Annotated in this window: 90 protein-coding genes and 1 tRNA gene (2 of these 91 cut by a window edge); 41 read left to right on the top strand and 50 right to left on the bottom strand. The window is 43.6% G+C overall.

Going from position 1 to position 115,343, the window contains the following annotated elements:
- Positions 1 to 56, top strand: the 3' end of a protein-coding gene (locus tag NO989_RS01875; RefSeq protein WP_014949187.1) for a dicarboxylate/amino acid:cation symporter. The gene continues 1,291 nt to the left of window position 1, outside the view; 56 of the gene's 1,347 nt are visible here — the last part of the coding sequence; its start codon lies beyond the left edge, outside the window; its stop codon occupies positions 54 to 56.
- A 401-nt stretch (positions 57 to 457) separates the two neighbouring features.
- Here the strand turns inward: NO989_RS01875 and NO989_RS01870 are convergent, their stop codons facing one another.
- The 6 genes from NO989_RS01870 to dnaQ form a co-directional block, all read right to left on the bottom strand.
- Positions 458 to 1,684, bottom strand: coding sequence for a lipoprotein-releasing ABC transporter permease subunit (locus NO989_RS01870; RefSeq protein WP_338358770.1), 1,227 nt, complete (start codon positions 1,682 to 1,684; stop codon positions 458 to 460).
- A complete protein-coding gene (gene lolD / locus NO989_RS01865; protein WP_131136195.1) occupies positions 1,671 to 2,381 on the bottom strand; it encodes a lipoprotein-releasing ABC transporter ATP-binding protein LolD in 711 nt (236 codons plus the stop codon). Before lolD ends, NO989_RS01870 begins: the two co-directional genes overlap by 14 nt.
- A 101-nt stretch (positions 2,382 to 2,482) precedes the next feature.
- Entirely contained in the window at positions 2,483 to 4,036 is a 1,554-nt protein-coding gene (locus NO989_RS01860) for an EAL domain-containing protein (RefSeq protein ID WP_371341972.1), read from the bottom strand.
- Between the two features lie 317 nt (positions 4,037 to 4,353).
- Positions 4,354 to 4,430, bottom strand: a tRNA-Asp gene (locus NO989_RS01855).
- Positions 4,431 to 4,645: 215 nt separating this feature from the next.
- A complete protein-coding gene (locus NO989_RS01850) occupies positions 4,646 to 6,136 on the bottom strand; it encodes a TIGR03503 family protein (protein WP_371341971.1) in 1,491 nt (496 codons plus the stop codon).
- 54 nt (positions 6,137 to 6,190) lie between these two features.
- The gene (gene dnaQ, locus NO989_RS01845) at positions 6,191 to 6,910 is read right to left on the bottom strand and encodes a DNA polymerase III subunit epsilon (RefSeq protein ID WP_371341970.1); all 720 of its coding nucleotides are present in this window, start codon (positions 6,908 to 6,910) and stop codon (positions 6,191 to 6,193) included.
- A 111-nt stretch (positions 6,911 to 7,021) separates the two neighbouring features.
- Here dnaQ and rnhA point away from each other — a divergent pair, with 111 nt between their 5' ends.
- Entirely contained in the window at positions 7,022 to 7,492 is a 471-nt protein-coding gene (rnhA, locus tag NO989_RS01840) for a ribonuclease HI (protein WP_014979088.1), read from the top strand.
- Positions 7,493 to 7,514: 22 nt separating this feature from the next.
- Here the strand turns inward: rnhA and NO989_RS01835 are convergent, their stop codons facing one another.
- Positions 7,515 to 8,492, bottom strand: coding sequence for an NAD(P)H-quinone oxidoreductase (locus NO989_RS01835; protein WP_075176404.1), 978 nt, complete (start codon positions 8,490 to 8,492; stop codon positions 7,515 to 7,517).
- A gap of 256 nt (positions 8,493 to 8,748) precedes the next feature.
- Between NO989_RS01835 and NO989_RS01830 the strand changes: the two genes are divergently transcribed.
- Complete coding sequence (locus NO989_RS01830) at positions 8,749 to 9,942, top strand: class I SAM-dependent rRNA methyltransferase (RefSeq protein ID WP_014949179.1); 1,194 nt, start codon at positions 8,749 to 8,751, stop codon at positions 9,940 to 9,942.
- 100 nt (positions 9,943 to 10,042) lie between these two features.
- Here the strand turns inward: NO989_RS01830 and NO989_RS01825 are convergent, their stop codons facing one another.
- The 6 genes from NO989_RS01825 to NO989_RS01800 all read right to left on the bottom strand — a co-directional run bounded on the left by NO989_RS01825 (position 10,043) and on the right by NO989_RS01800 (position 19,248).
- Positions 10,043 to 10,300, bottom strand: a complete 258-nt coding sequence (locus NO989_RS01825; RefSeq protein ID WP_014976293.1) for a DUF2061 domain-containing protein — start codon at positions 10,298 to 10,300, stop codon at positions 10,043 to 10,045.
- A 284-nt stretch (positions 10,301 to 10,584) separates the two neighbouring features.
- The gene (locus NO989_RS01820) at positions 10,585 to 10,887 is read right to left on the bottom strand and encodes a PilZ domain-containing protein (protein ID WP_014949177.1); all 303 of its coding nucleotides are present in this window, start codon (positions 10,885 to 10,887) and stop codon (positions 10,585 to 10,587) included.
- A 257-nt stretch (positions 10,888 to 11,144) separates the two neighbouring features.
- Positions 11,145 to 15,140, bottom strand: coding sequence for an ATP-dependent RNA helicase HrpA (gene hrpA, locus NO989_RS01815; protein ID WP_371341969.1), 3,996 nt, complete (start codon positions 15,138 to 15,140; stop codon positions 11,145 to 11,147).
- A 100-nt stretch (positions 15,141 to 15,240) separates the two neighbouring features.
- Complete coding sequence (locus tag NO989_RS01810) at positions 15,241 to 16,587, bottom strand: Na+/H+ antiporter NhaC family protein (protein WP_371341968.1); 1,347 nt, start codon at positions 16,585 to 16,587, stop codon at positions 15,241 to 15,243.
- A 389-nt stretch (positions 16,588 to 16,976) separates the two neighbouring features.
- Positions 16,977 to 18,248 (bottom strand): helix-turn-helix domain-containing protein, encoded by a 1,272-nt coding sequence (locus NO989_RS01805; RefSeq protein ID WP_371341967.1) that lies wholly within the window; start codon positions 18,246 to 18,248, stop codon positions 16,977 to 16,979.
- A gap of 88 nt (positions 18,249 to 18,336) precedes the next feature.
- Positions 18,337 to 19,248 carry a diguanylate cyclase domain-containing protein gene (locus tag NO989_RS01800; RefSeq protein WP_171338155.1) on the bottom strand — a complete coding sequence of 304 codons (912 nt, stop codon included), beginning with the start codon at positions 19,246 to 19,248 and terminating at the stop codon, positions 18,337 to 18,339.
- 374 nt (positions 19,249 to 19,622) lie between these two features.
- On the opposite strand from NO989_RS01800, the gene NO989_RS01795 reads away from it, so the two are divergent.
- Together NO989_RS01795 and NO989_RS01790 are read left to right on the top strand one after the other, a co-directional pair.
- The gene (locus NO989_RS01795) at positions 19,623 to 22,328 is read left to right on the top strand and encodes a TonB-dependent receptor (RefSeq protein ID WP_371341966.1); all 2,706 of its coding nucleotides are present in this window, start codon (positions 19,623 to 19,625) and stop codon (positions 22,326 to 22,328) included.
- 144 nt (positions 22,329 to 22,472) lie between these two features.
- Positions 22,473 to 24,791, top strand: coding sequence for a phytase (locus tag NO989_RS01790; RefSeq protein WP_371341965.1), 2,319 nt, complete (start codon positions 22,473 to 22,475; stop codon positions 24,789 to 24,791).
- A gap of 190 nt (positions 24,792 to 24,981) precedes the next feature.
- Here the strand turns inward: NO989_RS01790 and NO989_RS01785 are convergent, their stop codons facing one another.
- The 3 genes from NO989_RS01785 to NO989_RS01775 form a co-directional block, all read right to left on the bottom strand.
- Entirely contained in the window at positions 24,982 to 25,401 is a 420-nt protein-coding gene (locus tag NO989_RS01785) for a CBS domain-containing protein (RefSeq protein WP_014949170.1), read from the bottom strand.
- A 180-nt stretch (positions 25,402 to 25,581) separates the two neighbouring features.
- Entirely contained in the window at positions 25,582 to 26,649 is a 1,068-nt protein-coding gene (locus NO989_RS01780; RefSeq protein WP_371341964.1) for an isoaspartyl peptidase/L-asparaginase family protein, read from the bottom strand.
- A 149-nt stretch (positions 26,650 to 26,798) separates the two neighbouring features.
- Positions 26,799 to 30,581 (bottom strand): ATP-binding protein, encoded by a 3,783-nt coding sequence (locus NO989_RS01775; protein ID WP_371341963.1) that lies wholly within the window; start codon positions 30,579 to 30,581, stop codon positions 26,799 to 26,801.
- A gap of 241 nt (positions 30,582 to 30,822) precedes the next feature.
- On the opposite strand from NO989_RS01775, the gene sbcB reads away from it, so the two are divergent.
- Both sbcB and NO989_RS01765 read left to right on the top strand, forming a co-directional pair.
- Positions 30,823 to 32,253 carry an exodeoxyribonuclease I gene (gene sbcB / locus NO989_RS01770; RefSeq protein ID WP_278344234.1) on the top strand — a complete coding sequence of 477 codons (1,431 nt, stop codon included), beginning with the start codon at positions 30,823 to 30,825 and terminating at the stop codon, positions 32,251 to 32,253.
- A 128-nt stretch (positions 32,254 to 32,381) separates the two neighbouring features.
- Entirely contained in the window at positions 32,382 to 34,037 is a 1,656-nt protein-coding gene (locus NO989_RS01765) for a DUF342 domain-containing protein (RefSeq protein ID WP_278344233.1), read from the top strand.
- Between the two features lie 19 nt (positions 34,038 to 34,056).
- Here the strand turns inward: NO989_RS01765 and NO989_RS01760 are convergent, their stop codons facing one another.
- From NO989_RS01760 to NO989_RS01745, 4 genes are all read right to left on the bottom strand, one after another.
- Positions 34,057 to 35,460, bottom strand: a complete 1,404-nt coding sequence (locus NO989_RS01760; RefSeq protein WP_341456442.1) for a diguanylate cyclase — start codon at positions 35,458 to 35,460, stop codon at positions 34,057 to 34,059.
- Between the two features lie 132 nt (positions 35,461 to 35,592).
- Positions 35,593 to 36,828, bottom strand: coding sequence for a kynureninase (kynU, locus tag NO989_RS01755; protein WP_278344231.1), 1,236 nt, complete (start codon positions 36,826 to 36,828; stop codon positions 35,593 to 35,595).
- Positions 36,818 to 37,945, bottom strand: coding sequence for an alpha/beta hydrolase family protein (locus NO989_RS01750; RefSeq protein WP_371341962.1), 1,128 nt, complete (start codon positions 37,943 to 37,945; stop codon positions 36,818 to 36,820). Before NO989_RS01750 ends, kynU begins: the two co-directional genes overlap by 11 nt.
- Before the next feature lie 95 nt (positions 37,946 to 38,040).
- Positions 38,041 to 39,216, bottom strand: coding sequence for an acetyl-CoA C-acyltransferase (locus NO989_RS01745; RefSeq protein WP_283616796.1), 1,176 nt, complete (start codon positions 39,214 to 39,216; stop codon positions 38,041 to 38,043).
- Between the two features lie 352 nt (positions 39,217 to 39,568).
- Between NO989_RS01745 and NO989_RS01740 the strand changes: the two genes are divergently transcribed.
- From NO989_RS01740 to NO989_RS01710, 7 genes are all read left to right on the top strand, one after another.
- Positions 39,569 to 39,976, top strand: a complete 408-nt coding sequence (locus tag NO989_RS01740) for a MerR family DNA-binding transcriptional regulator (RefSeq protein ID WP_014949161.1) — start codon at positions 39,569 to 39,571, stop codon at positions 39,974 to 39,976.
- On the top strand, positions 39,973 to 41,142 hold the full coding sequence (locus NO989_RS01735) for an isovaleryl-CoA dehydrogenase (protein ID WP_014949160.1): 1,170 nt from the start codon (positions 39,973 to 39,975) through the stop codon (positions 41,140 to 41,142). The genes NO989_RS01740 and NO989_RS01735 overlap by 4 nt, the downstream gene beginning before the upstream one ends.
- A 256-nt stretch (positions 41,143 to 41,398) precedes the next feature.
- Positions 41,399 to 43,006, top strand: coding sequence for a carboxyl transferase domain-containing protein (locus NO989_RS01730; protein WP_371341961.1), 1,608 nt, complete (start codon positions 41,399 to 41,401; stop codon positions 43,004 to 43,006).
- 11 nt (positions 43,007 to 43,017) lie between these two features.
- Positions 43,018 to 43,818: an enoyl-CoA hydratase/isomerase family protein gene (locus NO989_RS01725; protein WP_371341960.1), complete on the top strand. Its 801-nt coding sequence runs from the start codon at positions 43,018 to 43,020 to the stop codon at positions 43,816 to 43,818.
- The gene (locus NO989_RS01720) at positions 43,808 to 45,826 is read left to right on the top strand and encodes an acetyl-CoA carboxylase biotin carboxylase subunit (protein ID WP_371341959.1); all 2,019 of its coding nucleotides are present in this window, start codon (positions 43,808 to 43,810) and stop codon (positions 45,824 to 45,826) included. The genes NO989_RS01725 and NO989_RS01720 overlap by 11 nt, the downstream gene beginning before the upstream one ends.
- A gap of 4 nt (positions 45,827 to 45,830) precedes the next feature.
- Positions 45,831 to 46,727 (top strand): hydroxymethylglutaryl-CoA lyase, encoded by an 897-nt coding sequence (locus NO989_RS01715; RefSeq protein WP_338853667.1) that lies wholly within the window; start codon positions 45,831 to 45,833, stop codon positions 46,725 to 46,727.
- A 315-nt stretch (positions 46,728 to 47,042) separates the two neighbouring features.
- A complete protein-coding gene (locus NO989_RS01710) occupies positions 47,043 to 48,020 on the top strand; it encodes a hypothetical protein (protein ID WP_371341958.1) in 978 nt (325 codons plus the stop codon).
- 6 nt (positions 48,021 to 48,026) lie between these two features.
- Here NO989_RS01710 and NO989_RS01705 read toward each other — a convergent pair whose 3' ends face one another.
- Complete coding sequence (locus tag NO989_RS01705) at positions 48,027 to 49,181, bottom strand: MFS transporter (RefSeq protein WP_156078240.1); 1,155 nt, start codon at positions 49,179 to 49,181, stop codon at positions 48,027 to 48,029.
- A 76-nt stretch (positions 49,182 to 49,257) separates the two neighbouring features.
- A complete protein-coding gene (locus NO989_RS01700) occupies positions 49,258 to 49,791 on the bottom strand; it encodes an SRPBCC family protein (RefSeq protein ID WP_014976267.1) in 534 nt (177 codons plus the stop codon).
- Between the two features lie 705 nt (positions 49,792 to 50,496).
- Here NO989_RS01700 and glgC point away from each other — a divergent pair.
- Positions 50,497 to 51,783, top strand: a complete 1,287-nt coding sequence (gene glgC, locus NO989_RS01695) for a glucose-1-phosphate adenylyltransferase (RefSeq protein ID WP_278344227.1) — start codon at positions 50,497 to 50,499, stop codon at positions 51,781 to 51,783.
- Positions 51,784 to 51,852: 69 nt separating this feature from the next.
- On the opposite strand, the gene NO989_RS01690 is transcribed toward glgC, so the two are convergent.
- Together NO989_RS01690 and NO989_RS01685 are read right to left on the bottom strand one after the other, a co-directional pair.
- Positions 51,853 to 52,665 carry an alpha/beta fold hydrolase gene (locus NO989_RS01690; protein WP_014976265.1) on the bottom strand — a complete coding sequence of 271 codons (813 nt, stop codon included), beginning with the start codon at positions 52,663 to 52,665 and terminating at the stop codon, positions 51,853 to 51,855.
- A gap of 71 nt (positions 52,666 to 52,736) precedes the next feature.
- Positions 52,737 to 54,059 (bottom strand): MFS transporter, encoded by a 1,323-nt coding sequence (locus NO989_RS01685; RefSeq protein WP_014949150.1) that lies wholly within the window; start codon positions 54,057 to 54,059, stop codon positions 52,737 to 52,739.
- 169 nt (positions 54,060 to 54,228) lie between these two features.
- Between NO989_RS01685 and NO989_RS01680 the strand changes: the two genes are divergently transcribed.
- Positions 54,229 to 55,044, top strand: coding sequence for an acyl-CoA thioesterase II (locus NO989_RS01680; protein WP_283626786.1), 816 nt, complete (start codon positions 54,229 to 54,231; stop codon positions 55,042 to 55,044).
- A gap of 39 nt (positions 55,045 to 55,083) precedes the next feature.
- Here NO989_RS01680 and NO989_RS01675 read toward each other — a convergent pair whose 3' ends face one another.
- Positions 55,084 to 55,929 (bottom strand): HDOD domain-containing protein, encoded by an 846-nt coding sequence (locus NO989_RS01675; protein ID WP_014976262.1) that lies wholly within the window; start codon positions 55,927 to 55,929, stop codon positions 55,084 to 55,086.
- 489 nt (positions 55,930 to 56,418) lie between these two features.
- On the opposite strand from NO989_RS01675, the gene NO989_RS01670 reads away from it, so the two are divergent.
- Positions 56,419 to 57,708, top strand: coding sequence for a glycosyltransferase (locus NO989_RS01670; RefSeq protein ID WP_371341957.1), 1,290 nt, complete (start codon positions 56,419 to 56,421; stop codon positions 57,706 to 57,708).
- A 21-nt stretch (positions 57,709 to 57,729) separates the two neighbouring features.
- On the opposite strand, the gene NO989_RS01665 is transcribed toward NO989_RS01670, so the two are convergent.
- Together NO989_RS01665 and NO989_RS01660 are read right to left on the bottom strand one after the other, a co-directional pair.
- A complete protein-coding gene (locus NO989_RS01665) occupies positions 57,730 to 58,122 on the bottom strand; it encodes a SufE family protein (protein ID WP_110287960.1) in 393 nt (130 codons plus the stop codon).
- A 16-nt stretch (positions 58,123 to 58,138) separates the two neighbouring features.
- The gene (locus NO989_RS01660) at positions 58,139 to 58,534 is read right to left on the bottom strand and encodes a DUF2750 domain-containing protein (protein ID WP_039227089.1); all 396 of its coding nucleotides are present in this window, start codon (positions 58,532 to 58,534) and stop codon (positions 58,139 to 58,141) included.
- A 317-nt stretch (positions 58,535 to 58,851) separates the two neighbouring features.
- Between NO989_RS01660 and NO989_RS01655 the strand changes: the two genes are divergently transcribed.
- The 5 genes from NO989_RS01655 (at position 58,852) to NO989_RS01635 (ending at position 63,974) form a co-directional block, all read left to right on the top strand.
- Complete coding sequence (locus tag NO989_RS01655) at positions 58,852 to 59,571, top strand: hypothetical protein (protein ID WP_371341956.1); 720 nt, start codon at positions 58,852 to 58,854, stop codon at positions 59,569 to 59,571.
- 182 nt (positions 59,572 to 59,753) lie between these two features.
- The gene (gene xthA, locus NO989_RS01650; RefSeq protein ID WP_187446438.1) at positions 59,754 to 60,563 is read left to right on the top strand and encodes an exodeoxyribonuclease III; all 810 of its coding nucleotides are present in this window, start codon (positions 59,754 to 59,756) and stop codon (positions 60,561 to 60,563) included.
- Positions 60,564 to 60,606: 43 nt separating this feature from the next.
- Positions 60,607 to 61,248, top strand: coding sequence for an energy-coupling factor ABC transporter permease (locus NO989_RS01645; protein ID WP_110287957.1), 642 nt, complete (start codon positions 60,607 to 60,609; stop codon positions 61,246 to 61,248).
- 111 nt (positions 61,249 to 61,359) lie between these two features.
- Positions 61,360 to 62,535 (top strand): FIST signal transduction protein, encoded by a 1,176-nt coding sequence (locus tag NO989_RS01640; RefSeq protein ID WP_371341955.1) that lies wholly within the window; start codon positions 61,360 to 61,362, stop codon positions 62,533 to 62,535.
- Complete coding sequence (locus NO989_RS01635) at positions 62,532 to 63,974, top strand: sensor histidine kinase (RefSeq protein ID WP_371341954.1); 1,443 nt, start codon at positions 62,532 to 62,534, stop codon at positions 63,972 to 63,974. Before NO989_RS01640 ends, NO989_RS01635 begins: the two co-directional genes overlap by 4 nt.
- A gap of 24 nt (positions 63,975 to 63,998) precedes the next feature.
- Here NO989_RS01635 and NO989_RS01630 read toward each other — a convergent pair whose 3' ends face one another.
- Both NO989_RS01630 and NO989_RS01625 read right to left on the bottom strand, forming a co-directional pair.
- Positions 63,999 to 64,562: a phosphoribosyltransferase gene (locus tag NO989_RS01630; RefSeq protein WP_014949139.1), complete on the bottom strand. Its 564-nt coding sequence runs from the start codon at positions 64,560 to 64,562 to the stop codon at positions 63,999 to 64,001.
- 77 nt (positions 64,563 to 64,639) lie between these two features.
- On the bottom strand, positions 64,640 to 65,950 hold the full coding sequence (locus tag NO989_RS01625) for a lipoprotein-releasing ABC transporter permease subunit (RefSeq protein WP_371341953.1): 1,311 nt from the start codon (positions 65,948 to 65,950) through the stop codon (positions 64,640 to 64,642).
- Positions 65,951 to 66,142: 192 nt separating this feature from the next.
- On the opposite strand from NO989_RS01625, the gene NO989_RS01620 reads away from it, so the two are divergent.
- The 4 genes from NO989_RS01620 (at position 66,143) to NO989_RS01605 (ending at position 72,652) form a co-directional block, all read left to right on the top strand.
- Positions 66,143 to 66,745, top strand: coding sequence for a PilZ domain-containing protein (locus NO989_RS01620; RefSeq protein WP_014976255.1), 603 nt, complete (start codon positions 66,143 to 66,145; stop codon positions 66,743 to 66,745).
- A gap of 58 nt (positions 66,746 to 66,803) precedes the next feature.
- Complete coding sequence (gene mfd / locus NO989_RS01615; protein ID WP_371341952.1) at positions 66,804 to 70,301, top strand: transcription-repair coupling factor; 3,498 nt, start codon at positions 66,804 to 66,806, stop codon at positions 70,299 to 70,301.
- Between the two features lies 1 nt (position 70,302).
- Entirely contained in the window at positions 70,303 to 72,054 is a 1,752-nt protein-coding gene (locus tag NO989_RS01610; protein WP_371341951.1) for a CsiV family protein, read from the top strand.
- Between the two features lie 82 nt (positions 72,055 to 72,136).
- Entirely contained in the window at positions 72,137 to 72,652 is a 516-nt protein-coding gene (locus NO989_RS01605; RefSeq protein WP_014976252.1) for a cob(I)yrinic acid a,c-diamide adenosyltransferase, read from the top strand.
- 47 nt (positions 72,653 to 72,699) lie between these two features.
- Here the strand turns inward: NO989_RS01605 and nagZ are convergent, their stop codons facing one another.
- Positions 72,700 to 73,710 carry a beta-N-acetylhexosaminidase gene (nagZ, locus tag NO989_RS01600; protein ID WP_014976251.1) on the bottom strand — a complete coding sequence of 337 codons (1,011 nt, stop codon included), beginning with the start codon at positions 73,708 to 73,710 and terminating at the stop codon, positions 72,700 to 72,702.
- A 98-nt stretch (positions 73,711 to 73,808) separates the two neighbouring features.
- On the opposite strand from nagZ, the gene NO989_RS01595 reads away from it, so the two are divergent.
- Positions 73,809 to 76,211, top strand: a complete 2,403-nt coding sequence (locus tag NO989_RS01595; protein WP_371341950.1) for a penicillin acylase family protein — start codon at positions 73,809 to 73,811, stop codon at positions 76,209 to 76,211.
- The gene (gene ybaK, locus NO989_RS01590; protein ID WP_371341949.1) at positions 76,208 to 76,678 is read left to right on the top strand and encodes a Cys-tRNA(Pro) deacylase; all 471 of its coding nucleotides are present in this window, start codon (positions 76,208 to 76,210) and stop codon (positions 76,676 to 76,678) included. The genes NO989_RS01595 and ybaK overlap by 4 nt, the downstream gene beginning before the upstream one ends.
- Positions 76,679 to 76,706: 28 nt before the next feature.
- Here the strand turns inward: ybaK and NO989_RS01585 are convergent, their stop codons facing one another.
- The 4 genes from NO989_RS01585 to pheS form a co-directional block, all read right to left on the bottom strand.
- Complete coding sequence (locus tag NO989_RS01585) at positions 76,707 to 77,252, bottom strand: hypothetical protein (protein ID WP_371341948.1); 546 nt, start codon at positions 77,250 to 77,252, stop codon at positions 76,707 to 76,709.
- A 114-nt stretch (positions 77,253 to 77,366) separates the two neighbouring features.
- Positions 77,367 to 77,666 (bottom strand): integration host factor subunit alpha, encoded by a 300-nt coding sequence (gene ihfA, locus NO989_RS01580; protein WP_014949129.1) that lies wholly within the window; start codon positions 77,664 to 77,666, stop codon positions 77,367 to 77,369.
- Between the two features lie 3 nt (positions 77,667 to 77,669).
- The gene (pheT, locus tag NO989_RS01575) at positions 77,670 to 80,057 is read right to left on the bottom strand and encodes a phenylalanine--tRNA ligase subunit beta (RefSeq protein ID WP_371341947.1); all 2,388 of its coding nucleotides are present in this window, start codon (positions 80,055 to 80,057) and stop codon (positions 77,670 to 77,672) included.
- Positions 80,058 to 80,071: 14 nt separating this feature from the next.
- Entirely contained in the window at positions 80,072 to 81,052 is a 981-nt protein-coding gene (gene pheS / locus NO989_RS01570; protein ID WP_012518127.1) for a phenylalanine--tRNA ligase subunit alpha, read from the bottom strand.
- A gap of 277 nt (positions 81,053 to 81,329) precedes the next feature.
- On the opposite strand from pheS, the gene NO989_RS01565 reads away from it, so the two are divergent.
- From NO989_RS01565 to NO989_RS01555, 3 genes are all read left to right on the top strand, one after another.
- Positions 81,330 to 82,178 (top strand): hypothetical protein, encoded by an 849-nt coding sequence (locus tag NO989_RS01565; protein WP_239301701.1) that lies wholly within the window; start codon positions 81,330 to 81,332, stop codon positions 82,176 to 82,178.
- 67 nt (positions 82,179 to 82,245) lie between these two features.
- Positions 82,246 to 84,162 (top strand): acyltransferase family protein, encoded by a 1,917-nt coding sequence (locus NO989_RS01560; RefSeq protein ID WP_371341946.1) that lies wholly within the window; start codon positions 82,246 to 82,248, stop codon positions 84,160 to 84,162.
- A gap of 73 nt (positions 84,163 to 84,235) precedes the next feature.
- Positions 84,236 to 85,102: a glycosyltransferase family 2 protein gene (locus NO989_RS01555; protein WP_371341945.1), complete on the top strand. Its 867-nt coding sequence runs from the start codon at positions 84,236 to 84,238 to the stop codon at positions 85,100 to 85,102.
- A 71-nt stretch (positions 85,103 to 85,173) separates the two neighbouring features.
- Here the strand turns inward: NO989_RS01555 and NO989_RS01550 are convergent, their stop codons facing one another.
- Entirely contained in the window at positions 85,174 to 86,271 is a 1,098-nt protein-coding gene (locus NO989_RS01550; protein WP_371341944.1) for a glycosyltransferase, read from the bottom strand.
- A gap of 329 nt (positions 86,272 to 86,600) precedes the next feature.
- Between NO989_RS01550 and NO989_RS01545 the strand changes: the two genes are divergently transcribed.
- From NO989_RS01545 to NO989_RS01535, 3 genes are all read left to right on the top strand, one after another.
- The gene (locus NO989_RS01545) at positions 86,601 to 89,117 is read left to right on the top strand and encodes a right-handed parallel beta-helix repeat-containing protein (RefSeq protein ID WP_371341943.1); all 2,517 of its coding nucleotides are present in this window, start codon (positions 86,601 to 86,603) and stop codon (positions 89,115 to 89,117) included.
- 182 nt (positions 89,118 to 89,299) lie between these two features.
- Complete coding sequence (locus tag NO989_RS01540) at positions 89,300 to 90,145, top strand: polysaccharide pyruvyl transferase family protein (protein WP_283619508.1); 846 nt, start codon at positions 89,300 to 89,302, stop codon at positions 90,143 to 90,145.
- A gap of 21 nt (positions 90,146 to 90,166) precedes the next feature.
- Positions 90,167 to 90,976, top strand: a complete 810-nt coding sequence (locus NO989_RS01535; RefSeq protein WP_283619509.1) for a Stf0 family sulfotransferase — start codon at positions 90,167 to 90,169, stop codon at positions 90,974 to 90,976.
- 223 nt (positions 90,977 to 91,199) lie between these two features.
- Here NO989_RS01535 and NO989_RS01530 read toward each other — a convergent pair whose 3' ends face one another.
- From NO989_RS01530 to NO989_RS01495, 8 genes are all read right to left on the bottom strand, one after another.
- Positions 91,200 to 91,793 (bottom strand): PEP-CTERM sorting domain-containing protein, encoded by a 594-nt coding sequence (locus tag NO989_RS01530; protein WP_371341942.1) that lies wholly within the window; start codon positions 91,791 to 91,793, stop codon positions 91,200 to 91,202.
- A gap of 167 nt (positions 91,794 to 91,960) precedes the next feature.
- Positions 91,961 to 93,421: an oligosaccharide flippase family protein gene (locus tag NO989_RS01525; RefSeq protein ID WP_371341941.1), complete on the bottom strand. Its 1,461-nt coding sequence runs from the start codon at positions 93,419 to 93,421 to the stop codon at positions 91,961 to 91,963.
- 47 nt (positions 93,422 to 93,468) lie between these two features.
- Entirely contained in the window at positions 93,469 to 94,398 is a 930-nt protein-coding gene (locus tag NO989_RS01520; protein WP_039227131.1) for a glycosyltransferase family 2 protein, read from the bottom strand.
- Positions 94,399 to 94,417: 19 nt separating this feature from the next.
- The gene (locus NO989_RS01515; RefSeq protein WP_039227132.1) at positions 94,418 to 95,401 is read right to left on the bottom strand and encodes a hypothetical protein; all 984 of its coding nucleotides are present in this window, start codon (positions 95,399 to 95,401) and stop codon (positions 94,418 to 94,420) included.
- 56 nt (positions 95,402 to 95,457) lie between these two features.
- Complete coding sequence (locus tag NO989_RS01510; RefSeq protein WP_039227134.1) at positions 95,458 to 96,318, bottom strand: glycosyltransferase family 2 protein; 861 nt, start codon at positions 96,316 to 96,318, stop codon at positions 95,458 to 95,460.
- 45 nt (positions 96,319 to 96,363) lie between these two features.
- Positions 96,364 to 97,461 carry a glycosyltransferase family 4 protein gene (locus tag NO989_RS01505; RefSeq protein ID WP_039227136.1) on the bottom strand — a complete coding sequence of 366 codons (1,098 nt, stop codon included), beginning with the start codon at positions 97,459 to 97,461 and terminating at the stop codon, positions 96,364 to 96,366.
- A 3-nt stretch (positions 97,462 to 97,464) separates the two neighbouring features.
- Positions 97,465 to 98,787 (bottom strand): O-antigen ligase, encoded by a 1,323-nt coding sequence (locus NO989_RS01500; protein ID WP_283627146.1) that lies wholly within the window; start codon positions 98,785 to 98,787, stop codon positions 97,465 to 97,467.
- A 2-nt stretch (positions 98,788 to 98,789) separates the two neighbouring features.
- Complete coding sequence (locus NO989_RS01495; protein WP_371341940.1) at positions 98,790 to 99,929, bottom strand: glycosyltransferase; 1,140 nt, start codon at positions 99,927 to 99,929, stop codon at positions 98,790 to 98,792.
- 333 nt (positions 99,930 to 100,262) lie between these two features.
- Between NO989_RS01495 and NO989_RS01490 the strand changes: the two genes are divergently transcribed.
- From NO989_RS01490 to NO989_RS01470, 5 genes are all read left to right on the top strand, one after another.
- A complete protein-coding gene (locus tag NO989_RS01490; protein WP_101564149.1) occupies positions 100,263 to 100,991 on the top strand; it encodes a transglutaminase-like cysteine peptidase in 729 nt (242 codons plus the stop codon).
- Positions 100,991 to 102,928: an EAL domain-containing protein gene (locus NO989_RS01485; RefSeq protein WP_371341939.1), complete on the top strand. Its 1,938-nt coding sequence runs from the start codon at positions 100,991 to 100,993 to the stop codon at positions 102,926 to 102,928. The genes NO989_RS01490 and NO989_RS01485 overlap by 1 nt, the downstream gene beginning before the upstream one ends.
- 119 nt (positions 102,929 to 103,047) lie before the next feature.
- Positions 103,048 to 103,617 carry a hypothetical protein gene (locus NO989_RS01480; RefSeq protein ID WP_371341938.1) on the top strand — a complete coding sequence of 190 codons (570 nt, stop codon included), beginning with the start codon at positions 103,048 to 103,050 and terminating at the stop codon, positions 103,615 to 103,617.
- 48 nt (positions 103,618 to 103,665) lie between these two features.
- A complete protein-coding gene (locus NO989_RS01475) occupies positions 103,666 to 105,075 on the top strand; it encodes an O-antigen ligase family protein (protein WP_342340640.1) in 1,410 nt (469 codons plus the stop codon).
- Positions 105,076 to 105,125: 50 nt separating this feature from the next.
- Complete coding sequence (locus tag NO989_RS01470; RefSeq protein WP_069944103.1) at positions 105,126 to 105,536, top strand: 3-phosphoshikimate 1-carboxyvinyltransferase; 411 nt, start codon at positions 105,126 to 105,128, stop codon at positions 105,534 to 105,536.
- 12 nt (positions 105,537 to 105,548) lie between these two features.
- Here the strand turns inward: NO989_RS01470 and NO989_RS01465 are convergent, their stop codons facing one another.
- The 5 genes from NO989_RS01465 to NO989_RS01445 are packed head-to-tail and all read right to left on the bottom strand — an operon-like array spanning position 105,549 to position 111,045.
- Positions 105,549 to 106,313 carry a VpsP family polysaccharide biosynthesis protein gene (locus NO989_RS01465; RefSeq protein WP_371341937.1) on the bottom strand — a complete coding sequence of 255 codons (765 nt, stop codon included), beginning with the start codon at positions 106,311 to 106,313 and terminating at the stop codon, positions 105,549 to 105,551.
- On the bottom strand, positions 106,313 to 107,044 hold the full coding sequence (locus NO989_RS01460; protein ID WP_371341936.1) for a tyrosine-protein phosphatase: 732 nt from the start codon (positions 107,042 to 107,044) through the stop codon (positions 106,313 to 106,315). The genes NO989_RS01465 and NO989_RS01460 overlap by 1 nt, the downstream gene beginning before the upstream one ends.
- A gap of 9 nt (positions 107,045 to 107,053) precedes the next feature.
- Positions 107,054 to 109,270, bottom strand: coding sequence for a GumC family protein (locus tag NO989_RS01455; protein ID WP_371341935.1), 2,217 nt, complete (start codon positions 109,268 to 109,270; stop codon positions 107,054 to 107,056).
- Between the two features lie 24 nt (positions 109,271 to 109,294).
- Entirely contained in the window at positions 109,295 to 109,828 is a 534-nt protein-coding gene (locus tag NO989_RS01450) for a polysaccharide biosynthesis/export family protein (protein ID WP_371341973.1), read from the bottom strand.
- 11 nt (positions 109,829 to 109,839) lie between these two features.
- Positions 109,840 to 111,045 (bottom strand): outer membrane beta-barrel protein, encoded by a 1,206-nt coding sequence (locus NO989_RS01445; RefSeq protein WP_014976222.1) that lies wholly within the window; start codon positions 111,043 to 111,045, stop codon positions 109,840 to 109,842.
- A gap of 683 nt (positions 111,046 to 111,728) precedes the next feature.
- On the opposite strand from NO989_RS01445, the gene NO989_RS01440 reads away from it, so the two are divergent.
- Positions 111,729 to 113,183 (top strand): undecaprenyl-phosphate glucose phosphotransferase, encoded by a 1,455-nt coding sequence (locus NO989_RS01440; RefSeq protein WP_014949101.1) that lies wholly within the window; start codon positions 111,729 to 111,731, stop codon positions 113,181 to 113,183.
- A gap of 33 nt (positions 113,184 to 113,216) precedes the next feature.
- Entirely contained in the window at positions 113,217 to 114,626 is a 1,410-nt protein-coding gene (locus NO989_RS01435; protein WP_371341934.1) for a mannose-1-phosphate guanylyltransferase/mannose-6-phosphate isomerase, read from the top strand.
- 291 nt (positions 114,627 to 114,917) lie between these two features.
- Here the strand turns inward: NO989_RS01435 and rplT are convergent, their stop codons facing one another.
- Both rplT and rpmI read right to left on the bottom strand, forming a co-directional pair.
- On the bottom strand, positions 114,918 to 115,274 hold the full coding sequence (gene rplT / locus NO989_RS01430) for a 50S ribosomal protein L20 (protein ID WP_012518092.1): 357 nt from the start codon (positions 115,272 to 115,274) through the stop codon (positions 114,918 to 114,920).
- Between the two features lie 18 nt (positions 115,275 to 115,292).
- Positions 115,293 to 115,343: the end of a 50S ribosomal protein L35 gene (gene rpmI, locus NO989_RS01425; RefSeq protein WP_012518091.1), read on the bottom strand. Its footprint extends 147 nt past the window's final position; only the last 51 of its 198 coding nucleotides appear in the window; its start codon lies beyond the right edge, outside the window; its stop codon occupies positions 115,293 to 115,295.

Below are 115,343 nucleotides of genomic sequence, written 5' to 3'. Positions count from 1 at the left end.
AAGCCGGTTTGAAGCAGGAAGATGTTGACTTCGAACATTTTGAAAAGAATAAGTAACGACTATAAAAGCTTCTTTAGCTCGATTTACATATGAGTTTACAGAAGCAGTCGCAAACTAAAAAAGGCCAGCAATTGATGCTGGCCTTTTTTAGTTAGTTGCTTGCTCCGTTATACCAATCCGCATAGATAATTGCCCACTCAGAAGGCGCCGGCAAGCTTCCTAGCAAAGCGTGGGAATGCAGGAATGGCTGTTCCCTTTCAAATTCCCAGAATGAAGCTAGGAAGCTTGCCAGACCTTCCCGAAGGGCGAGTTTAAAATGTCCGTACTCTTTGTTGTGTCACCTTGATGTAGAACCACTATACCTGCGGTAACACGCCGCGATTACGAACATTTTAACTCTCGCTGAGTGGGTAATGATCTATGCTGACTGGTATTACTTACCCTATTGAGCTTAAAGTTAGTGAAGCGCTGATGAAGGTGATACTTTGGCTGCCTTTTGCGCTGGATAAATAGTAGCGCCCACACTCAAGAACATAGCAACAACCACGGTTACTACAACGTCTTGCCAATGTAGATCAGATGGTAGGAAATCGATGAAATATATATCGCCTGATAGAATTTCTATGCCTATCGCCACCTCAATAAAGCGAACAATCTCAGAGAGATTAGGTGCTACCAGTAGCGCTAAAACCACACCTACAGTAATGCCTATAACGCCATTGATAACGCCCTGCAACACGAAGGTATTGCGAATTAAACGATCCGTCGCTCCCATGGTTTTTAATATTGCGATGGCAGCCTGTTTGTCTCTAACCGCCATAACCAGTGACGACACAATGTTAAAACAAGCAACGGCAATGACCAGCGTCAAGGCGATATACACCACAGCTCTAACTAGCTGAATATCGTTATATAAGTGGCCTTGGGTACGTGTCCAGTCAGACATGTAAACACCCTGAGGGTAGCTGTAACCTATATCTCGCATCGTGTCGTAAGATGAAAATGGGTCGTTAAGTGTAAACTGAATTCCTTGTGACTTAGATGAAATACCAATAGCTTCAGACGCTGTTTCCAAGTGCATTAAACCCAGCTGGTTATCGAGTTCACCGCCAACAGATAGCACTCCAGAAATAGAAAGCGTAATTGAACGTGGGGCTTTGAAGGTTAGATCCTGTGTTGTTTGGGGAATGAGTATTTGAACAATGTCACCAATATTAAGGTCCATGGAAGCGAAAATACCCTTTCCTACGATGAGACCATTTTTTTGCATCGAAAAACGTTGCCAATCGTCACTTGTGACTCTTTCAGCATATTTGTCGCTAACACTGTTTACCGGAATACCAGTAACGCTAATCGCCTTCAACTCCCCCTTTGACTGCAACATTCCGGTTATCCCTGTGTATGGCGTGACAGAGGCAATACGGCTATCTTGAGACAAACGATAGAGCTGCGCGTCTAAATTTTCTATTCCGCTTTCGCTCTTGCTATATAATTCACCATGAGGGACCACACTCAAAATACGACTTGTAAGCTCTTTTTCAAACCCGTTCATTACGCTCAGCAACACAATTAGTACAAAGCAACCAAGGGCAATCCCAATGGTGGATGACATAGAAATAAAAGAGATGAAACGCTGTTCTGAACGTGTTTTTCTGAAGCGTTGGGCCAATTCAAAGGCGAGCATCTTGGCTCTCCTTGAATAACGTATCGCTCGCTAATCTGCCGTCCTTTATCTTCAGCACCCTGTCCATTTTCCCGGCCAAGGTAATATCATGGGTAACGACAACAAACGCTGTCCCTTTTTTATCACTTAAGCTAGTAAGCAGTTTATAAATTTGCTCACCCGTCGAGTCATCAAGATTTCCTGTAGGTTCGTCGGCCAGTACCACTGATGGCTCGGTAACTAAAGCTCGTGCTATTGCCACACGCTGTCGTTCACCGCCTGACATGGTCGATGGTAAATGGTCGACGCGGTGAGAAAGCCCAACTTCATCTAACATTTCACGAGCCTTGCCGTGGGCCAATTTGGTCGAGAGCCCTCTAATTCTTAGCGGCATTGCTACATTTTCTAACGCTGTGAATTCACCGAGTAAATGATGAAATTGATAGATAAAGCCCATTTCGTCATTGCGAAGCTTTGCTAATGCATTTCCAGATAATTGACCGAGTGATTTTCCATTGAATTCGACTTCACCGCTAGAAGGTTTATCTAACCCTCCAAGAATATGTAAAAGGGTGCTTTTACCTGAGCCGGAGCTACCTAGAATAGCAACATGTTCGCCAGCTTTTATTGAAAGAGAGACATCGTGTAAAACGGGGGTAGCATTACTGCCATCTTGATAGGTTTTATTAATATTGCGGCAAATTAGCACGTCCTGCATGCGAGTATTCTTCTTTAATTTCCAGACGGTGAATGGTAGCGTTAAACACTACCAACACCAACTGAAAAATAACAGCGCTAAAACGTAAATATGAATCTGTATTATTGCGTGCCTTGAACGCTTTTGGCCAACGCATCCGCAGACTGTGGCTTGCCAAATAACCACCCTTGACCAAAGCCGATGGTTAATCCTTTCAGTTCATTGCATTGATCAATGTTTTCAACCCCTTCTGCAATCAAATCAACATTAAGTCCTTCGGCAATACTCACAATGTGAGGGATGAGTGATGAACGAATGCTGTTATCTTCCATATCCATAACAAAGCTGCGGTCAATTTTAAGGTAATCACAGTTTAGCGTTTTAAGCTGGCTTAAATTTGAATAACCCACTCCAAAGTCGTCAATTGCAAATAAGAAGCCTTTACTCTTCAGTGACTTAATATGCTTCACCGCACTATGAGTGGCGATTTGCTCATCTTCAGTGATCTCTAAAACTAACTTGAAGTTCTTTACGTTCATATCTAGTACAAAGTCTAGGTCCAAACTACCTTCGCGGGTAAAATCGAAGGGGAATAGATTAAACGATACCTTAAAGCCTTCGGGGATCTCTGGGTTTTCGTTGAGTTCTCTCATGGCGGTGGTAATCATATCAACCGTAAATTCCCAGGTCATATCCTGCTCTTTTACCTGAGGAATAAATTCGTCAGGGTAAATCGGCCCAAATTCATCCTCAAATCGACTCAATACTTCGCACCCAATGACCTTTCCCGATTCCAAGTTTACAAAAGGTTGGTACAAGCAATAGAACTTATGTTCTTTTAGCCCTTTACCGACGCGAGACTCAAGTGAACGTCGTCGTCTTAAATAGTTAAAGGTAAGCATATGCGTCAACGCTGCTGTCATTAACATAGCAAACACAAACAACACCAGCTTGCCCATGTGCAAATCTAATACGCGACCGTGATCAGATTTCACTTTTAGGCAGGTATGATTGTAGCGTTCATCACACTGGATAAATTGTAAGGAAAAGTAGCCAGTGCGTGCGTCCATGTCATCTTGGCTGAGGGTAGAACCGACAAGGCTAGGATTACCTGCCATATGATAAAACTGATCGCCATTGTAGAACAGCTGCCAATCTTGCGTGTAGCTGTAACCAATGACACTATCCATATCCAATACTGCGTTGTAACGTCCGCGCTGTACTATAGTACCGGTAGCTTGTTTATCGAAAAGCTGAAGAGGAGTATTTATCCAAAAAGCGTCGCCAAGCTGAGTATAAAAATCAGGCTTAACCTCTTTCATGGGCTCTTCTAGAATGCCCAAATAAGTACTGCACAATAGCTCGTTATTTTGATAAAAACCTATCTCTTTTACAAATCGAGAGCGAAACAAGGTTTTTCGCATTTCCGCTAAGTTATCCATTTCACAGGTTTGATACGGAAGCGCATTTAGGTAATCGAGCGTGATCTCAGCATCTCTAAATACTACGCGCACATTATCTAGTATTTCTATAGCGCGACTCTCCTCTTGTTCTCGAATAAACACAAACATAACGATAGCAAGTAATAGGGTCACACCCACTACGCTTAGCAATGACACCCCAATTGCTTTTAAATTATCAGCAAGAAAGTACTGTTTTTGGTCGCTTTTATTCATAATTTCCGTGTTTTTTTAGCGTGAACGACCTAACTTTAGTACAAATTAAAAAAAAGACACTACGACTTTAGGGCATGTTACTGTTTGTTGGGTGTTTTTTTACTTCATAGAAGACTATTAATCGAAGAGGAATAATGTTTCTAGTGTCACATTGTGCAATTGGGAAATGGAGCAATTTCTTGAATGGCTAACTGACAAGAGGGTAAGAATAAATAAAGTGCGATAGCGAGAACAGCAATTTTAACTGCAGAGTAAAAAAGAACTTTTTGAGTGTCCCCAGAAGGGGGAATTATCTAAGAAGAAAAGCTTATCATTAATGGCGGAGCGGACGGGACTCGAACCCGCGACCCCCGGCGTGACAGGCCGGTATTCTAACCAACTGAACTACCGCTCCACATCTTCAATGTTATCAGTGAGTTGACTTGGCTGTTGTTGCCCTGTCCCCTGACTGCGGCGCAGATAATACGTATTCCCCTATGTGGAGTCAACGCTTTTTATTAATAAAATTGTCATCTGCGGTTTGTTTGCCTGTTAAATAGGCATTATGTCGAAATAAAATTCAAACTGAACAAATTAGCGACGCCTTAAACTGAAGCGCTGGTCTCCCTGCTATTCCTTTTCAGCTTTTTCACGCTTTTTGAATAGCCCTAACAGTTTTTTAAACCCCTTAGGTTCAGATTCCATAGTAAGGTCAGCATCGGTGGTTTCTCCGGATGGCTTTGCAATACTATTTGCTTGCTTAGGCGCAGACGCCTTTTTTCGCATAATAATAATTACAGCAGCAGCGATTACTCCGATGAGCACTATAGACCCATTTACGGCCACCAGAATGAGGGTTAGCGTCCCATCATCCATTTCATCTTCTACCGAATTTGGCTGCATATCGTCTTGTGGCACTTCAGGTTGCGTTATTGAGGGTGCACTGCCATCAACGATAGGATCTTTTCCATTGATTAAAGGGTCTTCAACCTCAGGCTCGGCAGGTCCCTCTGCCACAAAACTATATTCAGGGACATCTAATATAAAATCGCGCCCATCCATTGTCGTGCCGTAAGCAGTGAGTTTTACCCTAAAAATTCCTTCTTCGTAGGCGACAATTAAGTGCTCTCGAGGATCCACACCGCCTTCTGTTAGCGAAAAATTCTGCATATCGGAATTAGGAAACTTCACTTTGCCATCGACTAACAGTGACTCGATGTCGACTAATTCACGGTCTACATCAATGATAATTTTATGATATCCCTCTCCGCCTCCATCCATTTCAACATCAATAGACACGGGATTTTCATGTAAGACGATAAGTTCGCCTATTTGCTCGCGGGTGTACATTGGTGTGCTTACGCGAAAAATAGGCTTCCATTCACCAGCCGGTATTTTCAAGTTGAACTGGCCAGTAAAAACGCCATCTCCTGGTCGCTCATCCATCCCTCGCCCATCGTCTTTAAATGTCGCTATGCGCTGGTCATTTGTACCAAAGTTGCCGTAGTTAGGGTTATTGGTACTCTTAAACTCAATCTCTAAGTCGACGACATCTCTGAACTGTTTGTTTTCTATAGGCTTGCCGTTGTTGGTTAAATAGGCTGTGGATTTAAGTATTTCGCCGGCAAACAGCACATTCGGTAACGGCTCAGCATGAAGTTCAACATTAGACAAAACCATTACACGGCTTTGCGGTAATACTTGACCTACAGCTTGCCAAGGTCCTGGCACAGGATCTTTGATGGTGATCATGTCAAAGGTATCAGCGTCGTACCACTGCACCTTTTCTTCGTCGACGCGCCCTTGAAATAGCTTTGAACCATCGGGTCTAACCAGCACTACAGGGGCAGAACCGTACTCCCTAAAGAAAACCATGGTGATTTCTTTAACGTTATAGTCAACGCGAAAGCGGTTTTGTAACAGTTGAATGGAGTTGGTGTATTCATCACCAAGCTCTGTAAGAGGAGATGTATCTATTGTTGTGTTGCTTGATTGAGCATTTTGTACAGCGCTATCAGCAAGCTGCCTTGCAGCGTCGCGTTCGTCTTCTTGCGACTGAGCGCTAGCGCTTAAGTGTATAAACAATGATAAAAAAATTACCCAATAAAACCACACTCTCACGCTACGCTGCTCCTGCATTGTTTGGCTATTTTAGTTCTGTTTGATTATGTTCTGCTAAGGCACCTCTTCAGGTTGAGGGCGCCATAAGCATTTGCCTCCTGCCTTTTCAACAATATCCAGGCGAGCCTCATGCTGTGTTATCTCATCGGCGGTAGCTTTAATAACCTTTAATTTATTTGCACTTCGCTGAATCCTGCGAATTGCCGTGGAGTCTGCGTCGCTGCCAGAGCTAGACGCCAGTTTAAGCTTAGTTTGCCCACCGGTCATCAACAGGTAAACATCTGCCAGGATTTCCGCATCCAGCAAAGCGCCGTGAAGGGTACGATGACTATTGTCTATACCATAACGCTTACACAAGGCATCGAGGTTGTTCTTTTGGCCTGGGTGCATTTGGCGAGCAAGAGTAAGTGTATCGAGAACATCGCAAATTTGGTTAGTAATAACGCCTTTGGTAGACGCTTCCATGCCAAACTCGTGATCCATAAACCCAACGTCGAAGGGCGCGTTGTGAATGACTAACTGTGCCCCTTTGATAAAGCTCACAAACTCCTGAGCCACTTGAGAAAATGTAGGCTTGTCGGCAAGAAATTCATTGGTTATACCGTGGACTTCAATTGCCTCTTGTTCAATGTGACGGCCCGGATTGATGTAAACGTGAAAGTGATTCCCCGTCAATCGGCGGTTAACAACTTCAACACACCCTATTTCGATAATGCGGTGGCCTTCTTTGGGGTCAATACCTGTGGTTTCAGTATCGAGAACAATTTGGCGCATGGAACCTCTACTATAATTACACTTTCATTTTTTGATAGTATATCAACCCCTTCGCAATCCGCTAAGGGAAAAGGCAATATAAATTAAGCCAGTTAAATCAAAGGAAACGCTGTGGCTCAAAAGACCATTCATATATACACCGACGGCTCGTGCTTGGGCAACCCTGGACCGGGCGGGTACGGAGCTGTACTGATTTACAAGCAGCATAGAAAAGAGTTGAGCGACGGCTTTGCCCACACAACTAATAACCGTATGGAACTATTAGCCCCTATCGAAGCGCTTAATAGTTTAAACGAACCGTGCAACGTTGAATTAACTACCGACAGCCAGTACGTAAAAAATGGTATTAATCAATGGATCCATAACTGGCGCAAGAACGGTTGGCGCACGGCAGATAAAAAACCCGTCAAGAACGCAGATTTGTGGAAGCGACTAGATGAAGCGGTAAAAAAGCATCAGGTAAACTGGCATTGGGTAAAAGGCCATTCGGGGCACCCTGAAAATGAGCGCTGTGACGACCTGGCCCGCAATGCGGCAGAAGCCAATCCAACGAAACCCGACGAAGGCTTCGTTGGCAATTAGATAAGCTTACTGCAAAGCTCATTTACCAAGAAAGAACCAACTTGCCCTGCGTATCGTTGTTTTCCAAACGCACGTGGGGTTCGCCGATATCTTCAATGCTATAGTGAGTATCGATATTTACCCTAAGCTCTTTATTCTCAAAAGCGGGCAAGCATACGGTAGTAAAGTCACGAATTAGATCAGCTTTATAATCGTCGCTTCGATTTCTAAGTGTCGTGCCAATAATGGACGCCCTTTTACCTAACAGCATAGCCATATCGAGGTTATCAGCATATCTCCCTGCCAGCATCGCTAAGTAAACCACTTTTCCATCTTGCTTCAGTATTTTAAGGTTACGGTTGAGGTAGTCGCCACCTACCATATCAAGCACCATATCAACCCCTTCAGGCCAGACTTTTTTAAGCACATCATCAAACTGTTGCTGCTTATAATTGATAAGATGCTCTGCGCCATTGCTTTCACACAACGAAAGCTTATCTTGACTTGAAGCCGTTACCGCACTGTGTACGCCCCAATATCGACAAAGTTGCGTGGCAGCCAGCCCTACACCGCTTGCACCGCCATGAATTAACGCCCGTTCAGCCGGCTTTACATGCGCGATTGTGCGCAAACACTGAAATGCCGTAAGAAACACTTCGGCCAAACCCGCGGCTTCAAAAAACGGCATGCCTTTGGGAATGGGCATTAAATGGGCTGGATTAACGATCACTTCAGTGGCATAGCCGCCACCTGCAACCAAACCAAATACTTCGTCACCTTCTTTAAATGCAGTAACGTCACTGGCAACCTCTGACACCACGCCAGCTACCTCTAATCCAAGAATATCGCTCTCGCCTGGTGGAGGTGGGTAATTCCCCTGGCGTTGCAAGGTATCCGCACGATTCACCCCAAACGCTTTTACGTCAACTTTTACTTTCCCTGGTGCTAGCGACAGCCCTTCACATTCCTTTACAACAAGTTCGCTTGGGCCGCATCCTTTTTCAAAATCGACATATCGCATAATTTACATCCAATCCTAGTCTTAAATTTTAATCGTAATTTGGCTACGTACTTTTATATCAAACAGTTTGGGTTTGTTTTGTATTTATACCAGTCAGGATAGAGCATTTTAACTCTCGCTGAGTGGGTAATTATCTATGCAGATTGGTATTATTAACACAGAACTTATGAAATTGCGTATAATCGCGACCATTCTCATAAGCGAGTAAAATCGCTTAACTCTGTTTCACATTTATTAAATTAGTACGAGAGCCTTCATGTCAGCACAGGTCATATTACAGCCATCCAGAGACAAATCACTTCGCCGCAAACACCCTTGGGTATTCGAAAGCGCTGTGGCTGAACTAAAGGGCCGCGCGCGAGTTGGCGATACGGTAGACGTATTTGACTCTGAAGGCGACTGGTTAGGGCGAGGCGCTTACTCTCCAAATTCAAAAATTCGCGTTCGTATGTGGACATTTAAAAAAGACGAAAGCATTGATAACGGATTTTTCCTACGCCGTTTAGAAACTGCACTAGCCCTTCGCAAACGCTTGTTTGACCCAAACAAAACCAACGCGTTTCGCTGGATAGCGTCTGAAAGTGATGGCCTTCCAGGGATCACGATAGACCTATACGACAATGTTGCAGTACTTCAGCTTTTGAGCGCGGGCGGCGAAAAACACAGAGATAAGATAGTGTGGGCAATTACTAAGCTAATGCCTAATGTACACATATACGAGCGAAGCGACGTGGATGTGCGCAAGAAAGAAGGCTTAGAGCCTGTAACTGGTGTACTGCATGGTGAACCACCTATGCAAGTTACAGTAAAAGAAAACGGCATCAACATAGTGGTTGATATCGAGAACGGCCATAAAACCGGTTTTTACCTTGATCAGCGAGACAGTCGCGCGGCGGCTGCACACTACGCGAAAGATGCCGACGTACTCAACTGTTTTAGCTACACAGGTACGTTTTCTTGCTACGCACTTGCTGGCGGTGCTAAATCAGTGACTAACGTTGATGTATCTCAGCCTGCTCTTGATTTGGCTAAGCACCATGTAGCCATCAATGGTTTAGACGAAAACAAAGCCAATTACGTAAACCAAGACGTGTTTAAGGCACTCAGGGAGTATCACGAGCAGGGCAAACAGTTTGATATGGTGATACTCGACCCGCCAAAGTTTGTCGACAGCAAGGCAACATTAAACCGTGCTGCCCGCGGCTATAAAGACATTAATATGTACGGCATACATGCTGTTAAATCTGGTGGGCTGCTGCTTACATTTAGCTGCTCTGGCCTTATGCCGGCAGATTTATTCCAGAAAGTTGTGGCAGACGCTGCACTTGATGCAGGTCGTACTATCAAAATTATCGCAAGGCTTAATCAAGCCTCAGATCATCCTATCATTGGCAGCTATCCAGAAGGCTATTACTTGAAAGGTCTAGTGTGTGAAGTCACCGACGACTAGCGATTAAAAAAGCGCCCTTGTTGATGTATAGGGCGCTTAACGAAATCTATTGAGCTAACATTACGTTGTGCGAAAAGCTTACGAAGGTAAATCCACTCCCTTAAGATGCAAAGGTTATCTCATTGTTAGAAAAGCGACTTGATAACTGTTGTGAACTGTCATCTGATTGTTCCTTAACAACACCCTCTTTTTCTTCAACTTTCTTCCACACCATCTCGTGAAAATAAAACGCCACGGTATTAATGGCTGGCTCAACCAACGCTACGGCACCGCCTACTACCACACTTCCTGTCAGTAAGTAGGCAACCGTAAAGGCCACTGAAAAGTGCATCACTGCAAAGGTCATCGTCTTTTTCATAGTCATCGCTCTCTCAAAGTATTAAATCAGTTTGCTTTCGCATTAATGAGAATTATTAGCAATTAAGACTGAGAGTTAAAATAGAAAAAACTGAACGGCCTATTCGGTTTAGTATATGAAAGCTGAAAGACTGTTTTCAAACCACAACGGGCTGGTCAACATTGGAGTGTAAAGAAAGAAGCAACACCGCGAGTACGTCATTGCTGTAGACCCTGACGCTTTGTGTTTTTTAGTTAGACACGAAAAGGCGAAGCTTTTACCCCGCCCTAACACATTAGATTAGACTATTTCATCTGAGAAATTTCGACGCCTATAATGCAGCTTGACTCGGATTCAGGTTCACAGCGCACAACAGTCGCTAATGCTGCCAAAGATGGGATTTGCGAACTAGATGACTCTATTGCAACACTCACTTGTGTACCCACCTCAATTGAGGGTTCATCGACTTCCAAAGACATACCTGTAGCACTGATATCTCTACACATTGCCTGCATGGTGCGGCTCGACTCATCATCAGTAATTTGCAACTGACAAGGCGAATTTACCATCATCCTGAAAAAATTTCGCTTATCGTCGTATCCCAACATGTCTACTTCTCCTGATTTTTAGCGTTACGCTGACGACTACATCTGATGTTATAGGGCGATGCCGGTAACTTGTCAATCGAACTGTATAATATTTATTCAACAATTATTAAAAGTGTACTTTGGTCTAATTTCGACTACCTTCCCACTTAAATCAGCGACTCAGCCGTTTCTGCCCGCTGTTTTGTTTGCGATAACAAATATGTGCCCTCATGCCCTAGCCTGGTCCATTGATGCTACCTTACACCTAACGCCCTTTTTTAAAAGTCAGCGAGGTGCAAAGTGATACGCTTAGCCGAAATCGGGTAAGCCGTCCCGAGCTGCTGGGCAAACAAAGAAACCCGCAGTTCTTCTATCATCCAGCGCACTTCATTAAGAGCTTGAGGTACTTTACCGTTGGGGTATTTGCTGCACGCTTTTTCCCATTCTTTAATCGACTTTTCTACCGTTACCTGATGCATTCTGTCTTTGTTGGGATCAATGGGGAGCTTCTCTAGCCGACGAGCTAAACCTTTAATGTAACGATTCCAATCATCTAATCTGCTCTCGCCAATTTCAGAAACAAAACCAGGAAAAACTAACGATGCCAAGTGTGCTTTGCAGTCGCCTAAGGCGTTTATCATGGTCAGCGGCACATTCCCTTTCATTTGCTTCTGACATTGATGCGCAAGGGTAAGCCCCTGCTCCACTTGTTTGGCAATTTCTAACACCCTGTCATTAATGTTTGCACGAGCAATCTCTAAACAGGCTTCAAAATCGGCCTTGCTGCGAATGTCGGTGTTATTGGTTTTGCAGTAATCACTGACAATGGCATCGATACCCGCAAAAATACAATCATCAATTAGCGCTTTCACTTGGCCAAATGGATTGAAATACAAACCCAGTTTGGCTTTGTTAGGTAATTTGCTTTGCAAATAATTAAGCGGCGACGGCATCGCGTTTTTAATCAAGACATTCACGCCTTGCTTGTGCAGCACTTGGGCCTTATCCGCTTCTTCAATTAACGCAATATCTACCTTATCACCCTTTTGCACCAGAGCCGGGAACGCCTGAACTTCAAACCCGCCAACCTTCTGCACGAAGGTTTCCGGCAAACTTTCGAAATCCCATTGTTCGATGTTATTTCGCTCTAACTCCGGTGTTGCGGCTTTCTCAAAGGTTTGTTTCACCTGCCCTGCACACTGCTGTTTAAGCGCGTGAAGGTCGTCACCTTTAGCAATATCGTCACCGTTGTCGTTAACTACCGCAAAGTGCATTTTCAAATGCTTATCAAGCTGATCTAAATTCCACTCTTCGCTTTCAATAATAACGCCCGTCATTTTGCGTAGCTTATCGGTTACAGCTTCAAGCAAAGGCACTGGACGGTTGTTTTTATCCGTTTCACTGATATCAGCAAGGCATGCTTCAGCAAAGTTTGGCGCAGGCACAAAGTTACGACGCAAGCGCTTAGGCAAGGTTTTAATTAAACCCACAATGAGGTCGTGCCTTAGCCCCGGCACCAGCCAATCAAAACCTATATTGTCGACTTGGTTAAGCACAGGCAGCGGAATCACCACAGTTACGCCATCATCTTCAGCGTTAGGTTCGAAGTTATAGCGAAGCGGCAGCGTAATATTGCCTTGGCGCCATACATCGGGAAACGCGTTTGCTACCGACTGCCCAGGCTGCTGACGATACACGTCTTCTTCTTTAAACGTTAAACTGTCGTTGCTTCCGTGTTGCTTAAACCACTTCTTAAACGCCGCATCATTATTGGCCTCAACCGGAATACGCTTCGCGTAAAAGCTTACAAGCTCTTCATCATCGACTATCAAATCGCGACGACGGGTCTTTTGTTCAAATTCGTCTGCCTGCTCAAGCAGTGCCTGATTTTCCTGTAAGAAACTGTAATTGAGTTTAGTATTGCCCTCGACTAACGCTTCGCGGATAAATAGCTCGTGGCAAATTGGCGGGTCGATGAGGCTATAAACCTTCGCACGCTTCATTACTATGGGTAGCCCGAACAAGGATACTTTTTCAAAGGCAATCACCGCACCGCGCTTTTTAGACCAGTGTGGCTCTGAATAGCTTCTTTGCACAACATGCTCGGCCAAAGGCTCTACCCATGCTGGGTCAATTTTTGCCACCATACGAGCAAATAGCTTAGAGGTTTCTACAAGCTCAGCTGCCATTACCCATTTGGGCTGAGACTTTGATAGCCCTGAACCAGGGAAAATAAGAAAGCGCGAGTTACGCGAGCCCATATACTCCCGTTCTTTATCTTTAAAGCCCATGTGCGACAGCAAGCCGCTGGCAATAGCTTGGTGAATAGCCTGATAGTCGGCTTCTTGCTTTGAAATGCCAAAGCCCAGCTCAGCGATAGACTTTTTAAGTTGGCTAACAATGTCCTGCCACTCACGCATACGTAAATAGTTGATGAAATTTTGCTTACACCATTTGCGCAATTGGTTTTGACTGAGTGCGTTTTGCTGCTCTCTAAACGCCAACCACAAGTTGTAAAGACTGATAAAGTCAGAATCTTTATCGTGGTATTCGCTGTGCTTCTCGTCTGCTTGCTGGCGTTTTTCCTGTGGGCGCTCTCGCGGATCCTGAATTGAAAGTCCCGCTGCAATCACCATTACTTCGCTGAGCGCATTAGTACGCTCGGCTTCAATCACCATACGAGCATAGCGAGGGTCGATAGGTAAACGTGCTACTTGACGACCTAGCGGAGTAAGCTGCATTTTGCCGCTTTGCTTGGTTTTTCGGTTATCTTTGCCTTTCGCGATAGCTTGAATTTCTTCAAGTAAGCGGAAACCGTCGTTGATATTGCGGTTATCAGGCGGCTGAACAAATGGAAAAGCAGCGATATCGCCTAACCCTAAAGCAAGCATTTGCAAAATAACCGACGCTAAGTTGGTTCGCAGGATCTCAGGGTCCGTAAATTCTGGGCGGCCTAAATAGTCTTCTTCACTGTAAAGACGAATACAAATACCATCAGACACACGGCCGCATCGCCCTGCCCGCTGATTCGCTGACGCCTGAGATATTGGCTCGATAGGTAAACGCTGAACTTTACTTCTGGCACTGTAACGTGAAATACGGGCAAAACCTGGGTCAATTACGTATTTAATGCCAGGCACCGTAAGCGAGGTCTCTGCCACGTTGGTGGCAAGTACAATGCGTCTGCCGCTGTGCGACTGAAATATGCGGTTTTGCTCTGCCGCCGACAACCTCGCATACAGCGGAACAATTTCAGTGTTGCGATAATGCTGTTTGCTCAAGGCATCTTGGGTGTCGCGTATCTCGCGCTCCCCGCTTAAGAACACTAAGATGTCTCCCGGTGCTTCACGCATCAGCTCGTCGACTGCGTTTACGATGGCGTCGCTCTGATCAATATCGTCATTATTATCTTCCGGCGCGTGGTAACGAATTTCTACCGGATAGGTACGTCCGCTCACTTCGATAATAGGCGCATTATTAAAATGCTGAGAGAAACGCTCTGGGTCAATGGTGGCAGAGGTGATGATGAGTTTTAAATCAGGGCGCTTGTCTAACAGCTGACGCAGATAGCCTAGCAAAAAGTCGATATTAAGGCTGCGTTCGTGAGCTTCATCGATGATGATAGTATCGTATTGATTTAAAAAGCGGTCTTGCTGCATTTCAGCCAGCAGCATGCCGTCGGTCATAAGCTTAACGTAGCTTCGCTCGCTTACCTGATCGCTAAAGCGAATTTTAAAACCCACCTTTTCGCCAAGCGGCGTGTTTAGCTCTTCGGCTATACGGGTAGCTACACTTCGCGCCGCTAATCGTCTTGGCTGGGTGTGGGCTATCATGCCATTTACACCGCGACCTAACTCTAAGCATATCTTAGGTAGCTGCGTAGTTTTACCCGACCCGGTCTCACCCGCAACAATCACGACTTGGTTATTCGCAATCGCCTCTTTGATATCTTCTTTTTTATCGCTAACCGGCAGCGGTGGGTATTCAACTTTAGGAAGGTTGTCTTTACGCCATTTGCGTTTTTCTATTGATGCATTGATGTCGCTTTCGAGCTTTTCAAACTGCGCTTTTAAGCTTTCTTCGCTAACCGCGCTGTCACGTTTTGAAGCTTTGGGATTAGCAGCTTTTTTCTCCGCGCCTTTTCCTTCAACACCAGATTTATCATTCACTTTTTGTGCAAGCTGCGTAATGCGTCGCTTTAAACGAAATTTATCTGCGCTCAAACAATCATCTAGTTTGTTGTAAAGAGGTTTTATTGCAAGTGGTGAAGACAAAGTGACATCCTAAAGCGTGTTTCTAATCATCAATAAAATTCGGGCGGTGATCCTAGAAGATACCGCCCTAAAAAGCCAGTGTGTTAAGCGTTACGAGAATTTAAGCGCTTTGGGTTAATTCATCGTCCTGGGGCACTTTAAAACGGGGAAAACCGAACCAAATGGCCGCCACACCAAACACAAAAATCAGCATGGGATACCAGCAGTACGGTGTAATAGCTAATGGTGAAATACCCACTACGGCCGCGGCACTTAAAAGCTGCGCCCCGTAAGGGACTAAACCTTGGAAACTGCACGAAAAGATATCCAAAAGTGATGCCGTACGACGAGGGTCGACGCCGTATTTTTCATTCAGGTCTTTAGCAATTGGACCTGCGGTAACAATCGCAATAGTGTTGTTCGCCGTTGTAATGTCCAAAAAGCTAACCAAGCCAGCAATACTGAACTCAGCGCCTTTCTTTGACGTGACCTTTCGGGTTAAGCGCTCTATTAACCATGTTATACCGCCGTTAGCGTGCATAAGCGCAACAATACCGCCTATGGTTATGGCGATCATAGCCAAGTCTTGCATCCAGCCCATCCCTTTTTGAATGCTTTGCATCATAGAAAGTGGCGTGAAGCTGCCTTGAAGCAATCCCACTACGCAGGCACTGGCAATACCCACTGCAAGCACGCTAATGACGTTAAACCCTGTTAGCGCAAAAGCGATAATGCACAAGTAAGGCACTATGCGCCAAAAATCGTAGCTGCCGCCTTCAACTATTCCAGAAGTATCGACATCCACCATAAGCAGTAACGCCATGGTGACAATGCACGCCGGCACAGCAACCATTAAATTCGCCCTAAATTTATCTTTAAGCTGTACGCCTTGCGTACGGGTTGCCGCAATGGTGGTATCTGAAACAAACGAGAGGTTATCACCAAACATTGCGCCCCCCACCACAATACCTAGCGCCATTTCTACCGGTAGCCCCAAACTTGTGGCAAGCCCCGCACCTATTGGCGAGAGAGCGGTAATGGTGCCCATGGACGTGCCCATTGAAAATGATATGAAACAGCAAATCAAAAAGAGGCCTGGCAATATAAGTGCGGAAGGCACAAATTGTAGTGCCATATTGACCGTGGCATCCCGAGCGCCAATATCAATAGTCACCGCATAAAATGCACCAGCTAACAAGAATATAAGCACTAGAAGAATAATATTTTTATCACCGCCGCCTTTACAAAACGTTTGTACTTTTTCAGAGAAGCTGACCTTTTTCCCTTTCGGATTTAAACATAGCCCATAGCCAGCGCTGATAAAAAACGCCACCAAAATAGGCATCGCAGTAATATCGTTTGTGGTAATTCCTGTCACTACAACAAGAATTACAAAAAGCAAAATGGGCGTTAAACCTAACGGGTTGGGTGCGATAGAATTTGGTGCAATGTCATTATTTTCGTGCACAGAAAACTCTCTTTTGGGTTTTATTGCGTGACAGCAAAAGTTTAAAGGCTACGCGGAAAAGCCACCTGCCGGTTGCGAGTGCGTAAAAAAAGCTTCAACGAAACCATAACGTGACGGTTTTTGACGGTGAAAAGCTAAAGCAACAAAGGATAAAAGGTTTTTAAAGCATTGAAAAGAAATTTACTTTCCAATATTTAACTCATCTGCACTGTGCCAGACGCTACGATTAGATTTCGAGTTATTAAAGGAGTGAAGCTACAACCATTTAGCCGTAGAACGCGACTGCCGCCTAGCTAGTTTTCATAGCTATTTTACATAGCTGTGTTGCATAAGTGTGTGGCATAGCTCTGTTACGTAGAAATATGGACAGGCGCTATCAGTCATTCACGTTAAATTCTAAGCTCGCTAGGGGTTTTACCTGTAAGCCGTTTTACCGTTCGTCGAAAGTTAGGTAAATCGTTAATGCCCATTGCATTGGCCGCCGTCTCGTTACTCACTTTGTGCACCGAAAGAAGTAAAAGTGCATGATTGCGCTGTACTTCCTCGCAGAGCGCGCGATAGCTAGTGCCGTATTCTTTTAGTTTCCGCTTTAGCGTAGCCACACTGACGTTTAAGGTTTCCGCTAATTCAGGAAATCCGATATTTGCTGCCTGTGTGTTGGAGGATGCATAAATATAACGCCTCACAAAATCAGGCAATGACAAGCGGTTTTGCAATTCAATAGAAGCCCCTTCTTTTGTTTGCGTTGCGCTATTACTAACGACACCTTCCAGAGAAACATGTGATTCAGCAGAACAATCCGACTGAGCTGTTAGCTCCAAAGGTTGGCGTAATACGTCTTTCTCAATGCAAATACTGTTAAAAGCACGATTAAACGACAACTTAAGCCCAAGGTGGGTTTCGTAATCAGCAATATTTCTTGGTTGACTATCGGTAAAAGAGAAAGATAAACGAATTCTCTTATTCGCTATACTTTTCATAAGTGCAACAACGCTTGCGAATGCCACTTCAATGGAGAACTGAAGCTGTTTGCTGCTTACCCCTGTAAACTGAGGCACTAACATTATTTGGTCTGCGTTTTCAAAACGCTGAAACTGACAGAGCGGTAGGCTACACCACCGGTATGTTTGGCGTTGAGTCAGCTGTAAAAGTAGCTGCTCTACATTTTCACATGATTTAAGCACACTAAGTGGACTAGATAGCCACTGCGAGGCGAAAGCGCCTCCCAGCAAAAAACTGACGTCGCCGCCTCTCGCTTGACTTTGAACGTTCACTAACAGCGATGAGTATTGCTTTGTGCTTAGTAGTGAATAGTGTTGCAACGCGTCTTCAAAAATTCCTGTACCGCGCAAGAGCTTATTTTTATTCGCGCCACGAGAGAGCGCCACATTAAGTGCTGCCCTCACTAACCAATACCCAACTATTACTTTATCTTGGCTAGACATCACTACATCAGCACTACCAGCACTATCGATGACACCCATGTCTAGCTCATTAGCGTCATCTTTTACAGAGACACCCATGCCAAGCGCTTTAGCATCATCTTTTAGAGAGACACCCACCCCAGAAAGACGAGTTGAATGACGGTACTCAGCACCTGCAATTGCAGCTTCGTCCTCAGAGTCTCGTAGTGCGTTTAGTCTTGGTAACATTAAATCCATAAGTTACTCGCTGCAGGCATCTTCATTCATCTTCACCGGTTACCCCTACCAATTACTATCGCCAAATACACTGACCAAACCTGCCTAATTACGCTGCGCTACCATGGGCACGCTCAAGTTCTAAGAGCATGGTGTTAAGCACTGTCGCAAGGCGTTGGTTAGGTAACAAAGTCACTTGAGTACTGCGAGCGGTAGTGTAAATAGCGTTTGCATTTTGGCTGTGTCTAAACGCAAGGTGCTGAATGCTCACTTTGATATCGTTGAGGATAACGTCGGCCTGCATGGGCGAGACGTCAGGTATCAAAATAGCAAACCTATCACCGGCATAGCGGCACGCTAAATCTTGCTGACGCAAATTCATGATCACCAATTGCGCAATATCGTGCAGATACCTATCGCCTTCCGTATACCCATGTTTTTGGTTGAACAAAGAGAAGTTATTGATATCGATAATGGCGATGACAGCTGACTTGCCAGACTGCTGTAATTTATTAATTTGTGTTTTCCAATATTCTGCGCGGTAAAGCTGAGTGATGGGATCGATAGCATCGTGATCGCGAAAGTCCCATTCTCTGCGTCGTAATTGCAAGTTTAACGCGCGCTGCTCTAGGTGCCACTGATACAGTGCCGCGGTCATTACTACCATACCCACAGCCGCAGGATAAGACTCAATCATGCTTAGCCAATAAGCCTCTTCGGGATAATGAAAAAACTCATCCAAGAAATCTAAACTGACTGAAAATAGAAAGAAGCCGAGTCCTACCGTGAGAAGGCTCGTTACTTTACCTGGAGGACGGCTGGCAAGCGCAGCTAGCATCCACGCCAAAGTTAAAAAAGCAATGCTTCCCTCCCCCACAATATCGAGGCCTGATATCACGGTGCTTTCTTTTGCATTGCCAAAAATAAAAGCTAAACAAACCGCTAACGCCACTACGCAAAATGTAAATGCTAGCCAAAGCTTGTGATGCCTAAATTGTGTTGAATTTGTAAAGGTAAACATAGTGCTCTCTTTGGAAATCTCTTGAATTGGATACATCACGCGTTAGTCCGGCCACCGCCAGCGTTTATAACAAAACGAGAGTCTTGCCCAAATCTGATGAAACTGTCGAGGGTCAGTTTGGCTCAGCAATGTGACATCTTGATGGCAGCGAACTTTAGGAGCATAAAAAAAGACACACAAACCAAACAAAATCAGTAATTTAAGCAAGGGTCAATTTAGCTCAGCCAATTGCAAATAGGCGACAATTACCGATTGTGTACCGCTTGTTCCATCAAATCGTCATATAACTGTCATGCAGGATTCTTAGGGTACTCATTCACTTACTTAGCACTTATTCAAAACGCCTTTTTACTGCTTAATTAATTGGAAAATAAATGAAAATTAAAACCGCGTACTCTTCTCTAACACTTGCCTGCATAGCGGCAATGGGCCTTAGCGTCGCTATACCTGCTTCAGCTGCTGATGGCGTAATTATCGGTTCAGTAAAAGACGCCGCACAGACGCGCAGCTATACCGGTGCTCAAATTAAGCTTAAAGAATTAGGACTAGTTACTGAAGCAGGCACAGACGGTAAATTTCGGTTTCCCTCTATTCCAGAGGGTACTTACACGCTAGAAATTTCTTATCTTGGTGAGGAAACGGTTACGCAAGCGATAAAAGTGACAGACAACGGCATTGCGCGCGCAGCCGTGGAGTTTGGCAGCGGCGATACCATCGATGAGATCTTGGTACGTGGTCAACGAAGCGGTCAGGCAGGTGCCATAAACCAGCAGCGAACGTCAGATCGTATTTCGTCTATTGTATCCGCAGATGCCATTGGACAATTTCCAGACCAAAATGCTGCTGAGTCGTTACAGCGTTTACCTGGCTTGTCGATTGAGCGAGATCAGGGTGAAGGTCGTTTCGTCGGCATACGCGGTATCGACCCCAACTTGAATAACGTAACTATTAACGGCTTGAATATTCCCTCGCCTGAATCAGGCGTACGTTCAGTAGCCCTTGACGTTATTCCCTCAGAACTCATCCAAACGTTAGAGGTGTCTAAATCGGTAACGCCCGATATGGACGGAGACGCCATTGGTGGTTCAGTCGCGGTGAAAAGTGTGAGTGCGTTTGATAAGGCTCGAGATACCGCGAGCGTTACCGTGCAAGCCAGTCAAAATGATTTACGCGATCAAACCAGTCCAAAGCTTTCTGGTACGTTTACCAAGAAGCTTTCCCCTGAATGGGGGGTGGCTGGCGCTATTTCCTACTTTGACCGAGATTTTGGTTCAGACAATGTTGAAAGTAACGGTGACGATGAGCTTGAGCAACGTCACTACACGATCACTCGCGAACGTTTGGGTAGTGCGTTAAATATCGATTTTCGTCCTGACTTCAACAACCAATACTTTCTTCGCACACTTTACAGTGAGTTTTCTGACGACGAATACCGTCAAGGAAATATATTCACGTTCGATGGCGAAGACTCAGAAATAGAAAGAGAAAGTAAAGACCGCTTTGAAAGTCAGAGTATTTTTACTGTGGCGTTAGGTGGTGAACACCAATTAGATACCTGGAAAGCAAACTGGCAGCTCGGTTATGCAAAGTCTGATGAAGACGAGCCAGATGCACTGTATTACGTATTCAAAACCGAAAATGACAGTATCGACGCAGACTTAAATACTATGCGTCCAACCGTGTCACAAAACGCTGATGCCATGAACTTATCAACCTATGAAGTCGATGAGATCAGCTTTGAAGATAACTACACGAAAGATACCGAAACCAGTATTAAATTCGACGCCGCCCGCCCCATCAACCTTGGTGGCTATATCGGTGAGTTAAAAATTGGCTCGAAATACCGAAGCCGAGAAAAAGACCGCGACAGCAGCATCGCTATTTTTGATGGAGAATTCGACGACCTAGACGCTTCGCAATTCGGAGCTGCCAGTCCAGACTACTCTCTTGATGACTTTGGGCCTGGGCTTAATCGAAGTGAAATGCGTAGCTACTTTAACGAAAACCGCGAGAGCTTGGAATTAGACAGCCTAAATTCTGAAGTAGAGTCTCGTGGCGCGACCTATGTGAATGAAGAGGATATTTTTGCCGCTTATATCATGGGCAGCATAGATATAAATAAACTTCATTTGGTAGCAGGTGTACGCTATGAACGTACTGACTTTTCTACATCGGGTATGCGAGTAGAGCTTGTAGAAAACGAAGAAACCGACGTGGAAGAAGTGGTAAATACGCCATGGGAAGCGGAGCGCGACTACGATCATTGGTTACCCAGTGTAAATGCCAGATACACTGTTTCAGATAAACTTCAGCTTCGCGCTGCCTACACCCAGACTATTTCAAGACCAAAATTTGAAGATGTAGCGGCATTTCAAATCATCGAGAGTAAAACGGAAGAAAATGATGGCGTATTTGTGACCGAACGAGAGGCGGAAGTTGGCAACCCTGACCTTCAGCCTTACGAAGCACAAAACGTTGATTTGTCGATTGAATACTATCCAGGTGACATTGGTGTAGTTTCAGCAGGGCTGTTCTACAAGAATATCGATAACTTCGTTGTGTACGCTGATGTTGCAGGTACAACCGGTTGGGAAGGTTTTGAAGAGGTCATACAGCCAATTAACGGCGACTCTGCCGATTTAACCGGCTTAGAACTTTCTTGGGTGAAAGCTTTCAATAACGGTTTTATTGTTTCCGCCAATGCTACTTTTACTGATTCTGAAGCGACTACCTTCTTAGATGGCGAAAAATTTGAAACCCAGTTACCAAATCAATCAGACCGTATTGGCAACATCACCATTGGGTACGAAGCGAATGACTTCAGTGTACGTCTAGCCACCACCTACAAAAGCGACAATTTCGAAGAGATTGATGGTGACATGCTCAGATTTGAAGACGACCACGTACAGGTTGATTTCATGGCGCGCTACTACATCAACGACAGCATGCAGGTGTATTTCAACGGCATCAACTTAGGTGACGAACCTTTCTACAACTATTTCGATACGCGCAACCAAAACGCGCAGTATGAAGAATACGGCCGCACGTTCGAACTTGGCTTTACTTGGCAGCTTAACTAGGCAGGTATATCGAAAGTTAATTATCGGGTTTGAAGGCCGTAGGTAATTTGGCCTTCGAACTTGCTCTTAATAATCTGTAAGCCATGTTTTAGTCGATGCGCCATGCATGGTTTGATCTCAGTAAGTTTCAGGACAATAACAACAATGACCAATCAGCGTCACACCAAAACAGTTTTTAAAACCACATTTACCACAGCGGCACTTTCAAGCGCACTTTTGACGTTGTTCGGTTGCGCAGCCTCTCACGATTCTAATACCAGCGCAGATACCAGTGCAAATATCAAGTTAGCGCACAGCGAAAGCCAGCTAGTAAAAGCAGAAAGCCAAGGCATCGCATTACCGCTAACAAAGCTAAAAAATGGTTTAGGCCTAACTCTGCACTACCAAACGCACGTCGACCATTCTAACACCAAAAGCGCTTACAAAGACGCTTACAAAGACACCCATACTAACAACACTAGCAAGGACGCCCGCGCCAACAACAAACATAAAGTTTACGATGACACCCACGCTATCAACATTAATGTTAACGAACATAAGGGTATTTCACTAAGTAACTCTGAAGGAAAAAAACACTTCATTGCGGGACATTACACCTTAGCAAATGCTGAAGTTGTGGAGTCTAATTCAAAACAATGGGTGTCTTTAGTAGTGTTCAATAACAACACCCAGTACATAGAGGTGTATCGCATTAACGCCGCGTCTCTTGAGATTGATCAACCGCAAACTCAATTGACCAAAGGTTCTGAAGCCATTTGTGCTACAACATCAAGCGCTGGCGAACTGCAAATTGTTAATATCGATGCGACCGGCACACTGAATCAGTATGAATTTTACAACGGGCGCTTTTTATCGCTTAGAGACTTTGCGATAGGTCCAGGCATTAAAAGTTGCGCGATAAATGCCACCACCGAAACGCTATACCTTGCTGACGAATTTGCCGGTGTGTGGCAATTAAATACCAACATTGAAAGTGAGCTAGCAAAAACCCTTATTTTTCACGGTAAAGATGTTGTCATTGAAGGTGTAGCCACCCTGTCTTCGACAAAAAAAGATGCCAAAGATGTCGCTGCTTGGGTAAGCCCGGATGCCAGCGGGGTATGGCTCAAAGCACCATGTCTTACGCAATTTGTCTCGCTAATAAATACGGCGAACGAAAGTAACTCAGCAGCTCGCCAGTTAAAAGCAAACAACAGGTCTACTTCTATTCAGCCTGAATTCGTTCACCTGTCGTTAAGTGAAGAAGGCACACACATTTCTCTTGTTGTTGATGATGATGAATCAGGCGACGTGTTTTCTGCCGAACTTCCCTCAAAACTAAGCGCAGCTTTACTTCATCGACAATGCGGCACCGATTTTAAAGCTACCTCGCCAAAAGAAAATCACATGGAGAAGGCATATACAAATAACAGCGCATCCCAACATGCAAACCTCACTATCAAGGTTAAACCCGATGTTGAAACTGACCCAGTGGAAAATCATGGCGACGCTGCTGACGACCCAGCCATTTGGGTCAACTCGCACAGCGCTTCACAAAGCCGCATAATCGGCACCGACAAAAAAGGCGCATTAAATAGCTATGACTTAGCCGGCAAGCTAGTGCAAAGCCTTCCTGTTGGCAGAGTGAATAACGTTGATGTGGGATACAAGGTATCTGTGGCAGAAACCAAAGCTCAGCAAAGCGATACGCCACTTATCGATATCGCAGTGGCATCAAACCGGTCGAATAACAGTTTGTCTGTATTTGAAATAGATAAACGCGGTCATATGACTCAACTTGGCCACATAAGCACTACACTCAATGATATATACGGCATGTGTCTGTTTGTGTCAGGCGGAATAGCTCATGTATTTGCTAACGACACCAGTGGCCGCTTCGAACGATATAGCGTGTCTATCTCCCCAGACAAAGCTGTTGATGGACATTTAACACAGTCCTTTTCACTGCCCTCACAGCCAGAAGGATGTGTTGTGGATACTAAAACGAGCACGGCATACTTAGGTGAGGAAGGTGCTGGGATTTGGGCCTTGGATATTACTTCAAACAGCAATCAGCCTCAGTTCATCGCTGAGATAGAAGCCCCGGTAGAAGCTGATATTGAAGGGCTGGCTCTGTTTGATGTAGATTCACAAACTTACCTAATCGCATCTAGTCAGGGTAATAACAGCTATGCTATCTATCACGTACACACTGAGAACCCTGAAGTCTTGGAACTGATGGGGCTTGTTCAAATTACGGCAGATAAAGCCACGCAAATTGACGGCGTGTCGGAAACAGATGGGCTTGATGTAACCAACGCTAACTTGGGAGGAAGGTTCACCGAAGGGCTTTGGGTAGTACAAGATGGAAGAAACGTCATGCCTAGCGAGACCCAAAACTTTAAGCTAGTTGCTGGTGCTTCACTTAAAGATGCGATCAGAAAATTAGCGAGCGCCAAGCGTGAACACCACTCACACATGTAACGAATAATACGAAAAGTAAATAAGAAGGAGGCGTTAAGCAAGTTAACGCCTCCTTTCTGGTATATGATAAATGCATGGCGTCGCACTAGCTTCTGGCCGTTCTAACCCAGCGCCGCATCTTCATTCATTACGCTACCTGCAGCACTAAATCCTACCAAGCTAAATAAAAGTGCGTTATCCCAAACAACGTCTAACCCGCTCGCTGGTATCCATCATTCAATTGAACATCAATAGCCCGTAGCACTGCCGTTCGATTAATTGAGCCTAACAGTACCCCGTCATCATCAACAATGGGGTAAACTCTCGGCTTTTCCTTTAACAGCAACTGCGCTAACTCTATTACCGACATATAAGGTTTGATAGAAATCACAGGGGTTTTCATGATTTCCCCTACTCTACAAATTTGTTCGCGATAGTAGCTTGACGCAATCATTTGAGCGATACAGTCTTGCTCAGACAAAAAGCCCACCACTCTACCTTTGCTATCGAGTACCGGACCACCACTCTGCCCACTGGCTAATAACACTTCGACAGCCTGCGCAACGGGCATATCGACATTAAGCTTCACTGGGTGAGTATTCATATAATCACTGACTTGCAACGATTCCATTTTCAATTCTCCAACCGTGGCGCCTAATGTGACCGATACTGCGACTTAATTGGCGTTACGGCACTTCAATTATTTTTAACCACATGTGAAAGCAATTTTCCCCCACACTTTAAGATTAGACGTTTCGTTGCATACAAGCCAGCACATTTAACATTAAAATAACAAATAGTTTTTCAGTGATCAGTCTTTGTAAATTGCCACTTTCACTTCACCATTTATGTCGATGCTAGCGCGGTACATACCCGCAGAATTGAACGGCATAGCGACGTTACCTTTAGCGTCAATAGCAATCACACCGCCATCGCCACCGGCGTTTACTAGTACGTCGTTAACTACAGTGTTCGCAGCGTCATTTAACGTTAAACCCTGGTACTTCATTCGCGCACAAATATCTGCTGCCACGTTGTATCGAATAAAATATTCACCATGTCCTGTGGCCGATACCGCGCAGCTTTCATTGTCGGCATAGGTACCCGCTCCAATAACAGGCGAGTCTCCAATACGTCCATACCGTTTAGCCGTCATTCCGCCAGTGGATGTTCCCGCGACAATGTTGCCCTCTTGGTCCAATACTACGGCTCCAACAGTGCCAAAGCGCTCATTGCCTTGCTGCGAACCGTAACCACTCGAGACCTGCTGCATACGTGCTTTCGCTTTATCTAAAGCCTGTTTGCGAAACTCGGTATCAAAAACGGTGTTGTCTACCTGTTCAAGGCCGTTTTCTTTTGCGTAATCTTCAGCGCCTCTCCCAGAAAGCATAACGTGTGGAGATTCATTCATTACCAATAACGCAGCCTCTATTGGGCTTCTTATTGTTTTCACCCCCGCAACAGCACCTGCATTTTTACTGCCGCCGTGCATTATCGACGCATCAAGCTCGTGCTCACCGTCGAAGGTATATACCGCACCGATGCCAGCATTAAACAAAGGCGAGCTTTCAAGAATTTTGATGGTTTCTACTACCGCCACTTCACCTTTTTCGCCTTTCTGCAACAAGGCGTAGCCATGCTGCACCGCTTGGGTTAATACTCTTTTGTAGTCCGCTTCTTTTTCTGGCGTCATCGATGATTTTAAAATGGTTCCTGCACCGCCATGAATAGCGATAGCTACGGGTGTTTTTCCTAATTGTTTGGAATCATCCGCTATTGCGGGAACACTCGTAATGGCAAACGACGCAGCAAGCGCGCCTATTGCATAAAGTGCATGTCGAACTTTATTGGGCTGGCGAAAAATACGAAATAGGTTCAAAAGCTTTACTCCTAATAGCTACGTTTTACGTGCGCGCATAATCTGTGAGATGGTTTGACGACAGATTTCTAGAATCAATTCAACGCGCATCTGTTGATGCGATTTTTACGCGACCTTAGACGTAAGATGACACAATTAGCTTAGGTAGGCTAGGCTACCTCAAGGATCTCTAAGAAAGTATTAAGATCATCGGTGATGGAAGGGAGTAGCGCTTCAGCGTCTTCCCACTTTTTCGCCTTTGACAATTCCCATAAGCTCTCAAAGTCTCGTTGTAACTGTACGGCACCAATATCTGCAGACATACCTTGGAGCTTCAATGAAAGCACCTGAACCTTTTCGAAGTCTCGACTATCAACAGCCTGCTGAAGTAATTTAAGCTTGTCAGGCGCGCTTCTGGAGTACAGGTCGCAGACACGAGAAAATAGCGCTTTATCGCCCATTATCCGAGCAATGGCATCGTCTTTTTCCCAACATCCATCAAGCCCCTCTGAATTGTTTTCATCAGCTTGAGTTTGATTGACGTTATCAATTTCAGCCTCCTTCTCCGAGCCCTCGCGAGCGGCGATATCATTAGCTATTTTCGCATTCTGTAACGTGGGGGCTATTTCTACTTCAGACTCTTTACTTGACTGAGCCTCTGTTCTTGAATGCGATAGCGTGTCGCAGTCCATTTCTTTTGAGATGGAACTCAACAAACTGTCAACCAGTGGAGGTTCGCTGGCAGTGATTCCGGTACCTGACCTCGTATCAGTATCGTTAAGCTCTGCACTTGCTAATGCCGTTATTTGATGTACTAACCATTGTTTCACTTTAGGAATAAGTACATCGGCCATGACAGGCTTTGTCGCAAAGTCGTCCATACCTGCCTCTAAACATTTCTCTTTTTCGCCGAGCATGGCATTGGCTGTCATAGCAATTATAGGTACATCTTTGTGCATCGCTCCTGCCTTACCTTCTCGTATGGCTCGGGTAGCGTCATAACCATTCATATTAGGCATCTGACAATCCATCAATATGCTGTGAATTCTGCGGCCTTTGCTTTCACATTTCGTCAAGAACGCCACAACTTCCTCACCATCGCTGCAGGTAAACAATTTAACAGGTAAACTTTCCAGCACTCCCTTCGCCACCTCGCGATTGATCATATTGTCATCAACTATCAGTAAGTTGGCATTCTCAATAGATAATTGCTGCTCAGTATCGTCTGCTGCCCCTTCATCGTCTGAGATGTCCTCAGCTTTCCCTTTACCTAATGAGATATCTGACTGGTTTAATGTATACCCCGACAGCGCAGCGTCTAACCCTTGTTGGACAATTGCAAAACTCGACCTGAATAATGGCTTTGGCAAGTAAAGCGGCACAAGGTGATTGAAGTGGAAAGGTGTCCCTTCTAGTTTTTGAAGAATATAAACCACAGGTAACGAACCTGCGTCTTTAGTGGCACCTTGTGCCTGCCATATATCATCTAGCTCACGAATGAGTGAACTGGCCTCGTCCACAATAATGGCATTAAATTGCGTCCAAGGTATTGTTCCTAATTCAGAATGCTTACCTATTACTTGCGGCTCTGCACCGACGTGTAAGGCTAAACAACAGATGTTTTCCTCTAAAGGTGGATAACTTGCAGAAACACCGATTGTGATCCCGTTAAGCAGCATACTTTCGTTTTCCACCGCCATTTTATGCTCGAACGCGCTGTCGTAAGTTGTTTCAGGAAGAGTAACGAAAAATGAGAAGGTGCTGCCTATGTCAACTTCAGAATTGAACGTAATGTCTCCTCCCATAAGCTGGCTCAATTGCTTGCAGATAGACAAGCCAAGTCCGGTACCTCCGTATTGGGTAGCAACAGATGCATCAGCCTGTGTAAACGCGGTAAACAATTTGGGCTGATTTTCTTGTGCTATCCCTACGCCCGTGTCACATACGCTGAAATGAAGCTGTTGTGTCCCAGCATCATCATCACTTAACGATGCTTGTAGCTTTATATGCCCTTCTTCAGTGAATTTAATAGCATTGTTCAATAAATTACTAAGAATTTGGTTGATTCTGTGTGGATCTGAGTTTATTTCCACCGGGGGAAGACCTGTTGTGTCAACAAGAAGCTGTAGCCCTTTAGAAGCTGCCTTAACGGCAAAGACCTTGGCGATAGACTCGATAAGTGCAAGCGGATCAAAATATTGATTATTAATATCAAGCTTGCCCGCTTCAATTTTAGACAAGTCGAGAACGTCGTTAATCAGCACACTGAGATTGTTGCAGCTAATTTCCATCATGGAAACAAGCTGTTCAGCTTTCTCATTAAGGGGCTGACGCTTAAGTAGCGACAAGGAGCCAACTACCCCGTTTAACGGTGTTCTCATTTCATGGCTAATATTGGAAATAAAAGAGCTTTTAACACTGCTCGCTTTTCGCGCCTCTTGCGTAGCTTCAACAAGTTCTTTCGTTCTGCTTACCACTTTTTCTTCAAGCTTCAGGTTTACCCTTTCTATCGCGTCTTTTGCCTTTCGTTCGTCGGTCACATCTCGAATTACAACAGCAACACCCGAAAACTGTGATTGTTCACCCCAAATGGTAGATGCGGTTATGAGTAGCGTGTGCTCTTCTTTTTCGTCATCGATGTAGGGGGTTGTAAAGGTACTTTGCTTTCCGCCTTTGGTGAGAACCGATTCAAGCCCTAATAGAGAAAGCTGCTCAAATGACGAATAGTGATGATTTAAAATAAGCTGGCTTGGGATCCCAAAAAGTGACTCCGCTGCCATATTCCAACTTTTCACCACGCCAGCAGAATCTACGCTAAAAATCGCATCTTTAGATATAGCGATAATAGCAACGGACTCACCCCGCACCTTAGCAAGCTCAATGTTTTTACTGTTACTTCGGTGTACGAATAGTAAAACGCTTACAAAAATTAGCGTAACTACCCCAATTACACTGTAAACGCTAATCCTCTTCTCATTGATAAGGGCTGCCACTTCTGACTGGGACAATGCCGTATGAAGAAAAAACGGGGCGGTTTGCTGATTTCCATTTATCGTAAAAGCACGAGTGACCGTATACAAAGATGAGTTTGCCTGTGCGGTCTGTTTAATTTTAGCCCTACCTATTTTCGAAGGGCTTTCGAATTCGCTCGCCCAATTCACCATAGGATTTAAATCTCTGGAGAAGGACTTATCACTGTCTGGATGACTGACAAAAAAGCCTTCACTGTCGGTAACAAATAGCAATTGATTGCCGACGAGCGTTTGTTCCATTTGCGACAGTAGAAACTGGGCGTTTACATTCATGATTATAAAACCATAACGCTCACCAGAGCTGCTGAAGATTGGAAGAGAAAGGCGAATAACGCTTTTATAAGGAAACTCGAGCTTCCCATATTCACGATTCAAATTGATATCTGAAATATAAAACTCGCCCTTATTGCGCTTAACACTCTCTATGAAGTAACTTCTCGCTGCTTTAGGTTGTAAATCGTTGTCCTTAACTACTAAAACACTTCCCCCGTTTCTTTCCACCCGAATAAACTCATTTCCATCCTCATTGGCTTGAATGATCCTTAATTGATCGACTTCTTCGTTATTTTCGATAAAAGCAACGAAAATCGTTTCTAGTCGCTGCTTCCACTGTTCCAACGTCGTACCGTCTTTGGGGTCTAGATTTTCATTTTCAGTCGCGCGGACGATGCCGCTTATAGGTGGAGTCTGATGTAGGAAGTTAAGCGCATTGATATACTTTCTCACCTGAGAGTTTGCAGCATTTTCAGCACTGGCGGCACTCTCTTCTAATGCCGTGAAAGTTTGAGATTCAGCCGTCGCTTTGATATTACTCTCGAACAAACCAACAACAAGTACAACAAGCACTGTTGCAAGTACTAACGCTAAGCCTAAAGTACTCTTAGCTTCACTGATGGATGAACTGGATTTAAGGAACGACAAACAGGCAATATCCGTATAAATTTTGATAACTTAAAGCTAGTCATCATTTTGTTAATGCGCAAGTTTCGCGCGATACATCAAAACGCAAAATACTCAAAAAAAGACAATGATTAACGCGTTTTTTTAAGTCATGCCGATGGCTAACAAATAAATCACTGTTCATATTAACGCCAGCATTTGGTATTCAATTTCTCGCGGTGTACACTGCCATCAATATTTCTCTAACATCGCAATAGTGGTTATGCACGCACCTACATTTTTGTGGCACGATTTTGAAACCTTTGGCACCAGCCCACAAAAAGATCTCCCCTGCCAATTCGCTGCAGTAAGAACTGATATGGATTTAAATGTGATTGGTAAACCCATAAATATCATGAGCGCCATTGCGAATGATTATTTACCACATCCAGAAGCGTGTTTGGTGACCGGCATAACACCGCAGCAAACCATTCGCGACGGTTCTAACGAAGCTGACTTCGCCGCGCGAATTTATCAGGAAATGTCGACGCCAAATACCTGTAGTGTGGGCTTTAATAGTATCCGATTCGACGATGAAGTTTCCCGCTACCTGTTTTATAGAAACTTTTACGACCCATATTCACGTGAATGGCGAAATGGAAATAGCCGTTGGGATATAATCGATTTAGCGCGAGCGTGCTATGCGCTGAGACCCGATGGTATTAATTGGCCACGCCGAGAAGATGGTGCACCAAGCTTTAAACTTGAGGCGTTAACTGCAGCTAATAATATTGGCCACGAAAACGCTCACGATGCTTTGAGTGACGTCTACGCCACAATAGCCCTTGCTAAACTGATAAAAGAAAAGCAGCCTCGCCTTTTCGATTATACGCTGTCGTTACGCAGTAAACACACGGTTATGCAGCAAATTGATCTCACTAAACCATCGGTATTGCTTCATATCTCGTCTAAACTCCCAGCCTCTCAAGGCTGTTGCACTTGGGTTATGCCTGTGGCAAAGCACCCAACCAACAACAATGCATTTATCGCTATTGATTTATCGCATGACATTGACAGTTTAGTGAATGACACACCAGAAGAGATTAGACAGGCGCTTTATGCCCCGGCAGATACATTTGACGATGCGTTAGAAAGACCAGGGCTTAAGCTCATTCACGTCAACCGCTCGCCGTTTATTACCACAGCTAAAGCAATGACAGAAGACAATGCCGCACGACTAGGACTGGATCGCGAGCGCTGCTTAGACAATTACAAAGTACTTGCCAGTATGCCCGAACTCGCCACTAAAATCGTAGATGTCTATAATGACGACATTCAAAGTGGTGAACTGGATATAGATCACGCGCTATATAGTGGTGGGTTTCTTAATGACGAAGACAGAAGGTGGTGTGAGCGTGTAATTGAAGCACAGCCCGATGATTTAGCCACTCTGAGTGAAAAAACACAGCACGAAGGGCTCAGAAAGCAGCTATTTCGATACCGCGCTAGAAATTATCCTAATACACTGACCGCAGATGAAATGACCAGGTGGCAGCATCATCGCCAAGCTCGCTTGACTGATTCAGCTTTTCACGGCTCAATCACATTAGAAAACTATATGATGCGGTTGGAATCATTGGCGCATGAACACAGCGACAATCCTGAGAAGCAGGCCATATTACGCGCACTTTACCAATATGCCGAAAACCTTTGACGGGCGTTTTAGAACGCCTTAAATTAGTAGATGGAAAAAAATAGATAGGCCGAGAACAAGTCAACGTCAAGTAATCGATAGATGCCGCCGATAAAAAGAATACACGTGCGCAAGGGAATAAAGAAGTTATGAATGGCGTAACAATAAGCTTCGATAAATCAAGAACCTACATTAACTTACAGTTAAATCCGTCTGATTTCACGTCAGAAGTTGATAGTAGGGAAATAAGAAAGCAACTAGAGAGCGGTGAAACTAAGCGGCTGTATGTTTCTGAAAAAGCGTTAAAGTCGGCCTGTGATACAGCTAATCATTATTTTAAGACGGGTGATAGCACTGTCATTCAGGAACGCATTGGCGAGCGCAAAAATGCTGAAATTGAATTTCGCATTCCCGAGGATGGGATGCAGGCGAACCTTGTGCTGACCACACCCTATGGCGGTAAACTTCCCTCATTAAGTACCGTTAAATCTCTAGCAGTAAAAAACAGAATCATTCGTGGCTTAAGCACCAAAACCATTGAATCTATGCTTACCCAAGCAAGGCAGTCTCCTCCAGGCACAGTACTAGAGCAAATTGTCGCGAAGGGCCTACCAGCTAGAAATGGCAAAAACTCAAAATTTATTCCCCTGGTACCAAACGCACTTGAAAGGGTGTTAAAACCCCAGACGGGTGATGGCGAGCGCGTGGACATGCGTAATTTAGGCGAAGTAATTTGCGTTAAAGTGAACACGCCAGTGCTGAGAAGAACCGAGCCAACTCAGGGCCGTTCTGGCTTCGATATCAAAGGGAATAAAATTCCAGCCGTTGCGGGCGAATGGGTTAACTTTAAAATGGGCAGCGGCACCGTGGTGTCCGACAGCGACGCCAATTTATTAATGTCTGCAATTTCTGGTATGCCAAAATACCGAGACCAGATAATGAACATCGACGACACCTTCATTTGTAGCGGCGTGAACGTTGGCTCTGGGCACGTGAATTACGAAGGTGCAGTATTGGTAAACGGCGATGTTACAGAGAAAATGCAAATCAAGGCCGCTGGTGATGTAACCATTAACGGCTTTGTGGAGTCGGCGTATATCGAGTCTGGCGGCGACATCATCATTACCGAAGGCGCGATGGGTAAAGTTAACGATACCCAAGGTGAATTCCAATGCCAACTAGTCGCAGCCGGCAGTATCCACGTTCAACACGGTCAAGGCATTGATATTCAATGTAGCGGTAATATTACCGTTGGTCGTCAGTTGGCGTATAGCCGCCTGCGTTGCGGCGGCGCAGTCATAGTTGGACAAATTGATAAGCCCATGGGAAATCTATTTGCTTGTGACATTATCAGCCAAGATCGCGTTGAAGCTGGCACTTTAGGCGCTGTATCTGGCAGTACGTTGAAAGTTGATTTTAGCCCGGGCTTTAACCTACTGTTAGAGCGCAAAGACTCTTTAGATGAATTGTTGAAGCAAATTCGCGAAAACAATCTTAAACACAAAGAAAAAATTAACCTTATTCAAGGTAAGAAAGTACCTAAAGAGCTTCAACGTAAAGTAGCTGAAGCGTTAGAGCTTTTTAACAATGAGAGCGCATTGCTGGAGTGGCTTGAAAACAAAGCCAACGACGTCAAAGCAGCAAAAGAAAACTACCAGTCAGATATAAAACTTATCGCAAACAAACGTCTTTATCCCGGAGTATCGGCGAAGCTTAATAACCGTAACTGGCGTTCTGAGCGAGAATACGACAGGGCGCAAATTCGTTACGATTCGCACCAATGGCACTACGACCCTTTAATTTGACCTAACTAGTTCACTGAAGTTACTGTGCCACAGTTACGTTGCCATACCCTTGGCGCTTTGACTGGTACAGTGCCTTCATGGTGCGTTCAAACCACTCTGTGAATTCCTCAGACTCCCTGAGCTCAGATAAACCCATGGCCGTTTTAAAGCTCTCGACAAGCGAGTGATGGGTAGAAATGCAGTCTAACAATCTGTCTGCAAGGTTTTTAGCTGCGTTTAACTCGGTTTGAGGGCACAAGATAATGAACTGTTCACCGCTAAAACGCGAAACAACATCGACTTCTCGAACGGTATTTAGACAATTCGTTGCCACGGCTTTTAGCGCCTCTTCTTTAGCCGAGGGCTCAATTGAATCTCTGTCATCGCTTACAGGGGTTAGTTCGATAACAATTAACGAAGCCGTAGTGTGAAATCGATGGAAACGTGAGATTTCTTCTTCCGCACGCTGGATCATATGATTGCGGTTATATAGCCCCGTTACCGTGTCGTGAGCAGACAAGAAAGCAAGGGTCTTGTTCTTTTCTAACAAGGTTGCTTGTAACGCACCTATTTCCTCGTTTTTCTGGTTAATAATACGCTTGTAGCCGCTAATGTTTCTATTTCTAAAAGTAAAAAGCAAGAAAACTAAAATGACAATTGCGGTGCTCAAAACCATAATGACATAGTTACGACTATAGCGAACTTGGACATTGTTCCACTGCTTATAAATTTCTACCTTTCGTGTTTCTGGAATACGCTCAATGGCAAAGTTAAGCTTGTCCACCAGGTGGCCATAGGTTTTGTTCACACCAAAAGCTAATGAGTCGAAGGGCTCGGCGTAACCAACAATATTGAGGTCTTTCAGCTTCAAATTATTGATGTGCATATTCACGCTCATTAATGAGCCCACCATTACATCAAACTCATCATTCGCCAGCTGCTTTAGCCCTTCTTCTTCAGACGGAATAAGCTTTAAACGTAACCCCGGATAGTGACGTGAAATATATTCAACTTGGCGATAACCCTGAACAATCCCTACTACTCGATTTCCCACTCCAGCATAGCCTTGTATCATTGGCATTCCAGACTTAGCCACCAGCACATTGGGCGCTTCAAAATACGGCACACTAAAGTCGAGGAACTGCTTTCGATAGTCGGAAGTATTTAGCATGGGGATAACTTGGCACTTTCCCTGCTGAACGTACTCTAGGCTCTGTTGCCAGCTCTCAGTGGGCACTAGGGTAAACGTTAACTCAGATATTTCAGCAATAAGCTGCATATATTGGGCAGAAATCCCCACATGGATACCGTTTCTGATTGCTTCGTAAGGCGCCCAGTTAGGATCTATACAGTACGTTACATTATTAGATTGTTCAGATGCCGCCTTTTGACCAGCTTCTGCTTGTAGGAGCGCGCTAAAACAACTCGCTCCTACAAACAACATGGTACAAAGCAGATATTTTCTTATTTTTTTCAACTGCACACCCAAAACATGTGAAGATATCGATGACAACCGCGAAGTATTAAGCGTAAATTCAAAAAATGCAATTATTTAGCTGATAATCTCGCTTTTCAGCTAGGTAACGCTCTGTCTTTGCTGAAACTCATCGTTTTCATAACGCTTTTCATTCATAATTTTGGTCAAGCTTGCCACCGCTTTTTCAATACCGATGAAACTTAAATACAATGGAGCAAAACCTATTCGCAGAATATTTGGTGCACGGAAATCTGCAATCACCCCCTCAGCGATCCACGCTTGGCAAATGGCGTAAGCGTGGTCGTGCGCGAAAGCAAGCTGACTACCTCGGTTATCAATGCTGGGGCTTACAATGGAAAACTTGTCCAGAAGGCCTGCGCGCTTGGCTTCAGCGATGAAAAATGCCTGTAGCTTTTTGGATTTTTCATCAATAGCTTTAAGTGATACATCTTCAAATACGTCTAATGCCGCATCTAAAATGCTCATTCCAATAATTCCTGGCGTACCGCACAAGTTTTGCTTCACGGAATTGTCGCCAGCGTAATCAGGAGAAAATGAGAAAGGCGAGCTGTGCCCCATCCAACCAGACAAAGGTTGTTGATACTGTGCTTGATGTCGTTTAGCGACATAGATAAACGCTGGCGCGCCAGGGCCGCCATTTAGATATTTGTAGGTACAGCCGACTGCAAAGTCCACATTACATTCGTCTAGGCTGACAGGAAATGCTCCAGCACTGTGCGCTAAATCCCACAAAGTTAAAATGCCCTTTTGGTGGGCTTGCTCGGTAATGATTTGCATATCGAGTTTGTTGCCACTTCTGAAATTTACCTGTGTCAGCATCAGTACGGCAATATCATCAGTTAGCTGTGATCCAATACATGCTTCGTCAACATAGCGAATACTGTAATCGCTGCCGAGTAAGTCAAGCAGGCCTTGCACCATGTATATGTCGGTAGGAAAATTATCGCGGGTAGTCGCTATTACCTTGCGACTTGGGTGCATTTTCAACGCCGCACTTAATACTTTAAACAGATTAATAGAAATGGAGTCACAACAAACAACTTGGCCACTTTTAGCGCCAATCAGGCCGCCAATCTTATCACCCACTATTTGAGGTAGATGGATCCACTGATGCTTGTTCCAGCTTGAAATGAGCCCCTTTCCCCACTGTTCATTGACAACGTCGTCAGCTCGCTGTTTCGCTGCCTTAGGCAGAGGCCCTAGCGAATTGCCGTCTAAATAGACCGTATTAGCGGGAAGCGAAAATGCCTGCGCCTTGTCACGGAGTGGATCTTTAATATCAAGTTGTTCAGCTGAAAAAACCTTATTCATCATGTTCACTAATAACCTCAAGTAAAGCATCAAAGGATGTTGATTCAGGGTGAAGCCAATCGAAATGGCCACCATTTTTAATTATTTTTTGGTTGGTTCCAGATAATACAGCGTGGCGTGCTGGCACAATACTATCAGCATCGCCTTGGAGTAGTGTAATTGGCAAACTGCCATGGGTTGGGCGTGGTGTCGCCCTTTGATATGCGGTTGGAACATCTTCAGGCGTTCCATTCATGAATTTCGCTGTAGCCGACTGGCAGCTGTTATGGCCCATGGCATAGGACTGGATGTCCGTAATTGCCGCTAACCCGATAATCCGTTTTATGTTTGCGCGCGATAAGTTCAAGGATGACGAAGATAGGCGTTGCGCAGCAAGCAAAGCTAAGTGCCCACCAGCAGAATGCCCCGCAATGTAAATGTTGGTGTAGCGCCCTTCGTTCTCTATTCGTTTTAAGGCTGTACTTATTGCTTGTGTCACGTCGTCTAAACTACCGGGCCAGCCACCACCTTCATCACCTACGCGCCGATACTCTGTTACATAGACACCCATCCCAAGCTCTGCTAAAGCATGGTACATCCCTTTCGCGTGTTCGTAACCGTAGGCATTAAGCCAACACCCACCGTGAATAAATATTAACGCTTTATCAGCGTACATTTCGTTCGTAGACGAACGTCCATGCCAAGTATAAATAGTTTGTAGTAGGTCATCGCCGTAGCTGAATTGTTCATCAGCTTCGCTTGTTGGCAAGACACCCAACGCTGAATAAGGTACCTGGCTTATTTTCTTGGGGTAGATAGCTGACGATTCACTGTTGGCATGGGTGTCATCCGAAGTCTTTTTTTCTTCGTTAGTGTGGGTGTCTTCCGAAACAGCGTCGTCAGAACCATCAACGGTTGATTGAGCTTCGTGAAGCGCAGACAGAGTTAAGTCATCGTGGGTGTCTTCATTACTCGATAAAGAACGTGATTCCTCGTAGTGAGTGCCATTGTTATCGTGGGTGTCTGCGTAAGTCGAGTTTACTGAAAACGATGAGTCAGCTTGGACTTTCGCAACAAGCGTTAAAGTGGATAGCGCAACCGCAAGGGTTATAGAATTGATAACGTTAGTCACTGTCTTCATGCTTTTGTATTTTTCTTTATATTGAACCACAGAGCGAAATCAATGTGATTAGGCTCCGTGATTAAATATTTTACATATTAGCCATCTATAACGGCTTAGAGCATTTCAACGGCAAGCGCTACACCCTCACCACCACCAATACATAGGGATGCGATACCTTTGCGACCACCGCGTTGCTTAAGCGCGTGAAGTAGTGTTACCAAAATGCGTGCACCAGAGGCTCCAATTGGGTGACCCAATGCACAAGCGCCGCCTTTTACGTTTACTTTACTTTCATCTAGTCCAAGCTTCTTGACAGCCAACATGGTTACCATGGCAAATGCTTCGTTAATTTCGAAAAGATCGACTTCTTCTTTCGTCCAACCTGCTTTATCCAGCACTTTTTCCATAGCGCCAACAGGCGCAACGGTGAAGTTTTCAGGTTCAATAGAATTTGTAGCGTGAGCAACCACGCGCGCAAGCGGTGCTAGACCAAGTTCATTTGCTTTGCTTTCGCTCATTACAACCAGTGCCGCTGCACCATCAGAGATTGAGCTTGAGTTAGCAGCCGTGACTGTACCGTCTTTTTTGAAAGCCGGTCTTAGTGTTGGAATTTTTTCAGGTCGAGCGGAACCAGGGCCTTCATCGGTATCAACAACGGTATCGCCCTTACGAGAAGAGACTGTCACGGGTACTATTTCATCGACGAAAGTTCCGCTGTTTATTGCTTCATGTGCCTTGGAAAGCGAGCTTAGAGCAAACTCATCCATTTCACCGCGAGAAATATTTTCTTCATCGGCAGTATCCTGTGCGAAGCAGCCCATTGCTTTGCCGTCATAGGCATTTTCTAGACCGTCTAACATCATATGATCAAGTACTTGACCATGACCCATACGATATCCAGTTCTAGCTTTAGGCAACATGTAAGGCGCATTACTCATGCTTTCCATTCCGCCTGCCACGACTGTTGTCGCACTGCCTGCTTTAATTAAGTCGTGCGCCATCATTACCGCTTTTAAGCCCGACCCGCATACTTTGTTGATAGTTGTCACACCTGCACTTAGCGGAAGCCCTGCACCCAGTGACGCTTGTCGCGCTGGAGATTGACCAAGACCAGCAGGTAATACGCACCCCATGATGACTTCATCAATTACAGAGACATCCATCTCTTCACAGGCTGCTTTAATCGCAACTTCTCCAAGTTTGGTCGCAGCAAGCGAAGACAAATTACCGTTGAAACCACCCATTGGTGTGCGCTTAGCCGCGACAATAACTACTGATTCGTTACTCATAACCGTGCCCTTAAAATTCATTTAAATTATAGAGTTAAGTGAAGAAAGCTACGTAGATGTATACAAAAGTAAACACCCCTAACAGCTACAACGTCTTGCCTTCACCATGAAAAATTGACGTTAGCAAAATGTTACTTTACCTTAACGTAAAATGTAATTAACGTTAACGTAAACCTGTACTAAGTATGTGTCAACCAAACACTACGTTTTAATATAGCGGTATATAAAACCATCTACCTTAAAACGATAGTGCTATTGCAATGACACCCAACCTACTACAGAGAATTTAATTACAAAGACACCCACGTCAAAACAAGGGTGTTAAACAGCGCTGAAATACAAGGTACGTGTAATGAGCAAGTACGACGACGAAACAACATATGCAATAGGCGAACTCGCTCGAGAGTTTGACATTACTCCTCGTTCAATTCGTTTTTACGAAGAACAAGGCCTAATGTCACCGTCAAGAACGGGACAAAATCGCGTTTATCTGAACAAAGATAGAGTGCGCTTAAAGCTGATCTTGCGAGGAAAACGACTAGGATTTTCCCTTGCTGAAGTCAAAACACTGTTCGACATGTATGACACCAACCCCAATTCGGCTATTCAGTTAGAAGCCATGCTTGAAATGACTGAACAGAAAAGAGCGGTGCTTAAACAGCAGCTAGAAGACATCCAGATGTTAATGACTGAACTGGATGATGTTGAAGCACGTTGCCGTGAAGAACTCGCAGAACTCAAACGAGGAAATATCGCATGAACACCTCCTACCCTACTTTAAATTTTGGACTTGGCGAAGACATCGAGATGTTACGTGATCAGGTCTATCAATTTGCACAAAATGAGATTGCTCCTCTTGCTGAACAAGCAGACGCAGACAACCAATTCCCAAACCAATTGTGGACAAAGCTTGGCGATATGGGCCTATTAGGCGTTACTGTTTCAGAGCAATACGGTGGCTCTGATATGGGCTACCTTGCGCATACTATCGCAATGGAAGAAGTAAGCCGCGCATCAGGTGGTATCGGTTTGAGCTATGGCGCGCATTCGAACCTTTGTGTTAACCAGATCTTTAAAAACGGTAATGATGCCCAGCGTGAAAAGTACCTACCTAAGTTAGTAAGCGGTGAGCATATTGGTGCACTGGCAATGAGTGAACCTAATGCAGGTTCGGACGTTGTTAGCATGAAATTGAAGGCTGAAAAACGCGGCGACAAATACATTCTTAACGGCAACAAGATGTGGATCACAAACGGTCCTGATGCACATACATTTGTTATCTACGCGAAAACCGACCCTAACGCAGGGCCAAGAGGGATCACAGCGTTTATCGTAGAGCGCGATTTCCCTGGCTTTAGCCGCGCACAGAAACTCGACAAACTAGGTATGCGCTCTTCTAATACCTGTGAATTAGTTTTCGAAGATTGCGAAGTACCAGCTGAGAACATTCTTGGCAAAGAAGGCGAAGGTGTTCGCGTACTTATGAGTGGCCTAGATTACGAGCGCCTTGTTTTATCAGGTGGCCCGCTAGGTATTATGCAGTCGTGCATGGATATCGTAGTACCTTACATTCACGACCGTCAGCAGTTTGGTCAATCAATTGGTCAATTCCAGCTAGTACAAGGCAAAGTAGCTGACATGTACACGCAAATGAATGCCGCACGCGCGTATGTCTACACCGTTGCACAGTCATGCGATCGCGGTGAAACAACGCGAAAAGATGCTGCAGGCGCTATCCTTTATTCAGCGGAACTAGCAACCAAAATGGCATTAGATGCCATTCAACTACTTGGTGGTAATGGCTACATCAACGAATATCCGACAGGTCGCCTATTACGTGATGCCAAGCTTTATGAAATTGGCGCGGGAACGTCTGAAATTCGCCGAATGCTTATTGGCCGCGAGCTATTTAACGAATCGAAGTAATACGGAGTTCTGGGTGGAAACAAACTTCGTTTGAAACAGGGAAAGCTCAGGCATTCCCTGTGTCATAGAAATTAGGAAGACACCCACCCTACTCTATTTAAAGTAGATTTAGAAACGCTGAACTTTATTAATAGGCTAATGAATTGCAAAGACACCCAGCGCAGCGAAAGCGCTTAGCATGGGTGTCTTGCTAATCATCTTGCTAACTAGTGGCTAACGCGACAGCCGTCGCCTAGGCCCAACACAAGGAGGGGTTATGCCCGTTCTTCGCTCAAATATAAATACTAAATCCGAAACATTTATCGCAAATGCTGAACACATGCAGGCTCAGGTAAATGATCTCCTCGAAAAAATCGAACAAATTTGCCAAGGTGGCGGTGAAAAAGCGGCGGAGCGCCACGTGTCTCGAGGAAAACTTCTACCTCGCGACCGAATCAACGCACTGATTGACCCAGACACGCCCTTTCTGGAAATAGGCCAACTGGCAGCATGGGAAGTCTATGAAGACTATGTACCTTGTGCCGGAGTCGTTGCCGGTATCGGTATTGTTGCAGGTATCGAGTGTATGATTGTAGCTAACGATGCCACTGTAAAAGGCGGGACGTACTACCCCCTTACCGTTAAAAAGCACCTTCGCGCTCAGACTATCGCAGAGCAAAATAACCTACCTTGTATTTACTTAGTAGATTCAGGTGGCGCTAACTTGCCCCGTCAAGATGATGTATTCCCAGACAGAGAGCACTTTGGACGCATATTTTTTAATCAAGCGAATATGTCTGCTAAGAATATTCCTCAAATTGCGGTAGTAATGGGTTCCTGTACAGCTGGTGGTGCTTATGTTCCCGCCATGGCTGATGAAAGCATTATAGTTAAAGAACAAGCGACTATTTTTCTGGGCGGCCCACCGCTTGTTAAAGCTGCAACAGGTGAAGTAGTTACCGCAGAAGAGCTTGGCGGCGGTGACGTTCATACTCGAATTTCGGGTGTTGCCGACCATCTCGCTAACAACGACCACCACGCACTCTCACTAGCGCGTAATGCTGTCTCCAGACTAAACCGAAAGAAGCCAGAATGCCTGGACGTGGCCGAGATAAAACCTCCACGCTACGACACCAAAGAAATTTACGGCATTGTACCTGCTGATAGTCGTCAGACATACGATGTAAGAGAAATCATTGCGCGTATTGTGGATGATTCAGATTTTGATGAATTCAAACCGCTTTACGGCACAACCTTAGTTTGTGGTTTTGCACGCATTTTCGGTTTCCCTGTAGGCATTGTGGCTAACAACGGCATACTTTTCGGTGAAAGCGCGCTCAAAGGTGCTCATTTTGTCGAACTATGCGCCATGCGAAAAATCCCTCTCGTGTTTTTGCAAAACATCACAGGCTTCATGGTCGGTAAGCAATACGAGCACGGCGGTATCGCAAAACACGGCGCAAAAATGGTAACCGCCGTTGCATGTGCGAATGTGCCAAAGCTCACAGTGCTTATCGGCGGAAGTTTCGGTGCAGGTAACTACGGTATGTGCGGCAGAGCCTATGACCCACGCTTCCTTTTCATGTGGCCAAACGCTCGAATTTCTGTAATGGGTGGTGAACAAGCTGCTGGTGTTCTCGCTCAGGTTAAGCGCGACCAAAAAGAGCGCTCAGGCGAATCATGGTCTGCAGAAGAAGAAAAGGCATTTAAACAACCTGTTATCGATACGTACGAAAAACAAGGACATCCATACTATGCGTCTGCAAGGCTTTGGGATGATGGTGTTATTGACCCTGCGGATACTCGATTAGTGCTTGGTCTATCGCTTTCAGCGGCGCTTAACAAGCCTATCGAAGACACCCAATTTGGCATATTTAGAATGTAGGAGTGCAGGTAATGGAACAATCAGTGATTTACAGCGTAGATGAAAGAAACATTGCCACTGTTACTTTAAACAGAGCTGAAAAACATAATGCCTTTGACGACGAAATGATAAACAAGCTTACTCGCGTTTTTAAAAAAGCGGGGGAAGATAAAAGTGTTAGGGCACTAATCCTAAGAGCTGAAGGCAAAAGTTTCAGTGCAGGAGCCGATCTTAACTGGATGAAAAAAATGGCCAGTTATACCGAAGCGCAAAATGAAAGTGACGCACTTGCATTAGCAACCATGCTGCAGACGCTTTATAAAATGCCGAAGCCCACAATAGCAAGAGTACAAGGTGCAGCTTTTGGCGGTGCTGTTGGTTTAATTGCATGCTGCGATATTGCTATTGGAAGCAAGCTCAGTAAATTTTGCTTAAGTGAAGTTAAAATTGGCCTTATTCCAGCAACTATCAGCCCTTATGTGGTAGAAGCAATGGGCGCACGAGTATGCCGACGCTACTTCCAGACCGCTGAAGTATTTTCTGCGCGCAGAGCAAGACGACTTGGACTTTTGAGCGAATCAGTAACAGAAGACGAACTCGATAGCACTATCGACAATATTTTATCAAACATACTGAAAAACGGCCCCCAAGCAGTGGCGAAAGCAAAAGACTTAGTGCAATGGGTGTCTACGCAAGAGATTAACGATGCGCTTCTCACAAAGACGAGCAAACTTATCGCACAAGTTAGGACATCTGAAGAAGGTCAAGAAGGTCTGTCAGCCTTTTTAGAAAAGCGCAGTGCTTCATGGGTGGAGGTTAAGAATGATAAATAAATTACTAATTGCAAACCGTGGTGAAATTGCTTGCCGCGTTATAAAGACAGCCAACGCTCAAGGTATAAAGACGGTAGCCGTATACTCTGACGCCGACAAAAATGCCCTTCATGTACAAATGGCTGATGAAGCTGTTTATCTAGGGCCATCTCCGTCGAAGGAAAGTTATTTACGAGGCGAGTTGATCATTGAAAAAGCAAAGGAGCTTGGTGTAGACGCTATCCACCCAGGCTACGGCTTTCTCTCAGAAAATGCTGAGTTTGCGAATCTATGCGCCAAAAACAATATTATCTTTGTAGGCCCACCAGCATCTGCAATTGAAGCGATGGGCTCTAAATCAGCCGCCAAACACATTATGGAAAAAGCAGGTGTTCCTTTAGTCCCAGGCTATCACGGCGACGATCAAAGTGAAGCGGTATTGAAAGGCGCTGCCGATGATATGGGCTACCCAGTCCTATTAAAAGCCGCTGCTGGCGGTGGCGGTAAAGGTATGCGCCAAGTTTGGAGTGAAAAAGAGTTTTCTCAAGCATTAAACGCAGCCAAACGTGAATCTATGGCGAGCTTTGGTGACGACCACATGCTGGTTGAAAAGTACCTGACGCGCCCTCGTCATGTTGAAATTCAAGTTTTCTGTGACACCCATGGCAACGGCGTATACCTTTTTGAACGTGATTGTTCGGTTCAACGCCGACACCAGAAGATTATTGAAGAAGCCCCTGCCCCCAATATGTCTCAGTCAGTGAGAGAAAAAATGGGTGAAGCGGCTATACTCGCGGCGAAAGCCATTAACTATGTAGGTGCGGGAACGGTTGAGTTTTTACTTGATGAAGACGATTCATTTTACTTCATGGAAATGAATACACGCTTGCAAGTAGAGCATCCTGTGACAGAAATGATCACCCGTGAGGACTTGGTTCACTGGCAATTAACTATTGCCGAAGGAAAGCCCCTTCCCAAACAACAAAATGAACTTACCTTAACAGGACACGCATTCGAAGCGCGCATTTATGCTGAAGATCCAAACAACGAGTTTCTGCCTTCTACTGGCACGCTGCGCCTATTACGCACACCAAAAGAAAACGACGTAGTTCGCGTTGATTTCGGCGTTGTTGAAGGTGATGAGGTAAGCGTTTTTTACGACCCTATGATTGCCAAGCTCGTGGTTTGGGGAGAGAACCGTGAGATAGCGCTCAAACGCTTAATTAGTGCATTGAGTGACTACTATATTGACGGTGTAAGCACAAACATCGACTTCTTAAAGCGTGTCGCTACACACCCTGCGTTCGTTGCCGCTGAGCTTACAACTACGTTTGTGGAGAAACACCATGATTCGTTGTTTAGCGCGACAAGTAATGATGCAGCTAGCGATGACACCCAAGTAAACATTCCTGTGATGGCATTGCTTTCACTTTTATATAGAAAAGTTTCTAGAAGCGATAAAACCCCATCTGTGTGGTCAACCGCCGGTGGGTGGCGCGCTAACGCAAATCACACAGAAACTCTTGCATTGCTTTGCAACCAAGAAGAAGTGCATGTTGGGGTCAAACACCAGCGTCACGGGACTGAAGATGCTTGGGAGCTATCTGTTGGAGACAATTCCTATAACGTGAAAGGCAAGCTGGTAGATAGTGCTTTGCATGCAACAATTAATGGGTACAAATCAACATTTACGTATTCAGATAATGATGGCGTGTTTACACTCTTCAACAAAGACACCCATGCTAAGTTCAGCCTAATCTCAGCATCTCTTGGTGATGATAACGATGATAATGGCGACGCTAATTTCAGTGCCCCGATGAACGGAACCATAGTGGCGCATTTGGTCGAAAAGGGTGTGTTGGTCAAAAAAGGCGAGCCTATACTAGTTATGGAAGCGATGAAAATGGAGCACAGCATCATTGCCCCGCACGATGGTGCAGTGGAAGAGTTCTTTTTCAATCCCGGTGAACTAGTTGACGGTGGCGCAACACTGTTGGCGTTCTCCACTAAAGAAGCTGCCGAGGTTTGATGTGATGTTTCCTAAAGAAGTGAGTATTGTTGAAGTAGGTCCTCGAGATGGCCTTCAGAATGAAAAGCTGGCCTTAAGCGCCGAACAAAAGATTGAACTTATTCAACTTCTTTCTAAAACTGGCCTTAACCGTATCGAAGCAGGAAGCTTTGTATCACCCAAATGGGTGCCCCAAATGGCAAACTCGGATGCGGTTTTTAAGGCGCTTAGCCCCGAAGACAAGATTCATTATTCTGCATTGACACCCAACCTTAAGGGCTTGGAAGCAGCCATTGAAGCGGGTGCGAAAGAGGTTGCAGTATTCGGTGCTGCCTCTGAATCCTTTTCACAAAATAACATTAACTGCTCTATAAGCGAGAGCTTAAAGCGTTTCGAGGCTGTGTTTGACCTGGCAAGCGAAAACAAAATCAAAGTGAGGGGCTACGTTTCGTGCGTAATGGGGTGTCCTTATGAAGGTAAAATTTCACCTAGTGCCGTTACACAGGTGAGTAAGGAACTTATTGACATGGGGTGTTACGAAGTATCCCTTGGCGATACTATCGGCGTAGGTACACCAATGTCTACAAAACTGCTATTAGATGACGTCTTAAATGAGGTTGATGTCAGCAAAGTTGCCGCCCATTTCCATGATACTTATGGACAAGCGCTAGTGAATTTATACACTGCCCTTGGATATGGCATCTCTTCCATTGATTCAGCTGTTGCAGGACTTGGAGGCTGCCCGTATGCCAAAGGCGCAAGTGGGAATGTTGCAACTGAAGACGTCCTATATATGTTGAACGGTATGGGTATATCAACAGGTATAGACATGGCGAAATTGTTAAAAGCGTCTTCTTACATTTCAGAACTTTTAGGCCGCTCTCCCGTGTCGAAAGCAGCTAATGCGCTTCTAGCAAAATAAAAAACTGATGGGGGGATGCGGTAATACGCCCCCTCTAAGAAAGACACCCACCCTAATTGTGAAGTCTCACTTTAAATCACCGTTTATGTAATGGGTGTCTTTATAAGTTTATAGGCACAAACTCAAAAATACATTCTTTCACGCTCAGCTAGTTCGCTTTGCAATAGATGTCTCTTCAAATATTCATTACTTTTCAGCGAAAAGTCTTACGTTGGGTGTCTCTTCTAAAACAAAACAAGTCCATCGGTCAGGTCACAACTCAATATTCTCAATGCTAAGGTCACACAATGACTAATTACCTTGCATTTATCTAACATGGCTCAAAGCAGAAAATCTCTCATTAGTTTAAAAGATACACCCTACTATCATTGTATATCTCGCTGCGTGCGCCGTAGCTACCTCTGCGGGTACGACCGAAACAATAGAGTTAGTTACGAGCATCGAAAATCGTGGGTAGAACAACGGCTGTTATTTTTGAGCCGGGTATTCGCGATAGATATTTGTGCTTACGCTGTTATGAGCAACCATGTCCATATCGTTTTATGCGTGAATAAAGAGGCAGCGCTCTCATGGTCATTACAAACTGTGTTACATCAATGGCATAAAATGCACAAAGGAACCGTACTTACTCAAAAGTTTATGAAGGGCGAGATCTTGAGCGAGAGTGAGTATGAGACAGTTAAAAGTACTGCTGATGTGTATAGAAAAAGGCTCTACGACATAAGCTGGTTTATGAGAAATTTAAACGAGTATATTGCGAGAAAAGCAAACGAAGAGGACAATTGTACTGGCAGATTTTGGGAAGGTCGCTTCCGTTCACAAGCATTGCTAACAGAAAAAGCCCTACTGTCATGTATGGCATATGTTGACTTAAACCCTATACGCGCAAAGGTCGCAACGGACCTACAAGACTCATATCACACAAGCATTAATAAGAGATTGAACACGAATATTTCACAAAACAAGACAATAAAAGGGTTAATGCCATTAAAGAGCCACCAACGATGTAGAAACACTCGCAGCTTAGATTTCACATTGAATGACTATTGCGATCTTCTTAACCAGTCAATCGAACTGTTGCGCGACACCGATTTGACAGCCGCTCAAACGAGACCCATTCAACATGTAAAACCTCTTGGTGTATGCCAACATCATTGGCATCACATTATCAGTGATTTCGAAAACGTGTTTTCAGTCGCGGCAGGAGACGGTTCATCTATGCGGAAGTTCCAAGCAAATACTAAAAGAAAACGAATGGCCAAAATATCTTCGGCAGCGATATGTTTTGACTAAACCATTCTACTTCTCGTCAGGTAAGATAACAGTAGTGATAATTGCCAGTAACAGCATACCAGCCATAATATAAACCACTGAAAAGGTTAAAACAGGGGTTAATGCAGCGTAAAGTGCACCGAATGCTAATAAAATCATACCTATAGCCGTGTTTGAGAAGCCAACCAGCTCTGTTCTTTCATGGCCTTCTTTAACATCTAAACTATATGTTTTCCGTCCGGTTCTTACGCCAGCATGGGATACGGATAACAAGAAAAACAACAGTGCAGAGGTTACAATCGTCGTCGTTTGCAATGTAAGCAAACCAATGCATGAAATTATTGCGAGTAACCCTGAAATTTGAAGTGTTAACTTTGCGCTTTTGTCTGCAATCTTTCCCCAAATTATTGATGATAAAAGAGCAGCAGTTGCTTCGGCTCCTATATAAATAGGAAGCAGCTCTTTTACATCTCCATTTTTTTCTATCATAAAATAAGGCGCAACCAAGGCTGAGTGAACGAAAAGCCCTCTTACCAAAATGAATTTGTAAACCGTGGCGTCGAAGTCAATACTAAACGCTTTTTCCTCTTTACTACCCACATCTACCGTCGTTTTAACAGGCCATACACATATAAGGGTCAAAACAAATGATAAAAGACTCCCGCACAAGACTATCAGCAGCACGTTCGAAGAAAGAGAGCCGTCGTAAATTGTCAAAGGTATAGCGATAACAAGGGTGACCATGCCTGAAACGGTAGATGCAATTCCGATTAGGTTACCCCGCTCTCCTTTCTTAGCTACGTCAGCCTCCATATCTTTCACGGTAAGAGAACAGGCAGAGCGACCCAGGCTCAAGAAGACAAGGGAAATAAGTATCAAGGTACCCGCCAAGCCCCCTGAAAATGAAATGACCGCGAGCAGCATACAGAAAACTGAAAGCGTTTGTGTGAGCATACCGACACGCCAAACCAAGTGCCGCTGAGTATGTTTTCGAAGATAAATGCTAATAAGTACTTGAGGCAGAAGCGCGCCCGACTCTCTAATTGGAACCAGCCAGCCTATCATCCAAACTGGTGCGCCAATGCTAATAAGAAGTGCGGTCAAGGTTGTTTTAGCAGAGATCAGAAGGTCGGCTAGTTTATTAAGCGAAAGGCCTGTAATAAGTAAATTTTTTTGTTTCATGGAAGGTAAGCATGCACCGCAATTCGATTGAACATATACGGTGCACTTATTCAGTCAGATCAGAAAGTTGTATGCCCTACCCAGCGTTTTCGGCGAGTATTTTGAGATTTTCTAGACCCATTTCGAAATCAGGACCAATCATGCTGTCCATCATCAAAGCAAAATATTTGTTTATTGGGTTATTATCTACCGAACCTTCATCTCTCCAGGTTACAAGAGAACCATTTTCTGTAGGCTCAATTTCTACGACGCCCGATGAACCCATGTCAAAATCGGGAAAATATAATCGGTACATCACACGTCTGTTATGCTCTAGTTGCGTAATCTCCATTTCTCCATTTCCCTCGGTTTCACTTAACCACTCGGAACGCATCCCAATAGCTCTATCAGGCCCTGAATAATCAAGTTTCATATCAGGATCACGCTTGAACCATACGCCCCATTTCTTCCACTCTTTCAAATCAACGACATAGGGATATATTTCTGATGGCTGAGCATCAATATTAATTGTTCTTTCAACGCTGTAATCTTTAGGAATAAAAAAGCTTGTTGCGACAAATAATACGATAACAACACCTACGACCATTAAGAGTTTTTTTAACGCTCCCATCTGAGACTCCATAAAAGAATTGACCCTTCAAATATAACATTTAATTAACATTTGTCACTTAAAGATCTTTCTTGCTAATTTTACTGTTAGATAGACACCCATCCCGTCATGTTTAACGCAGTTGAAAGCAAATTTATACACAAAATAACTATTATGAGCCTTCTCTTTCGCGTTACCGAGAAAGGACACTCAGCAATAAAACCTTATGATGTATGAAGTAACCACTTCGTTTATCGAGCAAAGTGTAGACTAACTTTCTACAGTTTAAAAATGGGTGTCTACACAATGACTTGCTTTGATCGAGGGTCTTTTCTGGATGCGCATGATGAAATTGAGTTGCGTGTCTCGCTAACTTTTTTATCGTCAAATTTACTAAGTAACTAACTCATAGTAGCGATGGGTGCCATGCTAATACTTTAATTCTAGAAGCCTATTCCAGCTTAAGAATAAAAGATAAGGGTGGGTGTCTCTGTAAGGGCGAGAGCCCCCCAACCTACAATTTTTTAAAAACATTTACCATTTCATCACAAAGCATGAAAATCGCGCTGTCATTCTAAATTATCTTGTGTAATATGGATTTAGGTTATCAAGAAAGCCTGTTCAATCAGGCCTATCATGCATAGCGCAGTCAATCGCAACACTTCGTTTTCTTTTTATATTTCTATCGATACACAGTTGTCGCTTTATTACAGGAGTTTATAGGAAATGGCAGATCAAAGTTCTCGTTACATCAGTAACCTTACTCGCGATACATATGCGCTCATCCTCGCGGGTGGTAAAGGTTCTAGACTACACGAGCTCACTAATTGGCGAGCCAAACCGGCACTTTATTTCGGCGGTAAATTTAGAATTATCGATTTCCCGCTATCAAATTGTGTTAATTCAGGTATCCGTCGAATAGGCGTGGTTACCCAATACAAGTCGCATTCTCTTATTCGTCACTTGGTTCGCGGTTGGGGTCATTTCAAAAAAGAACTTGGCGAATCTGTAGAAATCCTACCCGCTTCTCAACGTTTCTCCGACAGTTGGTATGAAGGAACCGCAGACGCGGTCTTCCAAAACATAGATATCATTCGTGATGAGCTTCCAAAATATGTCATGATCCTTTCAGGCGACCACATATACCGTATGGACTACGGTGATATGTTGGCCAAGCACAAAGAATCTGGTGCAAAAATGACGGTTTCATGTATGTCAGTGCCCTTGGAAGAAGCCGCGGGTGCGTTTGGCGTTATGTCGGTTGATGAAAACTATCGTATTAACGGATTTGAAGAGAAGCCAGCTAACCCGACTCCACTTCCTAATGACGCAACGCGCTGCTTAGCATCTATGGGCAATTACGTGTTTGATACAGAGTTTTTATTCGAGCAATTACGTGTTGATGCTGAAAATATGGGCTCGCAGCGAGACTTCGGTAAAGACATCATTCCATCAATCATCGCCGACCACCCTGTATACGCCTATCCTTTTGAGAAAAGTGGCGGAGACAACGCCTATTGGCGCGACGTAGGTACTATCGATTCATTTTGGGAAGCCAATATGGAAATGGTTGCTCCTGTACCTCAATTGAACCTCTACGATAGAAAATGGCCTATATGGACATACCAAGAGCAACTGCCACCAGCAAAGTTTGTTTGGGAAGACCACGACAGACGTGGTGAAGCGATTAACTCCGTAGTTTCTGGGGGCTGTATAATTTCAGGCTCTACACTTCGTTCATCTATTTGCTTTTCCAACGTACGCGTACATTCCTATGGCCTTATTGAAGACGCCGTAATTCTTCCTGATGTGGAAATTAAACGCCATTGCAAGCTGAAAAAGGTGATTATTGATCGAGGTTGTGTCATTCCTGAAGGCACTACAATTGGTTACGATCACGAGCAAGACAAGGCACGTGGGTTCCGCGTATCTGAAAAAGGCGTGGTACTGGTGACGCGAGAAATGTTAGGTCAACCCGTGGGTGGACTAAGCAAGCCTAGAAAGCACGACTAACTCATTTATCCTAATGTTATGGCGAGATTGATTTTAGCGTTAAAACGCTTAAATCAATCTCTGTAATATTTAATTCGCCTCATTACTCCACTGCGTTAATGTACGCTCTATAAAGCTCGCTACCTGCTCAGGGTGTTCTAGTGGAAACATATGGCCACCATCGAGCACGCTATGCTCAATAGCATTATGCTTCAGAAGCCGCGAGTACATTTCTGGCTTACATACGTTACTTTTGCTTCCTGTCGCCAATACGGCCGGACACTTAAGCTTTCCTTTATATTTACCCAAATTGTGCGGAACATTGCGAAACAAATCTGCTTCTACTTCTGCACGAAATGTGAGTGAAATATTGTCCCCCTTCAAGGCGGTTACAGATTTTACATAGTCGCGCACGCATCGTTTATCCATATCCCTAAACAATGCTTTGCTGTGAAAGTACGCCACCATATCAGTATTGCTTGGCCAACTGGTATTGCGTGTTTGCGCGAGTTTCGCTGGCGTTAGCTTGTTTATTAACGGCGTGTGTTTCGCGAATTTAAAAAAGTAACTTAACGGGCCGACAACAAGTGGCGGATCGAATAAAATAATGCCTCTGAACAGCTCTGGCGCTTCGCAAGCCGCCATGTAGGTAATTACAGCACCAAATGAATGCCCAATACCATACACGCCTCGCGGATCCTTGTTCTCTTTTTTTATATGCTTGATAAGTTCTTGAACTTGATTGCGCCAGTTACCATTCACTGGAAGCTGAGGGTCGTGTCCGAAGCGCTCAACATGAAGACGGTGAAAGTGATCAGGTAACGCTGAAAACATCGCATTATAACTACCTGCCGGAAATCCATTTGCATGGGCAAAATGAAAACTCAACTCTGACGATGTCACCAATACACTCCTTTATACTCAAACAACAAAGGGGCTTTAAATCAGCCCCTTAGCATGAAAGTTCGATAATACTATAAGCCTCTGGCTTCTGCCATTTCCCAATCTTTTACAATCTTCGTGCTCGTCCATAAGAACACGGCAATAGAAAGCGCGTAAGGAACTACTAGGTAGATGAGTGCCTGTCTCAATGCCTCGGTCTCGCCTAAAGATGGCACCAATGCTTGGCTAATAATACCCGTCAGCGTTGGGCCACCGCCCAGCGCAATGATGTTCAATACAAAGAAGAACAACGCTGTCGACATGGCTCTTACGTTTATTGGAGCCAGTGTCTGTGCCATCGCAAAACTTGGGCCTAGGTATGAACCACTGGTGAATAACAACAGCGCCATGAGCCCTACTGATAACCACAAATCTTGCACTTGTAACGATGCATAAAATGCCGGCACACCAATAATTAACGCGATAGCGGGCAATAGCGCATAAGCTTTTTTATTGTGCTTACCCCATCTATCAGCAATATAGCCCCCTAGCCATACACCGAGCGCATAGGCGGTGCCGTTGATAATGCCAAAAACGATTAGCAACTGTGTAATATCTAAACCCGCAAAGGCGCGAACGTAGTAATCAATTACCCATGTCGATATGGCATAGTTACCGAATGATCCAAAGGAAATACCCAGAGCCATTCCCCACCACGTCGGAATTTTTAGTAGCATCTTGAGCGACGACTTTACACTCGGCTTATTCGCATCATCTGCGCTTGGTAAAGAGACCGTTCTGGCAGGTTCCTTGACCGTGAGCTTAAGCAAAATAGCCAGTAACACCCCTGGAATACCCACGCTGTACATTACCGTTCGCCAGTCGGCAGAACCGCCCTGTAAAAAGAACGCTGATGCAAAAAACGCAAGCATGACGCCAAAAGGAATACCTAAAGAGTATATTGCGAGCGCGCCCGCGCGTTTTTCTTTAGGGAATAAGTCAGAAATAATACTGTGGGACGGTGGACTACCACCCGCTTCACCAATGCCGACACCAATACGTGCTATGGCAAGCTGCATGTAATTGGCAGCTAACCCAGATGCAGCGGTAAATCCACTCCAAAGCGTTAGAGAGATCGCAATGATATTAACGCGGCTGTACCTGTCGGCAAGCCATGCAATTGGGATCCCCATCACGGTATAAAGTAGCGCAAAGTAGATGCCTTTAAGCCACCCAAGTTGGGCGTCATCTAACCCCAAATCGGCTTTGATAAAAGGAGATAGAATCCCAATGATTTGCCTGTCTATAAAGTTAAAGGCATACACCAAGGTTAATATGAATAGAACGTAATTCCGGTAACTTCTAGATGCTCCTGCTTCTGCAGCGGGAATACCTTCAACGTGAGTATGGGCCATAACAGTCCTTTTGAGTGACAATAGCCCAGTCTATGCATTAGGCAAAAAAATAAACAACTAATTGTTACTTATTTGTTAACATAACGAAAATTTCTAACTGAGGCTTTTCGTTCTATAGCGCTTAAGGTACGATGACAAACACTTAACTCATCAGACCAGACAAGCAAATATGACAGTAGATGAATTGCTCAATATTCCTCAATTATCTCAAACTTCGGAAAACACATGGAAAGTTGATGGACTAGTTATCCCTAAGACGTGGGGACAGGGACGAACTGCGTTTGGAGGAATTTCTGCCGGTATGCTTTACACCGCAGTAAAGCAGCAAGTCACTGATAACCGTGTGCTGCGCTCTTTTACCACCAACTTTGTCGGTCCCCTATCTCTTGAAGCGCCTTTTTCTATCGAAGTAACGCTACTTAGAACAGGGAAAAATGTCTCTCAGTTCACCGCTCATGCTATTCAAGACGGCAAAAGCTGTGTTTTTTCGCAAGCCTGTTTTGGTGTTGCGCGTCAGTCAGGTATTCAAGTTGAGAATACAGATACACACGACATGCCTCAGCCGAATAAAGCAAAGTTCATCCCGCAAATACCTAAAGTTACGCCTAAATTCTTGCGCTATTTTGATTTGGCAATTGAAGATGGCGGCATTCCATTTACGCGCAGAAAAACCAGCCATTACCACGGCTTTATGCGCTTCAAACAGGCCCCCGAAGCCATCACTGATGCACATATCATTACTATGATCGACGCATGGCCACCTACACTTTTACAAATGATGAAGCTTCCGGCACCAGCCAGTACAGTAAGTTGGAACTTAGAATTTATCCATCCTCACAAGCCGGTAAGCCCGACAGACTGGTTTGCTTATAAAGCTCACACAAGACAAGCTGCAGATGGTTATGGCCATACTGAAGCGACGATTTGGGATAAGGATAATGAAGTGATTGCCATCAGTAGGCAAACCGTAGCGATTTTCGACTGATCGCTACGGCATTTCGAAAAGCACGTTAAAAACGTTACGTTAATACAGCATAAACGCGTTAGGGTTAAACAGGGAAATTACCGAAATACACTGCAGGTTGGTTATATCTAGCGCGTCTTCTAAATCTTCGCGATTAAGCGACAATGCCTCATGCAATTCTGGCTTTAAGTTGTGATAACTCGGGTAGATCTCAGGGTTAACGTTATCGAGTGCCAACACATAGGAGAGTTGTAGAATCTTCTCATCTGTAGAAGCAGACTCCTCCTCTTCTTTGTGGATACTGGCAATTGGCGTATAAATAGAGCTTGGAATATCCCACTTTTCAATTAATCTTGCCGATAATTCCGCATACGTGAACCCTAGCACTCCAAATTGAAGTTCAGCAGGACTTACTCTGGTGTTGAATGCCTGACAACGGGTTGCCGACTCAGGCAAAACCGAAACGGTTACCAGCTCGCCTATGTTGTGAAGCAGCCCCGAAACAAAGAGTCGCTCAGGCTCACGAATATTGCGCATATCGGCAAAGTATTTTGCCAAGAGACCGCACGATACACTTTGCTCCCAAAACTTGTCGAGATCGATACGTTGACCGTCTACATCACTGAATGCTTGGCTTACGCCATAAGCCAGTGCCAAGTCGTAAGTGGAGCGAGTCCCCACTACCTGGATGGCTCTTGTGACGGTGTCTATTTTATTAGGAAAACGATAGAGCGCTGAGTTTGCTACTCTTAGCAATTGCGTTGCCAATGACGGATCGAAAGCAATAATATCGCCGATGTCGTCAATGCTTGAAGCTTCATCATCCATACAAGCTTTAAGTCGAGTTACCGAATCAGGTAAAACAAAGAGGTTTTCCGCTTTCGAAACTAATTCATCTAAATTCATTCGTGCACTCTCTTTCATGCCGCCTTTGTCAATATAGCGTTGAAGGCACCTCCATTCGCCTTGTGTCCATTAAGGTATAGGCACAAAAATGTAGTTGGTCAATAAGTATCAACTAGTAAAAAAGTATGATTTCTTTACTAATCATTAAGTTAACCTGAATCCTTCATAAGCCGTGATACCGCGGGGCTCATTTTCAATTTGAAAATCTTGCTTTACGCTGAACATCAACAATTCACGCAACGCCGCTGATACGCACTACACTCGTGTATTCAGCGCATCTCTGGAAGGCCTGTATTATAGCTTTTTGCCCCTTTTTACATACAAATAATTCTAATACATAGAAAAACTTAGGGTAATTACCCATAAGAATTAGATTTTCTAAGGAACACTTGCTTTTGTAATGACCAATTCAAATTTATGGTAGTATTTGCACACTATTTACTATGCCCTTGATGGCAAAATTCTTAAAGCAAAAGTTGTAATCCATCCATGTTAAATGTCGCTGTTATCGGTTATGTGTGGCCTGAGCCAAATTCTTCGGCCGCGGGCCAAAATATGTTAGCTATTATTAAGCGTTGCTTATCTGCCGATTTCAATGTGACATTTCTGACCGCTGCCACCGATAGCGACCATAAAGAAGACCTTACAGCATTAGGCGTTGATGTGCATTCTGTGGCATTGAATTGTAGTTCTTTTAATAGCCAAATAGCGCATATAAAGCCTGACGTTGTTATATTCGACCGCTACATGACAGAAGAGCAATTTTCTTGGCGAGTAAAAGAAGCGCGCCCAGATGCACTTCGAGTTTTAAACACTGAAGATTTGCACAGCCTGCGTCAGGCTAGGCACGAAGCGGTAAAACAGGACAATGATGCTCGCCTTGCTCAGTTAAATAGCGAATTGGCGCAAAGAGAAGTTGCAGCAATACTAAGAAGCGACCTTACATTAGTAATTTCAAAACGAGAAATGGCGCTTTTGACGGAACATTACGGTGTACCTAGAGCGCAGCTCCAATACCACCCTCTTGTTGTAGGAAAAACGCCCCTCGTGACGCTTCCTTTTGAGGAAAGAGCGCACTTTGTTCATATTGGAAACTTTCGCCATGCGCCTAATTGGGACGCGGTCCTGCAACTAAAGCAAAGCATATGGCCTGAGATAAGAAAAGCGCTACCTAAAGCAGAATTGCACATATACGGCGCTTACCCGCCTAAAAAGGCCACCCAACTGCACAACGAAAAACAAGGCTTTTTGGTAAAAGGTTGGGCCGAAAATGTGGAGTCTATAATGTTGAGTGCAAAGGCGCTGATCGCTCCTTTACGATTTGGCGCAGGCATTAAAGGCAAACTAATTGATGCGATGCGCTGCGCTACTCCTAGTATCACCACGTGGATAGGCGCAGAAGGTATCACCTCAACCGCTTCAATCACTGCTAATAGCAATATACAGGAAATCGATGATCCAAAGCAGCTAGCGCAATGGCCTGGTGCGCTTTGTAGCGCGAATACAAATGACGCAGCGGTTATTCAAGACTACGTCAGACAAGCTGTGGAACTTCACAATGATAAGTCTACGTGGGATAGCGCTAGTAACTTAACGGCGACAATACTTAGCTCATTTGAAAGCGAACAGCCAGAAGTGCCGTTAATTGAAAGAATCATTGGTTTAAAACAGTCGCTTAACACGCATAGAAACGGTTTATTTTTGCAAAGCTTGTTGTGGCATCAAACACTGACAGCGAGCAAGTACATGAGCCAGTGGATTGAAGCAAAAAACAAATAACGGCAGCCACTAGTTTAGCGGCTAGATGCCCTTTAATTTAGCTATTACAGATTTAATCCCGTTTCCACGGGACTGACTTAAGTAGCGTTCCAGCTGACAGCGAGACAAATATCTCTCAAAGTCGAATTCACTGCGCTGCTGCGGGGTTAACTCGTTTGCTTTTTCTAACAATACTGCAAGCACGCCGCGGATCACTTTGCTAGGCGAGTAAGCCATCAAACTGCCTTGTTCGTCAGAAGTTGCGAGCCATACCGGGCTTTCACACCCTTCTACTTCTGTTTCAGCCAAACGTTTTTCCGCTGGAAGCGGGACAAGCGATTTACCCGCAAGCATCAGTGTACGAGTAAAATCGTCCCACCCTTTCGCGTTAGCCAAAGATGAAGCCAGAGGAAGCAAAGTTTCGAGAGAACTCATGATCTCTATACCTTGCTTAATTTCCGCTAAGCTCTGAGGCTAAGTCATCTGCAGTCATAACTAGGTTTTCAACATCACTCGTGGTGGGGAACATTACTAGCTCAACGCCATTCTTATCAAGGCCTGGCAACCAAGTTTGCATAAACTCATCGAGCGTAATATTCACGCATTGGCCTTCAATTTCGTTTATATCTACAAACTTTTGAGCTAAATCGTGATGCGGGAATACTGGTAGCTGAACGCTTTCACCACCTTCAAACATCACAAAACCTTCACTACCTTGCACCATCCAAATTTCATTTGCTTTTGCAATATAGCTCACTACAAGCTCTTGTCGGTCTTCTGCACTTAGCTTCATCGCTTGCTCGATAACCGCATCACTCAATTTGTCTGCAACTGTTTCTGGAAACACGTTATTTCACCTATCTCAAATTTTGCGGCAAGTATACCTGCCCCAGTAATAGGCGCAATGCAATAAACGTTAAAAAAGCCCCCTCGGCTAACACACTTACAAAGACACCCATCCATAGCTCTTCTTCATCATCAAAAACATTATTAAGAAGACACCCAAGTTTACCCCTGAAATTACGGGAATCACTCCCGGTTGTAACTCGATCAGCCATTACATTATTAACATTGACATTTTTCGCCCGTTACGAAGACACCCATGATAAAGTTAGAGCAAATCATTCAACGCTGTGAAAGCTTAAACGCAAAGACCTTTACCTCATGCGCAATCTATTTACTGCTCTTAAGCAAGACACCCATGCCAACCACGCTATCTTGGAAAATACCTTTCCCTTCTCGATGTACCACAAAGATAGTGAGTTTAACCATGAGGCCTATCTTGCCATCCTTAACATCATGAGGGTGTTTCACCAAACAACAGCAGAAACCGTAAAACAGGCTGCACTCCAGACCCCTTCCCTTAACCGCATCGCCTCAATGCTCAATAGGGAAGTTGTTCTACTAGCGCTTAACAATGACACCCACGCGTTGTCGTCCGCAACACTGTCTGCTCAACAACGTTACAGTGACACCCATGCCAAGCTCGAACCTACTACAAGAATAAAAAACAAAGATGAGCCAGTCTTAAACGCCCAGGCTATCGCACAGTTAACTCCTTGCTCCAATTCAACCACCAGCCATGCCATCGCAGCCATCTATGTATGGTTGGGCTCATCAATGGGCGCCAACATTATTGTTAGGCGGTTAGAAGCCATGACGTTAGATATTCCTACCGAGTATTATCAAGCGATGGCAGGATGTGCCAAAGCATGGGTGTCTTTCAAACAAGACGTAGAAACACTCTTACCCGAGCTCGGCCTAGATAATGAAAGCTTTGTTAAGAACGCGGTGCAAGACGCAAATGCTTGGTTTGAGTTCTTGATTTCACTCGGTAAGCGCACGGCACCAAATGACACTCCCTACCATGAGGCAAACGTGTGATTAAGGGATGACTAAATTTATGCTAATGACGAGCTTTTATACACAGCGATTTCACCATTAGCTATAAATAAACTTAATCTAGCCAATCGACTGAATGCATTAATATAGTGGCAAAACGTCGTTAAGCGGCCGTGCAGTTTCTGGTAAACTCTAGCCAAATTCGAAGCAACCACTAAAAAAGCATGAAAGTAATCTCATTTAATATAAACGGTATTCGCGCTCGTCTACATCAACTTCAGGCGGTTATCGACGCACACCAACCCGATATTATTGGCTTACAGGAAATTAAAGTTCACAACGAACAGTTTCCGGTAGAAGCCGTTGAGGCCATGGGCTATCACGTTTATTTCCACGGACAAAAGAGCCATTACGGCGTTGCTTTTTTGGCGAAGAAAGAGCCGCTTTCTGTGTCGATGGGTTTCCCAACAGATGACGAAGACGCCCAACGTCGCATGATTATTTTAAAAACCACCGATGATGCTGGCGAGCCCGTTACCGTTCTAAATGGTTACTTTCCTCAAGGCGAAAACGAAAAGCATGAAACCAAGTACCCAGCTAAGCGTAAGTTCTACAAAGACTTAATGACTTATTTAGATGATAACCACACACCAGATGACAACGTGATTGTTATGGGCGATGTCAATATCTCTCATACAGACTTGGACATTGGTATTGGTGAAGACAACCGCAAACGTTGGCTGAAAACTGGAAAATGCAGCTTCTTGCCGGAAGAGCGTGAGTGGTTGAACACAGTGATCGATTGGGGCTTTGAAGATAGTTTTCGAACTCTCAACCCAGAGACAAACGACAGGTTTTCGTGGTTCGATTACCGCTCAAAAGGATTCAACGATAATCGTGGCCTTCGCATAGATTTGATTTTGGCAACAAAACCGCTTCATGCAAAACTACATGACGCCGGTATTGATTATGAGCTGAGAGGCATCGAAAAGCCGTCTGATCACGCGCCTATTTGGGCTGAGTATAAAGGGTAAACAGTACTAAATACTGCTCCCCGCCATTAACTAAGGAATAAAAGTGAGTTCACTACAACTGCTAGCATTGCTGATTTACGGTGTATTTCTACTCGGTGCGGTCAGGCATGTGGACTTTACTCATTTTGCGAGTAACAAGCAGCAGCAACACCTTATCTTTGGTACTGCTGCTTCGCTTTTCGTTCTCTGGTTGTTTAAAGCAGGCATCTTCGAGGGCTTAGATGTTCATTTTCTAGGCCTTTCAGTTTTGACATTAATGCTCGGCTTTAGAAACGCTATTATTGCATCGTTTATCGCGCTATTAGGCGCAAACGCAGTCGGCTACGGAAGTTGGGAAAACTTTGGCGTTAACGGGCTACTCGGCACCGTTGTACCTATTGGCATAACCTATCTATTTTATATGCTTTCTTTTCACCGTATCCCTCGACAACTTTTCGTGTACATTTTTGTTTGTGCCTTTTTCCCTGCCGCTCTTTCTATTGCATTAAAGACGCTAACGCTCGGTGCGTTTTATTACATTGAAGGTACATATACTTGGGACATCATTTTTGACAACTACGTTTTGCTTATACCACTTTTGGTCTTTCCTGAAGCTCTGTTAAACGGTATGGCGATAACGCTTTTAGTGATCTACCAGCCAACGTGGGTTTATACCTTTCACGACAAGTTTTACCTCGATAATTAAGTTCTCTTCAACACAGTTACTGTAACTCGTGTAACTCTTCAACTAATGTTTAATAAGCTTTTCCTAATTTCAATCTATTATTAAAGAGTATGGTTGAGTGGTAAAGGCCGAATGTATATACAAACATTTTCGTTGGAGTGTAACGAAGCACCTAGTATGGCGTCCGAAATAGATAGGTTATTTAGTGAAAATACACCTTCACTCGTTATTGGCTACGGCAATGCAGACTTACCTTTTAACGAGCTTCAACATGGCCTTAGCGCGTTTACCGCGCCTTATTTCATTTCCAGCTCTTGTTTAGGAGCGCTACTTTGCGACGGCAGTACCGTTGACGCGGGGTGCCAGTTAGCGCTTTTTTGTGTGAATGACGATGGTGGAGCCTACGGCGTTGGAAGTGCAGACGCCTCCTGCTACAGCGCCTTTGAAGCTGGCGCCATCGCGTTACAAAATGCGCTAAACAATGCGGGAAGACCTTATGAAAGCCCAGCGTTAATTTGGTGTGCGTTGCCGCCAGGAGAAGAAGAAAGAATACTTGAAGGTTTCGCCAGCATTGTAGGGACTCAAGTTCCTATTTTTGGTGGTTCAATGGCAGACAACACGGTTTCAGGCGACTGGACAACCGTTACAAAAGATGCGTGCGGACCAAACACTGTGGTAGTTGCAGTTATGTATCCCTCTACTCCATTAGGGGTGAGTTATAGCTCAGGATACAAGCCAACCGATACCCTATTTAAAGCAACGAAAGCGAAAGGACGCCAACTACAACAGCTTAACAATAGCGGTGCAAGCACCGTTTATAACAAAGCGACCAATAACCTTATCGCTCAACAGCTATATGGCGGTCAAATTTTAGGACTAACATCGTCAGCACCGCTAGGCAGACCAGTAGAATTAGACAACGGTGCGGTGAATTACCTTCTGTGCCACCCCGATTCTGTCGATGAAAGTGGTGCACTACATGTTTTTTCAGAAGTAGAAGAAGGTGAAGAGTTGGTGTTGATGGAAGGTAGCATTTCTAGCCTTACGTCTCGTGCAGAGCGTGTGATAAACAATGCGGTTATGTTGCTGCCCGAAAATAGAAAGCCTGTTGGCGTACTAATGATTTACTGCGCAGGATGTCGCTTGATGGTTGGAGACGAAATTAATTTCATGCTGAATTCGCTGCAAGAAAAATTTCCAGCATTACCTATTTGCGGCCCGTTTACTTTTGGCGAGCAAGGGCGCTTTTTAGATGGCAAGAACAGACACGGCAACCTTATGATATCAGCGGTAGTGTTCTCTCAATGAATAAAGATTACGAAAATGTTTTAGAAGATCTAGCGCTTGTTTACCGCCTTAAACAGCAGGCTGAGGCACATAAGAAGGAAAGCGATGCTTTGCTAGAAGGCACTCGCGTATTACTTACCGCAGAGGACGAACAAGACCTTTATAAAAAAATGTTTAGTGTGTTCAAAGGACTGTATAATTATCAAGTTTGCTTTGTTCTTGAGAATGAAAGCGCTGGCAAAATGAGGTGCATTAACAGCACCCATCCACCGCTACTTAACACCGTATGGCAAATCGATGACACGCTCTCCCGCGCGGTAAAAAGTGAGCCTATAGCACTATTCAACATCAAGCAGCAAGCGACGTGGCAACGCCACCTATCCTTATTCGACACGCCCGTCACCTCTGTACTTTATTGTCCATTTAAAGTACATCAGCAACACGCAGTTATTGTGTTTTGCCATCAAGCTCTGGGTTATTACACCCAAGAATTTGTGGATATGGCTAACAGATACCATACCTTTACCGAGCAAATGGCCATGGGGATGCAGGCTAAGCTAATGGCGCTTGAAACGGTGAGGTTGAAAGAAGAAAAAGCCATTGTAGAAAAAAGCCTTATCGATTCAGAAAAAATGGCATCGCTAGGTTTACTTGCCGCTGGTGTTGCCCATGAAATTAATAACCCTGTTGCTTTCATTAATAGCAACATTCACTTTTTACGGAACGTGCTGCCTGCGCTATCGCAAATGCAAGAAATCGTCTTACAATTGGCAGCTAGCGCAACCGACGATGAGAGGCTGAAGGTAGCTGAAGCTGCGAAACAGTGGAAGGTTGAAAATAAGATTGATTCATTAAGCGACGAAATTGCAGATATTTGCAGCGAATCAGAGGAAGGCCTAAATAGAGTTACAGACATTATCACCAGTCTTCGCTCTTTTTCCCACGATGCAGATATTCCCGATGATGAAACCGTAAACGTGAACGACTGCATAGCTCACGCCTTGCGATTAGTAAACAGTGAATTGAAGCACCGCATAAAGATTCAACAGCACCTAAGCGATGTGCCTTTAATTAAGGGAAAAACAGGAAAATTAAACCAAGTATTAGTCAATTTATTCGTAAATGCTGCGCAAGCGATGGAAGATGGGGATAAATTAACTATTTCTTCGTTTGAAGAAAAAGATCACACCGTCATAACGGTAAAAGATACGGGCTGCGGTATAGAAAAGCATGCCCTCCAAAAGCTCTTTGAACCGTTTTACACCACCAAACCAACCGGCAAAGGCACTGGATTAGGACTTTATATCTCGTTCTCCATCGTTGAAGCGATGGGGGGAACCATTAGCGTAGAAAGTGAAGTAAACGTGGGCACCACATTTACCCTATCTTTTCCAACGAAGTTGGAAGATAAAAAAACCGCACAAGCGTGCGGTTTTGATACGTTTAACAGCAACTCCTAGTCGCTTATATCAAGCAATTACTCACTACTTTTTGAACAAAATGTCCATAACGTCAGCCAGCTCGCCTTTGCCTTCACGAATTTCTTCTTCCGACAAACCCGCAATTTCATGAGGGAAAACTAGCCATTCATCACTTTCGTTAACGTAATAATCTGGCACGATGTCTGTTGTGTTGTTTTGCGGCTTGTACCACGGACATGCAATGCGAATATCTTTAGGCATGTTCAAACGCATTAGTTTATTAATTTGCTTAATAAGTGCATCTACGCTGCGGCCTGAATCGAAAACATCATCAACAATCAACAACTTGTCATCAGCATTCGCGTTTTCTACCAAGTAGTGTAATCCGTGCACACGGATCTCTTTCGATTGTTTGTTTATTCCGTAGTAAGACGATGTACGTACTGCGATATGGTCGGTTGACGTATTCTTAAATTCAAAGAATTCTTGAACCGCGATACCAATGGGAGCACCACCACGCCAGATACCAATAATAAAGTCAGGGCGAAAGCCGTCTTCATACACCTTTGCCGCTAGGCGAAAGGAATCCTGTAGAAGCGATTGCGAGGTGATAAAATTCTTGTTCATGACGTCTCACTGGGCAAAATTTAAAAGACCGCGAGTATAGTGAATTTTGCACTAACTTGCACGGTAAATTCAGCGATTTATTCGTTTTGGAGCGCTTGCGATGGTGCAATTTTCATCGCTTTGCGCGCTGGATAAACGCTGGCTAAAACACACAGTAGCAAAGACAGCAAAGCAATGCCTGCAATTTGTACAACGTCCATTTCAATTGGCAGCCCTCTACCGTCTGCCGCTAAGGCTAACGGCGACCCGATAAGGTCCAAAATGTTATTTAATTGGAGCGTAATCACTACGCCTAATACTAGACCAATGCCAGCGCCTTTAATGCCGTTAAACAAACCGTTTAACACAAAAATCCACATTACTGAACTGGGTAACATACCTTGAGTTTGGAGTACTGCGATATCGCCTTGTTTTTCCGTTACCACCATTACCAGTGCCGAAACGATATTAAATGCCGCTACCGCGATAATAAGCAGCAACATGAGTGTCATCATGTTCTTCTCCATCTTGACGGCATCAAATAGCGGCCCCTGACGCTCACGCCAAGTCTTCATATTATTTACAGAGACACCCACCCTATCGGTGAGCGCGCTAACAACTGCTTGGTAGTTAAAAGCGTCATCTAAAAAGAGTCGAAGCGATTGTTCGCTACCTTTAGGATCTCGCATTAAGCGGTTCACATCCTTAAGGTTCATATACATCACTTTGTCATCCATCTGCGAGCCCATATCGAAGACACCCACCACGGTTACAAGCCGTTGACTTGGCATTCTTCCAAAAGGTGTATACACACTTGCGCCTGCCACCATAACCCGCAATCGGTCTCCAACCCGCGCTTCAAGTTTTATGGCAAGTGAGCGCCCAATAATGGCAGCAAAACTCCCCTCAGTTAAATCGCTAAATCGCCCCTGCTCCATGTGGTTTGCTACCAAAGTGTGCTCAATCATTACTTCAGGTTGAACACCGTGAACCTGAACACCACGCAAGTCCGAGCGAGACTGCACTACTGCTTCAGCTTCCCTGTAAGCCATAGAGGCAACAACGCCTTCGATGGGTGTCTCGCTAATTTCTTTTAAAGTCACTGCCTGCGTTTTTTCTGCAGTTTGCGTGGGTGTCTCTGTAACTTCGTTTTCGTTGGATGTCCTGCTAGGATTCTCGCTTATGATGGGTGTCTTTGTAATTTCAATATGAGGGACAATGCCTAAGATGCGCTGTTTTAGCTGCCCTTCAAGGCCATTCATCACCGATACAACGATAATGAGCGCCATCAATCCCAGTGCAATACCGGCCACTGAAAATCGATTAATAAATGAAACAAAACTGGTTTGGCTTGCTTTGTTAGACTTGGCATAACGATAAGCAATGAATGCAGAAAGAGGATAAAACATAGCGCCTTGCTTTTCAGTAATACGGTAATCTGCCTTATGTTTAGCTATGCTTAATGAATGAGAAATTCAGATAAGTAGCCCAAAGACGAGATGACGGGTTAACCCCAAAATAGTAAAGTGAGTATACTACGTGTGATCGGTATACTACTTATAAGTTACTAACTGCACAAGAATTAGTGGCAGAGGAATGATGTGAGCGAACTTAGCCTAGAACAAAAAAAAGCCCAATTCGATGAATATTTTTCTATCGCACATCGCATAAACGCCAATATGCGCCCGTTAGGTGAAGACGAAGTAGTGCCTGATGAAGAGAACTTAGAGGAGTCGATGCCGTATGCATTTCGCATTGCCAGCGAAATGGCCGCTATTGAAGCACAGGCAATTCGTCCGCTTCGCAACCTAAGTGATCATGCTGAGTCGCTGGCTGACTACTTAAACCATCAATCTCGAAAAATTGACTTGATGATGTCGTTCGTTTTGCACCAGCAAGACGAGCCAGAGTTTCGCTTCAAAACCGTAAAGCTCGGTGGTGGCGGTGTGGTCATCGAGTCAAAAGAAGCATTGGATGTGGGCGCCAAAGCGGAACTTAAACTTTTCTTGGATGCCGAAGCAGCAGCAATATTTTGTTTTGGCGAAGTAATTACTTGCGAGCAAGTAGAAGACCGTTACCATATCGCCTTTATTTTTAACACCATTCGAGAGCAAGACCAGGAGCTTTTAGTTCGCGCTAGCTTGCATATTCAAACGCAACAGCTAAGAAAGCGGGCAAAAGAAAAAAAAGCGGGATCTGAATAGACCCTAACATCAGTATATAAGCCGTAAAACTCATCTTGCACTTAAAAAACAGGACGTCATGACAGCCACTTTATTATCGCTTCCATTACCTGCGCCTAAAAAAGAAGCCTCATCACAAGATCACAAACACTGGGGCCAACTTCAAGGCAGCAGTGCCGCACTATGTATCAGCCAAGCACTCAGCCAATACAAAGGCCCTATTGTACTGATTACCGCCGATACACCGTCGGCAATGAAGCTCGAAAAAGAAATAGCCTTCTTCTTAAGCGATAATACAAAGCATACACCTATTACTCTGTTTCCAGATTGGGAAACACTGCCCTACGATTCGTTTTCGCCCCATCAAGACATTGTTTCTCAGCGATTAGAAACCCTATTCCGCTTTACACAGCAAGGCGAAGGCATATTCATAGTGCCTGTTAACACGTTAATGCAGCGTTTAGCCCCTACCGATTATTTAGCAAAGTATTTGCTTATGCTAAACAAGGGCGACACCTTAGATAGAGATCAGTTCAGACGCAATCTCGAGCAAGCCGGCTACCTGCATGTTAGTCAGGTAATGAGCCACAGCGAATTCTCGGTGCGCGGCAGCATCATCGACCTTTTTCCGATGGGAAGCGACCAGCCATTTCGAATAGACTTGTTTGATGACGAAATCGACTCCATTCGCTATTTCGATACTGAAACCCAACGCTCTGGCGAGGCTGTTAACGAAATTCGCTTGCTACCAGCACGAGAATTTCCTACAGACAAAGAGGCAATCACGCTTTTCCGCCAGCAGTTTTTAGAAAAGTTCGACGCAAACAATGCATCTGAAAGCGTATTTTCTCAGGTAAGCAAGGGCACCATGCCGAGCGGTGTGGAATATTATCTTCCCCTCTTCTTTGAAAAAACCGCTACGCTTTTTGACTATCTTCACCCTAAAAGCCTGCTATTACTTCACGGTGATGTGCAAGACGCCAGCGAGTTTTTCTGGGCCGACGTACAAGAACGTTACGAGCAGTATCGTTATAACTTAGCCCGTCCACTGCTTGCACCAGACGAGCTGTTTTTACCTATAAATGAGCTATTTGGTGTCATAAAACAGTGGCCACGTGCATCCCTTTCCAGCAAGGTACTTGAAGAAAAATCAGGTGCTAGCAACCTTCAGTGCGAAAAGCTTGATGATATTGCGATTAACTCGCAGAAAAAAGTACCTGCTGAAAGACTCATTAAAACGGTAAATCAAGCCACTGACAACGGGGCTAAGGTACTGTTTTGTGCTGAGACCCAAGGTCGCCGAGAGGGTTTGCTAACCGTACTCGCAAAAGCAGGCATCAAACCAAAGATTGTTGATAGCTTTAGCGATTTTATCGCAAGTCACGACAACATTGGCATTACCGTGGGTATGGTTGATAACAGTTTCCGCTGGCAAACCCAGGAAGGCGAACTGTTATTTATTACGGAAACCGAACTATTAGGCCAGAAAGTAAGTCAGCGCCGTCTTCGCGATAAACGCACCGCCACCGACGAAAGCGCCATTATCCGCAACCTGGCCGAACTTTCTATTGGTCAGCCTGTGGTGCACCTCGATCACGGTGTTGGCCGTTATTTGGGCCTTCAAACGTTGGACGCGGGCGGCGTAGCAACCGAATATTTGTGCATTGAGTATGCCAAGCAATCTAAGCTTTACGTGCCTGTGGCGTCGCTTCACTTGATTTCACGCTACACTGGTGGCGATGCCGACAGCGCACCAGTTAGCGCCTTGGGCTCAGACGCATGGACAAAAGCCAAGCAAAAAGCCGCCGAAAAAGTTCGTGACGTAGCGGCTGAGCTTTTAGATGTATATGCCCGCCGCGCAGCCAAGCCAGGTTTTGCCTACAAAATAAATTGGGACGACTACCAAGCCTTCTCAGACAGCTTCCCCTTTGAAGAAACACCCGACCAAGCCCAAGCCATCGCTGCGGTTATGCACGACATGGGCAGTCCATCGGCTATGGATCGCCTAGTTTGCGGTGACGTAGGTTTCGGTAAAACCGAAGTTGCTATGCGCGCGGCATTCCTTGCAGCTAATGCTGGTAAACAGGTGGCTATTTTGGTGCCCACTACCCTACTGGCTCAGCAACATTACGAGAACTTTAAAGACCGTTTCGCGGCATGGCCGTTTGAAATTGAAGTCATGAGCCGTTTTGTAAGCGGTAAAGCGCAAAAATCTGTGGTTGAGCGGATCGGCGAAGGCAAAGTAGATATCGTAGTAGGCACACATAAACTGCTGTCTAGCGATATTAAATATAAAGACTTAGGCCTTGTGATCATCGACGAAGAACATCGCTTTGGCGTGCGTCAAAAAGAGAAACTTAAGTCATTACGTGCCGACGTTGATATCCTTACCCTTACGGCAACGCCTATTCCTCGTACGCTTAACATGGCGTTATCAGGCATGCGCGACTTATCGATTATTGCCACAGCCCCGGCCCGTCGTTTATCAATTAAGACCTTTGTGCAGCAGCGTAATAAAGCCGTTATTCGCGAGGCCATTATGCGTGAGATATTGCGTGGTGGTCAGGTTTACTTCCTTCACAACGAAGTAGATAGCATTGCGCGAACGGCTGAAGAAATCGCAGAAATTGTTCCCGAAGCCCGTATTGCAGTGGGGCACGGCCAAATGCGCGAGCGTGAACTTGAAGGCGTAATGAGCGACTTCTATCATCAGCGCTACAACGTACTTGTGTGTACTACCATCATTGAAACAGGTATCGACGTACCAAGTGCGAATACCATTATTATGGATAGAGCCGATCATTTAGGTTTAGCGCAGCTTCACCAGCTTCGTGGCCGTGTAGGTCGTTCGCATCATCAAGCGTACGCATACTTATTAACGCCTCATCCAAAGCGCATGACCAAAGATGCAGTGAAACGATTAGAAGCAATATCACAGCTTGAAGATTTAGGTGCAGGTTTTGCGCTTGCTACCCACGATTTAGAAATTCGTGGTGCCGGTGAGTTGTTAGGCGACGACCAATCGGGGCAAATAGCGAGTATTGGTTTCAGTTTGTACATGGATATGCTCGATAAAGCCGTTAACGCGCTTAAAGAAGGCCGAGAGCCTTCGTTAGACGACGCGACCTCGGGCCATACCGAAGTTGAACTGCGTATTCCAGCCCTATTGCCTGAAGACTATATTGCCGACGTTAACACTCGCCTATCGCTATATAAACGTCTGGCAAGCTGTACGTCCCAAGACGACATTGATGAATTCCAGGTAGAATGTATTGACCGCTTTGGTCTATTGCCAGAGCCTGCCAAAAACTTGATAGAAGTGGCTGAAATTAAACTAAAAGCCCAAGCGTTAGGCATTCTAAAAGTAGACTTGTCGGCCCAAGGCGGTACCATAGAGTTTAAAGAAACCACTAAGGTTAACCCAGGCTATATTATTAGTTTGGTGCAAACCAAACCAAACACCTTTAAGTTTGAAGGAAGCCAAAAACTGCGTTTGGTGAAAAAGACCGAAACAGCTAAAGAGCGCATCGCGTTTATTAGCGATATTATTGCCGATTTTGCAAAGGAGTCGCGGTAACATGAAGTTATCTCGCTGGTGCCCGTTAGTTGCATCAATAAGCGCCGTTTTCTTAACGACAATTTCAACTGCAGCTAACGCCAATGACAACTGGTGGTTCGATGTGGAAGTTATTGCGTTTAAGCGCAACGTGGCACTAACTGAGTTAGAAGAGCAGTTTTCTTTGGCTGACAACTTGTCAGCCCCTCGCGCTCAGGCAGACATCATTAGCGATATCATTTCGCCTGATATAAGCTATCTAAAACAAGGGTTAGCCGTTTGCGGCGCTGAAACATCGGTTAAGTGGCCTAGCAACGGACTATTGAGCGTACCAGCAAAAGATGTAGATTTCTTGTCGCTGTCTAAAGATAACAGTGCGCAGTACGGTGACATGTCTCCTAACTCTTACTCTGAAGAAGCGGGCTATGGATATAATGAAACATCCGGCTTAACAGCCAATGAGCCATCGCCTACAGCAGACGTAGCGAGTCAGGCACAAAGCGAAACCATTAATGGCGATGAGTTTGGGGCTTCTTATTCGTCGTCAGACTCCGACTATAGCGATAGCCTTGACTACTCAAATGAGGGTATCATCACTGACGACGTCACACCCGCTCCTGATGCTGCAACCATCGCCAGCTATTGGACGTCTTTCTTCGGCGTAAAAGATTCCTCACCTGTCACGGTGCCTGTATTTAAGTACTGTGAAGAAGCGAAGCCATGGCTTAGCGCTGAGGTAACCACTGCACTGAACGTTGTTGTTCCAGGCGACGACGAACTAAACTCAGGCGTTTCGATAAGCGAGAGCAAGTCAAGAAGCAGCGCGCTTCAACCTGTAATCGTATGGAAGGTGAATCAGCCGGATAATAGGCTACCCGCTCCAGCAAGTTTACCTATTATCATTGAAGGACACGACTGGCCGCTTGCTTCAAAAGCGCATCTGCTTACCAGTAATCAGCAAGCACTGTCTTCAATTTCTCGCCAAATACGTTCTAATCGCGAGCTAGAACGTTTGTTCCACGCAACCTGGCGTCAGCCAGTTATGTTTGGTAAAAACAAAGCTTTCAACGTGCGTCTTTATGGTGGGCAAAACTACGCGCAGCAGTTTGACTTGAACGGTGATATGCGAGCTCCAAAACACGTTGATAATGTAGACAATAAAACTGACGATTCCACTCCAGAGTTTGGTTACGGCTCCACCGCCACTCTTACTGATAATGATAACCATAGAAATACATCGAGCACAGATGAAAACAGCCTAAGTAATGTAAGTACTGCTTTTGAAGCTGATAAAACTGCAGCGCATGGCACTGATCAATTTCTTGCTGTTTCAGATATTTTTGCCGATTTGGACCGCCGTTTGTCAAACCCACAGGCTATAGAGTATGGCGCATTTAAAGCGCTTGATACGCCGATGATTGTAGAGCAAGGTGAAGATGACACTACCGATGCTTCATTAAGAACACCCATTTGGGAAATTGACGGCACTATCAAAGTATTTCTTAAATATATCAACCGCGTACCTTACCTTCATGTAGATGGCGAGATGTTTTATCGCCAGCCGGTACCAATGAGCTACTTCAGCAGTGAAGATGATAGCACTGGTAATGCTGCTAAGCCCCGTCAGGCGACATCAACAGCGTACAAACTGGTTTCAGTTCCGTTAGCTGAGCAAAGACGTGTAATCAGTACGCAACTGCATTATTTCGACCACCCGCTGTTTGGTTTTGTAGTACAAATTCGTCGCTACAATCGCCCTGACGTTAGCGAGTGATTTGAGTAAACGCTTAGTGTAAGTGCTTTGGTTTTAAAGGCAAAAAACAACATTTGCGATTGATAGAGAGATATAGGTTTTTATGAAGATTTACACTCGCACTGGTGATAAGGGCAGCACGCAAATTTACGCTGACAAGGCCGTACGTGTAGATAAGGATGATTTAGTAGTACAAAGCTACGGCGATATGGACGAACTCAATAGCCATATCGGGCTACTCGCAGCGCATGTTACTGACAAACATAAACCAATGCTCCAAGACATTCAGCGCAACCTGTTTCAAGCTGGCTTTGCTATTTCAGCAAGCTCAACGCTGACACAAACTGATATTGAGAACCTAGAAAGCCTTATAGACAATATTACCCGTCAAATGCCGCCTAATACATCGTTTGTGCTGCCTGGCGGATGTAAGGCTGCTGCCCAGGCTCATGTTTGTCGCGCTGTATGCCGCCGGGCTGAACGTGCTGTCATTAGCCTATCTAAACATTATGATGTGCCAGAAGTGGTACATGCTTATTTAAATCGTCTGAGCGATTTTCTCTTCACTTTTGCGCGATTTATGAATGTAGAAGCTGGCGTAGACGAAGTACCAGTATAAGCAAACGGCATTAAAAAACAGAAAATGAAAAACGGTAGTTATAAAAACTACCGTTCGCTTAAACGCTTCACCAGCTCAACCGCACTGTCGTATTTATCATTAAGCCCTACTGGCATAATACGATCGTAAAGCGCCATAACGCGCCCTCGCTTTTGTAAATCGCTGTTAGATGGGTTAGCAAAGCGCGTTTCCAATCCATCAAGGATAGTCTCAGCCCCTTTCGGATTGTTGCAGGCAAGTACCATATCACAACCTGCTTCCAGTGCTGCCTCAGCACGCTCAACGTAACTTCCCGCAACACTTGCGCCGTGCATAGACAAGTCATCAGAGAATACTGCGCCGCCAAAGCCTAGATCCTGTTTAAGGATATCCTGCAGCCATTTAGTTGAGAAACCCGCAGGCTTATCGCACACCTGATTATAAATAACATGGGCAGGCATAACGCCATCAAGCAACGCACGCTCAATTAAGCGTTCAAAGACCACCATATCTGTACTGCGTATTTCATCAAATTCGCGTTCATCGACGGGTAACGCTACATGAGAATCTGGCGCTACACTGCCATGCCCAGGAAAGTGCTTTCCAATAGCTGGCATATTTACGGCTTTTAGACCTTGGATTAGATAAGCGGCAAGACGAATAACGTCGTCTGCATTGTCTGAAAATGCCCTGTCACCAATAACTTGCGATACACCATTTATATCAAGCACCGGTGCAAAGCTAAAATCGATATCTAAGGTTTTAAGTTCATAAGCCAATACTAATCCACACGCTTTTGCGTATGCAGCACTTTCATCTTGATGCTCTGACTGCCTTAAAATATCGCCCATTGCAGGTATGGCAGTAAAGCCTTCACGAAAACGCTGAACGCGGCCTCCTTCATGATCGACGGCGATCAGTACTGGACGCTTTGCAAAGCGTCTTATATCTTGAACCAGCGCAGAGAGCTGACGTTTATCATGATAGTTGCGGCTAAATAAAATAACGCCACCCACTACTGGATGTGTTAACTTTTCCTTTTCTTCAGGCAGAAGTTCTTCGGCCTGACAATCCAACATTAATGGCCCCACGGCACCGCCTTAGTATGTGTCATAAAACATCACTTCAATTTTGCAAGTTCTGTGGTTAGGATAGAGAAAAATAGGGAGTTTTACACGTGATAAATTGGTTCAAGTGGTTGGTTTTAAGTGTTTTAGCACTGCTTTTTTTAACGGTACTGGGATTGTACATCTCGCTTCGTATGAGTTTGCCCGCACTTGATGGAAATAGCGCCACCTATCACGTAAACGCACCTACTGAGCTAAGCCGTGACGAACTAGGCCAAGCTGTTATTAAAGCCAACGATATTTTCGACGCAGCCTATGCACTGGGTTTTGCGCATGCTCAAGATCGCTTTTTTCAAATGGATTTACAGCGCCGCGCCGCATCGGGTAGTTTGTCACAATGGGTGGGCGACATTGCCCTAGATATCGATAAGAAAGCCCGCTTTCATCAATTTGAGAAACGAGCAAAGGTCGTATTCGATAACCTTCCCTCAAAACAACAAGAACTACTCGTACGTTACGCCCACGGCGTAAATGACGCATTGTCTGAGTATACGTTGCCACCTTTTGAATACCTAGCTGCAGGCGTTGATATAAAACAATGGCGCCCCACCGACAGTATTCTTGTGATTTACAGTATGTATTTGGATTTACAAGGTAGCCAAGTAGAGCTTGATTTAGCAAGAGAGGCACTGCTTTCAACATTTGGGAATGATGTATACAGCTTCATTACTCAGCCGAGTAATTATCAGGCAGCGCTTGATGCCAGCGAGATACCACTGCTTGAAGCACCTATTCCAGAGTACCCTGCATCGCTACGCCCAATTACTCACTCACCAGAAGATAGTAATGGCGAGAGCATTAAGCAAGAGCCTGAAGACGCGACTACTCAGTACTCAAACGATAACGACAATACTGCTATTGCCCGTGCACAATATAACGGTACTGAACTTCCTGATATTGGTAGCAATAACTGGGCGGTGACCGGGAGTCACACCACGACAAGCGCAGGCCTTTTAGCAAACGACATGCATTTAGGATTGCGGGTTCCCATCATCTGGTATCGCGCCCAGCTAAACTATCAAGAATCGGGCGGCGATGTGCAAGTAACCGGGGTTTCCCTGCCGGGTATTCCTGGCATTGTTGTAGGCACCAACGGGCATATCGCTTGGGGTTTTACGAATGCAAATTTAGACAATGTAGATTGGATTGAGCTAGGCGAATCGACGGCCACAAGTACGGTAACAGAGCGTATTCCTTTACCTGATGGTGAGCACACATTTGAGTTTGAAGTAAGCTCGTATGGGCCAGTGAAAGAACTCAATGGCAAGCGCTATGCACTTAATTGGGTAGCGCATCATCCGTTTGCTGCGAACTTGGGAATAATAAACTTCGGCAATGCAAAAAATGTCCAAGCAGCGATAAAGATGGGCCAACGCATTGCTATTCCCACGCAAAACCTCGTGATTGTTGATGAAAGCGGCAATGCGGCTTGGCTTCCTGGCGGCGCAGTTATGGAAAGGCAGCAGGCTTCATTCACTGCTATAAAAGAACAAGAAGCAGTAAACACACCACCAAAGCGCGCATCAAAGCTTCCCATGGTTTTAAACCCCGATATGGGAAGAATATGGACTGCAAATGCTAGAGTAATTTCGGCTGATGACTTCAAAGTCTGGGGCGACGGTGGTTACGCGCTAGGTGCTCGCGGACAACAAATAAGAGACCGTTTGTTTGAAAAAGATACCTTTACTGAGACTGACTTTTACGCCATTCAGTTAGATAATCATGCCCGCTTTCTTATTCCTTGGCAGCACCTTTTGTATGGGCTGCTCAACATGCAAGACATTGAATTTAAACCCGACCTCGCTTACCTAAACACATGGGACGAATGCGCATGTGAAGATTCGGTTGGCTACACGTTAGTTAAGCACTTTAGGCAGGAAGTGGTACAAACCCTTTTTGGAGGCGTACTTTCAACGTTAGACCAACAAGGTGTAAACAGCCGTACACTCTTACGTGGCATTGAACCTGCTGTGTGGCAACTTATTCATAGTCAGCCTGACTCTTGGCTACCTAACGATACTGAAAGCTTCGACGAGCTACTTGTAGACGCTTACAGGCGCGCCAAACACAAGCTGTTAGACAAGTATTCACCAGTAGAAGCTAATATGGAAACATTAGCCTGGGGCAAGGTGAACGCACTTTCTGTTAAACATCCATTTGCTGATCAAATTCCTCTAGTTGGAGATATGTTAAACATGCAACAAGTAGAAGGCTTTGGTGATACATACATGCCTGCTGTACAAGCACCTAGTTTTGGTGCCTCTGAGCGTCTATTTGTCAGCCCTGGCCATTTAGAGGATGCCATTCTAACACTACCTGGCGGACAATCCGGCCACCCACTGTCAAAATTTTTTACAACTGGCTTTAACGACTACGCAACACACGCAGCTACCCCTCTGCTACCCAGCCAGCCGATACATAGCCGAACATTTTACAAAAAAGAGGTAGAATGACACCTGCAATCACTTTGCTTACTAAAAAGCGTATCGCTCACAGCGTTTTAAAATATGATCACGATGCAAATGCGGCATCCTACGGGCTAGAAGCGGTTGAAAAGCTAAACCTAAACGCCGATACCGTATTTAAAACCTTAGTGGTTAGTACAGACACCAACAAACTCGCTGTTGCTGTAGTACCGGTAAACACCAAGCTAAGCGAAAAGAAAATGGCGAAAGCATTAGGTGTGAAAAAGGTAGAAATGGCGCAGGCGAACGCGGTAATGGTTGCTACAGGCTATGTGTTAGGTGGTGTAAGTCCGCTAGGCCAAAAAAAGCGCCTAGCCAGCGTAATTCACAAAAGCGCTGAAGGCCTTGCCACTATGCATGTAAGCGCTGGAAAGCGAGGATTGGAAGTGGCGCTCGCCCCTTCTGATCTAGCTTTGCTCACTAGTGCTAACTTTGCAGATATTTCAGTAGATTGAACAAAGATTGAGATTGTGCGTTACTTGGCTACTTGCTAGCCTGGGCTAACCATTGCTCACGTGCTTCTTTAAGCGCGGCTTCATCAGGCTGCTCGCTTCCTGAAATAGCTACAGCTATTTGTTGAATAATTGCGTCGCGTTTTTCAATCAACGCATCAGTGCGTGCGAACAAGTCTTTAGCTTCAGGATATTGCTCTTTAAGCACATCTACATCTTCTAGCGCGTAATAGCGTGCTTCAAATGCTTCGTTGTACAGCTGACGTTTAGCATTGAATACTACGTAGTCTTCGGCGGTTTCCGAACTAAGATAATCCATATCTTCAGGTGCCAAGTTGGCAGCCTGCCCTACTTCACGGGCTTGTACCATCCAAGAATCTACTATTTCGATATTCCCATCTTTCACAGCCTGCTTAACGCCTTCCTGCAAATCACTAGCGTGAAGAATTTCCATGACTGTGATTAGCGGAACTTGCGCTGCGTCTTGGTCTCGTTTGTCTGCATCTAGCGACAGATAAGCAAACCATGAGAACGTAGCAGCAACAATAATAGCAAGAACGACAAGTGCTTTCTTCACACTTTCCTCCAAAGAAATTGCATATGAAAACCAGTGCGACGGCACTGTATAAAAGAAGCAATACAAAAAGAGCGAGAGACCCCGCTCTTTTTCAGTATTGTAACGACCTAAAGATTATTGGTCGACAGGTGCAGAGTTTTCAACTCGGCTTTTCAATTTTTGACCCGGGCGGAATGTAACCACACGACGTGCTTTAATTGGAATGTCTTCACCGGTTTTTGGATTGCGGCCAGGACGTTCATTTTTATCACGCAGGTCAAAGTTGCCAAAACCTGACAGTTTTACTTGCTCACCAGATTCCAGAGCGCCTTTAATCTCTTCGAAAAAAAGCTCTACCAGATCCTTCGCATCACGCTTGTTAATGCCTAGTTTCTCGAATAGGTGTTCAGCCATCTCGGCTTTGGTCAATGCCATAGTTTACTCTCTTAACGCGGCCCCAAACTCAGATTCCAGACCTTTAACCACAGTATCTACAGCTTGCTGAATCTCAGCTTCTTCCAAGGTTTTATCCGGATCTTGTAAATGAAGTGACAAAGCAAGGCTCTTATAGCCAGGCTCAATTCCCTTGCCTTTGTACTCATCGAACAAGTTTAGAGCAACTAGTTGATTTACGCCAATATTTTCTATGTAAGAAAGAACATTCCCTACACGCACTTCATCTTTAACCGTAATAGCAATATCACGGCGATTCGATGGGAAGCGCGATACTGGTACGGCTGACGGTAACTTGCGATCAGTAATGGCATCTACCACTAGTTCGAACACAAATACACGGCCGTTAACACCAAGCAATTTAGTGAACTGCGGGTGTATAGCACCAATATAGCCAACTTCTTCATCATTAAGCAAAATTTTTGCCGTCATGCCAGGGTGTAACGCACTGTGTTGCCCTGTAACGAACTGGAACTCACCGGTTCTGCCTGTAAGTGCCAATAACGCCTCAACATCGGCTTTTGCATCGAAGAAATCAACCGGGCTGTCGCCCAAGTCCCAATGTTCTTCATTACGACGCCCTGCTACTACACCACCAATTACTTGCTGTTGCAATACACCATTTGGCGCATCTTGTTGAGGAATAAAGCGTAATCCGGTTTCAAACATGCGAACACGTTGTTGCTGACGCTTCTGATTATAAGCAGTAGCACCAACTAATCCCGGCCATAAACTTACACGCATTACCGACATATCAGATGAAATTGGGTGTGGTAACACCATACCTTTTACGTCTGGGAATAATGCGTTTTGAATTTTAGGGTCTACAAACGAATAGGTAATTGCTTCATTGTAGCCACGGCTTAGAAGCAATGACTTCATTGTGTTTAACGGAAGCTTGGCTTCTTGCGAAGGCAGCATTGCCAACGTCGCTTTTGGTGCCACGTTTGGAATGTTGTTGTAACCGTATACGCGCGCAATTTCTTCAATCAAATCTTCTTCAATTGAAATATCGAAACGATAGCTTGGCGCAACCGCTTCCCAGCCAGCTTCGGTTTGCGTTACGTCTAAACCAAGGCGGTTTAGCATTTCGGTTACTTTTGCATCGTCAATGCTAATGCCTAGTACACGAGACAAACGTTCGCGACGAAGCGTAACCGTAGCCTGCTTGGGTAGCTTGTCTTCAGCCACTGCTTCAACAACAGGGCCAGCTTCACCACCGCAAATTTCTAGTACCAGTGCAGTAGCGCGCTCCATGGCTTTACGCTGAAGCTGTGGGTCTACACCACGCTCGTAACGGTGCGACGCATCGGTATGCAAACCGTACTGACGGGCACGGCCCATAATCGCATCACGGCTAAAGAAAGCACTTTCAAGTAAAATATCTTGGGTTTCGGTGGTAACACCAGAATGTAAGCCGCCGAAAATACCTGCCATAGCTAACGCTTTGTTGTCATCAGCAATAACTAAAGTATTGCTTTGTAACTTAGCTTCGGTTTCGTCAAGTAGCGTAAGCGTTTCGCCTTCTTTTGCCATACGCACGTTAACGTTGCCTTCAATGCTGGCAAGGTTAAACGCGTGCATTGGTTGACCAAGCTCTAACAATACAAAGTTAGTCACGTCAACAATGGGGTCGATGCTGCGAATGCCGCAGCGACGTAGCTTTTCAACTAACCACAGTTGCGATGCAGCTTTAACGTTAACGCCCTTAACCACACGGCCCAGATAACGTGGGCATGCGTCGTCAGCGCTTAGCGTAATTGATAATTTATCTTCAATAGTTGCGTTTACCGCTGCTACTTCAGGCTCACACACGTCAAGGTTATTAAGAACGCCAACTTCACGGGCAATGCCGCGAATACCCAAGCAGTCTGCACGGTTTGGTGTCAGATCTACTTCGATTGCGTTGTCATCAAGTCCAAGGTAATCGCGAATGTCTGCGCCAATAGGTGCATCGGCGGGAAGCTCGATAATACCATCGTGGTCGTCGCTAATACCTAGCTCAGAGAAGCTACATAGCATACCGAATGACGGCTCGCCGCGAAGCTTTGCTTTCTTAATTTTAAAGTCGCCTGGCAATACAGCACCAACAACAGCAACTGCTACTTTAATGCCCTGACGGCAGTTAGGCGCACCGCAAACGATATCAAGTAGCTCATCGCCACCTACGTTTATTTTAGTTACGCGCAGTTTGTCGGCGTTCGGGTGCTGACCACACTCAACAACTTCACCTACTAGCACGCCTTTAAAATCGCCTGCTACTGGCTCAACACCGTCTACTTCAAGGCCAGCCATGCTCAACTGTTCAGACAGCTCATGTGCCGACAGCGACGGGTTAACCCACTCTCTTAACCATTTTTCACTGAATTTCATGTGTACTCTCTGCCTTAGTTGAACTGCTTAAGGAAACGAAGATCGTTTTCAAAGAACGCGCGTAAGTCGTTAACACCGTAACGAAGCATAGTTAAGCGCTCTACGCCCATACCAAAGGCAAAGCCTGTGTACTCTTCTGGGTCAATACCCACAGCTTTAAGTACATTTGGGTGCACCATGCCGCAACCCAATACTTCAAGCCACTGACCGTTTTTACCCATAACGTCTACTTCAGCTGAAGGCTCAGTAAACGGGAAGTAAGACGGACGGAAGCGAATTTCTAGTGACTCTTCAAAGAAGTGATGTAAGAAGTCGTGCAAAATACCTTTAAGATCGGTAAAGCTGACATTCTTATCAACCATCAAACCTTCCACTTGGTGGAACATCGGGGTGTGGGTTTGATCGTAGTCATTACGATACACACGGCCTGGCGAGATAATACGCAATGGTGGCTTTTCTGCTTCCATAGTACGAATTTGAACACCAGAGGTTTGCGTACGAAGCATCATGTCTGGGTTGAAGTAAAACGTATCGTGGTCGGCACGCGCTGGGTGATTCGCAGGAATGTTCAGCGCGTCGAAGTTGTGAAAACCATCTTCAATTTCAGGGCCAGTTTTAACCGAAAAGCCAAGCTCGCCAAAGAAAGATTCGATACGTGCAATCGTGCGGCTAACCGGGTGTAAATTTCCTGGCTTTTCTGTGCGGCCAGGCAAAGTTACATCTACTGCCTCTTCTGCTAGCTTCTTGTTAAGCTCTTCAGTGCGTAAAAACTCACCTTTAGCAGAAATAGCTTGCTGAATAACCTGTTTAGCTTGGTTAATCTTTTGGCCTGCGGCAGGACGTTCTTCGTTAGATAACTTTCCAAGCCCTTTAAGTAAGTCGGTAAGTTTACCTTTCTTACCCATGAATTCGACCCTAACTTGGTCTAATGTGGCTGCATCTTGTGCAGCGTCAATCTGGCTTTGTGCCTGATTGATAATAGCGTCAAGCTCCATGTTTTCCTCAATTTACATGATGACTGCATGGCCAAAGCATAGGAAGAATTATTCTGTGCGCTAAGGCTTGCCTGAAATAAAAGCGGTAGTTTACACGAGTGACTGACATTACCGCTACCCTATATAGCTGATAATGGCGAAATTTTGTGGGTTTTGAACAGGCAATGGAAGAACTTACAACTTTATCTAGAAAACGCACCGTCCAATAAGGAAGTTCTAGCAACACATTTAACAGTAGACTAAAGTATAATTTTCAAGCAACCACTTGGTCTGCCTTATGAATATCTCTTATCGTCAACTGCTAAGCAGTATTGCATTCATCTTTTCAAGTTTCTCTGTAAACAGTGCAATTGTAACTTACAGCTTTAACGGCTTTGTTTCTGAGGTAGAAAACACAGAGCAGTTTTTTTTCGATGCAGTTAGTTTACTGGGTCAACAGGTAACGGGCTCTTTCACGTTAGACACTTCAGCGCCAATTCGTGGCAGACTTGAGACAGGCTACTACTGGTGGTCTGTTCATGATAACGACCGCCCAGCATTAACATCTAATGTTGAATTTGGCGATATGCTCTTTCGACTCAACAACGAAGGCGTTTATCAGGCAGAATACGATGAGTATTACCCCGAAGAAATGTTAGAAATGTACGATGGACCAACTTTTGACGACGGTCACATCGGCGATGGTATATCGCTTAAAGATTACGCAAGAAAAACTACCCTCTTTTCAAATGGAAGCTTAGAAAGAACACTGCACCTAAGCTTCGGCTTTCGAGACTTAATCAATGATTTCTTGGCGTTTGATGAAGGCACCTTATTACGAGACGAAATGCCCGATTTCACATCACCAGTTTCATGGTTCGATAACGACCTTACTTCAGATACCAAAAGCGGCGGCGGCTCACTTAGACTTATTGAAAGGGTAGATGATTTAAATACTGGGGTTACTTATCCTGTAGATTCTACCGTTAGATTTACTCTAACGAGTGTAGAAACGGTGAAGGTTAGTTCGCCAACAATGAACTTTAGCTTTTATTTTTTTGTAGTTCTTCTATTCGTCGTCAAAGTACGTAAGCGGAACCTTAGCTTCAATAACATTAATGCCTTAGAGAATTTTACCGAAAAGTAAATATACTCAGATCGGTACGGATTGTGCTTAAACTAAAGCGTTGAAGCGACGTAACCGAGGCAAATCAGTGCACTTTAGATATGACATCAATGGACTTAGAGCGTTAGCAGTTCTTTCAGTCGTGATTTTCCATTTTGCCGAAGAAAAACTCCCTGGGGGTTTTATTGGCGTAGATGTATTCTTCGTCATATCCGGGTATCTAATGACAAGTATCATCATCAATAAGCTTGATAAAGACCGTTTCAGTTTAATGGAGTTCTATTTTGCAAGGATAAATCGGATTATTCCAGCTCTCGCCGTTTTATGCGCCAGTCTACTGCTAATAGGCTTTGTTGCACTGTCACCAGTGGAATATGCGAAGCTAAGCAAACAAGCTGCATCATCGGTTGTATTTATATCAAACCTAGTTTATTACAGCGAGTCTGGGTACTTTGCTGAAAGTTCTTTGGAAAATTGGCTTTTACATACTTGGTCTCTTTCAGTCGAGTGGCAGTTTTATCTACTTTACCCCATTGTATTATTAGCGCTAAATAAAGTGCTATCTCGCGATAAGCTAAAAGTATTCATTGTCGTTTCTACACTTTTAAGTTTACTCCTGAGTGCGTGGCTTACTCAACAGAACCCTAGCTTGTCATATTACGTGCTTCCGACACGCGCCTGGGAAATGCTAGTAGGTGGTTTAGCATTTTTATACCCCATTAAATTGAGTCAAGCGTTAAGCAAAACATCAGCGCTTTTAGGTGTGTTATTAATACTCGTCTCTTGTTTCATATTTTCAGAGGGTACCAGTTGGCCGGGTGTGTCTGCACTGCTGCCAGTAGCCGGTGCCTATCTAATTATTCTTGCTAATCAAAACCAGAACGCGCTGCTTAATAATAAATTGTTTCAACCTTTGGGGGCGTGGTCATACTCTATCTATCTGTGGCATTGGCCTATAGTGGTGGTAATTTATAAAAATGAATTGAGCGAGGCTTATGCTGTATTGGGTATTCTCCTGTCGATTGTTTTGGGATATCTAAGTTATCGGTTTATTGAAACAATTAAATTCAGCAAAAAAGAAAGTACTTTTAAGTCAGCTTTCACAAATAAACCTTTAATCTTTGCAGTTTTGGTAGCGTTGACCGGAAGCTTTTCAAATTACACCGACGGTTTTATCGACCGCTATCCGGTCGCATATCAAAACTTATTGGATGATGTCAAAGCTAGTCCTTATAGAGATTCGTGCCACGTAAATGAATTTAAAGATCCCAAAGAAGCTTGCGAATATTTCGTTAATGAAAAAGTAACGTGGGCAGCATTTGGAGATAGTCACGCAGTCGAGCTTGCTTACGCACTGGGCCAGAAATTAAAAGATACAAATGAAAGTTTAAAGCATTTTAGTTTCTCTGGGTGTAGGGCGTCTTATGGACAAGATGATGAATTTTCTAAATGTGCTAAATGGTACAACAGCTCAATTGACTTCATCGCGCACGAGCCTAACATTCAGAACGTTGTATTTGTTCATAGATATTCTTATCAACTGGTTGGCGGAACTAATGCAAACTATCCAGGCTTAGACGACTTGAAGTTTGATAAGAAATCTGTCGAACTACTACAAAATATTGATAGGGCAATAAACAAGTTAGCGGCTGCAAAACAGCGGGTTTTTGTGCTGTACCCCGTACCTGAGCTGCCAGACCATATTTCTAAACTTATCGACCGAGCGCTAATGAATAAAGGTAATTTAGAAAATATTAAAGGTACGAATCGCAATTGGTACGAAAAGCGTAATGAAGTAATAATTAATCACTTCAAGAACGCTGATTACCCAGACAATGTTGTATTAATTAATCCTGCAGACTATTTCTGCGGAGACAAATTCTGCTTTTCTACCATTGACCAGCGCTCCCTATACTTCGACGATAACCATGTTTCAAACTATGGTGCATCATTAATCGCCGAAGATATTATCAACACTAAAAATAGTGGAATGTCAGTGCAGTAGCCTGACTTGTACGAAATGTGACACTATATTCAATTAACATGGAACTTGGCTTTAACTATTTATGGATCAATCAATGCAAGACCAATCTAAGCAAAAAACAGTTTCAGTCGTAATTACGACTCACAATCGCCCAGATTATTTAAAAGAGTCTCTGGCGGGTGTCCTTAATCAAACTGTCAAGCCCAGCGAATTATACGTCATTGATGATGGTTCTACGGTAAGTTACGAAGAGGTATTAGCTCAATTTCCTCAAGAACAATTTACTTATGTCAAAGTGCCTGTGGCGTCAGGCGCTAATGCAGCTAGAAATTTAGGTATCACTAAATCTACATCGGACATTATTGCGTTTCTAGATGATGACGATATTTGGGATACGGATTACTTAGAACGACATATTGCAATGCACGAAAAAGCCGACGCCGTGACATCTGGTTATCGATTCTTAGAAACGCCAGATAAAATTCACATCAATCCAATTGAGATAATCACCACAGACGTCATTAAAAAAGGAAATAAATTTTGTGGAATGAGTGGCGTTACATGTAAAACATCGTTGGCGAAAAAATTGATGTTTGATGAAGAATTGAAAAACAGTCAGGATTGGGATTTCTTTGTTCGCATCACGCTCGAAAACGCAGTATTTAAAAACATTCCCAAAGATATCTATTTTTATCGCCGAGGCCATGTAAGTATTTCCACTGAAGTAGCAAATATGCCACTTGAAAAGGTATTTCCTAGATTAAAAGCGTTCAAAAAGCACAAAGTACTCCTTGGAAAAGAGGCCTATAACGATAGGGTAGCAAACCAAATACTGAGTCAGATAGGAAAAAAGAATAATAAGTTAGGGTGGATTGGACTGTCAGTGCGAGAAGCAGGACTTATTGCAACGGCAAAAGTTATTTTAGGAAAAGATAGAATTCGCCGGAAATTCGGCAGATAAAAAATTCATACAAAACAACCATGTGCGCCCTTATCGAAGTTAACGGCGCACTCTTTCTGTTAGGTGAAGCCTTATAAACTCTCTATCACGTCTGCATATCGCTCAGCTACACTCTCCCAGCTGAAGTCAGCAGCTTGCTCTATCGGAGCGCCAGCCCAGTCCGTTGTTAACGTACTGGCTATTGCCGCTGCATACTCTCCGATATTCTCGACGTTACAAACTACACCAGCTTTACCTATTAGTGTTCTACGCATGGAGTCATCGGTAGCTATAACAGGCAACCCGCTTGCCATTGCCTCTAGGTACACTCGCCCAAACGGCTCATCTTCAGATGGTAATGTAAATGCGTCGACTGAACGATAAACATTGGGAATATCAGCAAAGTCGACTTTAACGATATTAAAGCGTTGCGCACCTAACTTTTGAGTACAAAGATCGTTAAAGTACTGTACGTCTGGGCCGTCACCACAAATAAGTAACGATACATCGTTTAATTGGCTCACTGCCTCTATGGCCAAATGTATACGCTTGTGATTTTGCCTATTTAACGCACCAACAGTTAATAACACTTTGCCCTGTAAACCATGCTCGTATTTTTCGCCTTGTGGGCTGAATTTAGCTAAGTTTACACCGTTAGGGATAATCTCAACCCGTTGTTCTGGCGCTATAGAATGAACATACTCTTTGGTTTCTTGGTTAAACACAACCAAGCAGTCGGGCTTAAATTTCAAATTTCGACGCAATACTTTACCGTTCGATACCATCCCTGCCCTTTCGGTATAAAGAATGGGCGTTTTAAATAGTTTTCTAATTACTGCGGCTACCGCCAATCCACCATAATCATTATTAGGGTAAATGACATCACATCGCTTAAACATTAAATAAGGTGTGTATGTTATGAAGCTAGTTAGCGACTCGATAAGCAAAGATGGATTAGAAACAAAGCGAGTTAGCAACCAGTCAATGGTTTTATTTCGCTGGGCTTTTTTAACTTTTCCTCTGGGGATACAGGGGATGACAACACTATGTTCACTACATTTAGATGAGCTTAAAAGCTTTACGTCAAAAAATGTGGCTAGGTGTTCCGCCATTTCATACGCACTGAGTTGAGACCCGCCGCTTGATGAAAACCCTGCCTCAGGGTGAATAACAGCTACTTTTTTCTTCATAAAATTTCCATTTTAGTTCATCGAAGCAATTGCTTTGCCCGGTATACAAGCGAGTATACCAAATTGACTTTTAAGGTTATTCTTGAAATTGGTGAGTTTGTAAAAAAACGTCATTTATAATCCATTTTCAACTATATAGGTTAAGCAATTTAGATTCCGTTTTTTACAAAAATCAAAAAAATCTGAATAAGGCAGGCGGTTTTACCAATAGAATCAAACTAAATTTGTAAAGATCCCAGCTACCATCTTGCTACGTAGCAACGTTAGCACTACCCTTTTATTACAGCCCTAATTTTCTTTTCATGATTTTCAATCTATAGGGATATAACATGCACTCTGCTAACTCAAAGCCAACTATTTTTCGCATCACTTTAATTGGTTTACTGTCATTTTTAATGCTTTCTTGTGCAACCATGAACAAAAATGATAAAAGTTATACGAAGGGCGGCCAACCCGGTGATATTTTGTATAGCTATGTTCATGCTAATATTAGCGACAGTAATGCCGTAAACTCATTACTATCTAATTACAAAGGCCCGAAAAACCTATCAACCGTTGTTGAAAAGTACGAAGACGAGATATCCCAGTTGTATAAGCAACATGTGTTCTCACCTAACCCATCAATCAGTGAAAGTGAAAAGATAGCGCGGTTCGCCAATATAACCGCTAATCAAGCCTCCGCCCTATTTGCTTTGTATCCTATCGATACTGCAAAGTGGATGAAAATAATTTCAACTTACTCTGGCTTAAGCAAAAACGATATTTACGAGTCGGCGATTACAGCAGGGTTAGACCCTTCGATAGTTTTTACCGCATCAGCTTCTGGGTTTGAAGATACTGCTACCCCTCTTATTAACTCGATAGGGTTAGTTATTTACGGCCAAGATGAAGAAAGTACTGCCACCGTTAAGTTTAGAGCCGAGGATGATACTTATTGGCGTGAAGGGTTAGACCTAGCATGGGAGCCCATCTACGGGTCGTTCGCTGGAAGCATAGTGTACCTAGAAGCAAACACTACATATCATATAGAAGTAACGATTACGAATTCTTATGGCGATATAGTTGAACATTCCTTTCAAACAACTACAAAGCCCAATACCCCCCCTATCGATCCAAATAAAATCTATTACCTTTCAGAAATTTATTCTGGCGGCCAACTGGATTTAGAAGCTCTAAATATAGAAGGCAGCGAAGATGGCTACGCGAAAATCATTGGAGATGGCCCCGTTATTGAAGCTGGCAGCGATGTACTTGCGGCTGTGAATATTGGTAGCAATTCATATGTAATGCTAGAGAACCTTACAGTTAAAGGCGGCCAGCGCTACGGCATTTTTGCAAAAAAAGCGCACCATATATGGATTAAGGGCTGCAATGTTTCTGGTTATGGTAGAGAAGCGGTAGAGATAAGGGATGGTGTTGCCTATTCAAGCACCACTAATAACTCTCCTATCAATTACGATTCCGGTATTTACCTAGAGCGGAGTGGTATTGCCGTAATTGAAGAGTGTGAGGTACATAGCCCTAACTTAGGTGCAAATAGCTGGGCAGCCGGTCACCCAAGAGGTGCAAACGCACTTCAAGTTTGGGCATATCATGATAGCGATGCTTACAGAGGCGAGTTTATTGTTAGAAACAATCGCTTTTACGGCGCGCCAGATCATAGATTTAACGATGTTATTGAGGGCAGAAAAAACTTCGAAAGACGTGGTGGTTTCGTTAAAAACTCAGCGATTTATGGCAATTACCTAGCTTATGCAAATGACGATCTAATAGAAATAGATGGCGGCCAACAAAACGTGTTGGTTTACGACAATGAAATGGAGCAAGGTTATGCTGGAATAAGCATAGCGCCGAATACTTTAGGCCCTAGCTATATCTTTCACAACTACATACACAATTTAGGTGATGAAACCGGTAAAGAGTGGACTGCAATAAAAGCTGGCGGGCTAATCGCTCGTCCTGCTGGTAAAACGTATATTTTTGAAAATGTAATTGATGTTGATCGTAACGGTATCGCAGCCTCAAAAGTTAATAGTGATACAACATTTTGGATAGAATCACAAAACAACATCATCTTGACAGATAACACTGGATACTCTGTAGGTTACTGCATTTTTGACACTGAAAAGTACTTTAAGAACACCAGTACTAACGACATTTGTTTCAACCATGAAGTAACGGGCGCAAGATATGAATTTAATTTAGCTCAACTAATTGAGCACCCTAAATCTGATAATCTAGCGTATGTAGAGTCACTTATTCAGGCTGGCCAATCCGCAATGGATAGAGAAATGGTTACGCCAATTCCTAATTTTTCAAAGCACTCAAGTGACGAATCTTTTGAACCATTAGATTTAGAGCAGGCGAATGCTGTTGATCCTAATTATTGGAAGTTAAACACTGACAATGTTTCAATTACGCCATTTGCAAAACAGCATGATTATGGTGAAACGACTATTGTTGATAGCGATAGCATAGCAATAGCAGGTAACAGTTGGGTTAAGATCCCCATTGATTTTAATGTCGTTAAAAGTACCGAATTGACAGCTACTTTACTGATTGAAGGCGGAGGTAACCCAGAAATTATTGGACTTGGCTTTGAAACAGATAACGATATTAGCAGCAAAAGAGTTATTCGCTTTTTTGGTACACAAAACTGGGGAATAAATGCTTTAAAGTACTTTTCTCAATCAAGCAGCCAGATAACATTCCCACTTGGAAATTTTGTAAAGGGCGACATAAACTATCTTGTCTTTGTTTTGGACTATGATGACGTAAGCCAGAAAAATAACGACATAAAAGTTACATTTTCTAACGTTACTCTGACATCTCGTTCAAATTACTAATGACATTAATTAAGTCCTTCTATTTATCGTTCATCTTATCGTTACGCAGGTTTTCTAGCATAGAACTTGCTTTAGTTCAGTGAAACAACGCATTGAAAAGTAACTGTCAATTTTCAATGCGTTTAATTTACCTGGGCAGTTTACTTATTTGATATATCACTATTACTAAAAGAGTACAATTCGTGTTCAACAAACTTTTCAAGTCTAAACAAGAAATTTCTCAAGAAACGCCATCTAAAGTTAAACAGGCATTACACCAGCAAACCAAAAACTATTTTTGGAATCCCAAGAGCGGACTTCCCAATATCGGCGATTACCTCGCGTTTGAAACGGTAAACTTTGTACTCAATTTGAAAGACCTACACCCGCTCGATATCTCTTCCGGTAAAATTCTCTCTATTGGCTCCGTATTACACTTCGCAAACGATGGTGACACCGTTTGGGGAACTGGACGAAATGGCAAAATATCGCCGGAAAAGCACGTGTTTTCATCCCTTGACGTCCGCTCAGTACGCGGGCCTCGCACAAAGGATTACCTTGAGAAAAAGGGAATCACAGTGCCTGAAATATTCGGTGATCCAGGAATTTTAGCGCCTCTTATTTACCCAAAAGCTCAGTTAAACACTGTCTACGCGGGCGACACTCAAGACGTTCTTATTGTTCCGCAGCTTAATGATGATTTATCGATATATTCCGAGTACAAAAACCAGCTGGTGTCACCTAGGCAGCTTCCTGGGAATTTTTTAGGTAGATTGACGAAGGCTAAAAAAGTGATAGCAAGTAGTTTACACGGCTTAATTCTGGCTGAAGCGTATGGAATCCCTGCGGTTTATTACAGTTCAGGTAGTGGTGAAAACATTTTTAAATACCACGATTACTACGAGGGAACCGGAAGAACAGAATTTGCTGTTGGCACATCAATTGAAGAGTGTATGGAATTAGAAACATCACCTATCCCAAATCTGAGGGCAAAACAGACTGACTTACTCAGTAGCTTTCCTTTCGATAAGTACAAACAGACTAATTGAGCAAGACCTGGGGCAATAGTTATGGAACAACACCTGTACGAAGACCAGTTCAACGAAATTCATAATTTTAAAGAATGTACTTCAGTAAAGAAAACACTAGTGATTGCATCTACACCTCGCTCAGGTAGTCACTTTCTAGGTCATGCACTGCACCAAACCAACCACTTTGGCTTTCCGTTAGAATATGCGAACCCTACAAATTTAGCGAGATGGGAGGAAGTGTTAAATGTGAAAGGCGTAAAAAACGTGCTGGATACACTTAAAACTAAACGTACCTCTTCTAACGGCATATTTTCTATAAAAGCGCATTTCTCTCACTTACAGCAATTTGGAGGTTTGAGAGAGTTTGCTCAATCATTGGATAATCCCCACTTCGTTATGCTGACGCGCCGAGATATTTTAAATCAGGCTATCTCTTTATCGATAGCACGCCAAACTGGCGTGTGGATCGCAGGTCAACAAGCTATGTCTGAAAACGTAAAATACGACGAGGAGGATATCTGTTTTTGTTTGAAGCGCACTGTCTTGCACAATGCCTCATGGAAATACTTGCTAGCCTCAACTGGTTTGAAATACATAGAGATAACGTTCGAAGAAGCAAGAGCTAAACTTCCTCACACAGTTTGCGCAATAGCAGATTTCATGGAAGTTGACCTTCCGTTAGAGAACGTGACCTTATCGCCTGCTACGAAGAAACAGTCAAACGGCATTAATGAAGAGTGGAAGGAAAAGTTTTTGCAAAGTAAGCACAGTGAAATTTTATTAGATATAGACTTGGCTTTGGGACTGAAAAGTAAGAAAAAGCAGCTCAAAGAAATATTATTTAGTTAACAGTCGAAAATCAATAACAAACATTTTGTAGCTTTGATAAAACGTTTGTTCCGTAGTGAAATACACAAAGCCAGCGGTGGAATAACTGGCTTAGAATCACCTTATTTACCAGTGCTGGGATATTAATGTAAAACCGCCGATTTTGATTGTGTTGAAGCTATCAACAATACAAAAACAAAAAACCACGCTTTCGCGTGGTTTTAGAATTTAGCTGTTGCAATGATTAAAGCTTTCGTCGAGCGGTGAAGCCAATACCCACTAGTGCGAGAGCAAGCATTAACGCAGTTCCCGGTGCGGGAACATCAACAACGTTCGAAGGTGTTGTTACTAATAGATTTCTGAAATTCGACGTCGTGCTTCTGCCAGCTTGGTCTTGGTCCGCGATGAAAAGCATTCTATCGAAACCAGTTAAATCATAATCTGAAAAATCTATGGTGATGTTATACCAGACATTAGCAGATAGGGGGCGAGCAAAGTCTTGATTACCATAATTCTGCGTACCACCAAAATTGAAAACTAGGCCGCCTGTTCTGATTTCGCCGTCATTATCAAACCCAATGCCATTAATTTCACCAACATTAGTTGTCATAAAATCGAATGATAAAACACTATCCTTAAGCATTGCGATATCAATTGGCGCCAAGCTCGCCCAATAGTTACCAAAAACCTCAAGATTTAGACCGCCGTTAGTAACGTTAAAACCACCGCTAGTCGCCTGAGCACCATGGCCGCTTAAGTTTGACTGATTAAAGGTGATAAATGCCGCGTTAGCATTTAATGACAGCACCAAAAATGCTAAACCAGTGAAAAATTTCATACAACAACTCCTATAATTTGAATAAGCACCCAAGCAAAAAACAGACCAATAAAATTTTTCACTTATTTATCATAAAGATAATGTAAATTAAAAAAGCATTTTATGCTTCATCGCAATACTTGTAAAAAATATTGACAGTATCATTTGTCTAACATTCAAGTTAAACCCTACCTTTTGGCTTCGCCTTTTAAAAACATGGCTTTTAACTCTAAAGTATGTAGTTTTGCCGACCTAAAAAATAGACCAAATAGAAATAATGGATAAAGAAGCGCACCAAGGAACACAAGTATCAACAAGATAAGCACATCACTTTGAAACTGCCCCTCAAGATGTGTTTTTAACATCATCAAAAAGAAAAACATAAGTAGCGCCGATATTGAAGGCGGTAACAATGACTTTGTTAGCGACTTAAAGTCAATCTGCACGTGTTTGTTTACAATCCAAAGCCTTACAGGAAGAGACAAAAATGCGCCAATTACCATGCATGTCAACATAACTTCGATGCCAAACCATATTGTAGTTCCCGCGACCCCTATATTTGTAAAAAGGTTTAAAAGTGTGAGTCGAAACGCATCGCCTGTTTTTGCATTCGAAATGAGTAGATTAGGTAGAAACCAAGCAACCACACTCGGGAAAATGGAAAATGCTGATATTGTCATGAAGGTAGCACTAGGCGCAAATTTATCACCGAAAGCAACCACAACAAACGGGTCTGCTACTGCTGCTAGTCCCATAAATATAGGGCATACCATAACAGCAGTTATGGTCACCATTTTAATATAAAGCGCCCCTAGCTTTTCACGCTCTTTAACTCTTGAAAAACTCGGTACGACCATCGCATTTATCGAACTCATGGTAACTTGGTTTATAACTGTCGCGCCCTTATGTGCAGCAGCCAACAGAGCAAAGCTAGCAGGCCCTAAAACAATACCCGTAAACAAGTTACTCGCCTTTCTGTGAAGAAAGTTCATGACGGTCATACCAAACAAGGGAAGGCAAAATCGAATGAGCTCTTTATTGTCATCTCTATTGAAATGGAAGTAAGGCTTAAATTTTGCCACATAAATTAGAAGTAAATATTGAATAACCGCATTTACTAATTTTCCGATAATTAACGCCCAAAGCCCATAACCAATTTCTGCTAAAATGACTATAGTGGTCGCGGATATAAGTGTTGCACAAAACTTAGCCACACCCATTTGTTTATTCTTGAATTCTCTCAATAATTTGCCACTCACAACTACCTGCAAACTGGTAACCAAGGTAATAGGAGCTAAGCTCGCGACGACCCATGCGGCTAATTCTGAGTAGGAGAAGTAAGCTATTGGAGCACCGATACCGAGAATACCGATAACTACAACCAACCCCATTCCTGCGACGAATGTCATAGTGCTTGCTGCGTATCTATCTTCCCATTTATCTCGCTGCACAAGGTTTTGATTCACGCCCGCATTCACAAGCGTGTTTGCAAATTCGATGAATAGAAAACAGAATCCTGCTAAACCAAATTCCTCCAAAGTTAGAACGCGAGCAAGATATGCGTAAACCAAAAAATCAACTACATTGATTCCTGTTCTTGTAAGTGATGTCCAAATACTACCTTTAGTAGCTTTTTTCTTAAGCGACATTTAATTTCTCAATTGTGAATACGGAAGGGAACTTTTATGTAACGTAACTAAGATCTATTTGCTTCTTTTCCTAGTTGAAGCAACATAAACTCACTCAAGCTTGTGAAAAAAATTAGTAACAGCAGCCAGATTAAGCCCGTTTTGCGTTTTCCTGAAAACCCAGAGTGCAAGCACGTTTTTTTTGTGCGACCTAAGAACATTTTTAATAAACCTATGCAAAATCTAAGCTTTCGCTTAAATCCTGCCTTAGAGAGCTCTGCGTCCCAAGTCCCGCCTACCACTCGCTTGCGCTTAACAATTAACTCTGATTTATTCCTAGATGGGTGAAGAACTTCTGCTTTTTCTGAATAGACAACTTTTCCACCAGAACTAACGACACGTCGACTGAATTCAACGTCGCCGCCTGACTTAAGTTTTTCATTGAACCCACCGTGCTTCTTAATCAGGGACATCGAGCAAAATAAGTTCGCTGTTATACATTCACCTTTTTTCGCATTCTGTTCTTGCTTCATAGAGAACATATTTTCAAAATCTAGTGCATTTTGCTCGGTGTGTTTCGAAGAGTCAGAAAAAAACGACACTTTACCCGCAACGATGATGTCGTCTTGCTGTTCATTCCAACATTCCAGCAAACTTGTTAACCAATCGCTCGAAACCAAACAATCAGAATCCGTAAAAGCAACGTAATCGCCAGACGCGACTCGTAAGCCCTCGTTTCTTGCGGCGTAAGAACCCGGTGTCAAACATTGAAGTAAACAAAACGTTTCTGTTTCAATTTCTTTTACACGCTCTTGTAAAAATTCGTAAGTCCCATCCGTTGAACCATTGTCAATAATAATGACTTCATAACTTTCTCGTGGGTAATTGATACTTCTTAGTCGGTCAATACACTGACCTACCCTGCCAATATCATTGTAAACGGGAACAAGAACACTTATTTTCGGAGCGATTATTGAAACATTGTTATTTGAATTCATTCCATTTTTCTCTTTAAGTCTAAGCACCAGCGAGGATTACTTTCCAAGCATCGACGACTTTGTCTTCTCCGTAGTGAGAGAGCACCTCTTTCAGAACTTTGTATTTGGGCACATATATCTCTTCTAATGTTCTCTCAGAGATGCCTTTAATATCTATAAGATGTACGAATGAGTGATGTTTGCTTTTCTCCCTTCCGAACTCACTTTCATTAGTCAGAATGTTACACCCCTCTCCAATAGCATGATAGAAAGAGCCGGAGCTAATCATGGTGCCATCAGAATGGGGCAATAGGACAAACTTAGAAGCTTCCAACAACTCATTGAGCTCTTCTCCAGAAAGAAATCTATTATCCCATGCAACTTTGAGTCCTCGTTTGCTAATGATAAATTCGAGTTCCTCTTTGTAGACGGGATCTGAACATTTACCTGCGATCTTGAGTGGGAGAGAAACGGGCCACTCATTTAAAACAAGGTGCAAATTCTTGTAAGGTTTTATTCCACCGAAAAACAAAACATCGTTCGTAGCTTGTGACTCACCACATTGCATATGTTTTACCAGCTTTTCATCAGACTTGTATAAGGGATGAACTAGTGACGGAGACTTAAAGTAGCTTTCAAGTGAAACTGGGGGAATTCCCAATAGACCAAACAAACGACAAAGAAATGTAAAGCGCTTGGTACTGCCCGAACTGTTGTGAGGCTTAAAGTTATGCTTTATCCAGACAACTTTTTTGGCAAAGAATTTTGAAAAAACGACTAGAGCAATCATTTTAAAAAAATACTGTATCGCCGTTTTATATGACCTGCCATAAACTCTATCTTCAACCCAATTGAGAATCACCACGGCTTTTCTAGGCGAAGCAAGCATATATCTTACAAAAGCTAAATCTGTTGGCTGCACATCATAGCCAATCTTATTTAACGCATTTTTATTTAGCTCCAAGAATTCATTTTGACTCCTTGGTGGATACATAAAAGCTTTTTTTACATCTTGTTGGGTCATTTCACGTTTTTCCAGTTTTGTTCCGTCATTAAGCTTTTTTGTTCCATATATTGAATCTAAATTGACATAGGTTTCTTTAAGATTTTTCTTCTCATCGCTCGATAAAAAAAGCTAGAAGTTGCACGAATGCCCGAAAGCTTGACCGATAACAATAGCCACCTTACTTTGCCTTTTTTGTACTTTAGCGAAAATAACACTTGCTCACTTACACGCTTTTTAAACCAATAATCACCAAGAAAGCTCTTATGTTTATTTGCAGACGCAAGCCGTGGAATGATATCTCTAGGCTCAATATTTCTGAGCTTTGCTCCAATTCCATCAGCATTTTGAAAACGATATAAAAACAGCCCTTTCGAAATATTTCTGAAATCAACACCTCCCAAAAACAGCCTGACAAACATGTCCCAATCTTGTCCATTGCTCAGGGTTTCGTCAAAATGCAGATTTTCGATCACTTCTTTTTTGCAGCTAAAGCCAGACATCCCGCAATAAGTGTTGCCACGTAATAATGAAGCTTCAGTTACCCTCACATCTTTATTAACCACCAAGACACTTTCCTTCCCTAATTGCTTGAAGCCTGTTACCACCGCGTCTGCTCCGAGCTCATATTGCTTTGAAATTTCACTAAGGTAATCAGGCAACCAAATATCGTCATCATCTAAGAAAGCAATTACCGTCCCAGAACTTTCTTTGATTCCAATATTTCTAGCCCGGTTAGCACCACTCTTATTTTCTAAACGTAAGAATTGCGCATTTACATCTTTTATAGCGTTATAAGCCTCTTGGTAAGAGACCTCTGAACAGTCGTCTATGATTAAAATTTCTTTTGGTTGAAGCTCTTGTGAAACTATACCTGCCAGCGCTTCTACTAAAAATGCTGGTCTGTTACATGTGGTAATTACAACTGAGATGTCCAACTAGATTCCCTTCTAACTGCATGGATATAGGCTTTTAATTTGGCGCTAAATTATCAAATTTTTAGCGTGTCCCAAAGTAATTTCCGAAATACTCTCCCAATTGTATTTTTGCAAGAACACTTCTCTATCAAGACTTAAGTTTAAATTTGAAAAGGTAGACAGCTTTTTAGCCAACTCATTGACATTTCCAACACCGAAGTAACAGTCGCTTGGAGCTTCAATGTCCACATTAGGAGCAATATCACTTAATAAAACGTCACAGCCAGCACTTATTGCTTCTAGCGCTACAATAGGTAATCCTTCATGATAAGACGGCAAAACAAATACCGAAGCATGCTGATATAGTGCTTTTAACTCATCTCCTGATCGTCTTCCTGCGAACACAACGTTTGAACTGGCCGACATTCTCAGTTTTTTAGAATAGTCGTCTTGATGGTCGGCATCTCCGACTATAAAAAGCTTGGTAGACGTACTAGATTCTTTAAAAGCCTCAACTAAGTCGTGAAACCCTTTTTCAGGTACTAGCCGTCCTACAGCTAAAACGTAATTCTGTGACTCTATATCCAAATCTTTAGGTAAGTAACTACTGCTAAGTTTTCCGGTTAAGGTTGGTAACATTCCGTTGGGCACAAAACTAATTTTTTCAGCGTGTTCTGGGAATGAAACCTTAAGAGCCTCACTTAAGCTTCGCCCAACAACTAAAATTTTATTTCCATACACAATCCCCATTTTTTCACCAAACCGAAGCACCTTTTTCGCAAACGGGCTCCATTTCTGCCTGTCGTAATCTGCACCATGGTGCGTAACCATGACTTTCATGCCAAGCAGGCGAGCTAGAGGCGTAAAAATAGCGGGGCCTACAGCGTGCAAATGCACGATATCGGGCCTCACAAATAGTCTTGCGTAAATAATTGCGATAAACGTATGAAGAAATGTTTCTAGTAATTTGTGTCTTAATGCCCAAACGCTAATAACTTCAACACCTTCAAAGTTAAATCGCTTTTCTTTCACATAAGGCGACCGAGCAAGCACAGTCACTTTAGCTCCTTGCTTTACCATTTTAGGGTAAAGCTGTTGGCAATGAGACTCTATCCCCCCCATAACATCAGGAATACCTCTTAAGCCAATTGCGCAAATCTTCATAAACTAATCCGTAGTTGTTAATAGTGCTAGTTGGGTTCTAAAACTGTACCGTGCTTTTGCAGGAGCCGTATTTCCGAGAGATACCCCTATCAAAATTGCGAAGAATATAAGCCCTTCTATATTCCATAAGGGCATCGTAGCTAGGTTCATTGTCAGAAAACCAATTAAAGATAATGGTAAAATTTTTGATAATCGCTTGTCTTTCACACCAGCTGTGACCATCAAGGAATACGAGCAAAGAAACAAAAACGATAACAATCCTATGTATCCGTATTCGTAAAAATAAGACACGTATGTGTTATGAGCATAGTGTTTAAAAACACCATTCCACGATTCAGGCCCATAACCTATTAATTGTCTAAGTAAGTCTGAGTTTGTAAGCGCATTAATGTATTGGCTCCACAAGTAAACTCTAGAAGACATAATATCTTTCTCAGCCTCACTGAAATACGCAGGAGCTTTGAATATTAAGTCTAAATTTGATGCCAATGTCCCAACGTCGGCAAAACGTTCTCTTAACGTAAACGAAAGCGCAACAAATACAAAAATGAGAAACATAGACACCACAGTCAAAACTGGCGCCTTTTGTGAAGGTTTTAATCTTTGTTCAACCAATGAGTAGTAGAACACGGCCGCAATGGGCAAGATTGTAAGGATTGCTGTTCTATAATTCACCAATATAAGGAGAAAAACTGCAACGGTGAATAGTGAGGTTCGAAACTTAATAGCGTTTCTCTCAGTTAGTCCTAGAACAAAAATAAAACTCACGATTATCATTGAGAATGCGGCTTCATGATTGTATCCACCGATATAGCTCGCTGAACCATCATTTTCTGTTGCTTTCACCTCGCCTAATGCAATAGACAACACTTGCATCACAACGGGCATAAAAAAACACACTAATAATTTTTTAAATGTGACACTGTGACCTTGAGCTCTAACTGATAAGAAAATGGCTCCAGTTAGAACGAGGAAATAACACCATTTTACTAAGACATTGATGGTTCCTGGAATTTGCATATTCACAAAACCACTTACAGCAATGGCCAAAAACAGAAAATAAAAGGGGAGTAACTTCCTTAAAGTAAAAACAGCAAACGGCAGGAAGAAAAGCCCTAACCCAGCAACAGAAATACTGGAAAGTGCATTAATAGAAAAACCTGCGATAAGAGAAGGGTACGTAATCGTATGAAATGCTGCCAAGAAAAACCTTAGCCATATTGCGCAAATCGCAAACGCTAGGTATTTATTACAATTGCCAGTGACAGTACGATACACCAGAATGAAACTGATCAGGCCAACGACAACTTTTAACCCTTCGAACATGCTTATTTACAAACCTTATCTATTATTGCAACCACCTTCTCCTGGAAGGCTTGGTAAGAGAATTGCTGTGCACACCTTCTACTCTTGGCTGCATAGGAAGTGCGAACGCTGTCGTTTTCGAGCAGTTTTAAAGCGCCGCGAACACCCTGAACGTTATTGAGTTCACACAGAATACCGTTTTTCTCTTCGCTAGCACCAGACACGTGATAAGGATATTTCTCAGCAAGAATTTCAGCGGGACCTGATTCACAGTTAGTAGCGACTACGGCTTTCCCTAAGCACATTGCTTCAACGATGGCATTGGGAAAACCCTCTGCATTTGATGTGCTAACAAAAAATTCGGCGCTGCTTACATAAGGGTATGGGTTAGATTTAAACCCCAAGAAATGAACTTTGTCACCTACCCCCTGCTCTATTGCGAGGCTTTTCAGTTTAAGCTCTTCATCACCTACTCCCAGAATAACAAGGTTTTCTGAGATGTTTGCTTTAGCGTAAGCGTTGATTAAAAGTGAAAAATTCTTGTTCTTTACTAATCGCCCTACACCAATAATGTAAGGTTTAGCAGGGAGGTCTAATACACTCTCCGCGGCCTGTTCCTTCAATTGTTCAATATCGTAGGGGTTATATAACACAGCTACTTTGTCTTTCGGCACTGCATAATTTTGGATTAAATCGGCTTTTACACCTTCAGAAACAGCCACTACGCTATCGGCTTTATTATATAGCAACCTAACAAGTAATCGGCTTACCTTATCCTTTAAGCCACCAGACAGATGGCTGGTAGTATTAACCCTTTCACTAATAATTGATTTGAACCCTAAACGCTTAGAAAGCGCGACGTTTAGAAAATTACTTCGCGTTAAGAAACTGAATACATACTCAGGAGCGATCTTTTCCAAAACAGGCTTTAGCTGTCGATAACCCTCGACTAGGCTCCCCTGAGAGTCCAGTATAGTTTTATCAACGAACGCCGGGCATTGATGAGATTCAGGGAGGTCATCCAAAAGAATAAGATGGACGGGAATCGTTTTTTCCTCGAAATAAGATTCCATTATGGTTAATAGTTTAACCATGACTCGTTCAGCGCCGCCGCCTTCAAGTGAATTTATGATAAACACCGCTGGACGCGCTGAGTACTTCATGAAAGTTCCTTTTCGTTGTAATAAAACTACAAGCAGTTCTAATGATATCAGGTGTTATTGATATTCGTACATGGTTTCCGCCCTTCAATGCTAATTGATGGCAAGTGCTTATCGAAGCTTTCGAGGGCGCTGCACGATTTACCTAGCTTATAAGAAACACGAATTATGCCAATTATGATCACTTTTGAGTAAAAGATAATTCAGTTAAGCAAAAACCTTTCAAGTTATCACCAAGTTTGCCATCATAACGCAATCACAGGTGAGACAGCGTACAACGTTGTAGTGAAACATTTTTTACATTCGCCTTAATCTATTGCATAAAGTATCCACGGCTTGCACCAAAAAGAACGCTACGTCACGCGAACACAGAACCCAGTCAAACTCCGCAGTTTAATTACTGCTTTTCGCGCTGGCGTTATTATGATGTCTTGCGTATTTGTCGTCGCGTCCGGTATTGCTCAACAAAAAACGGTCTTTACAGAGCAGGTTTATAAGCGGATTAATGACGTATATGGCAGTAACGCTGCCGAAGATGTTGCTGATTGGCGACAACTGATCGATGAATTACAACAAGAGGCGATTGATGAAAAACTCTATTCTATCAACCGCTTCTTTAACCGTTTCGATTTTGTTGACGATCTTGTTCACTGGAACGAAAAGGACTACTGGGCCACCCCGATAGAGTTTATTGCCACTGGCGCAGGCGACTGCGAAGACTACACCATTGCGAAATATTTCTCACTCATTGAGCTAGGTGTACCAGAAAGTCAATTAAGGCTTATGTATGTAACGGCATTAGAATTACGTCAACCTCACATGGTGCTAGCTTATTATGAAACGCCTACCTCAGTACCTTTAGTTTTAGACAATATTAATCGGCGAATTTTACCGGCGAATAAGCGCAGAGACTTATCCCCTATTTACAGTTTTAATGGTAATGGATTGTGGGCTGCGAAAGCGATGGGAACAGGCCGCAAGTTGAGAGGTAGTGGTCCAATGAAAATGTGGGACGACATGGTAGAGCGACTAGACCGCGTAATGTACGGAGATAAAGAAAAATAATGAGACTATCTACCCAATTAAGTACGAGCTTAGCCATTTTTTTGGTTTTAGTATTTGCTGGCTCTTTCATTATAAATGTAAAGCTAACTCGAGAATATGTAAACGAACAACTAGCGACTCACGCTCAAGATACAGCAACGTCTTTAGGCCTTTCCATCACGCCTTACATTGGCGAACCCAACGGAATAATCGTTGCGGAGACTATGGTAAATGCCATTTTTGACAGGGGTTTCTATCAGTATATTACGGTCTCTGACATGGAAGGTAATTTACTGATTGAGCGTAAAAACCCAAATACTCAAGATTCAGTGCCTGCGTGGTTCACTAATTTAGTAGAAGTCACACCACCCGTTCAACGAACTGAATTAAACGACGGCTGGACCCTGGCCGGGGAGCTAACCGTTCAAAGCCACCCAGGGCTTGCAAATGAAACGCTTTATGAAAGTGTCAAACAAAGTGCCTTTATGTTTTTTGCCGCGTTCGTTGTAGCCTACATCGCGTTGCTTTTCATAATTACCGCTATTACAAAACCGCTTAGAATTGTGGTTCACAAGATTAATGACATTCAAAACCAAAAGTTTTCTCAAATAAACTATAAGCCATTTACCCAAGAGCTTACATTTATCACTCAAGCAGTGAATAAGCTGTCTTCATCTGTAGAAGGGATGTTTAAAGAACTTTCCCAAAAAGCAGAACACTTCAAGGCGCAAGCGTACGAAGACAGCCTTACGGGCGTTCAAAACAGAAGTGCCTTCACTCGTCACATGAACGCTTTATTAAGTTCGACAGCCCATTCAGATGAAGGTTATTTAGTTATAATACGATTAGCGCACCTCAACGCTATCAATACTTCTCTCGGAGCCCAAGAGGGCGACAATTACGTTACTTCAGTTGCCAACATTCTTAAGCAGTTCTCCAAAGAGTCGGCTGAGACTACACACTTATTCAGGCTATCAGGCGCCGACTTTGCACTAGTCACTGAAGCAATATCAAAGAGAGAATGTTCGAATAAAATCGAAGAATTAAGTGAAACTCTCGTACATTGCAATCCTCTCAAAGACGGAAATCGTTCGGTGTGGATGGGCGTGGCGCAATTTAGCGATAAGCAGTCTTTTTCCGAAATTATGGAAAATGCTGACAGCGCGCTTATGGCTGCAACTAAACAAGCTAATGGATGGCAATTTGCTTCAGAACTCTCTCATATACACAGTAATACTGCATGGAGAGAGAGGCTCAATGTGATATTGGAGCAACAGTACGCTGACATGCTGATACAACCCGTCATGAGTATTGCAGAAAACACTCCCTCATATTTTGAGGCTTTCGCACGCTTCAAAGACAAAGAAAGCGGCAGTGTTATACCAATGTCGCAGTTAATCCCCGCTTCAGAACGATTGAACCTTATTCCAGAGGTCGATAAGTTGGTAGCAACCCTCGTTTTTAAAAAGCTTTCTCAGGCAAAATGTGATGTGGCCATTAATATTGCAAATGCATCTCTAGCTAATTCCCATTTCAGAACCTGGCTAGTTGCACAATTGAACCAAAACACGGCGCTTTGCACTAAGTTGGTGTTCGAATTCGAAGACTCAGCACTCATTCACCATAAAGATGACACCATATCTTTTTGCAAGACTCTAATGACATTAGGCTGCCGCGTAACAATTGAGCACTTTGGAGAAAATCTTGCATCACTTGCAGGATTGAGGGCTATTCAGCCTCATTTTGTAAAAATTTCCGGCAAGCTTACGAAAGATATTCACACAGATAAAGATAATCAGTTGTTTATGAGTAGCTTGTTGAGCATAGCTCGAGGATTAAATATCAACGTAATTGCTGAGCTTGTTGAGAATGAAGCAGAGTCAGTGGCATTAACTCAACTCGACGTTGCTTATCAGCAAGGTTTTTATTTCGCAAAGCCTACGCTTTGGCAAAATTAAGTTACTTAGCCGAAAAGTCGTATAACAAAGTGAAGACCTAGCACGCTTATTTGTTATACAATGATCACTAATGGTGTTAGCAAGACGCTGACCCGACGTTTTATTTAAAAGGATAAGCTATGCGTAGCAACGTTATTTTATCTCTACTTTTGATTGCACTGGTTGTGCTAACGCCTGTTTCTTCAGCGCAAGAAAATAGCGCACCGGGCACTCAAGTAAGAACGTTACTTGTTAATGAACTTGATAACGGAGCGAATATACAAGACGCCGCAAATCAAGTTAGTCAGACTGTAATCAATGAAGGTCTTTACTTCGATGCTGCAGGCACTGCGTATTTATCTGACAACCAAGATTCATTTGAATCTTTAGTAGGTTTACTTAACGAAAATGCCACAGGGTTCGAATTAGCCATCGCTGGATTTACACAGTTTCCAGATCGAGCATCTCAAATCATAACGATTACTGTTTTAATGTTTCCTGAAAGTGCCAGCGAGATCTACAATATCGCTCTTCAAATGCAGGTAATTAGTGAAGACGATGCACTGCTAGCAGTTATTAATGCTGGTATAGATCCAAGCACATTAACAGCTACAGCAGCAGGTGGAACGGGCAATACGTTTTCTCCGCTTGGTGTCGGTACTGGGGCAGCTGGTGCAGGTGGTGGTGATACAACAATTTCTGCCAACTAACCAAAACGTAACAGCTTAAACTTTAACTATTTTTTGTTGTAGTTGTTTATGGTTAATGTTCTGAAAACCGAAAAGTTTCTTTTCGGTTTTCTTTTATTCACATTGTTCTGGCTTCCTCTGTCGTTGGGCGCAAATCGCCCGTGGGCGTGGGCGCTGATGCAAATGTCGCTGTTTTCAATTGGCGGCACCTTGGTTCTGCTAAACACTTCTCTACTTCATCAACTCTACACAAAATATCGAACATTCATTATTCTTTGGGTTATTTTTCTTGCTTGGCAGCTTATCAATATTGTTCCTCTACCCTTTGCGCTGGTCGAGGCAATAAGACCTGAACGTGTAAGCTACCTCTTAAGTGAGCAATGGGGTAACCAAGAGAACGTTACTTCAAGGTGGCTATCTTTGAGTTTTGATGTAGGCCAGAGCGACGTAACTTTCTTCAAATCTCTTGCCTATTGTTTTCTATTTTTCATCGCATTAACCCTTGTCAATTCAGCTAAGCGTTTGCGATACACCCTTATAGTCATTAGCGCAGCTGGCATATTTCAGGCTATCTACGGCGCACTAGAAGTACTTTCAGGTATTAAGTACAGCCTGGTGTTCAAACAGCCGGTTTCGCACATCGCGACTGGCAGCTATATTTACAAGAATCATTACGCAAATTTTCTAATGCTCTGTTTGAGTGCCGCAATCGGGTATTTGATAGCGAGTTTGCATCAAGACAACACCACCAGTAAACGAGAAAGGCTGCGAAGGCTGGTGAAGTTTTGGTTAAGTAACAAAGTACTATTTAGAATAGGCATAATTATAATGGTGATTGCGTTAGTCATGTCCCGTTCTCGAATGGGTAATAGCGCTTTTTTTATAGCCATGACAATTACAGCCACGCTTGGCTTGATTTACTTTAAGCCCCGTCAAAAAAGCTATATCACTTTGTTTATCAGCATGCTGATTATCGATATTTTGTTAGTCAGTAGTCTTTTTGGCCTCAAGCAAGTGCAACAGCGCTTAGAACAAACAAACTTCGCACAAGAAAGTAGAGATGAAGTAATAACAGACGCACTCCCCCTATTAGGTAAATACGGACTAATAGGTACCGGAGGTGGAACTTTTTACACCGTTTACCCTCAATTTCAGAGTGAAAGTATTCAGCACTTTTACGATCACGCACACAACGAATATCTTCAATTTAGCATTGAGTTTGGTGTCGTAGGTGCCTTTGTTCTTGCTCTGCTAGTGCTGTTGTGTACTAAAAATGCTCTTAGCGCCGTTCGAAATAGACGCCACCCTTTACCCAGAGGCACCGCTTTTGCAAGTATTATGGCAACTATCGGCATGGCTTTGCACAGCAGTGTGGATTTCCCTCTACAAGCACCAGCAAATACGGCTATATTTATTGTTCTTTTAGCATTAGGAGCGCTAAGCAGAGATATTTCTATGGGAAGGCAATCACATAGATAAACTGCTTAACTCAATTTTTTCTCGATCGTTTTATCGTAAAAGGACGCAGTGTGGTTTTAAAAATTAAACGCCCCGTTAGAGAAGAGCCCAACGTTCAACACATGCTTGAGCGTATGCCGAAAAAAGTAGCTGATTCATTCTCTGATGAACAATTATCTCATTTAAATACTGCGCTTGCGGGAAGACGTTGGGGTAATCATAAAGTGGATGTTCGGGGCACCATTAGCCTCCTACGCAGCCGCTATTATTTCGTACTGTTAGCTGGAATAGATAAACGAGATTTATCCAGAACTGAAAGTAGAATTGGCAGAATTGCTATGGCAGCAACTGTTGCGCTTTTTTTCTGCGTATCGTTAATACTTGGTTTGGTACTTCTTTATATCCTCAAAAGTTGGTTAGGAATAAACCTTTTCGAAGGATTTTCACTGGGGCTTTGGGACTGGTTGAAAGGAAAAAGTTAATTTCGGTCGTTTTTAGTCGTATGTCACGCAATTAGGTATACGCTTTTTGACAGGGTAACTCGAAGTATTCAACCAACGACACACTACTTCCTCTGCGCTATGCTTTTGGATAGCTTCTAAAACAAAGTTTCTGCTAAGTGGATTTTGAATTCCTAAATCTAAATGGCGCTTTAATAGATCTTTCACTTTTACGTAATGCACTGAGCGTGCGGCAAACATGTCTAAGCCATATTCTACGATAAATTTGTGCACTATGGCATCTTGTGCTCCCACATCAACGGCACGCGTTACATAATCATAGAATGCACTATCTAATTCTCTCTGTTTCCACTTAACTGACGCTAGCCCTATCCAACTGCCGCTCCAATTCGGTCTTAGCTCTAGACTCTTTTCGTAGGCGGTAAAGGCTTGGTATAAGTTTCTCTTCGAATCAAAAGCTGCTGTTTGAGTGTCGCTCGACACGCCGGCGTCACCCACACTATATGTTTTCCATTCATATAATTGCCCTTGTACTTGATAGTAGAGTGCGTTTTTCGGGAAATAACTAAGCGCTGTTTCTATTTTATTTAGAGCTCGCTCTATCTTCTCTGTAGTCGCACGCTCAGGCCTTTGCTGCCACATATCAATGTTATTCTTTACGCTATAGTACGCATTACCCGAAATAAAAAGCTGCACACTCCACACTAAACTCCATAACGCCATAAGCGCTACGATCCATTTGAGCGAAGTACTAAAAGTTTGTTGGTTGTAGTGGCTAGCGAGATTAAACGCCTTCATTAAACACCGTGCCTAAGTGCTTTACCTATTATTTCACCAGGCTTGTTAATGAAAACGTCTTGAGCGAAGACCCTATCGAAGGCGGCGACAACGTCAAACGCATCTCTCATGTCATTAGGCCGTCGTACTAAATCATGGGTATCAGAAGCAACGACATGAAATGCTTTTCGCTGCATTAAACTTATTGCAAATTGTGCTACGTTGTCTCCAAATCGCCCCGTCAAAGCGCCAGCGGTAACTTGAAACAAACACCCTTGTCGCTGAAGCCAGCTAAATTTAGTTGGCTCTGCTAACAACTCCCGATTTCGTTCTGGATGCGCTATAAGAGGTTGAACGTTATTTCTTAATAACCATTTAACTAGGGTCTCAAGCCCCTGGGGAACATGGCTATGAGGCATTTCAAGCAGAAGTATTTTTTTATCGCTTAATTCACCGATGAATGGTAGCTCCCCTTGTTTGAACCAAACGGGAATAAGCTCATTCACTCTCACTTCAGCTGCATAAGAAAGTGTTAGGGGAATCGCCGCTGTTTTGACAGTTTTCACAAACTCGTCAAATACAGGCTTTATCGTGCTGGAAGAATTGTCAAAGTAGCCTTTATGGATATGAGGCGTGCAAACCATGTGACTTACACCACAGTCAACAGCTTGCTGTGCCATTTCTAAGGCGATATCTAAAGACCTGGCACCGTCGTCGATGCCAGGCAATATATGACTATGTATATCTATCAATAATTACTGTTAGCTGTCTTTATGACTCGTATAACCGTATTGGTCGTAGAATCCAGCATACCTTTGTGCTGCACCAGATTTACGTAAGTCTACTTGATTTAGCACTACCCCATCAAGACGATGACCAACTTGAAGGAATCGAGACAAACCATTATTTATTAACTTCTCACTGGTACTGTCTGCACGAACTACGTAGATTACAGAATCACATGAGTTTGCAATAACCATAGAGTCACTAACAGCTTGAGTTGGTGCAGTATCAACAACAACGTATTTGTACTGGGTCTTGAGCTGGGCGATAAGTTCGCCGAAGCCTTTGTCGGCTAGTAATTCTTGTGGATTTGATGGGATAGTTCCTGCGGATAATATATCTATATTAGATTCTTCATCCTGCACTAAGCATTCATCAAAAGTATGTGATTTTAAGATTAAGTTCGCAACACCGGGCTGGTAATTTGGAATGCCAAATTGCTTGCCAACGCTAGGGCGACGTAAGTCGGCATCAATCAGTATGGTCTTATCCAGCTGCCCCAAGGCAAACGCTAAATTAATCGAAACGGTAGTTTTACCTTCTTTAGGCACGCTCGATGTAATCATTATGGCCTGCTGCTCTTTATCTAAATTCAATAATGATAAGCTAGTCCGCAGGGTACGAACCGACTCTGCAAATTGATGCTTTTTACCATCAAAGAAAGAACGAATTGGTAAGTCAGTCTTCTTCTTGTGTGGAAGCCATGGGATAAGACCCAACATACGCTGTCCAAGTTTACGCTCAACATCTTCTACCGAGCGAATACCGCTGTTTAGAGTTTCCATGGCAATAGCCAAGAAAACGCCAAAGCCCATACTAAAAACAAAAGCGGCACCTATTAACAGCTTTTTGTTGGGCTCGGAAGGCGTATATTTGGGTAACGCCGCGTCGAGTACTCGAGCATTTGCTGACTCAAAGCCGCCCAGCTCATCAGTTTCCTTCAAACGAGTAAAGAAAGAGTTGTAAAGCTGCTGATTAATATCAACTTCACGTTGCAGAGCTCGCCGCTGGTTGTCTAACGCTGACAGTGAACGGAACTCAGCTTTCGCTTGCGCGACTTCTTGCTCTAGCTGTACAACGCGGTCTTCCGACACTTCGTATTGCGTTGTAATACTCGTTATCAAATCTCTAATCTGACTACTCAGTGTTTCCCGGATAGAAGAAAGCTCTGCATTCGCAGCAATCATTCTAGGGTGTTTAGGGCCATAAACTTTACTCAGTTCGCTCACGCGCGTCATCGCCTTTGCTTCGTCACGTCGAACATCTCTGATGGTTGGGTGATTCAGTACTTCAGGAAGACGCGCTATGTCTTCTAACGAAACATCGTTGCGCGTTTGTCTATAAATAACAGCATTGAGCTTAAGTGCGGTTTGCGCATCGAGTAACTGCTTGCTCAGCTGCTCTAGTTCATCGGCCGCTAAGCCCACTACACCATCTATGTTAACGACTTGATTTTGTTCGTAAAACTTAGCAAGATTACGTTCAGCCACAGTAAGCTTTTGCTTGAGGCCTTCTAAGCTATCTGTAAGAAAAGACGTTGCTTTCGCAGTCATATCAAGCTTAGCCTGCAGATAGTTTTCAATGTAGACGTCTGCGACTGCGTTAGCCAGTTCCGCTGAAAGTGTAGGTGATTCAGTAGTAATGGTTATTCTCATTACTTGCGTATTATCGACCATTTCAACGGTAAGTGCGCTCATTAAGAGTGAAGTAGCTTTGCGCTTTTTAGCCGCTAAAATTTGCTCTTCAGTTAAATCTTTAGGCTCTTCCTGTGGAAGAAACGGTAAAGCTTCGGCTACCCTAGCTTTTAGTTCATCGAATAGACTAGGGCCCTCATCAACTGGCATAAACTCTTCGTTATTATAAAGCGATAAGCTTTCAACCGTGCGTTCTGCAATTTGACGGGATTGCAGTATTTCAAATTGCGTTTGCATATAGTCCTTGCGCTTTGTGTCAAGACCATATACTTCTTCTATTGAAACAACGTTCGCCTTTTCTGCCTCTACTAAAATAGTTGTAGTAGAAGTGAACATGGGCGTCATACGCATAACTAGCAATGCAACTAAGATCGTAAATGCAATTGCTAATGATACAATTCGAAATGCGTAACGCTTAATAATTCCCAAATAATGAGCAATGTCGATGGTCTCATTTTCAAACACACCAGCATTGAACTCTTCCCTGCCATTTACTGCCATTTTATTTCCTGCACGCTACGTAATTTAGAAGAAACGCTGATTAATGGTGATAATATCACCAGGCTGAATCATATCGCTCACGGTTACGGTGAATTCGTTTGTTCTGCCGTCCTTTTCACGAATTATGGTAATTTTGTCGCGGGCCGCTCGCTCTGTGTAACCGCCGGCTAATGCAGCCGCTTTATTAACAGAAAGGCCTGGTTGATATGGATAGCCGCCCGGCCTTTTCACTTCACCATCAATAAAGAAGGGCCTGTATTCAATGATAGCTACTGAGACAGAAGGGTTAACCAAATAATCCCCTAGCAAACCATCATAAATTTTCTTTTCGACTTCATCGGCAGTTAAGCCAACCAATTTAATTTCCCCTAAGAATGGATAATTAATTGTACCGACGTCAGGTAGACGTACTTCCATCGAAAGATCATCTTGGCCGAAAACACTGATTTTTATTCTGTCACCAGATCCAAGTTGATACTGACTCATGCTCAAGTTTCCTTCCTGAGCGAAGGAAAACGCCGAGTAAAGAAATATGAATAGTATCGAAGCTAAACTAATTACCTGTCGTTTCACAGTGTTACCTCAGCAGTCACCCCAATTTCGCTCTTATCATAGCCAATGGTCTCTCGGTTACTATCTCGATCCGTATACTGATAATAAGTGCTGAATTTTAACCATCTGCGAGCTTGATAACTCAAAGATGCGGAGTAATTCATGAGTTCGTCGTCTCTATTATCGATATCAATTTCGTTAAATACATATTCGTCATCTTGTTGAGTGACACTAAACGAGGTACTTAAACGCTCAAGCCAATCATGATTCCAGCGAACACTATAGTTTTGTCCACGGATGAAATCGCCTTCACCATTCGTTTCGAAGGTATCTGCACTTGTCGAGATTCTAAACGTAGAATAGCTCACTGGTTGCCAATCTATTCCAACCTCCCAATCTGTGCCGTAGAATGTCCCTCGTGATTGATCCTCAAACTCTTTCTCTTTATAACCTACTTTTGCAAAACCTGTTGTCGCAGCAGTGCTTTCCCAAACAACACCAACTAAAACGCGTGTCTCATCACTGTCGCGAGTGACAAAGTCTAACTGCTCATCATATCTAACGTAGGTTTGCGTAATATCAATAACAGCACTAGTTGCAGCTCCAATTTGGTAGCCAAACTCACCGCCAACCATGGTTTTTACCCTATCGCGGATCAAATAGGCGTCTTCAGATCTGTCATAGTCTAGTGATTGTCGACGTGTTTTTAATGTAATAAGACCATCAGAAGTCACGGCACCATACGTGTATTCAGCAGAAAGGTTCGAGCTTTTATAAGTATCTGGTGTTGAAATATCCAACCCAGTACCAATTGAGAAGCCGGTACCGCGATCTTCATGACCATCTTCATATTGAGCGAGCGCACTCACACGATGACGACTATTCAATTCAAAGTCACCCGAAGCTTCTACAAAATGGTCGGTATAATCATCATTGCTACTGGAAAAATATACACCACGCTCCAGTCTATAACCAATCTGAACGGGGTTGCCGTTGACTTGCGTAGCGGCAATAAGTTCAGGGGATAAAGTGGTACGCCAGCTGTATATTTTACTTTGGTTATCTCGTGCATTCGCCACGTTGTCAACATACGCCATCGAAGACGTAAATGAAGGGATCAAATCAAATTGCCCAGCTTGAATTCGACCAGCCTCTTGGGCAAATAGAGTCGGTGTGGCGCAAATTACCGACAGAGCTATTATGCTTTTGGTCCTTTTTAACATGTTATTTCCTTCCTACGATGGCTTGGGTGTATTAAAACGGTGCATTATTTCGATATAGCGCTTTCAAATACATCCTTACGTAAACGCTATAAACCGCGAAACAGCCGGAATATGTGTAATTCTTACAAACTAAACAAGGTGAATGCCTTAATAGTTCATGGATAATCAATGTCGAGCAATAGGCGTGCCGCTTTTGCTTTGCTAGGCTGTGAACATTACTAGCGAACACATTAGAGCAAAAGTCAATTTGCTCTATATTGTTTGACTCAACAGTCAGTTAACAAAGTACTGCAACTTATACCTAGATATTGTTGCATCTATATGTCCAAGGCTGCAAATGCGGTATATGCTATCTTATTTATATTGTTTATGAAAAGCGCTAGCGCCGTATTCTACTCATTTTGCACCAAATTAGTACGGAATGAACTTTGTTTTTGTAATAAAATTACAATATCCATATAATACGCTGTTGCTAGAGCACTTAAGCGTTAGACGTGAAAAATTTCAACGCGAATATAATCAGCACGTTGTGATTATTCATCTTACGCGCTTAAAAGTGGGCTCAGTATTTGCATAACTTCCATAAGTTGTCTTCGCTATTCTTCTTAATTCATGGCTTAGCTTGTTTTTGTTGTCGTTAGCTTTGGCTACAGGCTTCACTTTTTCACTTAGAGATTACTTAAATGGACAATAGAGTAGAATCTAACAAAGCACTTAAAGCTCACCCCGTTGAGTCTAATACTAATGGTGGTTTGGTAGTCAGGAACCAAAGTGGTTTTTCAACCATTTACAGACTCATCGATCTTTCGCTGGTAACGATTTTGTATTATTCAGCAGCAGCGTATTACGGTACCCAGATAGATACCACCAGCTTAATTCTTCTTTTTGTGAACGTTATTTGCTTTCAAATTTCTGCCGAAGGCGTTGAGTTATATCGGTCGTGGCGTGGGCACAGAACGCCTGAAATGCTAAGAGCGGCTGCAATCACATGGACATTGAGCGTTCTCGGTACCATGTCGATGGGGTACTTTTTCGTTCAAGAAATAAAAACGCCACCTCCTGCAATATTGCTTTGGTTTGCATCTTCATTTGTCGTTTTGATTCTGTGGCGCTTTATTATGCGCAAGTTTCTCTTCCGCATTCGCAAAAGCGGCTTGAACACACGCCGTTCTATTATCATTGGCGCTACTCATTTAGGCGCGAATGTTGCTCTTCAGATACAACAGAACGAACATTTAGGTATTCGCTTTAACGGTATTTATGATGACCGTGAAGCAGAACGTCTCCCTCATGAGATGCAGGGTGCTGTGCTCGGCAACATTGAAGAAGCCATTGAAATGGCCAAGCGCAACGAAGTTGATTACATCTACATAGCATTGCCAATGAGTGCAGAAAATCGCATTCGTGCAATTCTTGAACAGTGCAGCGATACCACCGCTAACGTTTATGTAATTCCGAACTTCTTTATGTACAACTTGCTTAACGCTCGCTGGCAAACCGTGGGTAATGTACAGGCACTAAGTGTATATGACACCCCATTCCAAGGCGCCAGTGACGTATTGAAGCGGTTTGAAGATGTTGTATTAAGCAGTCTGATCTTAATGTTGATTTCCGTTCCCATGTTAGCAATTGCGGCCGCAGTTAAGCTCACATCTAAAGGGCCAGTCATTTTCAAACAAAAGCGTTACGGATTAGATGGTAAACAAATTACGGTTTATAAATTCCGGTCTATGACTACCCAAGACAACGGAGCAGTTGTTAAGCAAGCAACGAAAAACGACGCGCGTTTAACCAAAATAGGTGGTTTCTTAAGGCGCACATCGCTAGATGAACTACCTCAGTTTATCAATGTTCTGCAGGGTCGCATGTCAATTGTAGGCCCTCGCCCGCACGCGGTTGCTCACAATGAGGAATATCGTAAGATCATCACAGGTTACATGCTGCGACATAAAGTTAAGCCTGGTATTACGGGTTGGGCACAAGTGAATGGTTTGCGCGGTGAAACGGAAACCACGAACAAGATGGTACAGCGTGTAGAGTACGATTTAGACTATATACACCGCTGGTCTATTTGGTTCGATATTAAAATTGTATTCATGACTGTATTTAATGGATTCATTAACAAAAACGCATATTAGAAGTACACCAAATCAAGAAAAGGACATCATCATATGAAACCTGTTGTATTGGCTGGCGGCACTGGTAGCCGCCTTTGGCCAAAGTCTCGCGCCGCTCTTCCAAAACAGTTTTTGTCGCTTACATCCAACAGCACGATGCTTCAAGATACAATTACTCGACTTAAAGGAACCAATGCCGAGCCTCCTGTATTTATATGTAACGATGCGCATCGATTTTTAGTTGCTGAGCAGCTTCGTAAAAAAAATATAGAGCATGATGGTATTTTATTAGAGCCCATTGGGCGAAACACTGCACCAGCAATAGCACTTGCGGCATTACATGCCACAAAAAATGAGAATGACCCTGTTCTTCTTGTCCTCGCTGCGGACCATTTAATTAAAGACCAAAGCGCATTTCATAGTGCCATTACTAAAGCAGAAGCATTAGCAAACGAAGGAAAGCTTGTAACTTTTGGTATAGTTCCAGACCAGCCCCACACCGGCTATGGCTACATCAAGGCTGGAAATGTACTGAATGTTGGATTTGAGGTAGCTGACTTTGTAGAAAAACCAGAACTTGAAACAGCAAAACAGTACGTTGAGTCAGGTGATTTTTTCTGGAATAGCGGCATGTTTATGTTTAAAGCCAGCCGTTATATTGAAGAATTAGGTAAATATCACCCAGAGATGCTAGAGATTTGCCGTCGCGCAATTGAAACTGAAGCACCTGATTTAGACTTTATTCGAGTAGATTCTGAGATATTTTCCGCGTGCCCTGATGACTCTATTGACTATGCTGTGATGGAGAAAACTGACAGCGCTGCAATGGTGCCATTAGATGCAGGGTGGAGCGATGTAGGCAGTTGGACATCGCTTTGGGAAACTGCCGATAAAGATGACAACGGCAACGTTTGTGTAGGCGATACTATTTTAGAAAATACTAATAATAGTTACGTGAACGCAGAACAGCGATTAGTATCTGTCATTGGCTTAGAAGACGTTATTGTGGTCGAAACCAAAGATGCCGTTATGGTCGCACATAAAGATGACGCTCAAAGTATTAAGACCGTGGTCAACAGGCTAAAAGCTGAAAAACGCCCTGAGTTTGAATTCCATCGTGAAGTTTTCCGTCCGTGGGGTAGCTACGATTCAATTGACAGCGGTGCACGCTTTCAAGTTAAACGTATTACGGTAAAACCTGGTGAAAAACTATCTGTGCAAATGCACCACCACCGCGCTGAGCATTGGATTGTGGTATCGGGCAGTGCAAATGTGACTATTGATGACAATACTCAATTAGTAACAGAGAATGAATCTGTCTATATCCCAATCGGTGCAGTACACGCATTAGAAAACCCCGGAAAAATCCCGCTAGAGCTTATAGAGGTTCAATCGGGCGCATACCTTGGTGAAGATGATATAGTTAGGTTTTCAGACCGCTACGGGCGTGTAGAGAAAAAATAATAGTACTTAGTACTAAGCTGCGAATATAAGCAGAGCTTTGGCTCTGCTTTTTTGTGTTTAAAATTCCACATGTAGAAGCCCCCCTACTCTTTTGTTCTTTGCGCATGAAAACCTAGAGTAAAGCTAGAGAAGGCGCGCTTTTCTACAGATATTCAACAAGTGGATATTAGAAGGGCGTTGTTAAACAATGGACTAAATAAGTTTAAAACAAAGTCTGAACCCCAAAAACGAAAAAAGGCGAGCATCCTGCTCGCCTTTTTCCGAAAGAACTTAAACTTAATTAGTTAATAATTAAGCTAATGCGCCTTTAGCCGCTTCGACTAGTGCGCTGAAAGCTGCTTTGTCATGTACTGCGATGTCGGCAAGGATCTTACGATCGATTTCAACAGACGCTTTCTTCAAACCGTTAATGAAACGGCTGTATGACATACCATTTTGACGAGCAGCAGCGTTAATACGTGCAATCCATAGTTGACGGAATTGACGCTTGCGCTGACGACGGTCACGGTAAGCATATTGACCAGCTTTAGTTACAGCTTGTACCGCTACGCGATATACACGTGAACGTGCGCCGTAATAACCTTTTGCCTGCTTGAGGACTTTTTTGTGACGAGCACGTGCGATAGTGCCGCGTTTTACTCTAGCCATTAATCAGTCTCCTAAGTCTTATACGTAAGGCAACATGCGCTGAACCAATTTGGTATCAGAGTCATGAAC

This window comes from Alteromonas sp. DY56-G5 (assembly GCF_041414725.1).
Taxonomy (GTDB): Bacteria; Pseudomonadota; Gammaproteobacteria; order Enterobacterales; family Alteromonadaceae; genus Alteromonas; species Alteromonas macleodii.
Note: the sequence above shows the minus strand (reverse complement) of the source record. Positions and strands in the feature narration are given on the sequence as shown.

Coding starts and splice junctions, on each gene's coding strand:
- NO989_RS01870 (WP_338358770.1), bottom strand. CDS start 1,684: ATGCTCGCCTTTGAATTGGCCCAACGCTTCAGAAAAACACGTTCAGAA.
- lolD (WP_131136195.1), bottom strand. CDS start 2,381: ATGCAGGACGTGCTAATTTGCCGCAATATTAATAAAACCTATCAAGAT.
- NO989_RS01860 (WP_371341972.1), bottom strand. CDS start 4,036: ATGAATAAAAGCGACCAAAAACAGTACTTTCTTGCTGATAATTTAAAA.
- dnaQ (WP_371341970.1), bottom strand. CDS start 6,910: ATGCGCCAAATTGTTCTCGATACTGAAACCACAGGTATTGACCCCAAA.
- NO989_RS01835 (WP_075176404.1), bottom strand. CDS start 8,492: ATGCGATATGTCGATTTTGAAAAAGGATGCGGCCCAAGCGAACTTGTT.
- NO989_RS01830 (WP_014949179.1), top strand. CDS start 8,749: ATGTCAGCACAGGTCATATTACAGCCATCCAGAGACAAATCACTTCGC.
- NO989_RS01825 (WP_014976293.1), bottom strand. CDS start 10,300: ATGAAAAAGACGATGACCTTTGCAGTGATGCACTTTTCAGTGGCCTTT.
- NO989_RS01820 (WP_014949177.1), bottom strand. CDS start 10,887: ATGTTGGGATACGACGATAAGCGAAATTTTTTCAGGATGATGGTAAAT.
- NO989_RS01805 (WP_371341967.1), bottom strand. CDS start 18,248: ATGGATTTAATGTTACCAAGACTAAACGCACTACGAGACTCTGAGGAC.
- NO989_RS01800 (WP_171338155.1), bottom strand. CDS start 19,248: ATGTTTACCTTTACAAATTCAACACAATTTAGGCATCACAAGCTTTGG.
- NO989_RS01795 (WP_371341966.1), top strand. CDS start 19,623: ATGAAAATTAAAACCGCGTACTCTTCTCTAACACTTGCCTGCATAGCG.
- NO989_RS01790 (WP_371341965.1), top strand. CDS start 22,473: ATGACCAATCAGCGTCACACCAAAACAGTTTTTAAAACCACATTTACC.
- NO989_RS01785 (WP_014949170.1), bottom strand. CDS start 25,401: ATGGAATCGTTGCAAGTCAGTGATTATATGAATACTCACCCAGTGAAG.
- sbcB (WP_278344234.1), top strand. CDS start 30,823: ATGCACGCACCTACATTTTTGTGGCACGATTTTGAAACCTTTGGCACC.
- NO989_RS01765 (WP_278344233.1), top strand. CDS start 32,382: ATGAATGGCGTAACAATAAGCTTCGATAAATCAAGAACCTACATTAAC.
- NO989_RS01760 (WP_341456442.1), bottom strand. CDS start 35,460: ATGTTGTTTGTAGGAGCGAGTTGTTTTAGCGCGCTCCTACAAGCAGAA.
- kynU (WP_278344231.1), bottom strand. CDS start 36,828: ATGATGAATAAGGTTTTTTCAGCTGAACAACTTGATATTAAAGATCCA.
- NO989_RS01750 (WP_371341962.1), bottom strand. CDS start 37,945: ATGAAGACAGTGACTAACGTTATCAATTCTATAACCCTTGCGGTTGCG.
- NO989_RS01745 (WP_283616796.1), bottom strand. CDS start 39,216: ATGAGTAACGAATCAGTAGTTATTGTCGCGGCTAAGCGCACACCAATG.
- NO989_RS01740 (WP_014949161.1), top strand. CDS start 39,569: ATGAGCAAGTACGACGACGAAACAACATATGCAATAGGCGAACTCGCT.
- NO989_RS01735 (WP_014949160.1), top strand. CDS start 39,973: ATGAACACCTCCTACCCTACTTTAAATTTTGGACTTGGCGAAGACATC.
- NO989_RS01730 (WP_371341961.1), top strand. CDS start 41,399: ATGCCCGTTCTTCGCTCAAATATAAATACTAAATCCGAAACATTTATC.
- NO989_RS01725 (WP_371341960.1), top strand. CDS start 43,018: ATGGAACAATCAGTGATTTACAGCGTAGATGAAAGAAACATTGCCACT.
- NO989_RS01720 (WP_371341959.1), top strand. CDS start 43,808: ATGATAAATAAATTACTAATTGCAAACCGTGGTGAAATTGCTTGCCGC.
- NO989_RS01715 (WP_338853667.1), top strand. CDS start 45,831: ATGTTTCCTAAAGAAGTGAGTATTGTTGAAGTAGGTCCTCGAGATGGC.
- NO989_RS01710 (WP_371341958.1), top strand. CDS start 47,043: ATGGCTCAAAGCAGAAAATCTCTCATTAGTTTAAAAGATACACCCTAC.
- NO989_RS01705 (WP_156078240.1), bottom strand. CDS start 49,181: ATGAAACAAAAAAATTTACTTATTACAGGCCTTTCGCTTAATAAACTA.
- NO989_RS01700 (WP_014976267.1), bottom strand. CDS start 49,791: ATGGGAGCGTTAAAAAAACTCTTAATGGTCGTAGGTGTTGTTATCGTA.
- glgC (WP_278344227.1), top strand. CDS start 50,497: ATGGCAGATCAAAGTTCTCGTTACATCAGTAACCTTACTCGCGATACA.
- NO989_RS01685 (WP_014949150.1), bottom strand. CDS start 54,059: ATGGCCCATACTCACGTTGAAGGTATTCCCGCTGCAGAAGCAGGAGCA.
- NO989_RS01680 (WP_283626786.1), top strand. CDS start 54,229: ATGACAGTAGATGAATTGCTCAATATTCCTCAATTATCTCAAACTTCG.
- NO989_RS01675 (WP_014976262.1), bottom strand. CDS start 55,929: ATGAATTTAGATGAATTAGTTTCGAAAGCGGAAAACCTCTTTGTTTTA.
- NO989_RS01670 (WP_371341957.1), top strand. CDS start 56,419: ATGTTAAATGTCGCTGTTATCGGTTATGTGTGGCCTGAGCCAAATTCT.
- NO989_RS01665 (WP_110287960.1), bottom strand. CDS start 58,122: ATGAGTTCTCTCGAAACTTTGCTTCCTCTGGCTTCATCTTTGGCTAAC.
- NO989_RS01655 (WP_371341956.1), top strand. CDS start 58,852: ATGCGCAATCTATTTACTGCTCTTAAGCAAGACACCCATGCCAACCAC.
- xthA (WP_187446438.1), top strand. CDS start 59,754: ATGAAAGTAATCTCATTTAATATAAACGGTATTCGCGCTCGTCTACAT.
- NO989_RS01640 (WP_371341955.1), top strand. CDS start 61,360: ATGTATATACAAACATTTTCGTTGGAGTGTAACGAAGCACCTAGTATG.
- NO989_RS01635 (WP_371341954.1), top strand. CDS start 62,532: ATGAATAAAGATTACGAAAATGTTTTAGAAGATCTAGCGCTTGTTTAC.
- NO989_RS01630 (WP_014949139.1), bottom strand. CDS start 64,562: ATGAACAAGAATTTTATCACCTCGCAATCGCTTCTACAGGATTCCTTT.
- NO989_RS01625 (WP_371341953.1), bottom strand. CDS start 65,950: ATGTTTTATCCTCTTTCTGCATTCATTGCTTATCGTTATGCCAAGTCT.
- mfd (WP_371341952.1), top strand. CDS start 66,804: ATGACAGCCACTTTATTATCGCTTCCATTACCTGCGCCTAAAAAAGAA.
- NO989_RS01610 (WP_371341951.1), top strand. CDS start 70,303: ATGAAGTTATCTCGCTGGTGCCCGTTAGTTGCATCAATAAGCGCCGTT.
- NO989_RS01605 (WP_014976252.1), top strand. CDS start 72,137: ATGAAGATTTACACTCGCACTGGTGATAAGGGCAGCACGCAAATTTAC.
- nagZ (WP_014976251.1), bottom strand. CDS start 73,710: ATGTTGGATTGTCAGGCCGAAGAACTTCTGCCTGAAGAAAAGGAAAAG.
- ybaK (WP_371341949.1), top strand. CDS start 76,208: ATGACACCTGCAATCACTTTGCTTACTAAAAAGCGTATCGCTCACAGC.
- ihfA (WP_014949129.1), bottom strand. CDS start 77,666: ATGGCATTGACCAAAGCCGAGATGGCTGAACACCTATTCGAGAAACTA.
- pheT (WP_371341947.1), bottom strand. CDS start 80,057: ATGAAATTCAGTGAAAAATGGTTAAGAGAGTGGGTTAACCCGTCGCTG.
- pheS (WP_012518127.1), bottom strand. CDS start 81,052: ATGGAGCTTGACGCTATTATCAATCAGGCACAAAGCCAGATTGACGCT.
- NO989_RS01565 (WP_239301701.1), top strand. CDS start 81,330: ATGAATATCTCTTATCGTCAACTGCTAAGCAGTATTGCATTCATCTTT.
- NO989_RS01555 (WP_371341945.1), top strand. CDS start 84,236: ATGCAAGACCAATCTAAGCAAAAAACAGTTTCAGTCGTAATTACGACT.
- NO989_RS01550 (WP_371341944.1), bottom strand. CDS start 86,271: ATGAAGAAAAAAGTAGCTGTTATTCACCCTGAGGCAGGGTTTTCATCA.
- NO989_RS01545 (WP_371341943.1), top strand. CDS start 86,601: ATGCACTCTGCTAACTCAAAGCCAACTATTTTTCGCATCACTTTAATT.
- NO989_RS01535 (WP_283619509.1), top strand. CDS start 90,167: ATGGAACAACACCTGTACGAAGACCAGTTCAACGAAATTCATAATTTT.
- NO989_RS01530 (WP_371341942.1), bottom strand. CDS start 91,793: ATGAAATTTTTCACTGGTTTAGCATTTTTGGTGCTGTCATTAAATGCT.
- NO989_RS01525 (WP_371341941.1), bottom strand. CDS start 93,421: ATGTCGCTTAAGAAAAAAGCTACTAAAGGTAGTATTTGGACATCACTT.
- NO989_RS01520 (WP_039227131.1), bottom strand. CDS start 94,398: ATGAATTCAAATAACAATGTTTCAATAATCGCTCCGAAAATAAGTGTT.
- NO989_RS01515 (WP_039227132.1), bottom strand. CDS start 95,401: ATGACCCAACAAGATGTAAAAAAAGCTTTTATGTATCCACCAAGGAGT.
- NO989_RS01505 (WP_039227136.1), bottom strand. CDS start 97,461: ATGAAGATTTGCGCAATTGGCTTAAGAGGTATTCCTGATGTTATGGGG.
- NO989_RS01500 (WP_283627146.1), bottom strand. CDS start 98,787: ATGTTCGAAGGGTTAAAAGTTGTCGTTGGCCTGATCAGTTTCATTCTG.
- NO989_RS01495 (WP_371341940.1), bottom strand. CDS start 99,929: ATGAAGTACTCAGCGCGTCCAGCGGTGTTTATCATAAATTCACTTGAA.
- NO989_RS01485 (WP_371341939.1), top strand. CDS start 100,991: ATGAGACTATCTACCCAATTAAGTACGAGCTTAGCCATTTTTTTGGTT.
- NO989_RS01480 (WP_371341938.1), top strand. CDS start 103,048: ATGCGTAGCAACGTTATTTTATCTCTACTTTTGATTGCACTGGTTGTG.
- NO989_RS01475 (WP_342340640.1), top strand. CDS start 103,666: ATGGTTAATGTTCTGAAAACCGAAAAGTTTCTTTTCGGTTTTCTTTTA.
- NO989_RS01465 (WP_371341937.1), bottom strand. CDS start 106,313: ATGAAGGCGTTTAATCTCGCTAGCCACTACAACCAACAAACTTTTAGT.
- NO989_RS01455 (WP_371341935.1), bottom strand. CDS start 109,270: ATGGCAGTAAATGGCAGGGAAGAGTTCAATGCTGGTGTGTTTGAAAAT.
- NO989_RS01445 (WP_014976222.1), bottom strand. CDS start 111,045: ATGTTAAAAAGGACCAAAAGCATAATAGCTCTGTCGGTAATTTGCGCC.
- NO989_RS01440 (WP_014949101.1), top strand. CDS start 111,729: ATGGACAATAGAGTAGAATCTAACAAAGCACTTAAAGCTCACCCCGTT.
- NO989_RS01435 (WP_371341934.1), top strand. CDS start 113,217: ATGAAACCTGTTGTATTGGCTGGCGGCACTGGTAGCCGCCTTTGGCCA.
- rplT (WP_012518092.1), bottom strand. CDS start 115,274: ATGGCTAGAGTAAAACGCGGCACTATCGCACGTGCTCGTCACAAAAAA.